The sequence below is a fragment of the Burkholderia sp. BCC1972 genome (assembly GCF_905339605.1).
GTDB lineage: Bacteria > Pseudomonadota > Gammaproteobacteria > Burkholderiales > Burkholderiaceae > Burkholderia.
Window position 1 is genome coordinate 1 of sequence record NZ_CAJPGH010000005.1, and the last position, 114,209, is coordinate 114,209.

The following is a 114,209-nucleotide window of genomic DNA, read 5'->3' on the forward strand; positions in this document are numbered from 1 at the left end:
AAGGACTTCCTCGCGAAGATCCTGCACTGAGCGTTCGCGCGTTTTACGCGCGTCCATGCAAAAACCGCCCGACATGCAGCCGGGCGGTTTTTTTTCGTCCGCGGGTGGCGTGCGTGCCCCCGCTCGTTACCAGCTGTACCGGTAGCCCACTTGCCCGACGATCCCGCGCCGGTAGTCGCCGCCGATGTTGCGCGCGATCTTCGCGTTCGCGTACAGCTCGCCCGACTTGCCGAAGCCCGCGCTCACGCCGACACCGAGTTCGTACCAGGTGCGGCCGAGATGCGTCGCGAACGGCGTGCCGCCGACGACGGTCTGGCCCGGCGACAGGAAGTCGTGCAGCACGTCGGCGGTGAAGTACGGCGTCGCGGCGCCGCCGCCCGCATCCGACTGGAGGTTCGGCCGGAAGATGCGCACGCCGACGCGGCCGCGCAGCGCGTTCGTCGTCGTGCCCGAGACGGCCGACACGTTGTCGTTGAACCCGTTCAGCTTCAGGTATTGATACATCAGCTGCGCTTGCGGCTCGATTGCGATCGGCGTGCTGCCGATCGCGAACGGCTTGCCGACTTCCTGCGACAGCGCAATGCCGAAGCCGTTCTGCGACGCCTCGTTGCCGTAGCTGTCGCGATAGCGGTTGCCGTAGTGCGTGACCTGCCCGACGCTGTCGAAGTAGGTGCCGTCCGGCAGGTAGCGTGTCCAGTAGCCGCCGACGCTCTGCGCGTGCATCTCGACCGAGCCGGTCGACGTCGACAGGTTCTGCGAGTCGGCGCGCGCCATGTCGCTGAAGCTCGCGTTCGACACGCCGATGCTGGCCGTCACGCCCGCATGCGTGCTGCCCGCGCCGTTCGGCGCCTGGTCGAGCGTCCAGTCCTTGCCGAACTGCGCGAAGAACGTGCGCTCGTCGGCCGCGAAGCGGCCCGCGTTCGCGTCAAGGCTCTGGCCGCCGATGCGCCCCCACACGCCGTCGCGGTTGCCGGGCTGCTGCTGCTCGACGTTGTAGATGTCGCCGACGCGCTCGTGCAGCTTGCCGAGCGTCGAGAAGCCGTAGTCGGCGTTCAGGAGCGGCGTGAGCGCGTAGCCGGCGACACCCGGGCGATACGCGAGCGTGCCGCCGTTGCCGTTCCCGTTGTTGCCGCCGTCGCCGCCGCCGGACGGGTGGATCGGGTCGCCGGGGTCGGTCTGGTCGAGCTGCGAGCGCAGGTACCAGCCGTTCGCGTCGCTTTGACCGCCGCGATAGAGCCGGTATTCGTACGCGCCGGCCTGCACGGGCCCGGCGAGATGGAAGGCCGACGCGGTGGTCGTGCCGCCGTTGGCCATGACGATCACCGGAATCCCGTCGCCGGTCGTCTGCGCGCCGGCGCCGGCCGTGTTCGCGATCTTCAGGCCGGTCGTGCCGCTCGCGGCGCCGCCGTTCACGATCAGCCGGTCGGTCGGCGACGCATCGGCGCCGAGATACGTGTTGAGCGCGATCGTGCCGCCGTTGCCGACGTAGCTGCCGGTCGTCAGCGTCTTGTAGCTGCCGGTGAGCGTCGGCGAACCGACCGGTGCGGCGAACGTGACGAGGCCCGCGTTGTTCAGGCTGCTCAGGACCGAGCTGCCCGTCATGCGCCACGTGCTCGAGCCGTCGACCGTCAGCGCGACCGGATCGATCTTGCCGGTCAGCGTCGTGCCGTTCGCGAGGAACACGTTGCCGGTGCTCGATGCGTCGGAAACGATGTCGCCCGCGAGGTTCACGGCCGATGCGTTGAACGTCATGGTGCTGCCGTTCGCGAGGTTCAGCAGCGTGCCGTTGCCGGCCGTCACGACCGTGCCGTTGCGCACCGCGATGTCGGCCGTGCCGCCGCGCGCGGCGAAGGCCGGCCCGGCGACGGACGTCACGCTGCCGCCGTCGACCAGGACCGAATTCGTCGCGCCGTTCGCGAGCGTGTCCGACGTCAGCACGCCGGCCGTCGCGCCCTTGAGTGCCGTGCCGGTCAATGCGAGCAAGCCGCCGCTGTTCGCGGTGGCGCCGTTGCCGGCCGCGCTGCCGATCGACGAACCCGTATCGGCGATGCGCCCGCCGTTCTGCGCGACGATGCCGTCGGCTGCGCTGCCCGACGCGGTGATTGTCGTGCCGGACAACAGCGCCGTCGCACCGCTGTCGATGACGACCGCATGGGCACCGGCACCGGTCGTCGCGACCGTCGTGCCGTTGGCCGCGAGCGTCGAGTCGGCGCCTGACACATACAGGCCGCGCGCGTTGGCGCCGGCGGTGCGGACGACCGTCGCCGCGTCGGCCGCGATGTGCGCGCCTGCACCGGTCGACGTGACGCCGTCGGCGCCGGTGCCGGTCGTGGCGATCTGCGTGCCGGCCAGCGCGATGGTCGCGTTCGTGCCGAGGTTGCGGATCCCGCTGCCCGTTCCGCCGGCTGCGATCGACGTCGCGCCGGCCGCGAGGCCGCCGCCCGTGACGGTCGAGTCGATCAGCACGCCGTCGGCGCTGCCGTTCGCGATCACGGTGCCGGCGCCCGACAGCGCGACCGATGCGCCCGCGCCCGTCAGGCGCACGCCCGCGATACCGTCGTCGGCTTCGACCGTGCCCGCATTGGCGAGCGTCGCCGATGCACCCTGCACGAGCGCGCCCGTGCCGTCGGACACGCGGATCGTCGATGCGTTGTTCACCGTGCCTTGCGTGCCGACGACGACGCCCGTCGAGCCGGCGCCGGTCAGCAGCACCGTGTTGCGGTTCTCGAGCGTGCCGAGGTTCTGCGCGACGAAGCCCGTCACGCCGGCGGTCGACGACGTCACGGCGGCATGGTTGGTCAGCGTCGACGCGACCGGCGCGCCGGCGTTCGCGCCGGCGAGATCGTGCGCCTGCCCGTCGACGACGCCCGCGATCGCGCCGGCCGCGTTCAGGTTGATCGTCGCACCCGCGTCGATCGTGCCGTTCGCGCCGCCCTCGACCGCGATCGCGATGCCGTTCGCGCCGTTGACGTTGTAGGTCGCGTTGCCGGTCGACAGCGTCGTGCCGGCGTCGGTCGCGAGCACGCCATGCGCATGCTGGCCGTTGACGTCGGTCGTCAGCGTGCCGGCCGCCGACGTGCCCGTGTAGGCCGCGCCGCCCGCGACGCGGAACAGCGTCGAATCGTCGGTGTCGACGCTGAGGTGCTGCGCGGCGACGTTGATCTTCGAGCCTGCGCCGTACGCGTAGAAGCCGATCTGGTTCGTGCCCGACATGAAGGCCGGCACCGCGTTCGCGCCGACGTTGATCGTCGCGCCCGAGCGCGCGTGCACGCCGATCGCGCCGGTGCCCGTCAGCTTGAGCGCACCGTCGAGCGTGGCCGCGGCGCGCGGTCCTTCGGCCCACACGCCGTAGTTGCGCGTGCCCGAGGCCGGGTCGAGGCCGCCGGCCACGTTGATCGTGCCGGTCGACGTCGCGGTCGTCCCTAGCGTGCCGGTCCCGACGACCATGATGCCGATGCCGTTCACGCCATTCAGCGTGATGGTGCCGGTGTTGGTCACGGTCGCGGCCGTATCGGCCGCGAGCATGCCGACGTTGGCGAGCGGCGTGCCGGGCGCGGCGCCGTTGACGACGATCGAGCCCGCATTGGTCAGCGTGCCGGACGTCGAGCCGAGGCTCGCCAGCGCGGCGCCGTTCTGCGTCTGCGAGCCGATCACGATCGTGCCGAGGTTGCTCGCGGTACCCGATGCGCCGAGCAGGATGCCGTACGCGTGCGCGGCGAGCGCGACGTCGTTCGTCGTTGCGCCGGGTGCGTACTGCGCCGAGCGGCCGAGGTAGATCGTGCCGCCGGCTTCGTTCGTGAAGCTGCCGCCGGCGACGAGGCCGCCGATCACCTGGCTGTCGAGCGTCGTCGCGTTGACGCCGACGTTGACCGTGCCGGCGTTCGACGCCGTCGCGCCGCCCGTCACGGCGACCGCGTAGTTCTGCAGGGCCGGCTGGTTGCCGTCGAGCGTCCATGCGGCGACGTTCATCACGCCGTTGTTGACGAACGCGGTGCCCGCGCCGTTCGCAAATACGCCGTTGCCTTCGGTGTACGCGTGGTAGTCGAAGTTGTTCGGCGGCGCGCTGCCGCCGGTGTCGAAACCGTCTCCGGACGCATACCCGGACGAGATCGTGCCGTTGTTGACGCCGCTTGCGCCGCTCAGCAGGCGTACCAGCGTGAAGTCGCCGGACAGGCGCCCGTCGTTGATGAAGTGCGCGCCGTTTTCCGCGAGGACGGCCGAGCTCGAGTCGATCGTGTTGACGCCGCGGAAGTCGATCTGGCCGTCCTTGCCGATCTGCAGCGTCGCGTTCGCGCCCGTGCCGTGCATCGCCGACAGGTGATCGATCGGCAGCGTGTTCTTGTCGCCCGCGGACACGGTGTTCCGATACTGGAAGCTTTCCTGCGAGAACGTGACGGCCTGGCTGAATGCGCTGTCGTAGGCGGCCTGCGAGCCGAGCGCGCCGCTTTGCACCGAGCGCACGAGAAAGTCGTTGTACGCGGCGAGCGATGCGGCGTCGGTGACCTTCCACGTGCTGCCGTCGAACGCGGTGAAGGTGCCCGCGTAGGCCGGCACGTCGAGCTGGCGGTTGCCGACGGCGCCACCGTCCGCAAGATAGTCGCCGGTGGTGAACCGGATCTGGTTGCGCGAGTTCCAGGTGACGGTGCTTTTCGCGGCGCCCGTGCCGTCCGCGAAGGTCAGGTCGGTCTGCTTCGCGGCCATTTCGATCGCGTTGCCGGCCGCATCGGGCGCGTTCGCCGCATTACCGATCGACACGTTGAGCGTGCCGCCGGTCGCGGCGACGGTGCCGATGCGCGTGTTCACGTACTGATCGCCGTTCACGTCGTGGTAGACGGGCACCTGGGTCGCGTCGGCCGTCGACGCGGTGAACGCGGACGAGTCGTAGGTCGCGACCGACGTGCGGGTGCCGGTGATCGAGTCGGGCGTGCTGACGCTGTGGGTCTTGCCGCCGAGCGACAGCAGCGGCTGGCTCGGGTTGCCCGACACGATGGTCGTGCTGCCGATCGGCGCGAGCGTGTAGCCCGGGTCGCCGCCGGCGCCGGTCCATGCGCCCGATACGCCGACGGTGTCGCCGCCCGACACGGTGGCGGCGCCGGCCAGGTTGTCGTTGACGGTCGGGCTGAAATTGCCGGTCGTGCAGGTGCCGCCGCTCGCGACGGCCGCGCCGCTGCCGCACGTCGATGCGTGTGCGGAACCGGCCGACAGGACGGCCAGCAACGCGCCGAGCACCGCGGCGCGACGGCCGGCACCCGATTCGCCGCCCGAGCGCTTGCCGCGCGCCCGTGCCGTTTCCGCCACTGCGATCCAGCAGCCGGCGGCTTCGCTCCATATCGATCGAAATGAGTGATTCACGACAAGCCTCTCTTTCTTGTTTTGAAATGGCATTCGCCGCAGCTCGGCGAATTCGCATTCCGCGGTGGAGAAATAATTCGAAGGGGCGTGCGGCGACTATGGCTGCGTGTCGCGCCAATCGTGTTTCGTTACACCGGGGATGGGCGGAGTCTACTGATTCGGACCGCGGGCGATGATCGAGAAATCGGGAAATGTAAGGATGCCAACCGTAATAGGTCGTATTTTTGATTTGTGTGGTTAATCGAACCGAAGGCCTTGCCGGCAATGGGTCGGCAGGGTTTGATGAAAATCCGGGAAGGCTGGCGGCGTAGGTGGGATAGCGTACGGTTTGGTAGAAGCGGATGCGCTAAAACGCGCGCCCGCGATTTTATTGATTGGGTGGATATTACTGATTTTGATTTATTTGATTTTTTATTTTCGCTCGTAAATTAATAAAATCAAGCGAATTTCTCATCGCGTCGACTCGTTGCGACGGATGGCGCGCTGAATGAAACGTTCCCGGTCGGGACGCGGCGATTTTCGGTGGCGAAGGGCGTCGCCGCCTCCGGTGCGAGGTTTACGCGAGCGGGCGGAAACAGGCAAGCGGGCGCGGCGCGTGCCGCACCGCGTTCAGAAGTCGATCGCGTCGTCGGCGTCGCCGTCGGCGGCGGTGGCGAGTGCCTCGCGGGCGTCGCGCGGTGCGGACGCCGATGCGTCGAGCGCCGGATTGCGCAGCTTCTCGAGCACGCGTTCGGGCACCGGGATCTGCATCCGTGCGGCGACGTCGCCGCACTGGAACATGATCAGCTCGCCCGGCTCGAACGCGGTCCAGACTTCGTTGTCGGTGAGCGGCTGCGTCGCGATCACCGCGACGCGATCTTCCGGCGTCGTGTATTTCGCGAAGTCGATCGACAGGTCTTCGTCGACGAGATGCGCGGTCGAGAACGGCCAGCGCCGCACGAGATAGTGCAGCCGTGTCGAGCAATGCGCGAAGAGCGCCTGGCCGTTCGACATCAGGAAGTTGAACACGCCGTGATCGGTGATCCCGCGCGTGAGCTCGCCAACCCGCTCGAACAGCTCCGGCAGCGGCGGCTGCGCACCGGGAAAGGCCTCGCGCAGCCCCTGCATCAGCACGCAGAACGCCTGTTCGCTGTCGGTCGTGCCGACCGGGTGGTAGACGCTGCCGTCCATGTCCGGCGCGTAGTCCTGCAGGTCGCCGTTATGCGCGAAGATCCAGTGCCGGCCCCACAGCTCGCGCATGAACGGATGGCTGTTCTCGAGCAGGATGTGCCCTTGCGTCGCCTTGCGGATGTGCGCGATCGTGTTCTTGGACTTGATCGGGTAGCGCTTGACCATTTCGGCGATCGGCGAGGTGGCCGATGCCTGGTGATCGATGAACAGGCGGCAGGCTTTATCTTCGAAGAACGCGATGCCCCAGCCGTCGGCATGGTGATCGGTCAGCCCGCCCCGGGCCGCGAAACCGGTGAAGGAGAATGTGACGTCCGTCGGCGCGGCGCAGTTCATTCCTAAGAGTTGGCACATTTTACTTGGGGCGGCAGGCTGAAGCGGGGGGTAACGAACCGGGCGAACCCCGGTACAATGCGGCTTCTAGCATATCACCGAGCCCTGAGCGGTAAAAAGCGGATTCCGCTGGCCAAAGGTCCCGTGTTGCGGTTTGCCGTCAGTCGGCCCGCGCACGCGCGTTCCGGCCCCGCCGACAGCAAGCCCGTTCCTCACGACGCCTCCTATGACTGCCTCGAACGCTTCCTCCCCGGCGACGCTCTCGCTCGCCCGTCCCGACGACTGGCACCTGCACCTGCGAGACGGCGACATGCTGGCCGCCGTGCTGCCGCACACCGCGCGCCAGTTCGGCCGCGCGATCGTCATGCCGAACCTGAAGCCGCCGGTGACGACCACCGCGCAGGCGCAGGCCTATCGCGAGCGCATCCTCGCCGCGTTGCCGGCGGGGATGACGTTCGAACCGCTGATGACGCTGTACCTGACCGACAACACGCCGCCCGACGAGATCCGCCGCGCGCGCGAAAGCGGCTTCGTGCACGGCGTGAAGCTGTATCCGGCCGGCGCGACGACGAATTCCGACCACGGCGTCACCGATCTCGCGAAATGCGCGAAGACCCTCGAGGCGATGCAGGAAACCGGCATGCCGCTGCTCGTGCACGGCGAGGTGACCGATGCGTCGATCGACCTGTTCGACCGCGAGAAGGTGTTCATCGACCGCGTGATGACGCCGCTGCGCCGCGATTTCCCGGGCCTGAAGGTCGTGTTCGAGCACATCACGACGAAGGACGCGGCCGACTACGTGCGCGATGCCGACGCGGCACCCGGCCTGCTCGGCGCGACGATCACCGCGCACCACCTGCTGTACAACCGCAACGCGCTGTTCGTCGGCGGGATTCGCCCGCATTACTACTGCCTGCCCGTGCTGAAGCGCGAGACGCATCGCGTGGCGCTGGTCGAGGCCGCGACGTCCGGCAACCCGCGCTTCTTCCTCGGCACCGACAGCGCGCCGCATGCGCGCGACGCGAAGGAAACGGCGTGCGGCTGCGCCGGCTGCTACACGGCACTGCACGCGCTCGAACTGTACGCGGAAGCGTTCGACACGGCCGGCGCGCTCGACAAGCTGGAAGGGTTCGCGAGCTTCTTCGGCGCCGATTTCTACGGGCTGCCGCGCAGCGCCGAGACGGTCACGCTGCGCCGCGAGGCGTGGGAGCTGCCGCGCGAGATCTTCGCGGGCGACACGCCGGTCGTGCCGCTGCGCGGCGGCGAGACGATCGGCTGGAAACTGGCGTGACCGATGCGCCGCCGCGCGCATGCTGCCGACGGCGGCGCGCAGTGCTAGAATGCGCGTCGCAAAGCAGGCTAGGCAGTCGCGGCCTCGCCGCCTTCGGGCGGGCGGGGGCGAGGAAAGTCCGGACTCCACAGGGCAGGGTGATGGCTAACGGCCATCCGTGGCGACACGCGGAACAGGGCAACAGAAAGCAAACCGCCGATGGCCCGGCGCAAGCCGGGATCAGGTAAGGGTGAAACGGTGCGGTAAGAGCGCACCGCGGCGACGGCGACGTTCGCCGGCACGGTAACCTCCACCCGGAGCAATTCCAAGTAGGCAGGCGCGCATTTTCGGATGCAGGACGGGGCCCCCGTCTCGTCTGCGGGTAGGAAGCTTGAGCGCGTCAGCAATGGCGCGCCTAGAGGAATGGCTGCCACGCGTTGTGCGCTTCGGCGCGCAGCGTGCACAGAATCCGGCTTATCGGCCTGCTTTGCCGTTCGAATGCGAAAGGGCCGGCGTCTCCTTGCGGAGCGCCGGCCCTTTTTTCATGCGCGCGTGCCGTGCGTTCAGGCGGCGACGATGTCGAACGAATGCGTGAGTTCGGCCGTCTTCGCGATCATGATCGACGCGGAGCAGTACTTGTCGTGCGACAGGTTGATCGCGCGCTCGACCGTGCCGGGGTTCAGGTTGCGGCCCGTGACGGTGAAGTGGAAATGCACCTTCGTGAACACCTTCGGATCTTCGCTCGCGCGCTCGGCCTTCAGCGTGACCGAGCAGCCGGTGACTTCCTGGCGGCTCTTCTTCAGGATCAGCACCACGTCATAGGCCGTGCAGCCACCGGTGCCGAGCAGCACCATTTCCATCGGACGCGGCGCGAGGTTGTGGCCGCCGCCCTCGGGCGCGCCGTCCATCGCGACGAGATGCCCGCTGCCGGTCTCGGCGGAAAACGCCATGCCGTCCTGGCCCATCCAGCTTACTTTGCATTCCATGCTTGCACTCCAGCGTTGCCTGATTCGGATTCGATCCGGCATTGTAGCCCGCCGTGCAACGGTCGGCTGATGCGCTGCACGACGTGCAACGCCGGCGCCGTGCGGGCAGGGTGTCCGGCGGCAATTTCCGTGCTTCTTTTAGGGGTTTTGCTCTAGGCGAGGGCGATTCCTGCGCGTACCTGCCAGGACCAGATGATTGATTTTAAAAGGGAAATTCTATTTTCGATCGCGTTGTCATGAAATTTCACATCATGGTGGTGAATTTCGTAATGCAAATTTTCTTGTGCGGCGGGCGACGCATTCGTATAATGAGCCTCATTGGTTGTCGCGCTGCGGCAACCTCCGAATGTCTCCTCCACCCTCCTCCTAGAGGTGGATTAAGCCCGAACCAGCCGTTCGGGCTTTTTTTCGTCCCGTGCAAACATCGGCGCGCGATTTGCACGCGCCGGCAGCGTCACGCGGGCTGCCGCGCGACGGGCTGCGATGTCGCGTCGGGCGCCGTGCCGCGCAAGCGTGCGTCAGGCGCCGGCGCTTGGGCGGCCGATGCATGGCCGTGACCGCGCGCGCAGAAGTGGCGGACGCGTTCGCGCACCGCGCGCAGGCGGGCGACGCGATCCTCGGCATGGGTACTCCGGGCTTCGGCGATGCGCGCGTCGAGTGCGTCGAGCTTGGCTTCGCAGCTGGCGTGGGCGGCGACGGCGGGCGCCGCGGCGGCCAGCAGTGTGGCCGCGAAGAAGGGCGTAAGTCGTTGTTTCATCATGCTTGTTTGTTGTTTTCCGTGTTCGGCCGGTCTGGCGCGGCAAGGTCGGGTGCCGCGCGTCGATGGGTGCCGCCCCGGGCGCTCGGATCGCCTGGCAAGTTGGGGCACGACCGGATTTTGGCCCATTTCGGCCGCCGCGGACACGGGACGTGGATTCCCTTTGACCGCGTCGCCGTATTTCCTTTATAATTCAGGGCTTTTCCGCATTCATGCCCACGGAAAAAGAACAGGGAGAGCCTGCACCGCGCCTTGAAGCGCACACAGACAAGCAGGACGAACACATCGGGCAAAGCATTTTTTTTGGATCGATCATGAAGACGTTTTCCGCAAAAGCCCATGAGGTGACGCGCGAATGGTACGTGATTGACGCGACGGATAAGGTTCTCGGCCGTGTTGCCAGCGAAGTGGCACGCCGTCTGCGCGGCAAGCACAAGCCTGAGTTCACCCCGCACGTCGACACCGGTGATTTCATCATCATCGTCAACGCGAGCAAGTTGAAGGTCACGGGCAACAAGACGCTGGACAAGAAGTACTACCGTCACTCGGGCTACCCGGGCGGTATCTATGAAACGACGTTCGGCAAGATGCAAGAACGCTTCCCGGGCCGCGCGCTCGAGAAGGCGGTCAAGGGCATGCTGCCGAAGGGCCCGCTCGGCTACGCGATGATCAAGAAGCTGAAGGTCTACGCAGAAGCGACGCATCCGCACTCGGCTCAACAGCCGAAGGCGCTCGAGATCTAAGGGGACCCACATGATCGGTAACTGGAACTACGGTACGGGCCGCCGCAAGAGCGCAGTCGCACGTGTCTTCATCAAGGCTGGCAAGGGCGACATCATCGTCAACGGCAAGCCCATCGCTGACTACTTCTCGCGTGAAACGTCGCTGATGATCGTGCGTCAACCGCTGGAACTCACGAACCACGGCCAGACGTTCGACATCAAGGTCAACGTCAACGGCGGCGGCGAAACGGGTCAGGCAGGCGCAGTGCGTCACGGCATCACCCGTGCACTGATCGACTACGATGCGACGCTGAAGCCGTCGCTGTCGAGCGCAGGCTTCGTCACGCGCGATGCGCGTGAAGTCGAGCGTAAGAAGGTCGGTCTGCGCAAGGCACGCCGCGCGAAGCAGTTCTCGAAGCGTTAATTCCGCTTCATGGCCTCGCCGCCTTCGGGTGGCGTCCGCCGAAAAAACCGCCAGCTTTCACGCTGGCGGTTTTTTTATGCCTGCCTGTTTGCCCGCGCCCAGGCCGCTGCCGCGGCAGCCCGCGCGGGCAGGTTTGATGAAATCGACAAGAACCTATTGATTTCATGGACTTCAGCACGATCTTCTGATCGGCCCTACAATAGCGGCTAAAGCTTTTTGGAGAGTTCGAATGAACGCTGTTACCGAATCCGCAGCAACGACGACCACCGATATGCCGCTGCCGTTCGTCTTCACCGACGCCGCGGCCGACAAGGTCAAGCAACTGATCGACGAAGAGGGCAACCCCGACCTGAAGCTGCGCGTGTTCGTGCAGGGTGGCGGCTGCTCCGGCTTCCAGTATGGCTTCACGTTCGACGAGGAAGTCAACGAGGACGACACCGTGATGAACAAGAACGGCGTCCAGCTCCTGATCGACTCGATGAGCTACCAGTACCTGGTCGGCGCCGAGATCGACTACAAGGACGACCTCAACGGCGCCCAGTTCGTGATCAAGAACCCGAACGCGACCACCACCTGCGGGTGCGGTTCGTCGTTCTCGGTCTGAGTGCACGCCAGATCCGCGCCGGTTCGCCGGAATGAAAAACGGGGCTTCATGCCCCGTTTTTTTATGCGCACGTGCCAGGCGGCACCTGCCGCGCGACACGTATCGCGTCAGCGCGGATAGAGTGCGCCGAGCACGCGGTTGCCGGCCGCGCCGGTCACCGTCGCGAGATTGCCGGGCTGGCGCGCGGTGAAACGGTAGGCGAGCCATGCGAACGCAAGCGCCTCGACCTGCTGCGGCGGCACGCCGAGCGCGGCCGTCGTATCGACGGTGGCCGGCACGCCGGCCTCGTGCAGCGCGTGCCGGAGCGCGTCGAGCAGCACCGGATTGCGTGCGCCGCCGCCGCATACGAAGACAGCCTTGCAGCCCGAGGCGTGCCTGGCGATCTCGCGTGCGATCGACACGGCGGTCAGTGCGGTGAGCGTCGCCTGTACGTCCTCCGGCGCGACCTGCGCGAATGCGGCGAGCTTCGCGTCGAGCCAGGCGGGGTTGAACAGGTCGCGTCCGGTGCTTTTCGGCGGCGCTGCGGCGAAATACGGTTCGTCGAGCAGCGCGTCGAGCAGCGGCGCGTGCACGGTGCCGCGCGCGGCGAACTTGCCGCCGTCGTCGTACGGCTTGCCCAGATGGCGGGTCGCCCATTCGTCGAGCAGCGCGTTCGCGGGGCCGCAGTCGAAGCCGCGCACGTCGCCGCCTTCGCCGGGCAGGATCGTGATGTTGCTGATTCCGCCGAGATTGCAGACGATGCGCGTTTCGCCCGGCGCGCCGAACACCGTCGCATGGAACGCCGGCGCGAGCGGCGCGCCGTGGCCGCCCGCGGCGACGTCGCGGCTGCGGAAATCGGCAATGACGTCGACCTGGGTCAGTTCGGCGAGCAGCGCCGGGTTGTTGAGCTGCCGCGTATAGCCGCGTTCGGGACGATGACGCACCGTCTGGCCGTGCACGCCGATCGCGCGGATCTCGTCGCGCGACAACCCGGCCGTACGCTGCAATTCGTGGCAGCACACCGCATAGCGCGTGACGAGCGCGTTCGCCGCGAGCGATTCGCGGTCGATCTCGTCGTCGCCGGGCTGCTGCAGCGCGAACAGCGCGTCGCGCAGCGATTGCGCGAAGCCGACGAACGCTTCCGCGAGCACGACCGGTGCACGGCCGGTCTCGAAACGCACGGCGACGCCGTCGACGCCGTCCATGCTGGTTCCCGACATCAGCCCGAAGTAGATGCCGTCGGCCGGATGGGCGTTTTGCGGCTGTCGTTGCGGCACGTTGGGTTCTCCTGGATCGTGCGGCGCGGGCCGGTGCCGCGCGCCTTGCGCCCGATTATCCGCGCAACCTGACGCGCCGTTAAGCGATGCGCGCGCAAGTTATGGGAAAATCCCTGTTTTTGCGACATTCTTCCTGGCACCGATGAGCACCGAACCCAGTTCCAAGCCTGTTTTCCCGATCACCGACGAAGTCCGGCATGCGCTCGCCGTCACGAAGCGCGGCGTCGACGAGCTGCTGATCGAGGAAGAGTTCGCGCAGAAGCTCGCGCGCAGCGCGGCCACGAACACGCCGCTTCGCATCAAGCTCGGCCTCGACCCGACCGCGCCCGACATCCACATCGGCCACACGGTCGTGCTGAACAAGATGCGTCAGCTGCAGGACCTCGGCCACACGGTGATCTTCCTGATCGGCGATTTCACGTCGCTGATCGGCGATCCGTCGGGCCGCAATGCGACGCGCCCGCCGCTCACGCGCGAGCAGATCGAATCGAACGCGAAGACCTACTTCGAGCAGGCCGCACTCGTGCTCGATCGCGACAAGACCGAGATCCGCTACAACAGCGAATGGTCGATGCCGCTCGGCGCGGACGGGATGATCAAGCTGGCGTCGCGCTATACCGTCGCGCGGATCCTCGAGCGCGAGGACTTCACGAAGCGCTTCCAGGGCGGCGTGCCGATCTCGATCCACGAATTCCTGTACCCGCTGATGCAGGGCTACGACTCGGTCGCGCTGAACGCCGACCTCGAGCTCGGCGGCACCGACCAGAAGTTCAACCTGCTGGTCGGCCGCGAACTGCAGAAGCAGTACGGCCAGGAACAGCAGTGCATCCTGACGATGCCGCTGCTCGAAGGCCTCGACGGCGTCGAGAAGATGTCGAAGTCGAAGGGCAACTACGTCGGCATCAGCGAGAAACCGACCGACATGTTCGGCAAGCTGATGAGCATCTCGGACACGCTGATGTGGCGTTACTTCGAGCTGCTGTCGTTCCGCAGCCTCGACGAGATCGCCGGCTTCAAGCGCGAGGCCGAAGGCGGCCGCAACCCGCGCGACTTCAAGGTGCTGCTCGCGCAGGAAATCGTCGCGCGGTTCCACTCGCAGCCCGACGCCGAACGTGCGCTGGAGGACTTCAACCACCGCGCGAAGGGCGGCGTGCCGGACGACATTCCGTCGGTCACGCTCGCAGGTGCGCCGCTGGCGATCGGCCAGTTGCTGAAGCAGGCCGGCCTCGTGCCGTCGACGAGCGAAGCGCTGCGCAACATCGAGCAGGGCGGCGTGAAGATCGATGGTGCGACGGTCTCGGACAAGGGCCTGAAGGTCGAGGCCGGCGAGTTCGTCGTCCAGGTCGGCAAGCGCCGCTTCGCGCGCGTCACGCTGACCGCATGATCGCGCTGATCCAGCGCGTGAAGCGCGCCGACGTGCGCGTCGGCGAGCGCACGACCGGCGAGATCGGCGCGGGCCTGCTCGCGCTGGTCTGCGCGGAACGCGGCGATACCGAGGCTGCCGCCGACAAGCTGCTCGCGAAGCTGCTCGGCTACCGCGTGTTCAGCGACGCAGCCGGCAAGATGAACCTGCCGGTGTCGAACATCGACGGCGAGGGCCGCGCCGGCGGCCTGCTGCTCGTGTCGCAGTTCACGCTGGCGGCCGATACCAACAGCGGGCTGCGTCCGAGCTTCACGCCGGCCGCGCCGCCCGACGAAGGCGCGCGGCTGTTCGACTATTTCGTCGCAGCTGCGCGGGCGCGCCATCCGGTGGTCGAGACGGGCGAGTTCGGCGCCGACATGCAGGTGTCGCTCGTCAACGACGGCCCCGTGACGTTCTGGCTGCAAGTGCGGCCCTGATTCTTTCCCGGAGACGCGCCGCGATGGCCACCACGCAGATTCTTTTCATCCGCCATGGCGAGACGGCCTGGAACCGCATCAAGCGCATCCAGGGTCATATCGACATCCCGCTGGCCGATACGGGGCTCGCGCAGGCGCAGCGGCTGGCGGCCCGGCTCGAACGGGAGGCGCGCGACGGCGCGCGGATCGATGCCGTGTATTCGAGCGACCTGATGCGTGCGCAACAGACCGCCCGGCCCTTTGCCGATGCGCTCGGCCTGCCGCTGCAGTTGCGCGAAGGGTTGCGCGAACGCTCGTACGGCGCGTTCCAGGGGCACGACAGCACCGAGATCGAGACGCTGTTCCCGGACGCGTACGCGGCCTGGCAGACGCGCGATCCCGGTTTCGCGCCGGAAGGCGGCGAGTCGCAGCGTGAGCTCTATCATCGTGTGCTGCACGCGCTCGAACCGATCGTCGCCGCGCATCCGGGCGGCCGCATCGCGTGCGTCGCGCACGGCGGCGTGCTCGACTGCGTGTACCGTTTTGCGAACGGAATCGAGCTGTCGGCCCCGCGCACTTACCCGCTGCTCAACACGAGCATCAACGTCGTCGATTACGTGGATGGCCGCGCGCAGGTCGTGCAATGGGCCGACGTGTCGCATCTGGAAGCGGCGAGCGACGACGACGGGTACCGCAAGGTGCTCTGAGTCTGCGGGCCCCGCACGGCATCGCCGGTCGGGGCGTCTGTCGCCGCGTGCCGCTTACTGCGGCAACCCGTGGCGGGTCTTGTAGTCGAGCGCGTACGCGATCTTGCCCGGTTTGTCGGCCGTGACCGGCTGGCGCAGCTTGTCGAATTCCCCCTTGCCGTATTTCTTCCCGCCGTTGATCGCATCGGCGCGCCCGAGGTCGGCGCCCGTCTTGCCGTCGATCACCGGGTCCGTTGCCGCGACCATCCGCGTCGACGTGACAGCAAATTGAAATGATCGGAAGAAGCCGGATCGTCAGGCGGACGAGGTGCCGTCGGGCGGCGGCGCGGTCGCCCGACGGCGGGCGCGTTTCGACGCGCCGTTGACGAGCGCCCACCGCAGCACGGGGGCGACGGCCCGCACACCGGGCCGGACCACCGCGCGTCGCAGCGGCGCAAAGGTCGACACGCCGAGCAGGCGCTGCGCCCAGGGCGGCAGCAGGTCGATGCCCGCATGCATCATCAGCGACGCGGCCGGCCGCAGCACGGGCGTGGCGACCGGCGCATTCAGCAGGATGTCCATCACGTCGAAGGTATGCGGCCCGGCCTCGAGTTCCGGCTGCATGCGCGCGAGATAGGCGGCGACCTCGGCGCGCGAACGCGGCACCCCTTGCGCGCCGAGAAGCTCGGCGATCAAGGCCGTTTCGGCGTAGTAGCAGTCCTGCAACTCGCCCGGCAACGACGGATTCACGTAGCGCAGATGCGCGGCGAGGAAGCTCGACACTTCCGCGACATGTACCCAGGTCAGCAACGCCGGATCGTCGGCGCGGTACGGCCGGCCGTCGGGCGCGGTGCCCGAGATGCGCGCATGGATCGATTTCACGCGCTCGATCAGCGCGAGGGCGTCCGCGCGGCTGCCGAACGTCGTACCCGTGATGAACGTGGCGGTGCGCCGCAGGCGACCGAGGATGTCGGTGCGAAACGACGAGTGATCCCAGACACCCGCGAGCGCGAGCGGATGCAGCGCCTGCAGCAGCAGCGCGGCGATGCCGCCCGTCATCATCGACGTGAAGTCGGCATGCACGCGCCAGCAGATGGCATCGGGGCCGAACAGCCCCGGGTCGCCAGGCGGTGAAGAGAGATCGAGCGACGGGCCGCCGCCGCCCGCTGTGAGGTGCGTGATGCCGGCCACGAGCCGCTTGCGGATCGGCTCGGCCCAGCGCGGGCCCGGTGCGGGCGCGGCGGGGTGGCGGCTGCGCGGCGTGGTCATGGCGGGGGCGGCTCGGGCGACGGGGCTATTTCCCGTCGGGCGTGTCCCATTCGTCGCGTTCGGTGCGACGGGCGTCGGGCACCGACAGCCCGAAGTGGCGATACGTGAGCAGCGTCGCGACGCGCCCGCGCGGCGTGCGCTGCAGGAAGCCCTGCTGGATCAGGTACGGTTCGAGCACGTCCTCGATCGTGTCGCGCTCCTCGCCGATCGCGGCCGCGAGGTTGTCGATGCCGACCGGGCCGCCGTCGAACTTGTAGAGGATCGCTTCGAGCAGCTTGCGGTCCATCAGGTCGAAGCCGACCGGATCGACGTCGAGCATCGCGAGCGCGGCGTCGGCCACGGCTGCCGTGATCTGGCCGTCGGCCTTCACTTCCGCGAAATCGCGCACGCGGCGCAGCAGCCGGTTCGCGATCCGCGGCGTGCCGCGCGAGCGCTTCGCGATTTCCAGCGCGCCGTTCGGATCGATCTGCGCATTCAGCAGCGACGCCGAGCGCCGCACGATGCGCGACAGTTGATCGGCATCGTAGAACTCGAGCCGCGCGACGATCCCGAAACGGTCGCGCAGCGGGTTGGTGAGCATCCCCGCGCGGGTGGTTGCGCCGACCAGCGTGAACGGCTGCAGGTCGAGCTTCACGCTGCGCGCGGCCGGACCTTCGCCGATCATGATGTCGATCTGGTAATCCTCGAGTGCCGGATACAGGATTTCCTCGACGACCGGCGACAGCCGGTGGATCTCGTCGATGAACAATACGTCGTTGGCTTCGAGGTTCGTCAGCAGCGCGGCGAGATCGCCCGCGCGTTCGAGCACGGGGCCCGACGTCTGGCGCAGGTTCACGCCCATTTCGCGCGCGATGATGTGCGCGAGCGTCGTCTTGCCGAGACCCGGCGGCCCGAACAGCAGCACGTGGTCGAGCGGCTCGGAGCGGCGCTTCGCGGCTTCGATGAAGATCTCGAGCTGGCCGCGCACCTTTTCCTGGCCGACGTAGTCGTCGAGCTGGCGCGGCCGCAGCGCACGTTCGAACACCTCCTCGTGCGACGAGGCGGGCGTGGCGGCGATGATCCGCTGCTCGGTGGCGAGTTTGTCGGTTTCAATCATGCGGCCATTGTACCGCGCGACGCGTTCCGGCCAACCTGGCCGAACGGCCGACTGGCGGGCGGTGCGGCGCCGCGCGACACTGGCTTCGACGGCCGGACGAGCCGCGCGTTACGCCTTCGACAGCGCCTTCAGCGCGAGCTTGATGCCTTCGGACACGCCGGTGCCGGCCGGCACGTTCTTGATCGCGGCGAGGCCTTCCTTCTCGGAGTAGCCGAGCGCGAGCAGCGCGTTGAGGATGTCGGTCGCGTGGTCGGACGGCGACGCGGCGCCGGCGAGCGCACCGAGGTCGGCGCCGAGCTTGCCCTTCAGCTCGAGCAGCAGGCGCTCGGCCGTCTTCTTGCCGATGCCGGGCAGGCGCGTGAGGCGTGCGGCGTCCTGCATCGTCACGGCCTGCGCGAGCTCCTGCACGCTCATGCCGGACAGCACGGCGAGCGCCATGCGCGCGCCGATGCCGGTGATCTTCAGCAGCTCGCGGAAGGTCGTGCGTTCCTGCGGCGTCAGGAAGCCGTACAGCAGGTGCGCGTCCTCGCGGACGATCTGCTGCGTGAGCAGCACGATGCGCTCGCCCGTCTGCGGCAGGTTGTAGAAGGTGCTCATCGGCACGTCGATTTCGTAGCCGACGCCGTTGCAGTCGACGAGCAGATGAGGCGGATTCTTTTCGAGCAGGATGCCGGCGATGCGACCGATCATGGAAGGCGAGGCGAGAGGAATAAAGCGCGAGTGTAGCGCACGCGCGGCGCAATGCCGATGGGCCTGGCCGTCAGGCCGAAGCGATGCATGCCGAGGTTGCGCCGCGCACGGTGCAAACGGTCGCGGCGGCCGGCCCGGCGGGCCGGGCGACCGCGCACGCGGGCGTCAGCCGACGAGCCGCCCGCGCCGCACGCGCAGCCCTTTCTTCGCGAGCGCCGGCGCGAGGCCGCTGATCGTGCCGAGCGTATTGCCGCTGTGTGCATGGCAGATCGCCATCCCGAGCGCGTCGGCCGCGTCCGAGCCCGGCTGGCCGGAAAGGCAGAGCAGGCGCGTGACCATTTCCTGCATCTGCGTCTTGGTCGCGCGGCCGTAGCCGACCACCGCCTGCTTCAGTTGCAGCGCCGTGTATTCGGCAACCGGCAGGCCGCCCGCGACGAGGCCGCAAATCGCGGCGCCGCGCGCCTGGCCGAGCAGCAGCGTCGACTGCGGGTTCACGTTGACGAACACCTGTTCGATCGCGGCCTGGTCGGGCGCATGTTCGCGCACGATCGTCGAGACGCCCTGGAAGATCGTGCCGAGCCGGGTGGCCAGGTCGGCCGTCGGTGTGCGGATCACGCCGCTCGTGACATAGGCGAGCCGGTGGCCGCTGACGTCGATGACGCCGAAGCCGGTGACGCGCAGGCCGGGGTCGATGCCGAGAATTCGCATGAGTGAGGAGAATTGCCTGATGCAGCGATACTACAACGATTGGCGCGACGCGCCGGCCGCACGGTTGCGTGCAAAGGCGCTGCGCAATGAAAAACCCGGCGGGTGCAGCTCGTGCACCGTCGCCGGGCTTTCATGCTGCAGCCGCGCGGGCTGCATCCGATCAGTGACGGAAGTGGCGCACGCCCGTCAGGACCATCGCGATGCCGTGCTCGTCGGCGGCCGCGATCACTTCGTCGTCGCGCATCGAGCCGCCCGGCTGGATCACGCAGGTCGCGCCGGCCGCCACGACGACGTCGAGGCCGTCGCGGAACGGGAAGAACGCGTCCGACGCGACCGCCGAACCGGCCAGCGTGAGGCCCGCGTTCTGTGCCTTGATGCTGGCGATGCGCGCGGAATCGACGCGGCTCATCTGGCCGGCGCCGACGCCGAGCGTCATGCCGTTGCCGCAGAACACGATCGCGTTCGACTTCACGTACTTCGCGACGCGCCATGCGAACAGCAGGTCGTCCATTTCCTTCGCGGTCGGCTGGCGCTTCGTGACGACGCGCAGTTCGCTCGGCTGCACGTTGCGCGAATCGAGCGACTGCACGAGCAGGCCGCCGCCCACGCGCTTCAGGTCGAATGCGTTATGGCCGTCGCCCAGCGCGATTTCGAGCAGGCGCACGTTCTGCTTCGCGGCGAACACCTGCTTCGCGGCGTCGGAGAACGACGGGGCGATCAGCACTTCGACGAACTGCTTCGCGACAGCCTGCGCGGCCGCTTCGTCGACTTCGCGGTTGAACGCGATGATGCCGCCGAAGGCGGAAGTCGGATCCGTCTGGAACGCCTTCGCGTACGCGTCGGCCGAGTCGTTGCCGACTGCGACGCCGCACGGGTTCGCATGCTTGATGATCACGCAGGCCGGCGCGTCGAACGTCTTCACGCATTCCCACGCCGCGTCCGAATCCGCGATGTTGTTGTACGACAGTTCCTTGCCCTGCAGCTGGCGGTAGTTCGCTAGCGCGCCGGCCGGCGTCGCGAGGTCGCGGTAGAACGCGGCGCCCTGGTGCGGGTTCTCGCCGTAGCGCAGGTCCTGCACCTTGTCGAACGCCAGGTTCAGCGTGGCCGGGTACGCGCTGCGCGACGCGTGCTTCAGCTCGTCGGTCAGGCTCGTCAGGTAGTTCGTGATCGCGCCGTCGTATTGCGCGGTGTGCGCGAACACCTTCGTCGCGAGGCGGAAGTTGGTCGGATAGCCGACCGTATTGCCGTTCGCCTTCATTTCATCGAGCACGACCGCGTAGTCGGCCGGATCGACGACGACCGTCACGTCGCGGTGGTTCTTCGCGGCCGAGCGCAGCATCGTCGGGCCGCCGATGTCGATGTTCTCGATCGCGTCGGCGAGCGTGCAGTCGTCCTTCGCGATCGTCGCGACGAACGGGTACAGGTTCACGACGAGCAGGTCGATCGTCGGGATGCCGTGCTGCTCCAGCGCCTGCATGTGCTCGGGCAGGTCGCGGCGGGCGAGGATGCCGCCGTGCACCTTCGGGTGGAGCGTCTTCACGCGCCCATCGAGCATTTCCGGGAAGCCCGTGTAATCGGCCACTTCGGTAACGGGCAGGCCGGCGTCGGCGAGGAGTTTCGCGGTGCCGCCCGTCGACAGCAGCTTGACGCCGAGGTCGGACAGCGACTTCGCGAAGTCGACGATGCCGGTCTTGTCGGAAACGGAAATGAGCGCTTGCTTGATCATGATGGAACCACCAATAGCCAGGGAAACGGGGACGGGACGGCTGCCTACAGCAGGCCGTGCTGCTGCAGCTTCTTGCGCAGCGTATTGCGATTGATGCCGAGGTACTCCGCGGCGAGCGACTGGTTGCCGCCTGCCTGTACGAGCACGACCTCGAGCATCGGCTTTTCGACGCAGGACATCACCATTTCATAGACGTCGTGCGGATTGGAGCCGTCTAGATCCCGGAAATACACGTCCAGGCTCTCGCGGACACATTGTTCGATGTTGTGCTTGCTCATGCTGCTAACTGGTTATGGTCGTCCGACTCGCGCTGGCCGTTTTCCTCTTCGTCATCGACGTAGACGAGGTGGTCCGACACCGCCTTTTGCGCCTCGAAGAAGGCATTGACGGCGGCGAGCTGCTCGCGGGAGGAATCGAGCGTGTTCATCCTGTGCCGGAACCCGTTGGCACCGGAAAGGCCGCGAGTGTACCAGCCGATGTGCTTGCGCGCAGTACGGACACCCGTGAATTCACCATAGAAAGCGTAGTGGTCTTCCAGGTGTTCGTTCATCACGTGCTGGATCTCGTCGATCAGCGGCGGGGGCAGCAGCTCGCCGGTTTGCAGGAAATGATCGATTTCGCGGAACAGCCACGGCCGGCCTTGCGCGGCACGACCGATCATCAGCGCGTCGGCACCGGTTGCATCGAGCACGGCCTTCGCTTTCGCGGGCGACGTGATGTCGCCGTTCGCAACGACCGGAATCCGTACGGCCGCCTTCACGGCCGCGATGGTGTCGTACTCGGCATCGCCGCGGTACAGGTCGGCGCGCGTGCGGCCGTGCACGGTGAGCATCGAGATGCCGGCGGCTTCGGCCAGGCGCGCGACCGTGATCGCGTTCTTGTGTTCGCGGTCCCAGCCGGTGCGGATCTTCAGCGTGACGGGCACCGCATCGGGCCCCGTGCCGACTGCCGCGACGACGGCCTCGACGATCCGCTGCACGAGCGGCTCGTTCTGCAGCAGCGCGGAGCCGGCCGCGACGTTGCAGACCTTTTTCGCCGGGCAGCCCATGTTGATGTCGATGATCTGCGCGCCGTTGTCAACGTTGTAGCGGGCCGCTTCGGCCATCATCGCCGGATCGGCGCCGGCGATCTGCACCGCGATCGGCTCGACTTCGCCTTCGTGGTTCGCGCGCCGCATCGTCTTCGCGCTTTTCCACAGCTGCGCGTTGGACGCGACCATCTCGGACACGGCGTAACCGGCGCCCAGCCGCTTGCAGAGCTGGCGGAACGGACGATCCGTCACGCCGGCCATCGGGGCGACGAACAGGTTGTTACGCAATACGTGAGGGCCGATAACGGGCATCGCAATGGCGCCGCCCGCGACCGGCGCGGGCAGGGGAAGGGAAGACGGAAACGCGCATTTTACCGTATTCCCATGCCCCGCCGATTTGACCCGGTTTGCCTGGCCTGCGCGCGCGCATCACGCGGCGCGCCCGCGCGTCAGTTGCGCTGGCCGAACATCATCTGGCGCGCGATTGCCTTCTTGAGCGGCGGGACGAATTCGAGCGCGGTGAGCGCCGCGCCGCGCAGCAGCGGAAGCGGGCCCGAATCGATCGTAAACAGCCGCGCCAGCGTGTCGGTCGCGCCGATCGTGAAGCGCCGGTCGAGCGCGCGGCGCGCGTTGAAGGTAGCGAGCGCGGTTGCTTCGAAGCCTTGCGCGGACAGCGTGTCGACGAGCGTATGCGCATCGCGCAGCCCGAGGTTGAGCCCCTGGCCCGCGACGGGGTGCAGGGTTTGCGCGGCATTGCCGACGATCGCGACGCGGCCGTTGACCAGGGTTTGCGCGGCATTCAGGCCGAGCGGGAAAGACGCGCGGCCGGCAATGGCGACGAAGTCGCCCATGCGTGCGCCGAACGCGCTGCCGAGCTCGCGCAGGAACGCGTCGTCGGGCAGTGCGGCACGCCGTGCCGCTTCGTCGGGCGTGCAGCACCAGACGAGCGAGTAGTCGGCCTGGCGCGGACCGCCGAGCGGCAGCAACGCGAGCGGGCCTTCATGCGTGAAGCGTTCCCACGCGACGTTCGGGCGCGGCGCCGATACCGTGACCGTGCCGACGAGCGCGGTCTGCCCGTAGTCGCGGCGATGCTTGGCCGTATCGGCCTGCTGTTCGTGGAACAACCCGCCTTCGGCATTGATGACGATCCGCGCGCGCAGCGTGCGTTCGCCCTGCGGGCCGTCGAGCGTCAGCGTGACGCCGTCCGTGTCGTGCTGCGGCGCGCGCGCGGTGGTCGACGTGAGCCAGTCGACGCGCGTGTTCCGCACGGCGCCCGCGAGCGCCTGCACGATCGAGCCGTAGCGCACGACATAGCCGAGCGCGGCGAGGTCGTGTTCGTCGCGGTCGATCAGCGTGCGGCCGAAATGGCCGCGCTGCGATACATGGATATGTTCGATCGGTGTCGCGTCGGCGGGCCACGCCAGCGTGTCGAGCAGCACGCGGCTGCCGTGCGACACCGCGATCGCGCGCGGGTCGTTCGCGCTCGCGGCCGGTTCGCGCGCATCGATCAGCGCGATCGATGCGTGCTGCGTCGCGCTGCGCCGTGCGAGCCAGCCGGCGAGCGCGAGCCCGACGGGGCCCGCGCCGACGATGGCGAGGTCGTAGTCCGGCGTGGCCGGGGAGGAAGCGGTCGTCATCTTGATTCGTGAAACGGTGGTAACGGTCGGCGGCCGGTCATGCGCCCGCGCGCATCAGCGCTTCGATCTCGTCGGCGTCGACCGGCACGCCGCGCGTGATCAGTTCGCAGCCGTGCTCGCGCACGATCGCGTCGTCCTCGATGCGGATGCCGATGTTCCAGTACTCGGGCGGCACGTCGTCGGCCGCACGCACGTACAGGCCGGGCTCGACCGTGAGCGTCATGCCGGGCTTCAGCGTGCGCCATGGCAGCGCGCCGTTGCCGTCGCGTTCGGCGAGCCGCTCGCGGTAGTCGCCGCAGTCGTGCACGTCCATCCCGAGCCAGTGGCCCGTGCGGTGCATGTAGAAGCGCGTGTACGCGCGCTCGGCGATCACGTCGTCGACCGACGAGAAGCGCGCCTTCGGGATGATGCCGGTGTCGAGCAGCCCCTGCGCGAGCACGCGCACGGCCGCATCGTGCGGCGCCTCGAACGGCACGCCCGCGCGCGTCGCATCGATCGCCGCCTGCTGCGCGGCGAGCACGATGTCGTACAGCGTGCGCTGCGCGGGCGAGAAGCGCCCGTTGGCCGGGAACGTGCGCGTGATGTCCGACGCATAGCCGTCGAGTTCGCACGCGGCGTCGATCAGGATCAGGTCGCCGTCCCGCGCGGCCGCGTTGCCGGCCGGGTAGTGCAGCACGCACGCATTCGCGCCGGCCGCGACGATCGAGCCGTACGCCGGCGATTGCGCGCCGTGCTTGCGGAACAGGTACAGCAGCTCGGCCTCGAGTTCGTATTCGCGGATGCCGGGGCGGCACACCTGCATCGCGCGGCGGTGCGCGAGCGCGGAGATGTGCGCGGCGCGCATCATGATCGCGAGTTCGTGTTCGTCCTTCACGAGCCGCATGTCGTCGAGCAGCGGCGTGAGATCGAGCAGTGCGTCCGGCGCGGCGACGCCCGTGCGTGCCAGCGCGCGCACCGCGTCGATCCAGCCCGCGAGCTGGCGGTCGAAATCGGCCGATGCCCCGAACCGGTAGTGCACGGTGCCCGCGTCGGCGAGCAGGCGCGGCATCTCGGTGTCGATCACGTCGACTGCGAATGCCGCGTCGAAACCGAACGCGTCGCGCGCGGCGTCGGGTCCGTAGTGAAAGCCCTCCCAGATCTCGCGGTCGACATTCTTGCCGCGGCAGAACAGGATCGACTCCGGCGCGCCGTGCGGCGCGGCCGCGTTCAGCACGAGCACGGCGTCCGGCTCGGTGAAGCCCGTCAAGTAGTGGAAGTAGCTGTCGAACCGGTACGGGTAGGCCGTATCGCGGTTGCGCAGCAGTTCCGGCGCGGTGGGAACGATGGCGACGCCGCCGCCCGCGGCACGCAGTGCGGCAAGCACGCGTTCACGGCGCTGGCGGTAGACGTCGACGGCGATGGCGGTATCGATAGGCGCATTCATCGTGCGATTGTAGCGCCGCGCGACGCCGTGCGTGAAAGAGGGGCGGCAAGCCGCGCCGGAAGGCCCGCGCGGCGGTTGTTGCAAACCATCCACAGGCCGGACGGGCGATTTTCTGTCACGCGATGCTGGCCGGTTATGATCGGCGACAACGTATACTCTCGGCGGTTCCCCAAAAAAGGCAGATGATGAAATTAATCGGTTCGCTCGGCAGCCCGTACGTCCGCAAGGCGCGGATCGTGCTTGCTGAAAAGAAGATCGACTACAAGCTGGAGCTCGAGGACGTGTGGGCGCCGGAGACGGATATTCATGCTTCGAATCCGCTCGGCAAGGTCCCGTGCCTCGTGATGGAGGATGGTGCCGCGGTGTTCGATTCCCGCGTGATCTGCGAATACGTCGATACGCTGTCGCCGGTCGGCAAACTGATTCCGCCATCGGGCCGCGAGCGCGTCGAGGTCCGTTGCTGGGAAGCGCTGGGCGACGGCGTCCTCGACGCAGCCGTCGCGATCCGTCTCGAACACACGCTGCGGGAAGAAGCGCAGCGCAGCGCGAGCTGGATCGCGCGCCAGCAGCGCAAGATCGACGACGCGCTCGTCGCGATGTCGCAGGGCCTTGGCGGCAAGACGTGGTGCGTCGGTAATCATTACACGCTCGCCGACATCGCACTCGGCTGCGCGCTCGGCTATCTCGATTTCCGGATGCCCGAGCTCAACTGGCGCGATCGCCACCCGAACCTCGACAAGCATTTCGTGAAGCTGCAGCAGCGGCAATCGTTCGCCGATACGCTGCCGCAGACCTGAGCCGCGGCGTTCGAATTCACGCATTCGGCAGACAAAAGAAAAGCGCCCCGCGGGGCGCTTTTCTTTTTGCCGAACAGGCCGCCGCCGGAGCGGGCGGCCGCGCGTCACTCGATCGACGCGTACACGGCTTCGCCGAGCGTGAACGAATCGCTGCGCGCGATGGGCCACCACTTGTCGTACAGCGAGAAGCCGCACGTCCGGCCGTCGAGCAGCGCGCCGGGCTTCAGGTACTTCAGCAGCTGCGACATCAGCCGCACCTCGTGCGGCGCAACCCGCTGCACGATGTGATGCGCGCGCAGCTCGGACGGATGCCCGAGGCCGGCTGCCTGCACGAGTTCCTGCAGCGCATGCAGCGTATTGCGGTGGAAGTTGTACACGCGCTCGGCCTTGTCGGGCACGACGAGCGCGCGCTGGCGCACCGGGTCCTGCGTCGCGACGCCGGTCGGGCAGCGGTCGGTGTGGCAATGCTGCGCCTGGATGCAGCCGACCGCGAACATGAAGCCGCGCGCCGAGTTCACCCAGTCCGCGCCGATCGCGAGCGTGCGGGCGATGTCGAACGCCGTGATGATCTTGCCGCTCGCACCGATCTTCACGCGGTCGCGCACGCCGATCCCGACGAGCGTGTTGTGCACGAGCAGCAGCCCTTCCTGCAGCGGCACGCCGACGTGGTCGGTGAATTCGAGCGGCGCCGCGCCGGTGCCGCCTTCCGCGCCGTCGACGACGATGAAGTCGGGCACGATGCCGGTCTCGATCATCGCCTTCGCAATGCCGAAGAATTCCCACGGATGGCCGATGCACAGCTTGAAGCCGGTCGGCTTGCCGCCCGACAGCGTGCGCAGCCGGTCGACGAATTCGAGCAGCCCGCGCGGCGTCGAGAACTCCGAATGCGTCGCGGGCGAGATGCAGTCCTTGCCCATCGGCACGCCGCGCGTCTCGGCGATTTCCGGCGTGATCTTCGCGGCCGGCAGCACGCCGCCGTGGCCGGGCTTCGCGCCCTGCGACAGCTTCACCTCGATCATCTTGACCTGCGGATCGGCGGCCTGCTTCGCGAACTTGTCGGGGTTGAAGGTGCCGTCGTCGTTGCGGCAGCCGAAGTAGCCGGACGCGATTTCCCAGATGATGTCGCCGCCGTTCTCGCGGTGGTACTTCGACAACGAGCCTTCGCCGGTGTCGTGTGCGAACCCGCCTTTCTTCGCACCGAGGTTCAGCGAGCGGATCGCGTTCGCGGACAGCGAGCCGAAGCTCATCGCCGAGATGTTGAAGATCGAGATGTCGTACGGTTGCGCGCGATTCGCGCCGACGCGGATACGGAAATCGTGGTTCGGCAGCTTCGTCGGCGCAAGCGAGTGGCTGATCCATTCGTGCGCGACGGCCTTCACGTTCAGCTCGGTGCCGTACGGCCGGTTGTCGGCGACGTTCTTCGCGCGCTGGTACACGAGGCTGCGCTGCGCACGTGAGAACGGCTTCTCGTCGGTGTCGTCCTCGACGAAATACTGGCGGATTTCAGGTCGGATGAATTCGAACAGGAAGCGGAAGTGGCCCCAGAGCGGGTAATTGCGCAGGATCGCGTGACGGTCCTGGTTCAGGTCGTACACGCCGAGCGCGACGAGGGCGACGGGGATGAGGATCCACAGCCAGGAAAGGACGTGGGCCGACGCGAGCGCGGCCGCAGCGACGAGCAGCAGGACAGCGCACCACATCGCGAGGTAGCGTCTTGAAAGCATGGGGACTCCGTAAGAATCTTGAAATGCCGCCATGCGTACGCTGCGCGGCGGCGCGCCGGCCGCAGCGGAATCATGTTCCGCCGGGCGCAGCGTGCCGCAAGTCTAAACCGAATATGTGTCAGCGTGCGTCGGCGAGCGCCGGCGCGTGGCCGGCCGCCGCGGCCCGACCGGGCTGGCCGGTGGCTGCGGATTCGATGATGCCGCCGCCGAGACAGATCTCGCCGTCGTACAGCACGGCCGACTGGCCGGGCGTGACAGCCCACTGCGCGTCGTCGAATGCGAGCGAGAAGCGCGCTTCGCCTGCCGCGCCCGGTGCCGCGGTGCCGATCGCGGCCCGGCCGAATGCGCATGCCGCATCGGCCTGCCGGTAGCGCGTCTTCGCGCCGCACGCGAAACCGTCGGCCGGCGGCTCGCCGGCGACCCAGCTCACGTTGCCGGCGACGAGCTCGCGCGACAGCAGCCACGGATGATCGTGGCCCTGCACGACGTACAGCGTGTTCGACGCGATGTCCTTCGCGGCGACGAACCACGGTTCGCCGCTGCCGCTCTTGCTGCCGCCGAGGCCGATGCCCTTGCGCTGGCCGAACGTGTAGAACGCGAGGCCGATGTGCTCGCCGACCACCTTGCCGTCGGGCGTCTTCATCGGGCCGGGCTTCGTCGGCAGGTAGCGGTTCAGGAAGTCGCGGAACGGCCGTTCGCCGATGAAGCAGATGCCGGTCGAATCCTTCTTCTTCGCGTTCGGCAGCCCGATCTGCGCGGCGATCTCGCGCACCTTCGTCTTCGGGATCTCGCCGAGCGGGAACATCGTCTTCGACAATTGCGCCTGGTTCAGCCGGTGCAGGAAGTACGACTGGTCTTTCGTATGATCGAAGGCCTTCAGCAGTTCGAAGCGTCCGTCGCGCTCGCGCACGCGCGCATAGTGGCCGGTCGCGATCATTTCCGCGTCGAGCGACATCGCGTGGTCGAGGAACGCCTTGAACTTGATCTCCGCGTTGCACAGCACGTCCGGGTTCGGCGTGCGGCCGGCCGAGTATTCGCGCAGGAACTCGGCGAACACGCGGTCCTTGTATTCGGCGGCGAAGTTCACGGCTTCCACGTCGATGCCGATCAGGTCGGCCACCGACACGACGTCGATCCAGTCCTGGCGCGTCGAGCAGTATTCGCCGTCGTCGTCGTCTTCCCAGTTCTTCATGAACAGGCCGACCACGTCGTAGCCCTGTTCCTTCAACAGCCACGCGGTCACCGACGAATCGACGCCGCCCGACATGCCCACTACCACACGGCGCTTGCTCATTTGTTGACCGCCTGACGTTCGAATGCTTCGGGGCGCGGCGCGACCGAATGCGTATGCACGAAATCGAGCGGAATGCGCCGCCCGGCGAGATAGTCGTCGACGCAGCGCATCACCGCGGGCGAGCGATGCCGCTCGCTGCACGCGCGCAGTTCGTCGGCCGTCATCCACAGCGTGCGGACGATGCCTTCGTCGAGCACGTGGCCCGCGACCGGTTCGCCGGCCTTGCCGCAGAACGTGAAGCGCAGGTAGGTCGCGCCGGCGGTGCCGGGACGGTCGTAATGCGCCAGGTAGACGCCGACGAGTGCGTCGGGCGTGAACGGGTGCGCGGTTTCCTCGAGCGTTTCGCGGATCACGGCGTCGGCCAGCGTTTCGCCGGCCTCGAGATGGCCGGCCGGCTGGTTGATGCGCAGGCCCGTCGAGGTTTCTTCCTCGATCACGAGAAAGCGGCCGGCGTGCTCGACGAGCGCGGCGACCGTGACATGCGGGGTCCAGATTTCGGGTTTCATGGTTCGGCATTTTACCGGTTGCGCCTGAACGCTGCCGGCCGTCACGCTGGATGTATCCGACCCCGTAAGCGTTGCGTCTCGCCGGCGCGCTGCGACGCAGGCTGGGCTGGTGCGGCATCCACGCACGATCGATCGCGCGGAGCGGGGCGCCGCAGCCGTCGCCTCGGGGTGAAAAACGGCGCCAGCGCGGGGTGGTGCGTACACGGCACGCGCCGCCGGCGTAGCCGGCAACGCCGCCGCGTCTGCGTTCATGGCTCGACGAGGCGCGCGACGCAGGCGGCGATCGTGTCGCGGACGCGCACGATCGCCGGGTCGCGCTGCGTGCTCGTGCGCCAGCCGATTTCCACCGGGTAGCGCGGCAGGTCGACCGGGCACGCGAGCGCGCGCAGCGGCGTCGATCGGGCGATCGCGTGCGCTGCATGCGCGGGAATCGTCGCGATCGCGTCGGAGCCGGCGAGCAGGTACGGCAGCGCGGCGAAATGCGTGGTCGACGCCGCGACGCGCCGCTTGTGGCCGAGCGCGGCCAGCGCCTCGTCGACGATCCCGATCACGCCGCCCGACGACACGAGCAGGTGGTCGCGCCGCAGGAAATCGGCGAGCGTCAGCGTGTGCGGCGGCCGCTCGCGGGCGGCCGGATCGATCAGGCACGCGTAGCCGCCCGTCGCGACCGCACGCCGGCTCAACCCGCTCGCCGAGAACCCGCCCGACGCGATCGCGAGATCGACGCCGTGCCGCAGCAGCGCGTCGCCGGCGATGCCGCTGTGGGTCTGCCGGAAGATCAGCCGGATGCCTGCGGCTTCCCGCGCGACCGCATCGATCAGCGCGCGGCCGAGCGCGATCTCGAAGTCGTCGGACAGCCCGACCGAGATCGTGCGGCCGACACGGTCGCCGCTATCAACCGCGATCGCGAGGCTTTCGCGGCAGCGGTCGAGCGCGTCGGACAGGATCGGCTTCAGTTCGTCCGCGCGCGGCGTCGGCGCGAGCCCGCGGCCGGTGCGCACGAACAGCGGATCGGCGTAGATCGCGCGCAGCCGCCCGAGCGCCGCGCTGACGGCCGACTGCGTGAGGTCGAGGCGCAGCGCCGCGCGGCTCGCACCGCCTTCCTCGTACAGCGCCTCGAACACCTTCAGCAGGTTCAGGTCGAGACCGGCGATATCATCCACATTCATGACACATATCTTTCTATCGATTTGATCGATGACATCTTATCGATAAAGATGGCGGCATCCCATTCACCGGAGTTGCCACCATGTCCACGTCAGTCATTGCCGCATTGCAGATCGGCGCATCGCCCGCCGGCACGCGGGCCACGCTCGACACGATCCTCGGTTACGAAACCGCGATCCGCGACAGCGGCGCGTCGCTCGTCGTGCTGCCCGAGGCCGTGCTCGGCGGCTATCCGAAAGGCGAGATCTTCGGCACGCGGCTCGGCTACCGGCTGCCCGAGGGCCGCGACGCGTATGCGCGCTACGCCGCGCAGGCGATCGACGTGCCGGGGCCCGAGACCGACGAGCTGGCCGCGCTGTCGCAGCGCACGGGCGCGAGCCTCGTGGTCGGCGTGATCGAGCGCGGCGGCAGCACGCTGTACTGCACGGCGCTGTTCTTCGATCCGCGCGACGGGCTCGTCGCGAAGCACCGCAAGCTGATGCCGACCGGCACCGAGCGGCTGATCTGGGGGCAGGGCGACGGCTCGACGCTCCCCGTCGTCGAAACGGCCGCCGGCCGCGCGGGCGCCGCGATCTGCTGGGAGAACCACATGCCGCTGCTGCGCTGCGCGATGTACGCGAAAGGCGTGCAGATCTGGTGCGCGCCGACCGTCGACGAGCGTGACCTGTGGCAGAGCTCGATGCGGCACATCGCGCATGAAGGGCGTTGTTTCGTCGTGAGCGCGTGCCAGGTGCAGCCGTCGCCGCGTGCGCTCGGCATCGACGTGCCGGGCTGGGACCCCGAGCGGCCGCTGATCCGCGGCGGCAGCGTGATCGTCGGGCCGCTCGGCGACCTGCTGACCGAGCCGCTGGTCGGCGAGGCCGGGCTCGTGACCGCGCGCATCGATACCGACGAACTGGTGCGGGCGCGCTACGACTTCGACGTCGTCGGCCACTACGCGCGGGGCGACGTGTTTTCGCTGCACGTCGACGAGCGGCCGAAGCGGTCGGTGGTGTTCGGCGGGTAATGGAGGAAGGGCGGGCGCCGCACGGCGGCGCCGGGAAACGGACGGCGGCGGCGCGCAACCTCGCGCCGGCCGCCGTACCGCGTCAGCGCATCGGCGCTTCCGCGATCCGCATGTAGTCGGCGATCCGCCGTCCTTCCATGTCCGGAAACTGCTCGTGAACGGTGATGTCGCCCATCCGCGCGATGTCGAAGGTGCGGAAATCGTCGCGCAGCTCGCACCACGCGCCGATCGTCCAGCGCCCGCCCCAGTAGACGAGCCCGAGCGGCCATACGCGCCGTTGCGAATGCGCGCCGAGCCGGTCGCGATAGCCGAAGCTGACGATGTGGCGCGTGTCGATGGCCTGGTGGATCGCGTCGACCTTCGCGCAGAACGTCTCGTCGATGTGGAACGACGGCGCGAACACGGGCAGGCGGTCGAGCGCCGTGCGCTTGTCGGCCGGCATCGCCGACGCGATCTTCGCGAGCGCCGAGCGCGCGCCGCTCGCGAAGCGCGCACCGCCCCAGGTCTCGAGCATCCGCGCGCCGGTGGCGAGCGCCGCAAGCTCCTCGGCCGTGAACGTGAGCGGCGGCAGGCTCGCGTTGCGGTTCAGCCGGTAGCCGATGCCGGCTTCGCCTTCGATCGGCACCCCTGACAGTTGCAGGTCGCGCACGTCGCGATAGACCGTGCGCGGCGACACCGACAGCCAGTCGGCCAGCTGCTGCGCGGTCGTGAGACGACGCCCGCGCAGCAGCTCGGCGATCTGGAACAGGCGGTCGGCACGACGGGTCATGACAGCACCTCGATTCCTCTGGCGACGGGGACTTCGCGATGATAGCGCCGCGCCGGCCCGCTGACCGGTGCGCTCAGTGGCATTTCGGCGCGTGCAGGCCGACGCGGTTGCCTTCGGTGTCGATCAGGTAGCCGACGTAGCCGTAGTTGTTCGGCAGCTCGACGACCGAGCCCTGCACGACGCCGCCCGCGCGCTTCACGCGTTCGAGCGCCGCGACGACCGATTCGCCGGCGTTCAGGTAGACGAGCACGCCGTTCGCGCTCGGCTTGATCTGCTGCGGATCGAACACGATGCTGCCGCCGGTGCTCGACGCATCGCGATCGAATATCGCCATCGGCACGCCGCCGATGATTTCGCGCTGAAACGTGGTTTGCAGCACGGTTTCGTAGAAGCGGATCGCGCGTTCGAAATCGAGGGACGGGATGTCGAACCACGCGATCGCGCGTTCGAGGGTTGCGGTGGCCGTTGCGGACGTCATGACGAGCTCCTTGTTGCGTTGTTATACGGGGTCGGTTTGGAAACCAGCCTGCATTGCGCCGGGATTGCAGTGTGAGCGCCGGCTGCTGACACCGTATTGTCAGTAGAGTTGTCATCAATCCGGCCGAGCCGCACGAGGGCGTCGTGAAGCCGACCTGCCCGGTTCGGAGATGGATCGCGGGATTCGCGGCGGCTGGCCGGTCGTGCTGCCGAGCCTGAAGCCGCTGTTCGAGACGGGGCACGCGCTGCCGTTCACGATGGGGCGCCGGGACGGCTCGAAGCACTGACGGCTGCGCAAAAGCACAGGGGCCGCAATAGCGGCCCCCGGGACGTCGTGGCGTGTGGACGCGTGCGGACGGCTTACGCGTCCCCTTCCGGCGCGGCCGGGCGCGCCTTCACGCTGCCGGCGATCAGGTCGAAGCGGAACAGCCGGCATTCGAGCGCACCGTTGAACAGCGGCGTCTTCGCCGATTCGCGCAGCCGCAGCTGGCCCGGCAGCGAACGGTCGGACGTCAGCAGGAACGCCTGCCAACCCGTGAAGCGCTGCTTCAGCGCATCGCCGAGCACGTTGAAGAACTCGCTGTCCGGCGCGTCGGTGTGCGTGCGGCGGAACGCGTCGTCGTTGCCGCGGTTGCGGCCGGTTTCGCGCACCTCGCCGCGTGCGCTGCGGCCGCGGACTTCGATCCGCTCGCCGTACGGCGGGTTCGCGAGGATGATGCCCGGCGTGTCGCACGGCGGCGTCATCCCGCGCGCGTCGACCTGCTTGAGCCATACCGACGGCACGCCCGCGCGCTCGAGGTTCGCGCGCGCCTTCTCGAGCATGTCGCCGGAGATGTCGCTGCCGTACACGCCGAGCGCGTCGTTGCGCTTGCCGCGCGCCGCGCGCTTCGCGTCCAGTGCCGGAACCTTCAGGCCCTGCCACGCGGTGATGTCGTACTGTTTGAGCTTCTCGAAGCCGAACCGGCGTTCGACGCCGGGCGCCACGCCGAGCGCGATTTGCGCGGCTTCCGCGAGGAACGTGCCGCTGCCGCACATCGGGTCGTACAGCGCGGTGCCGGGCGTCCAGCCGGTCAGGCGCAGGATGCCGGCCGCGAGGTTCTCGCGCAGCGGTGCCGCACCCTTGTCGAGGCGCCAGCCGCGCTTGAACAGCGGCTCGCCCGACGTATCGAGGTACAGCGTGCACTCGTTGACGGTCAGGAACGCAAAAACGCGCACGTCCGGCGCACCGGTGTCGATGCTCGGGCGCGAGCCGGTTTTCTCGCGCATCCGGTCGCAGATCGCATCTTTCACGCGCAGCGTCGTGAATTCCAGGCTTTTCAGCGGCGACTTGATCGCGGTGATGTCGATGCGCAGCGTCTGCGTCGACGCGAACCAGCGTTCCCACGGCTGCTCGAGCGCGAGCGCGTAGACGTCCTGTTCGTTGCGGTACGCGCCGTGCGCGATCTTGAGCAGGATCCGGCTCGCGATCCGCGAATGGAGGTTCGCGGCCATGCCGGCGGCCCAGCCGCCGCTGAAATGGACGCCGCCCGGCACCTGCGCGCCCGCGGTGAACGGCGCGCCGTTCAGGTGGCGGCCGGCGATTTCGGCCAGCTCGGCGGCAAGCGCCGCTTCGAGGCCGCGCGGGCAGGGGGCGAAGAATTCGAACAGGGTGGGCGAGGACATAAGGCGGTGAGGACGTGCAAAAGTCCACTATTGTACGCGGCGCGGGCGGCCGGGGCCGGCGTTTCGGCGCAGCGACGCCGGCGCCGCGGCCGATTTCGCGCGCCGGGCGACGATGCGGCGGCGTCCGGCCAGGCACCGCCGCGCCGCCGCGGGCTCAGTGCGAGCCGGACTGGCCGGCGCGCGCGGGCTGGCCGCCGGCCGGCCAGAACAGCGCGAGCGGGTTCGACAGCACCGTGCGGACGATCGCGGCGACGAGCGCGCGCACCTTGGTCGGGCGCAGGCTGCGCGAGCGCACGGCCATCGTGAAGGCGAGCGCGAAGCTCACGAGTACGTTGAGGATCGCCATGCTGAGCACGCCGGCGGCGGCCCACCACAGTTCGGGCGTACTCAGCGCCCCCTTGCCGAGCACGCCGAGCGCGACCCCGATCGAGCCGGCCGACAGCGTCACGTGACGCACCTCGAACGGGAACATGAACACGCTGACGATCGCGGGGATCAGGCCGAGCATCAGGCCGAGGCCGACGTTCGCGACCACGCCGGCGACGTTCGACCGGCAGAAGTGCGCGAGCTTCGCGGCGCCGGCCGCGCCGAGCGTGATGCGCAGGCGGCGGTTGTACGTGAGCGCGTCGCCCACGCGGTGCAGCACGAACCAGTTGTCGGCCCAGCCCGCGAGCAGGCTCGACGCCCACAGCAGCACGCCCGTCAGCGCCGCGTAGAACGGCGTCGGGCCGAGCAGCGAGAACGAGTGCAGCGTCGCATGCGCCTTCTCGGGCGAGATCAGGTTCGCGTGCAGCACGTTGCCCGCGAACAGTTGCACGAGCAGGCACACGGGCAGCACGACGAGCACGTTGCCGGAAATCGCGGCCGCCTGCGTACGGATCAGCGCGATCACCGACGACACGAACGCCTTCACGCCTTCGTCGTGGCCGGTGTCGTCGAGTTCGCGCGCGAGCGTCGGCGCGGTCATCGCGGGCTGCTTGGTCGCGAGCGTGAAGTGCAGGAAGTGCATCAGCATGAAGCTGGCCGCGTAGTTGACGCCTGCGAGCAGCCCTTCGAGCATCGATTGCAGGTGCGCGCCCGTGATCGCGAACTTCACGCAGACGGTCACGACGGTGACGAGGCCGCCGCCCGCGGCCATCCGCAGCATCTTCAGGTACTCGGCGCGGCCGCGCGAGATGTAGTGCTCGCCGGTGTCCGCATTGGTCTCGACGAGCTTGCGCGCGAACAGCGAAAAGTTGCTGCGCACGAGGTGCGTGACGCTCTGGCTGTTCTGGTTCGCATCGACGAGCTCGGCCGTCAGGTGTGCCATCCCGCGCAGGTCGTCGCGCGCCATCCACGCGTTCAGCAGCGTTTCCGCACGCAGGATGCGCATGCGCATCCGCTCGACCTGGAACACGATGTCGACCGACACGCCGTTGCGGTACAGGTGCGAGAACACGTCGTCGACGGCGATCCGGCATTCGTCGAGCAGCACGCGCAGGTAGTTCACCTCGTGCAGCAGCTTGCTCGGGTCGCCGCCGTCCTCGACGGCCGCGTGCGCGGTCTCGACCGCGAGCATCGCGCGCGTGAGGCGGTAGAACGGCTGCGATTCGAGCGGCTTGCGCGCGTCGTCGTCGGACAGCCGGCTGCGCACCGTCTGCGACAGGCCGGTCGAGCTGACCTGGCAGGTCAGGTTGTGCAGTGCGGCCAGCAGGTCGCGCGAGAACGAGCCGGGCTCGTGACGCTCTTCCTCGGTGACGTCGAACGAGATCAGTTCGGCGAGGCGTGCGAGCAGGTCGTCGGGCAGCGCGTCGATCCACTTCGCGTCTTCCGGCGTCGGGAACATCAGCGTGAACAGCGCCGATAGCTCGCGGCGGTTCGGCGCGGGCGGGATCAGCGACGAATCGATCCGCTCGAACAGCGCGCCGAAGAAGCCCGAGTGCACGGGCATGCCGGCGTCGCACAGCAGCGAGATGCCGTCGCACTCGCGCAGGATGCCGCGCAGGATGCGCGCGGCGTGCGCTTTCCAGGCGGGGTTGCGGTCGAGCACGTGGAACAGGTAGCGCAGCCGCGCATGGGCCGGATACGCGCGCGTGTCGGCGTCGCGCTCGGCCGGGGTGTCCTGCGCGGCCTGCATCGTGCCGTTGCGGCGCAGCCAGTGCGCGAGCTCGATCAGCCATTCGCTGCGCTCGGCGTACGACGCGTCGGCGTCGGCGTGCGCGAGCAGCGCATCGAGCTGGTGACCGGCATTGCGCGACGCGCGCCACTTCTTGATCAGGGTCGTCAGGGAACGAAACATAAACGGAATAGCGAAAGCCCTGGGCGGGCGGGTTCGGGATGCCGGCCGGGGAAGCGGCACGGCGCCGGGAGAACGGGTGAGACGGGGCCGGTAGCCGGACGATACGCGGCGACCCGCGATGCGGCTGCCCGCTGCGCTGCACGCCGATCGCGTGCGGGCGCCGGGAGGCACGGCGGTCGGGCCGAACGCGGCCCGGCGCCGCTGGCTGCGCGCATGACGAACGGCGCGGGCCGGAAAGTGCGTAGGATCGTCAATCGGGCCGGAAAACGCAAGCCGACCGCGTCGATTGGCGCCGGTTCCGGTCGACTTTGACAAACAATGCAAACTCGCCGTTCGGCCGATGACGGCGATGCACGGGGCCGGTCGCGGCGGCGCGATGCCGCCGGTAACGGCCGGCGATCGCGACCGGATGCGCCACGCAGGAGCGCGCTGCTTCGAACGCTCGCCTGCGCGCTGCCTGCTGCCCGCTTACGCGCCGGACTTGCCCGTCGCGCCGGCGTCGCCGCCCGACGTCGGGTTGGCCGGGCACGGCACGACCGGCGCAGCGGCCGCCTTGCTGCCGGATGCGGGCGTCGTCGCGGCTGCCGCGCCACGGCGCGCCGCCATCGCGCGCACGCCGGCCGCGGCCTGCGTCGCGATCACGTCGAGCGCGCGCCGGTGGCCGGCGACGAGCGCGTCGTAGCCGTCGGCGACCGGTTCCGCGACGCTCGTGCGGCAGGTCATCACGGCCTGCGTGGCGAGCGAGCGCACGCTCCACACGGCATCGACCGCCGCGCGCTTGCCGGGCCACGATTCGAAGCGCTGCACGTTCACGCTGATGCGATACACGGGCACGCCGGCCGGATACGCGGAATTCGCGACGTCGATCGTGCCGAGCTGCGCGGCGAGATCGTCCGACAGCGCGCGGCGGATCTCGTCGGCGGGCGGCGACGCCCAGCGTTCCTGCTCGAGCACGTCGACCTGCGCGGCGTTTTTCTGCACGACCAGCTGGTTCTTCGCGACCTGCTCGGGTACGCCGACCGGCGGCACCTCGATCAGGAACGCCGGGTTGGCCGGCGCGGTGCGCACGGGCGCCGCGGCGTCGGCCGGGCTGAGCGTGTAGAACCGCGCGGGCGGCGAGCTGCACGCGGCGAGCGCGAGTGCGGCGAAGGCCGCCGCCGCGCCGCTCGCGAAACCGTTCACGCGTGTCGTCATTGTTTATCTCCTGGCTTGCCCTTGAGCAGCGATTCGGGGTGGCGCTCCAGATAGTCGGCGAGCGCGTTCAGCGACTGCAGCGTGCGCGTCAGTTCCTTCAGCGCGCCGCGCACGTCGGACTGCAGCGGCGAATCCTGCTGCAGCGTCGCCTCGGCGGTCGAGAAGGTCTGCTTCGCGGCCGACAGCGTGTCGCGCGCTTCCGGCGCGACCTGCGTGTCGAGCTGCTTGAACAGCTTGTCGGCGTTCGACAGCGCGCTGTTCAGGTTCGCGCCGATCTGGTCGAACGGCACCTTGTCGAGCTTCTTCGCGATGTCGGCGACCTGCAGCTGCAGCTCGTCGAGCGTGTTCGGCACGGTCGGCAGCTCGAGCGGCTGGCGCGCCGTGTCGATCTTCACGACCGGTGCCTTCGGGAAGAAGTCGAGCGCGACGTACAACTGGCTCGTCAGCAGGTTGCCGGTGCGCAGCTGGCCGCGCAGCCCGTGCTGGACGAGCCGCTCGACGATTTCGCGGCGCGCCGGTTCGCCCTTGCTTTCGATCGTTTCGCGGAAGCGGCGGCCGAGGCGTTCCGGATATACGTTCATCGTCACCGGCATCAGGAAGTTCTTCGTCTTCGGATCGAAGTCGATGCCGATGTTCGTCACTTCGCCGAGCACGATGCCGCGGAAGTCGACCGGCGCGCCGACGGCGAGCCCGCGCAGCGACTGGTTGAAGTTCATCACGACCTGCAGCGGCTGGCCGTCCGGGTCGCGCATCGCGTCGCCCTCGTCGGAGCCGAGGCGGAACGTCGTGTTGTTCGGCGCGGTCGTGCCGCTGCCCTGGTTCGGCGGCGTCTGGAACGCGATGCCGCCGAGGATCACCGTCGCGAGCGACTGCGTGTTCAGCTTCAGGCCGCTCGAATCGAGCCGCAGGTCGACGCCGCTCGCCTGCCACCAGCGCGTGTTCATGCCGACGTACTGGTCGTACGGCGCATTGACGAACACGTTGAACGTGACGCCCGTGCCGTCCTTGTCGAGCGAGAAGCCGACCACCTGGCCGACCTGGACGCGGCGGTAGTAGACCGGCGAGCCGATGTCGACCGAGCCGAGCGAATCGCCGCGCAGCACGTACTGCGTGCCTTTCTGGTCGCCCGTGACGGCCGGCGGCGTCTCGAGGCCCGTGAAGTCGGTCAGCGAGTCCTGACCGTGGCCGGCGTCGACGCCGATGTACGCGCCCGACAGCAGCGTGCCGAGCCCCGACACGCCGGTCGCGCCGATGCGCGGCCGCACGATCCAGAAGCGCGAGCCCTTGACCGCGAAATCCTCGGCTTCCTTCTTCAACTGCACCTGGACGAGCACGCGCGACAGGTCTTTCGACAGCTTGATCGTCTTGACCGTGCCGATCTCGACGTCCTTGTACTTGACCTGGGTCTTGCCGGGCTCGAGCCCTTCGGCGCTGTGGAAGCTGATCGTGATTTCCGGGCCGCGCTCGCGCACGGACTTGATCACGAGGCCGATGCCGATCAGCGCGGCGATCAGCGGCACGAGCCAGACGAGCGACGGCAGCCAGCCGCTTTTCGTCGAGATCGCCGGATCGGGCGGTCGGGGCGCGTCTTGCTGCGGGCCTTGTGGACTATTCATGGTGATTCCCTGAGGTTTCGACTGGATCCCAGATCAGGCGGGGATCGAACTGCATCGACGCGAGCATCGTCAGGATCACGACCGAACCGAACGCGAGTGCGCCGGGGCCGGCCGTGATGACGGCGAGCGAACGGAAATGGACGAGCGCGACGGTCAGCGTCACGACGAAGATGTCGAGCATCGACCAGCGGCCGATGCGTTCGACGATCCGGAACAGGCGCGTGCGCTGCAGCGGCCGCCATGTGGCGCGGCGCTGCGCGCTGATCACGAGGATCAGCAGCACGCCGAGCTTGAGCATCGGCACGAGGATGCTCGCGACGAACACGACGACGGCGAGCGGCCAGTCGCCGGAGATCCAGAAATAGATGACGCCGCTCATGATCGTGTCTTCCTGCGCGCCGACGATCGACGCCGTGCGCATGATCGGCAGCAGGTTCGCGGGAATGTACAGGATCGCGGCCGCGAGCAGCAGCGCCCACGTGCGCATCAGGCTGTTCGGCGTCCTGGCATGGAGTGCGGCGCCGCAACGTGCGCAGTGCGCGTGCGGGTGGTCGAGCGTCTGCACGAGCCCGCACGTGTGGCAGCTGACATAGCCCTCGCGGGCGGCGGTCGGGATCGTCATCGGCGGGGGGCTTCCGGCAGCGGCGCGGCCGGGTCGGGCTGCCCGGGCGAGCGCCCGGCGCGCAGGTCGTCGGCGAGGTCCCACAGCGTACGGGGATCGAACATCAGCACGACGGCGATCATCAACGTGAGCGCGCCGAACGCGAACAGCGCAGCGTCGGGAACGACCCTTGCGAGACTCACCATCTTCACGATCGTGACGACGATCCCGAGCATGAACACCTCGATCATGCTCCACGGCCGCGCGAGCTCGATCGCGCGCAGCACGAGGTTGAACCCGGGCGGCACGACGCCGCGCCGCATCGGCAGCAGCAGGTACAGCAGCGCGGCCATCTCGACGAGCGGAAACAGCACGGTCGAGCAGAACACCATCACGCCGACGACGGCCATGTCCTGGCGCCACAGCGCGTCGATCGCGCCGATCAGCGTCGTCTGCACGCGGTTGCCGTTCAAGTCCATTTCGAGGATCGGAAACGCCTGCGCGATCGAAAACGTGATCAGCGCGGCGAGCGCGAGCGCGCAGATCCGCTCGATCTGAGCAGCGCTGTTGCGATACAGCAGCGCGTCGCAGCGCGGACAGCGCGCGATTTCGCGGCCGCTGAGGCGCGGTTTGTGCAACAGTGCGTCGCACTCGTGACAGGCAATCAGGTCGTTTCGTTGCATGGAAAAGGCGGTTGTGCGACGGCCGGGGGAACGCGTCGACGGGGCCGGAACCCGCGCCAATCTTACCAAAAGGCCTTTTTCGGTGCGTCAAGGATCGTGAGATTTGTGACCGGTCGGTAACATGACGGGAAGCCGTCAGCCCGCTGACGCGCCTGTTCTCGGAGTCCGCGCGCGTCAAAAGGTTGCGGTAGCATGGCGCCCTTGACAAGCGTCGGACGAATGCCCGGCGCAGCTGTTCGCTGAACTGAGGAATCCAAGATGGCATCGAAATCGCCGCCGGCCGCGCCGGCACGCTACGCGCATACCGCGATCGCGCTGCACTGGCTGATCGCGCTGCTGATCATCTGCGGCTTCGCGCTCGGCTGGGTGATGACCGACATCCCCGGCTTCACGCCGACGAAGCTGAAGTACTTCTCGTGGCACAAGTGGATCGGCGTGACGGTGTTCGCGCTGGCCGTCGTCCGTGTGCTGTGGCGCGCGACGCACGTGCCGCCGCCGCTGCCGGCCGATACGCCGGCCTGGCAGCGCGCGGTATCGCACGGCGTGCACATGCTGCTGTACGTGCTGATGATCGCGATCCCCGTGACGGGCTACCTGTACAGCTCGGCGTCGAACATCCCGGTCGTCTACCTGGGCATCGTGCCGCTGCCGCGGCTGATCGACCCCGATCCGGCGCTCAAGGAAACCTTCAAGACGCTCCACGTGTCCTTGAATTACATTCTGCTTGCACTCGTCGCGATGCACGTGCTCGCGGCGCTCAAGCACCAGTTGTTGGACCGCGACGGCCTGCTGTCGCGGATGCTTCCCTCTGCCAAATGAAGGATCCCATGAAAGTGTCTTTCTCCCGCTCCATGCTGACCGCGTTCGCCGCGGCGGCACTTGTCGCGTCGGGCGCGGCGCACGCCGATGTCGATCTCGCGAAGAGCAAGGTGTCTGCCGTGTCGAAGCAGATGAACGTGCCGACCGAAGGCGCGTTCAAGAAGTTTTCCGCGCAGGTGAAGTTCGACCCGGCGAAGGCCGCGCAGGGCAGCGCGCAAATGACGATCGACGTCGCGAGCTTCGACCTCGGCGACAAGATGTACAACGACCAGGTCGCCGGCAAGGACTGGTTCGACGCCAAGGCGTATCCGCAGGCGACGTTCGTGTCGTCGGCGATCGCGCCGGCCGGCGGCAACAAGTACAACGTGACCGGCAAGCTGACGATCAAGGGCAAGTCCGAGACCGTCACGGTGCCCGTCACGGTCGCGCAAAGCGGCGCGACGCAGACGTTCGACGGCGTGCTGCCGATCAAGCGTTCGGCCTTCAACGTCGGCACCGGCGAATGGAAGGACACGTCGATCGTCGCCGACGAAGTGCAGATCAAGTTCCATCTCGTTGCCACGAAGTAAGCGGCGGGTTGCCGCCTGAACTTCAACTGAATGCCGCGCGAGGGCGCGGCGTCGTTCCCAGGAGAAAAAGTTTGAAAAAGCATCTGATCATCGCCGCCGGCGCGCTGGCCGCTTCGCTGTCGTTCTCGGCCTTCGCCGAAAGCGCGACCTACCAGTTCGACCCGAGCCACACGTACCCGAGCTTCGAGGCCGACCACTTCGGCGGCCTGTCGGTCTGGCGCGGCAAGTTCGACAAGTCGAGCGGCACCGTGACGCTCGACCGCGCGGCGAAGACCGGCACGGTCGACGTGACGACCGACATCGCGTCGATCCACACGGGCAGCGCGAAGCTCGACGAGCACCTGCAGACGGCCGAGTTCTTCGATGCGGCGAAGTTCCCGCAGGCGAACTACAAGGGCACGATCAAGTTCGACGGCGACAAGCCGGTGTCGGTGGTCGGCAACCTGACGCTGCACGGCGTCACGAAGCCGCTCACGCTGAAGATCGATTCGTTCAAGTGCATGCCGCACCCGATGCTCAAGCGTGAAGTGTGCGGCGTCGACGCAGTCGGCGAATTCAGCCGCGACGACTTCGGTCTCGACTACGGCAAGCAGTACGGCTTCAAGATGAAGACGAAGCTGCTGATCACGGCCGAAGCGGTCAAGCAGCAGTAAGGCTCCCCGACGCGGCCGGCCATCGTGCCGGCCGCGCGGACACACCGCCGCGCTCCCGTTACCGGGGGGCGCGGCGGTTTTTTTTGCGCGCCTATAATCGCCCGAGCGCAGCATGCGGCCATGCGGCGCCGGGCAGGCCGACGGCGCGAGCACGGCCGCCTCGAACAGAACGTACAACGACAAGGAGATCGCCGATGCATGCCGCCACGCAGTCCCGTTCCATTGCCTCGTCGCCGCGCGTCTGGCGCGCGGTGGTCGCCGCGTCGATCGGCAATGCGCTCGAGTGGTTCGATCTCGTCGTCTACGGCTTCTTCGCGGTCACGATCGCGAAGCTGTTCTTCCCGGCCGGCAACGACACCGTGTCGCTGCTGCTCACGCTCGGCACGTTCGGCGTGTCGTTCTTCATGCGGCCGCTCGGCGCGATCGTGCTCGGCGCGTATGCCGACCGCGCGGGCCGCAAGGCAGCGCTCACGCTGTCGATCCTGCTGATGATGGCCGGCACGCTGATCATCGCGGTGCTGCCGACCTACGAGACGATCGGCGTCGCCGCGCCGGTGATCCTCGTCGCCGCGCGGCTGATGCAGGGCTTCTCGGCCGGCGGCGAGTTCGGCAGCGCGACCGCGTTCCTCGCCGAACACGTGCCGGGCCGGCGCGGCTTCTTCGCGAGCTGGCAGGTCGCGAGCCAGGGGCTCACGACGCTGCTCGCCGCCGGCTTCGGCACCGTGCTGAACGCGCAGCTCTCGGCCGCGCAGATGGCATCGTGGGGCTGGCGCGTGCCGTTCTTCTTCGGGCTGCTGCTCGGGCCCGTCGCCTATTACATCCGCACGAAGGTCGACGAGACGCCCGAATTCCTCGCGTCCGAAGGCACCGCGAACCCGCTGCGCGACACGTTCGCGTCGCACAAGGCGCGCCTGGTTGCCGCGATGGGCGTGGTCGTGCTCGGCACCGTCGCCACCTATCTCGTGCTGTTCATGCCGACCTACGGCGTGAAGCAGCTCGGCCTCGCGCCGTCGGCCGCGTTCGCTGCGATCCTCGTCGTCGGCGTGATCCAGATGGCGTTCGCGCCGCTCGTCGGCCACTGGTCGGATCAATACGGCCGCGTGCGCGTGATGATCGCGCCGGCCATCGGCATCCTCGTGCTGATCTACCCGGCGTTCGCGTACCTCGTCGCGCATCCGGGCTTCGGCGCGCTGATCGCGCTGCAGGTGCTGCTCGCCTTCCTGATGACCGGTTACTTCGCGGCGCTGCCGGGCCTGTTGTCGGAGGTGTTCCCGGTACAGACGCGCACGACCGGGATGTCGCTCGCGTATAACGTCGCGGTGACGATCTTCGGCGGCTTCGGGCCGTTCATCATCGCGTGGCTGATCCGCGCGACCGGGATGAAGACCGCGCCGAGCTTCTACCTGATGTTCGCGGCCGTGCTGAGCCTCGCGGCGCTGGTCGTGCTGCGCAAGCGATTCGGTTTTCGATAGACAGGCGGCGCGTCAGCGGTCGGCGCGCTCGCATACCGGCTGCGCCGGCATCAGTTGCGCCGGCGCGTCGATGGTCCGCACCGGGCGCCCCGCGAGTGCGGCGAGCGCCTGCTGAAGCTGCCAGTCGGCGGCGGTGCCGAACGCGCGCTGCGGCAGTGCCGTGCTCCTCGCCGTATCGACCTTCGCGCGCACGCGCGCGTCGCGCAGCTTCTGCCGCGCCTTGCGCACCTTCGCGAACGGGTCGGGCGCCAGCCGGTCCGCATACGGCGCCCGCGCGAGATCGACTTCGCGGTACCACAGCAGCACGCCGTCGACGTCCGAGTCGCGGCGCGGCGGCACGAGCCAGTCCGGCACGACACCGTAGCCGTCCATCGGGCAGCCGTTCGGCCGCAGGTTGCGCGCGTACGTGAAGTTCAGGCGCGTGCCGTCGATCAGGTCGACGCCCGTCTGTGCGAGCCCCTTCCCGTAGGTCGGCATGCCGAGCAGTTTCGCGCGGCCGAGATCCTTCAGCGCGGCCGCGGTCGCCTCGGCGGCCGACGCGCTCTGTCCGTCGACGAGCACGACGAGCGGCACGGTGCGCCACCAGTCGTCGGCCTGCAGCGGCGCGAGCGGATCCTGCCCGTGCATGACGGGCAGTTCGTAGTCGGGCCAGTTGGTCGTGTAGCGGCGGCGGTGCGTGTCGCCGCGCTCGACCGTCACCATCGTGGTGCGGTCGCGTCCCGCGAACAGCGCGGTGATGCCGATCGCCGCATTGAGCGCGCCGCCGCCGTTGATGCGCAGGTCGAGGATCAGCCCTTTCACCGGCGGGCCCGCGCGGCGCGCGGCCTGCACGGCGTCGACATAGTCGCCGACCGCCGGCTCCGGAAAGCTCGACAGCCGCGTGTACAGGAGGTCGCCGTCGAGCCGCTTCGCGATCGCCGGATGCGGCTTGACGATCGCGCGCACCGGCGCGAAGGTCAGCACTTCGTGCTTCGCGCCGCGCTGCACCGTGAGCTTCAGCGGCACGCCCGCGTCACCCTTTGCCAGTTTCAGGAGTTCGCCGCTGTCGATGCCGACGACGCTCCTGTCGTTCATCGCGACGACGAGATCGTCCGGCCGCACGCCGGCCTTCTCGGCCGGTGCGTCGGGAATCACGTCGATGATGTGCAGTCCGTCGGGCCGCGTCTCGAACACGATCCCGATGCCCGGCGTACCGTCGCGCACCCGCCGCTCGTCGTCGCGCCGTTCCTGCTCCTCCTTCGCGTTGAAGAAACGCGCGTACGGCAGCGTCTTGATGCCGTCGTGGGTCGCGGCGTCGAGCAGCGCGCCGATGTCGACGTCGGTCAGGTGCTGTTTCTTCAGTACTTCGACGGCCGCCTTCAGTTCGCAGAGCTGCGGTTCCCAGTCGGGCGGGCAGGGCGAGGGCGGTTGGGCGGCGGGTACCGAAGCGGCGGATGGCGAAGTGACGGGCAGCGAAGCGGCGGCTGGTGCAGACGCCGGTTGCGCACCGGCGAGCGGCGCATACGGGAACGCGGCCGCGGCGGCTGCGCAGACGGCAAGGCGACGAACGACATGCATGGGAGGCATCATCGGGACTGCACGTTCGGACGGGTGGCGACGGTGCCTGCCCGGCCGGCGCGCGGCCGGCATGGAGCGGGGCAGGGCGGTGACGATTGTAGCCGACGCCCGCGACGGTGCAGGTCGGGCCGGCCGCGGGCCGCATCGCGGCGACGCGCGCACAAAAAAAGCCGGCCCAAACGGGCCGGCCTTGCTTTGATGCCGAAGCAGCGGGGCGCTTAAACCTGCGCGCCTGCGTTCGGATCGTCCGGGTCGTGCGCGGCCTTCTTGTCCTTGATCAGGTCTTCGCGCTTGATGCCGAGCCACATCGCGAGCGAGCCCGCGACGAACACCGACGAGTAGATGCCGAACATGATGCCGACCGTCAGCGCGAGCGCGAAGTAGTGCAGCGTCGGGCCGCCGAAGAAGAACATCGACAGCACCATCATTTCCGTCGACGTGTGCGTGATGATCGTCCGCGACATCGTGGTCGTGATCGCGTGGTTGATCACTTCCTGCACGCTCATCTTGCGTTCGCGACGGAACGTCTCGCGGATCCGGTCGAAGATGACGACCGACTCGTTGACCGAGTAGCCGAGCACCGCGAGGATGGCCGCGAGCACCGCCAGCGAGAACTCCCACTGGAAGAACGCGAAGAAGCCGAGAATGATCACGACGTCGTGCAGGTTGGCGATGATGCCGGCCACCGCGTACTTCCACTCGAAGCGGAACGACAGGTAGATCACGATGCCGATCACGACGCACGCGAGTGCGAGCAGGCCATCGGTCGCGAGCTCCCGGCCCACCTGCGGGCCGACGAACTCGACGCGCTGCAGCGTGACGTCCGGGCTCTGCGCCTTCAGCGCGCCCATCACCTGGTCGCTCTGCTGCGCGGACGTGAGGCCTTCCTTCAGCTGCAGGCGGATCAGCACGTTGCGCGACGTGCCGAAATTCTGCACCTGCGCGTCGGCATAGCCGAGCTTGCCGAGCGTTGCCCGCACGGGTTCGAGCTCCGCGGCCTGCTGGTACTGCACCTCGATCACCGTACCGCCGGTGAATTCGACGGACAGGTGCAGCCCGCGGTGGAACAGGAAGAACACGGCGGCGAGGAACGTGACCAGCGAGATCACGTTGAACACCAGCGCGTGCCGCATGAACGGAATGTCTTTACGGATGCGGAAAAATTCCATGGTCTCGTCTCCGGGGCCTTATTGGGTCGAGCCCGGTTTCTTCGGCGATACGCGTTGCTGCGCGCGGTTGCGCAGCTGCGGCTTGCCGGTGCGCGGCGCGTTGCCCTGCGCCGGGGCGGCGAGCTTCGCGGCGCGCGCGGTGTCGGTCGATTCGTCCACGTCGGTGAACGACGCGGCGGCTGCGGCGCCTTCCGGCTTCCACACCTGGCCGATCGCGAGCGACTTCAGCTTCTTGCGGCCGCCGTACCAGAGGTTGACGATCCCGCGCGAGAAGAACACCGCGGAGAACATCGACGTCAGGATACCGAGGCAGTGCACGATCGCGAACGCGCGGACCGGGCCCGAGCCGAACGCGAGCAGCGCGAGGCCGGCGATCAGCGTCGTGACGTTCGAGTCGAGAATCGTCGCCCACGCATGCGCGTAGCCGGCCTGGATCGCGAGCTGCGGCGGCTGGCCGGCGCGCAGTTCTTCACGCACGCGCTCGTTGATCAGCACGTTCGAGTCGATCGCCATGCCGAGCGCGAGCGCGATAGCCGCGATACCGGGCAGCGTCAGCGTCGCCTGCATCAGCGACAGCACGGCGACGAGCAGCAGCAGGTTCACCGACAGGCCGATCACCGACACCACGCCGAACAGCATGTAGTACGCGATCATGAACACGGCGATCGCGCAGAAGCCCCAGATCACCGAGTGGACGCCCATCTTGATGTTGTCGGCGCCGAGGCTCGGGCCGATCGTGCGTTCCTCGATGATGTCCATGGGAGCGGCGAGCGAACCGGCGCGCAGCAGCAGCGCGAGGTCGGCCGCGGCCTGCGGCGTCGGCTGGCCCGTGATCTGGAAGCGGTCGCCGAGTTCGGACTGGATTGTCGCGACCGTCAGCACTTCGCCCTTGCCCTTCTCGAACAGCACCATCGCCATCGGCTTGCCGATGTTCTCGCGCGACACCGCGCGCACCGAGCGGCCGCCCGCCGAATCGAGGCGGATGTTGACCGACGGACGCTGGTGCTCGTCGAAGCCGGCCGACGCATCGATGATGCGGTCGCCGGTGAAGATCACGTCCTTCTTCAGCAGCACGGGCGCCTGGTTGCCCTGCGTGAACAGCTCCTCGCCCGGCGGCACGGGGTCGTTCGGGTTCGGGTGCGTGTTGATCGGGTCGGCAAGGCGCGCCTCGAGCGTCGCGGTGCGGCCGATGATGTCCTTCGCCTTCGCGGTGTCCTGCACGCCCGGCAGTTCGACGACGATGCGGTCGCTGCCTTGCTGCTGCAGGATCGGCTCGGACACGCCGAGCTCGTTCACGCGGTTGTGGAGCGTCGTCAGGTTCTGCTTGAGCGCGGCGTCCTCGACGGACTTCTGCACGGCCGGCGTGAACGTGCCGACGACTTGCGTGCCGCCGCCGCCGGGCTGCGTCGCCCATTGCAGTTCGGTGATCGAAGCGGCGAGCACCTTGCGGGCGTCGTCCGCCGTCTGCGCATCGCTGAAGTTGACGACCACGGACTGGTCGACGCGGCTCACGCCGCCGTCGCGGATGTTCTTGTCGCGCAGCAGCGAGCGTGCGTCGGATGCGTCGGAGTCGAGCTTCTTCGTGAGCGCGCCCGTCATGTCGACCTGGAGCAGGAAGTGCACACCGCCGCGCAGGTCGAGGCCGAGATACATCGGCAGCGCGTGCAGGGCCGTCAGCCAGCGCGGCGACGCGCTCTGCAGGTTCAGTGCGACGACGTACTGCGGATCGTTCGGGTCGGCGTTCAGCGACTTCTGCAGCAGGTCCTTGACGCGCAGCTGCGTATCGGTGTCCTTCAGGCGCACGCGGATGTTCGCGTTGGTCGCCGTGTTCTCGAAGGTGACGTCGTCCGGCGTGATCTGCGCGGACGCGAGCGCCGATTCGACCTGGGTCAGCGTGGTCGAGTCGAGCTTGACCGTGGCCTTGCCGCTCGACACTTGCACCGCCGGCGCTTCGCCGAAGAAGTTGGGCAATGTGTACAGAAGGCCGATGGCGAGCGCCACGACCATCACGACATATTTCCAGAGTGGATAACGATTCATGAGGGGGCCGAACGGGTGGTTGGCGTGACAGCGTCGCGTCCGGCGACGCGGCGGCCCGCTCTCTCAGGCGGGCACGGCGCGGGGAGCCGGACGCTCGGTGAAGGGCTTACAGCGACTTGATCGTGCCCTTCGGCAGAATGGTCGTGACGGCAGCCTTCTGCACGGTGATTTCGGTGCCTTCGGCGATTTCGACGCCGATGTAGCCTTCGGTGACCTTCGTCACCTTGCCGACGAGGCCACCGCTCGTGACGACTTCGTCGCCCTTGGCCATGGCCGCGAGCATGTTGCGGTGTTCCTTCTGGCGCTTCATCTGCGGACGGATCATGATGAAGTAGAGCACCGCGAACATCAGGATGAGCGGCAGGAAGCTCATCAGGCTCGATTCGGCGCCACCGGCACCTTGCGCGAAGGCATTGGAAATGAACGGCACGTTGGTCTCTCCGTAGGGGAAGATCGAAAAATAAGCCGGTTATTCTACCACCGGCCCCATCCGCAAACGGATCGGCAAATGCGCTTTCGGATCAAGCTGTTAAAGCGCGAACCGACACCGTTACGGCTTATATGGAAAGGCAATTGTAATATTTGGCGGTCGTGTCGGGTCGTCGGGGCGTGTCATTTAGTACTCGTCTTATGCGACGAACCGCCGCGCAAGCCATCGCGCGGCCGGCCGGTCAGTCGACCCCTCTCGCCCGATCCTCCGCGAAGCGCTGGCGGAATGCGTCGAACGTGTGGGTCTCGATCGCCTCGCGGATCTCGCTCATCAGCTGCAGGTAGTAGTGCAGGTTGTGGATCGTGTTGAGCTGCGCGCCGAGGATTTCGCCGACGCGGTGCAGGTGATGCAGGTAGCCGCGCGAGAAGTTCTGGCAGGTGTAGCACGTGCAGCTCGCGTCGAGCGGCTTCAGCGAGTTCTTGTGCGTCGCGTTGCGGATCTTCACGTCGCCGAAGCGCGTGAACAGCCAGCCGTTGCGCGCGTTGCGGGTCGGCATCACGCAGTCGAACATGTCGATGCCGTTCGCGACGCCCTCGACCAGGTCCTCCGGCGTGCCGACGCCCATCAGGTAGTGCGGCTTGTCGGCCGGCAGCTTCGGGCCCACGTGCTGCAGCACGCGCATCATGTCTTCCTTCGGCTCGCCGACCGACAGCCCGCCGATCGCGAGGCCGTGGAAGCCGAGTTCCGCGAGGCCCGCGAGCGATTCGTCGCGCAGGTCCTCGAACATTCCGCCCTGCACGATCCCGAAGAGGGCATTCGGGTTGCCGAGCCGGTCGAATTCGTCGAGCGAGCGCTTCGCCCAGCGCAGCGACATGCGCATCGAGTCGGCCGCTTCCTTGTGCGTCGTCGGCACGCCGTCGGTCGCGTACGGCGTGCACTCGTCGAACTGCATCACGATGTCGGAGTTCAGCACCTTTTGGATCTGCATCGATACTTCCGGCGACAGGAACAGCTTGTCGCCGTTGATCGGCGACGCGAACGTGACGCCGTCCTCGGTGATCTTGCGCAGGTCGCCGAGCGAGAACACCTGGAAGCCGCCCGAGTCGGTCAGGATCGGCTTGTTCCAGCCCATGAAGCCGTGCAGGCCGCCGTGCGCGTCGATCGTGTCGAGGCCCGGGCGCAGCCACAGGTGGAACGTGTTGCCGAGGATGATCTGGGCCTTGATCTCGTGCAGCTCGCGCGGCTGGATCGCCTTCACGGTGCCGTACGTGCCGACCGGCATGAAGATCGGCGTCTCGACCGTGCCGTGGTTGAGCTTCACGCGGCCGCGTCGCGCGTGGCCGTCGGTCGTCAGCAGTTCGAATTCGAGCCCGTTTGCCGGGCGGTCCTGCACGGGGGCGTGCTGATGAGCGTGCGTATCGTGGGATGAACCTTCGGTCATCGCGTCATTCTCCTTGCCACCGGGCTGCTCTGCATGGGACCAGAGTAACCGCTAAAGCGCTAACTCTGGATCGCAAGTCCGGCGCATGTTGGAAACGCCGCCGGGAATCCGGCGGCGGGGAAAGCGGGTGCGTGCGAGCATCGCACGCACAACGTGAAAGCGGAACCTGGCCGTTCGGTACGGTAGCCGTCGTCCGTGTCGCGCCAGTGGCGCCTGCCGCATTTACGCGCGCGGCGCCTCCGGCGTGTCGCGCCGCGTGAGCAGCATCGCGTCGCCGTAGCTGAAGAAGCGGTAGCGTTCGGCGATCGCGTGGCGGTACGCGGCACGAATCGTCTCGACGCCCGCGAACGCGGACACCAGCATCAGCAGCGTCGACTTCGGCAGGTGGAAGTTCGTGACGAGCCGGTCGACCACGCGGAACCGGTAGCCGGGCGTGATGAAGATGTCGGTCTCGGCCTGCGTCGCCGCGAGCGGGCGGCCCGCTTCGTCGGCCGAGCGCGCGGCGGCTTCGAGCGCGCGCATCGACGTCGTGCCGACCGCGATCACGTTGCCGCCGCGGGCGCGGGTCGCGGCGATCCGGTCGACCAGCGACTGCGGCAGGTCGTACCACTCGCTGTGCATCTTGTGCTCGGCGATGTTGTCGACGCGCACCGGCTGGAACGTGCCGGCGCCGACGTGCAGCGTCAGCGTCGCGCGCTCGACGCCCATCGCGTCCAGCTTGTCGAGCAGCGGCCGGTCGAAGTGCAGGCCGGCCGTAGGAGCTGCGACCGCGCCCGGATTGCTCGCGTAGACGGTCTGGTAGCGCGTCTCGTCGGTCGCGTCGGGATCGTGCTCGATATACGGCGGCAGCGGCAGGCGGCCGAACTGCTCGATCAGGTCGAGGCACGGCGCGGGGAAGTGCAGCGTGAAGAACGGCTCGACGCGCTCGCCGACCGTCACGTCGAAGGCGTCGGCGAGGCGCAGCGTCGTGCCGGCGCCCGGCGACTTGCTCGCGCGGATCTGCGCGAGCGCCGTGTGCGTGCCCGTCACGCGCTCGATCAGCACCTCGATCTTGCCGCCGCTGGCCTTCTGGCCGAAGAACCGCGCCTTCAGCACCTTGGTATCGTTGAAGACGAGCAGGTCGCCGGGCGCGATGCACGACGGCAGCTCGGCGAAATGGCGGTCGACGAAGCGTGCGGGCTCGACGCTGCGGTCGACCTCGAGCAGGCGGCTCGCGGTGCGATCGGGCAGCGCGGTTTGTGCGATCAGCTCGGGCGGCAGATTGAAATCGAAATCGGAAAGCGTGAACATGCGGGCTGGTTCGAAGCGGCCGGCGGGCGTCGCCGGCAGGGCGGAAACGCGTAATTGGGGCGCGCGAGCCGCTATGATGACGGGATGCGCGGCCTGGCCGGCGTCGTTCGTTCGGACGACGTGAAAGCCGCTATTGTACTTGCCTTACGAAGCACCCAGACGATCCGATGCCAGTGTCACCACGCCGTTCCCCCGCTGCCGTTGCCGATTCCGCCGATCCGTTCGACGCGGAGGACGTCGCGCCGCCCGCACAAAGTGCGGGAGAGCGTGCGGCGCCGCGCCGCGCCGGCCCGAAGCGCGGCGCCGACGGGCGGCTCGCGCAGCCGGCCGCCGCCGCGCCCGATGCCGAAGGCGCCGCCAGCGACGAAGCGGGCGCGGCCGGCGCGAAGCGCAAGAAGAAGGCGGCCGACAAACCGGTGAAGACCGTCGACAAGCTCGCGAAGCTCGGCCTCACGCGCTCGATCGATCTCGTGCTGCACCTGCCGATGCGCTACGAGGACGAAACCACGCTCACGCCGATTGGCGAGCTGCTGCCGGGCGGCATCGCGCAGACCGAAGGCGTCGTGTTCGACAACGAGGTCACATTCCGTCCGCGCCGCCAGCTCGTCGTGAAGATCCAGGACGACGACGGCGAGCACCTGGTGCTGCGCTTCCTGAATTTCTACGGGTCGCAGGTCAAGCAGATGGCCGTCGGACAGCGGCTGCGCGTGCGCGGCGACGTGCGCGGCGGCTTCTTCGGGATGGAGATGGTGCACCCGGCCGTGCGCGTCGTCGAAGCCGATGCGCCGCTGCCGCAGGTGCTCACGCCCGTCTACCCGAGCACGGCCGGCGTGTCGCAGGCCTACCTGCGCAAGGCGATCGAGAATGCGGTCGAGCGCACGCCGCTGCCGGAGCTGCTGCCGCCCGAGATCCAGCGCGACTACCTGAAGCCGCTCGACGTGCCGACGCTCGAGCAGGCCGTGCGCATCCTGCACCACCCGCGTGTCGACTCCGACGAAGCCGCGCTGATGGACGGCTCGCATCCGGCGTGGACGCGCATCAAGTTCGAGGAGCTGCTCGCGCAGCAGCTGTCGCTCAAGCGTGCGCACGAGGAGCGCCGCACGCGCGCGGCGCCCGCGATGCCGCGCCGCACCGCGACCGATGCCGATGCGCTGACGACGCGGCTCTACGCGGCGCTGCCGTTCACGCTGACGGGCGCGCAGGCGCGCGTCGTCGACGAGATCGCGCACGACCTCACGCTCGCGCACCCGATGCAGCGCCTGCTGCAGGGCGACGTCGGCAGCGGCAAGACGGTCGTCGCGGCGCTGGCCGCCACGCAGGCGATCGACGCCGGCTACCAGGCCGCGCTGATGGCGCCGACCGAAATTCTCGCGGAGCAGCACGCGCGCAAGCTGCGCGCGTGGCTCGAGCCGCTCGGCGTCACGGTCGCTTGGCTCGCGGGCAGCCTGAAGGCGAAGGAGAAGCGTGCGGCGATCGAGGCGGCCGCGCTCGGCACCGCGCAGCTCGTGATCGGCACGCACGCGATCATCCAGGACACGGTCGAATTCGCGCGGCTCGGCCTGGTGATCGTCGACGAACAGCACCGTTTCGGCGTCGAGCAGCGCCTCGCGCTGCGCGCGAAGGCCGCGAACGCGGCCAACGGCGCGCGCGACTTCCAGCCGCACCAGCTGATGATGTCGGCCACGCCGATCCCGCGCACGCTCGCGATGACGTACTACGCGGATCTCGAGGTCTCGACGATCGACGAGTTGCCGCCGGGCCGCACGCCCGTGCTGACGCGCCTCGTCGGCGACGCGCGGCGCGAGGAGGTGATCGCCCGCGTGCGCGAGGCCGCGTTGACCGGGCGCCAGGTGTACTGGGTGTGCCCGCTGATCGAGGAAAGCGAGACGCTGCAGCTGCAGACGGCCGTCGAGACCTACGAGACGCTGGCGGCGGCGCTGCCCGAGCTGAAGGTCGGGCTCGTGCACGGCCGGTTGTCGCCGGCCGACAAGGCCGCCGTGATGGAAGCGTTCACGCGCAACGAAGTCCAGCTGCTCGTCGCGACGACCGTGATCGAGGTCGGCGTCGACGTGCCGAACGCGTCGCTGATGGTGATCGAGCACGCGGAGCGTTTCGGCCTCGCGCAACTGCACCAGCTGCGCGGCCGCGTCGGGCGCGGCACCGCGGCGTCGGTGTGCGTGCTGCTGTACACGGGGCCGCTGTCGCTGACGGGCCGCGAGCGGCTGAAGACGATGCGCGAGACGACCGACGGCTTCGAGATCGCGCGGCGCGACCTCGAAATCCGCGGCCCCGGCGAATTCCTCGGCGCGCGCCAGTCGGGCGCGGCGATGCTGCGTTTCGCGAACCTCGAGACCGACGGCTGGCTGATCGACCCGGCCCGTGAAGCCGCGACGCGGCTGATTGCCGCGTATCCCGAGGTCGTCACGCAGCATCTCGCACGCTGGCTCGGCGCGCGGGAGCAGTACCTGAAAGCCTGATTCGCCGGCCCGGGGCCGGATCGAAAGACCGTCGATCGACGCATCGCGATGCCGAGAAACTTGGCGAACCGGTGCCAGAGGGTGTATAAATTAAACCTATCGCCTGTATATCTCTGATTGACCCACAATGACGCTGACTGAATTGAAATACATCGTCGCGGTCGCGCGCGAACGGCATTTCGGCCGCGCGGCCGAAGCCTGCTTCGTGAGCCAGCCGACGCTGTCGGTGGCGATCAAGAAGCTTGAAGACGAGCTCAACGTGCAGATTTTCGAGCGCGGCGCGAGTGAAGTGAGCGTGACGCCGATCGGTGACCAGATCGTCACGCAGGCGCAGCGCGTGCTCGAGCAGACCTTCGCGATCAAGGAGATCGCGAAGCAGGGCAAGGACCCGCTGGTCGGTCCGTTCCGTCTCGGCGTGATCTACACGATCGGGCCGTACCTGCTGCCGACGCTCGTCAAGCAAATGATCCAGCGTGTCCCGCAGATGCCGCTGATGCTGCAGGAGAATTACACGCTGAAGCTGCTCGAACTGCTGAAGCAGGGCGAGATCGACGCCGCGATCATGGCGCTTCCGTTCCCGGAAACCGGCCTGATGGTGCGCCCGCTGTACGACGAGCCGTTCGTCGTCGCATTGCCGGCCGGCCATCCGTGGGAGAAACGCGAGGAAATCGACGCCGAGGACCTGAAGCAGGAAACCATGCTGCTGCTCGGCAACGGCCATTGCTTCCGCGATCACGTGCTCGGCGTGTGCCCGGAGCTGATGCGCTTCTCGCAAACGGCCGACGGCATCCAGAAGACCTTCGAGGGCTCGTCGCTCGAGACCATTCGCCACATGGTCGCGAGCGGCGTCGGCATCACCGTGCTGCCGCGGATGTCGGTGGCCGAGGTCGGCCCGCGCGCGAACGGGCCCGACGCCGAGCTGCTGTCGTACGTGCCGTTCAACGAACCGGTGCCCGACCGCCGCGTGGTGCTCGTGTGGCGCAAGAGCTTCACCCGGATGCCGGCGATCGACGCGATCAGCGACGCGATTGCCGCATGCGAGCTGCCGGGCGTGGCGAAGCTCGACATGCCGGCCACGATGAACTGAGCGCGCATCGCGCACATACCTGTGGCGGCATGATGAACGGGGTCTTGCGACCCCGTTTATTTTTCCCTATCGCATAGATGAAATTTATTAAATTCAATTACTCGATAGATGTAGATAGAATCCTCTACATGGATCGGCGTCATGCCGACGTACGGTCCGCACGCTCGATGCAAGCGTCAAAGGAGGATGTCATGATGCGGTCGGTATTGCAGCACGCGCAGCGGAACATGCCGTCGCGCGACGCGGTCGTACATCGCGCCAGGGCGGCGGTCCGCAGCCTGCGTCCGATTGCGTTCGCGTACCTGGCGGACCGTGTGTATGGCGGATGAGTGCCGCCGCACGCCGGTCCTGTGTTCCCCCGATTTACCCGCCGTCGAGCCATGAGGGAGCATTGCATGCCCGAAAGCTGGAACACCACGCGCATCGCCGGCACGACGACTGCCGGCAGCCGCTTCCCCGGGCGCCTCGCCTGCGGCGCGTCGCGGCGGGAACGCGTGCCGAATGCCGCGCACGACATCCCGTAGTACGACAGGAGGACCTGCCTGTTCAGTTTCTTATCCCCCGCAATGCTCCACGAACCGCGCCCGGCACGTGGGGGCCTACGAGCAAGTAAAGGAGAAAACGCATGTCGAACGAAACGAAGTGCCCGTTCAACCACACCGCAGGCAGCGGCACGACGAACAAGGACTGGTGGCCGAATCAGCTGAACCTCAACGTCCTGCATCGGCATTCTGCGCTGTCCGATCCGATGGACAAGGATTTCGACTACGCCGAGGCGTTCAAGAAGCTGGATCTCGCGGCGGTCAAGAAAGACCTGCACGCGCTGATGACGGCGTCGCAGGACTGGTGGCCGGCCGACTTCGGCCACTACGGCGGCCTGTTCATCCGGATGGCATGGCATAGCGCCGGCACGTATCGCACGGCCGACGGCCGCGGCGGCGCAGGCGGCGGGCAGCAGCGCTTCGCGCCGCTCAACAGCTGGCCGGACAACGTGAGCCTCGACAAGGCGCGCCGGCTGCTGTGGCCGATCAAGCAGAAGTACGGCCGCAACATCTCGTGGGCCGACCTGCTGATCCTGACCGGCAACGTCGCGCTCGAATCGATGGGCTTCAAGACGTTCGGCTACGCGGGCGGCCGCGTCGACACGTGGGAACCGGACGACGTCTACTGGGGCTCGGAAAAGATCTGGCTGGAACTGAGCGGCGGCCCGAACAGCCGCTACACGGGCAAGCGCGAACTCGAGAGCCCGCTCGCCGCGGTGCAGATGGGCCTCATCTACGTGAACCCGGAAGGCCCGGACGGCAATCCCGACCCGGTCGCCGCCGCGCACGACATCCGCGAGACGTTCGCGCGGATGGCGATGAACGACGAGGAAACGGTCGCGCTGATCGCGGGCGGCCACACGTTCGGCAAGACCCACGGCGCCGGTCCGGCGTCGAACGTCGGCCCCGAGCCGGAGGCCGCGGGCCTCGAAGAGCAGGGGCTCGGCTGGAAGAGCACGTTCGGCACGGGCAAGGGCAAGGACGCGATCACGAGCGGCCTCGAGGTCACGTGGACGTCGACGCCGACCCAGTGGAGCAACGATTTCTTCAAGCACCTGTTCAGCTACGAGTGGGAGCTGACGAAGAGCCCGGCCGGCGCGCACCAGTGGGTCGCGAAGGATGCCGGTGAAGTGATTCCGGATGCGTTCGACCCGTCGAAGAAGCATCGCCCGACGATGCTGACGACCGACCTGTCGCTGCGTTTCGACCCGGCCTACGAAAAGATCTCGCGCCGCTTCTACGAGAACCCGGCCGAGTTCGCCGACGCGTTTGCGCGTGCCTGGTTCAAGCTCACGCACCGCGACATGGGGCCGCGCGCGCGCTATCTCGGCCCGGAAGTGCCGGCCGAACACCTGCTGTGGCAGGACCCGATCCCGGCCGTCGACCACCCGCTGATCGACGACGCCGACGTCGCCGCGCTGAAGGCGAAGGTGCTGGCGACGGGCCTGACGGTGTCGCAGCTCGTGTCGACCGCCTGGGCGTCGGCAGCGACGTTCCGCGGGTCGGACAAGCGCGGCGGCGCGAACGGTGCACGCATCCGCCTGGCGCCGCAGAAGGACTGGGAAGTGAACCGTCCGGCCGAGCTCGCGAAGGTGCTCGAGACGCTCGAAGGCGTGCAGAAGGCGTTCAACGACGCGCAGACGGGCGGCAAGAAGGTGTCGCTCGCCGACCTGATCGTGCTGGCCGGTGCGGCCGGCGTCGAGCAGGCGGCGAAGAACGCGGGCGTCACGGTGACGGTGCCGTTCGCACCGGGCCGCGCGGATGCGACGCAGGAAGAGACCGACGTCGAGGCAATGGCCGTGCTCGAGCCGCTCGCCGACGGTTTCCGCAACTTCCTGAAGCACGCATACAAGACGCCGGCCGAGGCGCTGCTGGTCGACAAGGCGCAACTGCTGACACTGAGCGCGCCGGAGATGACGGTGCTGGTCGGTGGCCTGCGTGTGCTCGGCGCGAATGCGGGCGACGCGAAGCACGGCGTGTTCACCGAGCGTCCGGAAGCGCTGACGAACGACTTCTTCGTGAACCTGCTCGACATGGGTACCGAATGGAAGCCGGTGTCGGCCGCGAACGACGTGTTCGAAGGGCGCGATCGCGCGACGGGCAAGGTCAAGTGGACGGGCACGCGTGTCGACCTGATCTTCGGCTCGCATGCGCAGCTGCGTGCGGTGGCCGAGGTGTACGGCAGCGCGGACGCGAAGGAGAAGTTCGCACGCGACTTCGTCGCGGCCTGGAACAAGGTGATGAACCTCGACCGCTTCGACCTCGCATGAACGTCGCCGTGCGGTAGCGCGGCGAGGCAGTAACGGGAAACGGCCGGTCGTCCGACCGGCCGTTTCTACTGGACCACGGATTTCGTTGAAGGAGTGACGATCATGACGCAAATGATATTGAACATGCGCGCCGCATTGGCGGCGCCGAAGGTGCGGGCGCCGGCCGAGATCGCGCGGTACGTGGTCGGATTCGCGATCGTCATCGGCGGTGTGGCCGAACTGGTGTCACAGGCGTTGCGCGCGATCGCGGCCGCCTGAACGCGGCGCGCGGTCGACAGGCAGGTAGTCGGATTCGTTTTCATGGCCTTGGTTCGTTGAATAAGGAGTCCGTACCATGGCTGGAAAGATTCGTCCCGCGCCGATCGACGTCGGCATCGGCGACACGCACTGCAAGACGATCGCGGAAGGCCTGCGGCGAGCGACGAACCGACCGCCGACCTGCTGACGCAGCGCGCTGCAGGCGCATGAAAAGACCGCCTGGATGCTACGGTCGCTACTCGCGCCAAGCGCGGCACGGCCGGGGCAGGGTGCCCGTCGGCCCGATCCGCCGACGTGGCCAATCTGTCCCTTGATTGAGGCGCGTTGCGGCACAGCCGCGTATGGCGGGCCCAGGCCGCGTATGCGCACCCGTCGGCAGCCGGCTGCGGGTCGTTCCGACATGACGCGAAGCGCCGCTCGGCTCTAAAATGCCGGGGTTATCTTCCCGGTGCTTCGCCATGCTTGCCCGCTTTCCCCTGTATCTGCGGCTCGTCCGGATGGACAAGCCGATCGGCAGCCTGCTGCTGCTGTGGCCGACGCTCAACGCGCTGTGGATCGCGTCGGACGGCCATCCGCGCTGGCCGCTGCTCGTGATCTTCACGCTCGGCACGCTGCTGATGCGTTCGGCCGGCTGCGCGATGAACGACTACGCCGACCGAGATTTCGACCGTCACGTGAAGCGCACGGCCGACCGGCCGCTGACGTCGGGCAAGATCCACGCATGGGAGGCCGTCGCGATCGCGGTCGGGCTGTCGTTCATCGCGTTCCTGCTGATCCTGCCGCTGAACGCGCTGACGAAGGAGCTGTCCGTCGTCGCGCTGTTCGTCGCGGGCTCGTATCCGTTCATGAAGCGCTTCTTCGCGATTCCGCAGGCCTATCTCGGCATCGCGTTCGGCTTCGGCATCCCGATGGCGTTCGCGGCCGTGCAGGACACGGTGCCGACGATCGCGTGGGTGATGCTGGTCGCGAACATCTTCTGGTCGGTCGCGTACGACACCGAATATGCGATGGTCGATCGCGACGACGACATCAAGATCGGCATCCGCACGTCCGCGCTGACGTTCGGCCGCTTCGACGTCGCGGCCGTGATGGCGTGCTACGCGGTGACGCTCGGCATCTACGTGTGGATCGGCGCGACGCTCGGCTTCGGTCTCGTGTACTGGGCCGGCTGGGCCGCCGCGGCCGGCTGTGCGCTGTATCACTACACGCTGATCAAGGATCGCGAACGGATGCCGTGCTTCGCGGCATTCCGGCACAACAACTGGCTCGGCGGCGTGCTGTTCGCGGGGATCGCCGCGCATTACCTGCTGGCCGGCAACTGAACGACACACCGCGCGTCCTTGTGCGCGGCGCCAACAAAAAAGCGACCTGCCGGTCGCTTTTTTACGTCCGGCGCCGGCAAAACCGGCGCCGCGGTCGCGCTTACGCGCGGCCGAGCTCGTCGCCCATTTCCTTCGCGCGCGCTTCGGCCGCGAGCGCGCCGCGCACGATCGCTTCCTTCACGCCCTGCGCATCGAATGCCGCGAGCGCGGCGGCCGTCGTGCCGCCCTTCGACGTCACGCGTTCGCGCAGCACGCTCGCCGGCTCGCCCGATTGCGCGGCCAGTTGCGCGGCGCCCGTGAACGTCGCGACCGCAAGCGCGCGGCCCTGTTCGTCGTTCATGCCGAGGCGGCGCGCGGCTTCCTGCAGCGCCTCGATGAAATAGAACACGTACGCGGGGCCGCTGCCCGAAATGGCCGTGACGGCGTCGAGCTGCGATTCGTCGTCGAACCACACGATCTCGCCGACCGCGCCGAGCACGTTCGACGCGAGTTCGCGGCCCGCCGCGTCGACGCCCGGCAGTGCGGCGAGGCCCGTCACGCCCATGCCGACCAGCGCGGGCGTGTTCGGCATCGTGCGCACGACGCGCACGTAGTCGCCGAGCCAGCGCGCGATATCCGTGCCGCGGATGCCGGCCGCGATGCTGATCACGAGCTGCGACGTCAGGTGCGGCGCGAGCGCCTGCGCGACGTCCTTCAGCACCTGCGGCTTCACCGCGAGCACGATCGCGTCGTAACCGGCGAGCGTCGCGTCGATGGCCGCGCCGGTGCGCACGCCGAATTGCTGCGCGGCGCGCGCGCGAACGTCTTCGTTGACGTCGATGGCATACAGGCCGTCGGCGGCGACGCCGCGCTTGATCAGGCCGCCGATCAGGGCCGCGGCCATGTTGCCGCCGCCGATGAATGCGATTTTCATGATGTCCGAATGAGCAAGTGAGTGAACGGAAAGGCGGAAGCGGGCGCGGCGCTCAGTGCGAGTAATCGCGCGCGCCGAAGATCGCGGTGCCGACGCGCACGATCGTCGCACCTTCGAGCACGGCCGCGTCGAGATCGGCGGACATGCCCATCGACAGCGTGTCGAGCGGCAGGCCGTCGGCGCGCAACGTGTCGAACAGCGCGCGCAGCGCGCGATGCGGCACGCGTTGCGCATCGGTGTCGCCGGCCGGTTCGGGAATCGCCATCAGGCCGCGCAGCCGCAGCGACGGCAGCGCGGCGACCGCGCGTGCGACCTCGGCGACGTCGGCCGGCGCGACGCCGCTCTTCGACGCCTCGCCGCTGATGTTCACCTGTACGCACACATTGAGCGGCGGCAGGTGCGCGGGGCGCTGTTCCGACAGGCGCTGCGCGATCTTCAGCCGGTCGACCGAATGGACCCAGTCGAAACGCTCGGCGACAGGGCGCGTCTTGTTCGATTGCAACGGCCCGATGAAATGCCATTCGAGGCTCGTGCGCAGGTCGGCGAGCGCGTCGATCTTGTCGATCGATTCCTGCACGTAGTTTTCGCCGAATGCGCGTTGCCCGGCCGCATGTGCGGCGCGCACGTCGTCGGCGGGAAACGTCTTCGACACGGCGAGCAGCGCAATGGCGGCGGGATCGCGGCCGGCCGCGCGGGCGGCGTCGGCAATGCGGCGATGAACGGATGCGAGACGGGCGGCAAGATCGGACATGACGGGCACGAAAGCAGGCACGGAAGCAGCCACGGAAGCGGGCATGAAGCCGATGCGCCGCGACACGCGCCGCATCGATCCGCTCATTATACGGACGCTGCGCGCCAGCCCGTCATTGGGGGAGCAGCGCTCAGCCGTACAGCAGATGCTCGACGAGCTGGACCCAGTGGGCGACCGGAATCTGCGTGCCGCTCTGCAGGTGGGCGATGCAGCCGATGTTGCCGGACACGATCATCTGCGGCTCGAGCGCCTGCAGCTTCAGCAGCTTCTGCTTGCGCAACCGGTACGACAGCGACGGCTGCGTCAGCGAATAGGTGCCGGCCGAGCCGCAGCACAGATGGCTGTCGGCCGGCAGCCGCACGTCGATGCCGAGCGTCTCGAGCAGCCGCTCGACCTTGCCGCGCGACTGCTGGCCGTGCTGCAGCGTGCACGGCGGGTGGTACGCGACCGTATGGATCGCGCGGCGCCGCGCGAGCGTCGCGAGTTCGGCCTCGAACGCGAGCAGCACGTCGGAGATGTCGCGCGTCAGCGACACGATGCGCTGCGCCTTCTCCGCGTAAGCCGGATCGTCGCGCAACAGGTGCGCATATTCGAGCACCGTCGCGCCGCAGCCCGACGCATTCATCACGATCGCCTCGGCACCCTGTTCGACGTGCGGCCACCACGCGTCGATGTTGCGGCGCGCGTCGTCGAGCGCTTCGTCGTGATAGTTCAGGTGCAGGCGGATCGCGCCGCAACAGCCGGCGTCGGGCGCGACGACCGTCTCGATGCCGAGCGCGTCGAGCACGCGTGCGGTCGCGATGTTGATGTTGGGCAGCATCGACGGCTGCACGCAGCCGCCCAGCATCAGCATCTTGCGTGTGTGGGTGCGGTGCGGCCATTCGAGCAGCCGCGTGCGCGGCGGCACCTTGTCGCGCAGCCGCTTCGGCAGCAGCGGCCGGACATGCTGGCCGAGCCGCATCACGGGCGAGAACAGCGCCGCATTCGGCACGAGGCTCGCGAGCAGGCGGCGCACGAGGCGTTGCTGCACGGGGCGCTGCACCTGTGCTTCGACGTGCTTGCGGCCGATCTCGACGAGCCGGCCGTACTGGACGCCGGACGGGCAGGTCGTCTCGCAGCTGCGGCACGTGAGGCAGCGGTCGAGGTGCTGCTGCGTGCTGCGCGTGACGGGCGCGCCTTCGACCATCTGCTTGATCAGGTAGATGCGGCCGCGCGGGCCGTCGAGTTCGTCGCCGAGGAGCTGGTAGGTCGGGCAGGTCGCGGTACAGAACCCGCAGTGCACGCACTTGCGCAGGATCGCGTCGGCCTCGTCGCCGTCTGGCGTGTTGCGGATGAAATCGGCGAGATTCGTTTGCATCGATCCCTCAGAGATCGGGGTAGAGCCTGCCGCGGTTGAAGATGCGCGCGGGATCGAACGCGCTCTTCAGTCCGCGGTGGATTTTCATCATCGGGGTGGGAAGCGGCGTGAACACGCCCGCGCTGCGGTCGTACGCGTCACCTGCACGGAAAAGCGTCGCGTGGCCGCCGGCCTGCTTCGCGCTCATGCGCACGGTCTGCGCGTCGGCGTCGGTGATCCACCAGCGTTGCGCACCGCCCCATTCCATCAGCTGGGTGCCGGGCAGGTGCATCGGTTCGGTGATCGACGGCAGCGACAGGCGCCACAGCGCATAGCCGGGCGGGATGCCGTTGAAGAACGGGTCGGTATGCTCGCGCAGGCCGGCCCAGAAGCGCTCGGCTTCGACCGCATCGACGACTTCGCCGCCGAGCAGCGTCTTCGCGGATTTCACGGCCGCTTCGGCGCCCGACAGGCGCAGCACGAGCGTGCCGTTGCGCCAGGCGCTTGCGCTGACGGGCAGCGGATGGCCGCCCCATTCGTTAAGCTTGCGCACCGCGTCGGTCGCGGTCATCTCGAACTTCAGCGTGACCTCGGCGACGGGCATGGGCAGCACCTTGATCGACAGGTCGAGCATCAGCCCGAGCGTGCCGAGCGCGCCGGCCATCAGCCGCGATACGTCGTAACCGGCGACGTTCTTCACGACCTGCCCGCCGAAGCGCAGCATGTCGCCGCGGCCGTTCATCAGCGTCACGCCGAGCACGAAATCGCGCGGGGCGCCGCAGGCGGCGCGGCGCGGGCCCGCGAGGCCGGCCGCGATGCAGCCGCCGACGGTGGCCGCGCGGCCGAAGTGCGGCGGCTCGAACGGCAGCATCTGGCCGCACTCGGCGAGGACGGTTTCAAGCTGCGCGAGCGGCGTGCCCGCGCGGACCGTGACGACGAGTTCCGCCGGGTCGTACGACACGACGCCCTGGAACGCCCGCGTGTCCAGTATTTCGCCCTCGAGCGCCTGGCCGTACCAGTCCTTGGTGCCGCCGCCGCGAATTCGCAGCGGCCGGCCGTCGGCACTGGCCGCGCGTATGCGCTCGGCCCATCCGGCGACGATGTCGTCCTCTTCCATGTTCGGTTGCTGCCTCGGCTTGTTGTTCGGTCGATTGTACCGGGGTGGCGCGATTCCACATCGCGACTATCCCTAAGCCCCGTATTGCAGATCGCATGCCCGCGTCGCCGCGCGAACGGGTCGCGCGCGCACGGCCGACCGCCACGGCCCGGCCGCGGGCACGGAGCGCCGCCCGCGCGCGCCGCTCAGAAGCGCGGCAGGTCGGGGTGCGGCAGCAGCCCGCCGCGCACGTGCTGGCGACCGTACTCGGCGCAGCGCGCGCGAGTCGGGATGCCCTTGTCCGGGTTCAGCAGGCCGGCCGGATCGAAGGCACGCTTGACCGCGAAGAACGCGTCGCGCTCCTGCGGCGAGAACTGGACGCACATCGAATTGAGCTTCTCGATGCCGACGCCGTGCTCGCCCGTCACGCTGCCGCCGAATTCCACGCAGCATTCGAGGATTTCCGCGCCGAACTGCTCGGCGCGGTGCAGCTCGTCCGGATCGTTCGCGTTGTACAGGATCAGCGGATGCATGTTGCCGTCGCCCGCATGGAACACGTTGATGCAGCGCAGCCCGTAGCGCGTCTCGAGCTGTTCGATGCGCGCGAGCAGCGGGCCGATCGCGCGGCGCGGCACGGTGCCGTCCATGCAGTAATAATCCGCGGAAATGCGGCCGGCGGCCGGGAACGCATTCTTGCGGCCCGACCAGTAGCGCAGCCGCTCCTGTTCGTTGCGCGACACCTGGATGCGCGTCGCGCCGTGTTCGCGCAGCACGGCCGTCATCCGCACGATCTCCTCGGCGACTTCTTCCGGCGTGCCGTCCGATTCGCACAGCAGGATCGCCTTCGCGTCGAGGTCGTAGCCCGCGTGCGTGAACGCCTCGACCGCCTGGGTGGCCGGCTTGTCCATCATCTCGAGCCCGGCCGGGATGATGCCCGACGCGATGATCGCCGCGACGGCCTCGCCGCCCTTGACGACGTCGTCGAAGCTCGCCATCACGAGCTGCGCGGTCTGCGGCTTCGGGATCAGGCGTACCGTCACCTCGGTGACGATCGCGAACATCCCTTCGCTGCCGATCATCACCGCGAGCAGGTCGAGGCCCGGCACGTCGAGCGCGAGCGAGCCGAATTCGACGATCTCGCCGTCGATCGTCACCGCGCGCACGCGCATCACGTTGTGCACGGTCAGCCCGTATTTCAGGCAATGGACGCCGCCGGAGTTTTCCGCGACGTTGCCGCCGATCGTGCACGCGATCTGAGACGACGGATCGGGCGCGTAATACAGGCCGTACGGCGCGGCGGCTTCCGAGATCGCGAGATTGCGCACGCCGGGCTGCACGGTTGCCGTGCGCGCGTACGGGTCGACTTCGACGATGCGCGTGAAGCGCGCGAGCGACAGCACGACGCCGAGCGCGATCGGCAGCGCGCCGCCCGACAGGCTCGTGCCGGCGCCGCGCGGCACGATCGGCACTTCCATGCGGCGGCAGATCTGCACGATCCGCTGCACCTGCGATTCGGTTTCCGGCAGCGCGACCGCGAGCGGCAGGCGGCGGTACGCGGACAGGCCGTCGCATTCGTACGGCGCGGTGTCTTCGTCGCGGTACAGCAGGCAGTGCGTCGGCAGCACGGCCATCAGCGCCTGCACGACTTCGCGCTGGCGCTGCGCGCGCGCCGCGCTCGACAGTTCGACGGGAGCGTTCATGGGATCTCCTGCGTGGGGCGCGAGCTCGCGCCGCCGGATCAGCACGTAAAAATCTTGCCCGGATTCATCAGGTTGCGCGGATCGAGCGCGAGCTTGATCGCGCGCATCGTGTCGATCGCGTTGTCGCCGTGCTCCTTCGGCAGGAAGCGCATCTTGTGCAGCCCGACACCGTGCTCGCCCGTGCAGGTGCCACCCAGCCGCAGCGCGCGCGCGACGATCCGGTCGTTGATGTGCTCGGCTTCGGCGAGCTCCTCGGGCTTGTCGGGGTCGATCAGGATCGCGACGTGGAAATTGCCGTCGCCGACATGACCGACGATCGGGCAGGGCAGCGACGATGCGCGCAGGTCGACCTCGGTTTCCTCGACGCACGCGGCGAGCTGCGAGATCGGCACGCACACGTCGGTCGTCACCGCACGGCAGCCCGGCTTCAGCTGCAGCATCGCGAAGTACGCGTTGTGGCGCGCGGCCCAGAGCCGCGTACGGTCCTCGGGGCGCGTCGCCCATTCGAAGCCCTGGCCGTTGTTCTGGCCGGCCAGTGCCTGCACGAGTTCGGCCTGTTCCTTCACGCCGGCGTCGGTGCCGTGGAATTCGAAGAACAGCGTCGGCGCTTCGGTGAGCGTCAGGTTCGAATGGCGGTTGATCGAGCGCACCGCGAGCGCATCGACGAATTCGACGCGCGCGATCGGCACGCCGATCTGGATCGTCTCGATCACCGTGCGGACCGCGTCGCCCATCGTCGGGAACGTGCAGGTCGCGGCCGACACGGCTTCGGGCAGCGGGTGCAGGCGCAGCGTGATCTCGGTGATCACGCCGAGCGTGCCTTCGGAGCCGACGAACAGGCGCGTGAGGTCGTAGCCGGCCGACGACTTGCGCGCGCGCGAGCCGGTTTTCACGATGCGGCCGTCGGCGAGCACCGCGGTCAGGCCGAGCACGTTCTCGCGCATCGTGCCGTAGCGCACGGCGTTGGTGCCCGATGCGCGCGTCGCGCTCATCCCGCCGATGCTGGCGTCGGCGCCCGGATCGATCGGGAAGAACAGGCCGGTGTCGCGCAGCGCTTCGTTGAGCGCCTTGCGCGTGATGCCCGGCTCGACCGTCACGGTCAGGTCTTCGGCGTTGATCGACAGCACGCGGTTCATTTCCGACAGGTCGAGCGACACGCCGCCGCGCACCGCGAGCAGGTGGCCTTCGAGCGACGAGCCCGCGCCGTACGGGATCAGCGGTACGCTGTAGAGCGAGCACAGCGACACGACTTCGCGCACGTCGTCGGTGCTGTGCGCGAACACGACGGCGTCGGGCAGTTGCGGATCGAAAGGCGATTCGTCACGGCCGTGGTGCGCGCGGACCGCGTCGGCGGTCGACACGCGCTCGCCGAAGGCGGCGCGCAGCGCATCGAGCATGGCGGGAGGCAGCGGACGGCGCGTGGTGGCCGGCGGGGCAGGGTGATTCACGAATGTCTCCTGGCGGCTTGTCGAACTTTCGGTCCATTCTACGCTGTAACGTCCGCTGCGCCCGCCGCCGCGGGCTGCGATAATCGCGTTCCAGCCAACCGGGCCGCATCACGGCCGCGCACGAGAGGACATCCGCATGGGCAACCGCTTGAGCAAGATCGCCACGCGCACCGGCGACGACGGCACCACCGGCCTCGGCGACGGACGGCGCATCGGCAAGGACGACGAGCGGATCGCGGCGATCGGCGACGTCGACGAACTGAATTCGAACCTCGGCGTGCTGCTCGCCGAGACGCTGCCGGACGACGTGCGCACGGCGCTCGTCACGATCCAGCACGACCTGTTCGATCTCGGCGGCGAGCTGTGCATTCCCGGCCACACGGTACTCGACGACACGCATCTCGCACGCCTCGACCGGTGGCTCGCCGACTACAACGCGACGCTGCCGCCGCTGAAGGAATTCATCCTGCCGGCCGGCTCGCGCGCGGCGTCGCTCGCGCACGTGTGCCGGACGGTGTGCCGTCGTGCCGAGCGCTCGATCGTCGCGCTCGGGCGCCACGACACGCTCAACGATGCGCCGCGGCGCTACGTGAACCGGCTGTCCGACCTGCTGTTCGTGCTGGCGCGCGTGCTGAACCGCGCCGACGGCGGAGCGGACGTGCTGTGGGAGCGCGGCCGCGTTCGGTAGCCCGTCGCAGCACGTTTGCGCACTGCGACAATTTGCCCGGGTGATGCTGATTTTTTAAACATGTATTGTGTGTGCATGTTTAACGGAGAACGAACATGACCCCCATCACCGCTGACCAGATGGCTCGCGTGAAGGCCACTGCCCCTGTCCTCGCCGTTCATGGCGCGACGATCACGAAGCACTTCTACCAGCGCATGTTCGCGCGCCATCCGGAACTGAAGAACCTGTTCAACCAGACGCACCAGAAGACCGGCAGCCAGCCGGAGACGCTCGCGAAGGCCGTCTATGCGTACGCGGCGAACATCGACAATCTCGGTGCACTGGGCGGGGCCGTGTCGCACATCGCGCACAAGCACGCGAGCCTGAACATCCGTCCCGAGCATTACCCGATCGTCGGCGAGAACCTGCTCGCATCGATCGTCGAAGTGCTCGGCGACGCGGTCGACGCCGACACGCTCGAGGCATGGCGCGTCGCATACGGCCAGCTCGCGCACATCCTGATCGGCGCCGAGGCCGACCTGTACGCAGGCGCCGCGTGGAGCGGCTTCCGCCCGTTCAAGGTCGCACGCAAGGTGCGCGAGAGCGGCGAGATCACGTCGTTCTACCTGACCCCCGCCGACGGCGGCGCGGCGCCGACCTTCGAGCCGGGCCAGTACATCACGGTAAAGCGCTTCGTCGGCGATCTCGGCGTCGACCAGCCGCGCCAGTACAGCCTGTCCGATGCACCGCACGGCAAGTGGCTGCGCATCTCGGTGAAGCGCGAGGCCGGCCAGCCGGAGGCGATCCCGGCCGGCAAGGTGTCGACGCTGATGCACGACGGCGTGGAAGAGGGCGCGATCGTCGAGGTGACCGCGCCGATGGGCGAATTCTCGCTGAAGCGCGGCGTCGAGACGCCGGTCGTGCTGATCTCCGGCGGGGTCGGCCTGACGCCGATGGTGTCGATGGCGTCGACGTTGGCCGGCGAAGGCAGCCCGCGTGCAGTGCGGTTCGTCCATGCATGCCGTTCGGGCGCGGTGCACGCGTTCCGCGACTGGCTGAACGATATCGTCGGCGGGCATGCGAACGTCAAGCGCACGGTGCTGTACGAACTCGTCGGCCCGAACGATCGCGCCGGCATCGACCACGACCTCGAAGGGCGCCTCACGCCGGAACGCGTGCAGCAGTACGCGCTGGTGCCGGACGCCGATTACTACATCTGCGGCCCGATCGCGTTCATGAAGGCGCAGCGCGACGCGCTGGTCGCGCTCGGCGTCGCGCCGGAGCGCATCCATACCGAGATCTTCGGTTCAGGCGCGCTCGAATGAGGTGCCGACCGGCAATCGGCAGTCGATGAAAAAGCCCGGCGCGAGCCGGGCTGTTTCGTTGCGCCGCAGGCAGACGATCAGTTGCCGCTGCCGCGCGCGACGCGGCGTGCCTTGACCGATTCCGCGAGGCCTTCGAGCACCTTCACGCTGTCGTCCCACGCGATGCACGCGTCGGTGATGCTCTGGCCGTAGGTCAGCGCGCAGCCTTCCTTCAGGTCCTGGCGGCCCTCGACGAGGTGCGACTCGATCATCACGCCGACGATGCGCTCGTCGCCGGCCGCGATCTGGCGGCCGATGTCCGCGCAGACGGGGATCTGGTTCTCGTGCTTCTTCGAGCTGTTCGCGTGGCTCGCGTCGATCATCAGGCGCGCGGCGAGGCCGGCCTTGCCGATGTCCGCGCAGGCGGCATTCACGCTGTCCGCGTCGTAGTTCGGCGTCTTGCCGCCGCGCAGGATCACGTGGCAGTCCTCGTTGCCGGCCGTCGACACGATCGCCGAGTGGCCGCCCTTCGTCACCGACAGGAAATGGTGCGGCTGCGATGCGGCCTTGATCGCGTCGACCGCGATCTTCACGTTGCCGTCGGTGCCGTTCTTGAAGCCGACCGGGCACGACAGCCCCGACGCGAGCTCGCGGTGCACCTGCGACTCGGTCGTCCGCGCGCCGATCGCGCCCCACGAGATCAGGTCGGCGATGTATTGCGGGCTGATCATGTCGAGGTATTCGGTCGCGGCCGGCAGCCCCATTTCGTTGATCTGCAGCAGCAGCTCGCGCGCGGTGCGCAGCCCTTCGTTGATCTTGAAGCTGTTGTCGAGGTGCGGATCGTTGATGAGGCCCTTCCAGCCGACCGTCGTGCGCGGCTTCTCGAAGTACACGCGCATCACGATTTCCAGTTCGCCCTTGAAGCGCTCGCGCTCCTTCACGAGCCGGCCCGCATACTCGATCGCCGCCTTCGTGTCATGGATCGAGCACGGCCCGATGACGACGATCAGCCGGTCGTCCATCCCGTGCAGGATGCGGTGCATCGACTGGCGCGAGTTGTAGATCAGCTCGGACGCGGCTTCGGAGCACGCGAATTCGCGGATCAGGTGGGCGGGCGGCGTCAGTTCCTTGAGTTCGCGAATGCGGACGTCGTCGGTATTGTGCGGGGGCATGCTGTTTCTCCTTGGTTCCGGGCGCCGTTCGATCAGTGGGTGGCGTGCGGCAGATTCATCAATTCAAGCGATTCAGTGGTTTCGGTCGGGGCCGCGGGACCGCTGCGGCGGCAACCGGGTGGCGAAGGGCGAAAAAAAACCGCCGGGTTCGCCGGCGGTTTTTTCGGGAATTTCGGTTGCGCTTTACGCGCCATCAACCCTCTCGATCCGCCAGCGGTCTGAGATACCAAAAAAAGTAAAAGTAAAACTTGGCGGACATGACGGAGATTCGGTTCGTCAAAAAAGTTGATTCGGAATTTATACCCGGTCCCCGCGCGGCTGGCAACCGGGGGCGTTCAAAAATGCGGACAATCCGCGCGTTTTCTTCAAAATGCGCGGATTGTCTGCGCCGCGATGCGGTTATGCCGTACCGCCGACCGTCATCTTGTCGATCCGCAGGGTCGGCTGGCCGACGCCGACCGGCACGCTCTGGCCTTCCTTGCCGCACACGCCGACGCCCGTGTCGAGCGACATGTCGTTGCCGATCATGCTCACGTATTTCAGCGATTCGGGGCCGCTGCCGATCAGCGTTGCGCCCTTCACCGGGTAGGTGATCTTGCCGTTCTCGATCATGTACGCCTCGGACGCCGAGAACACGAACTTGCCGTTCGTGATGTCGACCTGGCCGCCGCCGAAGTTCACCGCGTACAGGCCGTTCTTCACCGATGCGATGATTTCCTGCGGATCCTTGTCGCCGTTCAGCATGTACGTGTTCGTCATGCGCGGCATCGGCAGCGCCGCGTACGACTCGCGCCGCGCGTTGCCCGTGACCGGCATCTTCATCAGGCGCGCGTTCAGCGTGTCCTGGATGTAGCCCTTCAGGATGCCGTCCTCGATCAGCGTCGTGCACTGCGTCGGGTTGCCTTCGTCGTCGATGTTCAGCGAGCCGCGGCGGTTCGGCAGCGTACCGTCGTCGACCACCGTCACGCCCTTGGCCGCAACCTGCTCGCCGATCCGGCCCGCGAACGCGGACGAGCCCTTGCGGTTGAAGTCGCCTTCGAGGCCGTGGCCGATCGCCTCGTGCAGCAGCACGCCCGGCCAGCCCGGCCCGAGCACGACCGTCATCGCGCCGGCCGGCGCGGGGCGCGCGTCGAGGTTGACGAGCGCCGCGTGCACGGCGTCGTCGACGTAGCGCGACAGCACGTCGTCGGTGAAGTAGCCGTAGTCGAAGCGGCCGCCGCCGCCGCCGGAGCCGATCTCGCGGCGGCCGTTCTGCTCGGCGATCACCGTGACCGACACGCGCACGAGCGGGCGGATGTCGGCCGCGAGCGCGCCGTCGCTGCGGGCGACCAGCACGACGTCGTATTCGCCGGCGAGGCCGGCCATCACCTGCGTGATGCGCGGGTCGCGCCCGCGCGCCATCTGCTCGATGCGCTCGAGCAGCTTGACCTTGGCCGTCGCGTCGAGCGACGCGAGCGGGTCGGACGGCAGGTACAGGTCGCGGCCCGAGATGCCCTTCAGCGACGTCGCGGCCTTGATCTTCTGGCGGCCGCCGCCGGCTGCCGCGATCGCCTTGGTGGCCGCGGCGGCTTGCGCGATCGCTTCCGGCGACAGGTCGTCCGAGTACGCGAACGCGGTGCGGTCGCCCGCGACCGCGCGCACGCCGACGCCCTGGTCGATGCTGAAGCTGCCCGATTTCACGATGCCTTCCTCGAGGCTCCACGCTTCGCTGCGGGTCGCCTGGAAGTACAGGTCCGCGTAGTCGACGCGGTGCGTGAAGATGTCGGCGATCGTGCGCGTGAGCAGGCTTTCGTCGAGGCCGTACGGCGTGAGCAGGATGTCCTTCGCCAGCGCGAGGTTGCGGATGCCGGGTTCGATGATGTTCATGCGGATATCGGGGTTTCTCAAAAAGTTGTCGGGTGCTGCTGGGCAGATGGGTTGGCCGCGCGGCGTTTCAAGCGGCGCGGCGGATTCAGGTCAGGACGCGGTGCCGCCACGCGGGCAGGCTCTGGCGCACGTCGGCCATGCGTTGCGGATCGATCGCGCCGAGCACGACGCTGGCGCCCACGTCGCGGACCGCGACGATCTCGCCCCACGGATCGATCAGCATGCTGTGGCCCCAGGTGCGCCGGCCGTTCTCGTGCTTGCCGCCCTGCGCGGCCGCGAGCACGTAGCACTGGTTCTCGACGGCCCGCGCGCGCAGCAGCGTTTCCCAGTGTGCGCGGCCCGTCGTATACGTAAACGCCGACGGGACGACGATCAGCGCGCAGTCGCCCATCCGGCGATACAGCTCCGGAAAGCGAAGATCGTAACAGACCGACAGGCCGACCCGCCCGAACGGCGCGTCGAACGCGACGACCGTATCGCCCGCGCGGATCGTGCGCGCCTCGTCGAACGATTCGTCGCCTTTCTCGAAGTTGAACAGGTGGATCTTGTCGTAGCGCGCGGCCTCGTTGCCGGACGGGTCGAACACGAGCGTCGTGTTCAGCACGCGGTCGGGCTCGGGCGCCTTCAGCGGCAGCGTGCCGCCGATCACCCAGATGCCGTGGCGGCGCGCGGCGTCCGCGAGGAAGCGCTGGATCGGGCCGTCCTGGTACGGCTCGGCGAGCGCGAGCTTGTCGGTGTCGCGATGGCCCATAAAGCAGAAATACTCGGGCAGCAGCACGAGCTGTGCGCCTTCGCCGGCGGCTTCCGCGATCAGGCGGCGCGCTTCGGCGAGATTGCGTGTGACGTCCGGCGTGCTCACCATCTGCAGCGCGGCGACCCGGAAGGGTGTGGCGGAACGGGTGTGGTCGGTCATCGCGGGATCGGTTGCTTCATAAATGGGGTGCGGCCCGGCGCCGTGCACGGCTCAATGACTCTGGTTCGCTGCATCGGCCGGACCGTGATTCATCTTACCCTGATCGCCCCGCACCCGCTCGATGTGCGGGTGCGCCCACGAGCCGGTGATCGCGTAGTCGAGCGCGAACGCGTGCGACAGCGTCTCCGACAGCGCGTAGTTCGCGGCCAGCACGCCGATGCCGAGCAGCGGATTGATGACGGCCGCCCCGATCGCGGCTGCGCCCGCGCTGATTTTCGGCGCGACGTGCGCATGCAGATCCTGCGTCTCGGTGCCGAGATCGACCGCGCCGCGCACGGTGACGTTCGCGGGCCCCGTCATCATCGAGAAATCGTCGGTGCGCGCGATCCCGTTCGAGATCCGGCCGGTACCGGTGATCTTGTCGAATGGCAGCCCCTTGCCGACCACGTCGCGGAAATTCAGCGTCAGGAAGCGCGCGAGGCTCTGCAGGCTCAGCACGCCGAGGAGTTTCGCCGCACCCGGATCGACCTTCAGGATCTTCCCGTGTTCGAGATCGACCGCGACCTGGCCGCCGAGCGACGGGAAGTCGAGCGCCGTCGGGCCGCCGCGCCAGCCGACCTTGCCCGTCACCGTCCCGTGGCCGTCCGCGAGCGTGCGCGGCAGGCCGACGCGATCGAGCAGCGCGCCCGCGTTGTCGATGTCGAGCTTGAAGTCGAACACGGTGCGGCGCGGCGCGTCGTTCTCGTCGGCGCCGCGGGCGAGCGCGCGGCGCGACGTGCGCCAGTTGCCGGTTGCCGTCAGCTTCGCGGCCGGGTTCGACAGTTCCAGCTTGTCGAGCTGCCATACGGGCGTGCCGTCTTCGTCGATGTTGCGCGCGTTGACGACGAGGCGGCCGATGTCGTGGTTGCGCTCGACGACCTGGTCGACGATCAGGTCGATCGACGGCATCGGGCGGTCGGTCGGCGTCGGCAGGTTCATCGCACGGCCGACGAGATCGTGCTGCGCGCTGTCCGGGATCACGAGCTTCGCGAGCCGCGCGTTCAGCACGCCCGCGCCGTTGTGGCCGCCGCCGGGCGCCCACGACAGGTAGCCCGACACCTGGTTCGACGCGATGTTCGCCTGCCACAGCTCGTCGACGTGCGACGCGCCGACGATCACGTTTTCCCAGTTGCGCTTGAGCAGCTTCAGCGTGCCGAAGTGGAACGCGAAACGCTTCGGCGCGAAGCTCGCGAAATCGACGCGCGGCGCAGCCTGCTCCGGTGCGCGCGGCGTGTCGGGCTTCAGCGTGTGGGCGAGTGCGAGCCACGCGTCGGCGTCCAGTTCGTTGACGTCCACGGCCGCGCTCACGCCGTCCTGCGGCATGTCGGGCATCCGGTGGATGCCCATCGCGCCGCGCACCGCGCGCAGCGGCTGGCCGCGCGTCGCGTCGAGCAGGTAGGTGGCCGATACGGGGCCGAGGGTCAGGTCGGCATGCTCGAGGCGCTTGCCGTCCGCCTGCGGCGCCGGCTGCAGCGTGAAGCTGAACGGCATCGGCGTGCCGGCCGGTTTCGCGAACGGCGCGGGGAAGTTCAGTGCCACGCCGGTCAGGTCGGAATGCGCGCTGATGTCGGGCAGGCGGCCCGGCGCGCCGCGCACAGCGATCTTGTACGGCGCGTCGCCGACCACGTGTTCGAGCAGCGCGGCCGCCGGGCCGTGCAGGTTCAGGCCGCGCGCGGCGTCGAGCGCGAGCCGGCCGTCGACGTCCACCGTGTACGGGCCGTGCGACTGGAAGTTGCCGTTCGCGCGCACGGGGCCGCCGAGGAAGCGCGCCGACAGGTCGTGCAGCGACGCGCCGGCCTCGGTGAAGCGGACGCTGCCGCGCAGCGCCGACAGCGGCGGCACGCCGCTGGTCGTCAGCGTGTTGCCGCCGAATGCGAGCGCGCCTTCGACGTGCGTGTGCGGATGCGCGACGTGCTGTGGAATCGTGATCTTGAGCGCGAGCGACGCGGGCCCCTGCGCGTCGATCCGCTGGCCGATGTGGCCGCTCATCGTGCCGAGCGAACTGTTGTCCGCGTAGTCGACCAGGTCGGCGAGCGGGCCCTGCGCATGGCCGTCGATGACGAGCGGCGAATGCGACGGATTGCCGAGATCGTCGATGCGCCCCGTGACCTTCGTCAGCGCGACGCGCTTGTAGTGCGCGCGGTGGATGTCGAAGTGCAGTTTGTTCTGCGCGAGCTCGAACACGCCGTCGATCCCGTCGAGCGCCGGCCAGACGCTCGGCGTGCCGTTCGCGAGCTTGCGCGGCGGGTAGGGCGTCGGCTCGAAGCGGCCGCCGGTGAACGGCGCGACGATGTGGAACACGCCGGCGTCCGGCTCGTGTTCGAACGGGAATTTCTCGAGTGGGCCGCGCGCGACGATCGACGCGCCCTTGCTCACCGTGCCGTCCTGCAGTGCGTGGCCGAGATAGTCGCGCAGGTGTTCGGACATCCCGGTCGGCAGGTAGCGCGGAATGCGCGCGACCGATGCGCGTGCGAAATCGGCGCGCAGGTCGAGCGAGCCGCGGCCGTGGCCGGGGTTCGTGTACGAGCCCGACACCGCGATTTCGGCATCGGGGTTCGACACGAGCAGGTCGGGCAGCGATACGTCGACGCGCGCGTGCTTGTCGCCGGGCTGGGGCGTGATCGTCCATTTCGCATTGCCGCGCAGCCGGTCGAACGTCAGGCGCGGCTCGTCGAACTCGCCGGGCACGGTGACCGCCGCGTTGACCGTGTCGAAATGCGCGGTGCCGCCCGTTTCGTTCGCGTCGACGCGGCCCCACAGGTTCTCGATGCCCGGCCAGCCGGCGCGCGGGTGGCCGCGCGGCGAGAGCCCGGGCGGCGGCTCCTGGGCCGCGAAGCTGATGCCCTGCAGGTCGCCGAGGAAGCGGTAGCGGACGATCGGCGCGGCGCCCATGCGCCGCTCCTCGTCGGCGAGGTCGGCCCGCGCGGGTTTCGCGCGCTCGACCTCGATGTGATAGTTCTGCACCATCCCGCGCGGGTCGATCTTGATCAGCTCGTTGCGCAGGCGCGCCGGCAGCGGCAGGCCGCGGATGAACTCGCTGAGGATGCCGAGATCGACGCGGTCGCCGACGACGCTGATCAACTGCCCCTGCGTCGCGGTCGGCACGCGGTAGCGCGCCGTCAGCGTCGACAGCGCGAGCGAACGCGCGAGCGGCGTGCCGTCCGGCAGCGGCGGCTGGCCGAGCTCCGCGTTGAAGTGCGTCAGGTGCAGCGTGTAGTCGTGACCGGCGTCGAGCACCATGTCCCAGCCGAAGCCGGCCGTCGGCACGTCGAGCCGCGGTTGCGTCGGGCGCACGCGCAGCGCGACGTCGGCGCCTTGCAGGTCGCCGCCCGCCGAGCGCAGGTGGCCGTCGCCGAAGGTCGCCCAGATCGCGTTGTCGATCCGGCCCGCGTGGATCGTCAGCGGCACGTCGAGGTAGCGCGTCAGCGTCTGCAGGTCGACCGGGCCCGTCGACAGGTATGCGTCGCCCGTCCAGTTCGACGGCTTGCCGATCGGGGCGAGCGGCTTGTGCCTGAAGCGTGCGCGGAAATCGAGCGGGCCGAGCAGCAGCGTGCCGTTCGCGGGCGCCTGCAGCGCGGCCTTGTGCACGCGGCCGTCGTTGAGCACCGCAAGCCGGATGCCCGACAGCACGAGCTCCGGCGCGTCGTGCTGCGCGTCGCGCCAGCGCAGCGTGCCGCCGCGCAGCACGATCGCTTCCTGCTTCAGCAGCCACGTGCCGAACGTGTCGTTGCCGCCGTGCGTGGTCGCGACGCCGACGCCTGCGACGCTCAGCGAGCCGTCGGCCGCGCGTGCGACGACGAGGTCGGGCTGGTCGACGATCAGGCTCGACAGCGCCGGCGACAGCCGCAGAAGCGACATCCACGACAGCGCGGCCGTCGCGTGCGGGACCGACAGCGCGACCTTGCCGTCGCGGCCGCGGATCGTCAGGTTCGTGAGTTCGACGCCCGGCTGCATGCCGGACCAGTTCGGGGAAAGCTTGCCGATCGAAAGCTGCGCGTGGAGCTTGTCGGACACCGCGCGCTCGATGCGCGGGCGGAATTCGTCGATGCGGGGCAGCAGGACGTAGCGCAGCCCGAGGAACGTGCCGGCCGCGATGAAGTAGGTGCCGATCCCGACTGCCAGCGTCACCCTGAACACGCGACGCAGGACCGGATGATCGTGCTTCGGAGGTCCCGCTTCGGGCGCAGCTACGGCGGATTCCTGACGGTCGGACATGCGGCGGACGGGCGGCGATATGGTAGTTTTGCAGATTGACGTTGAAATGTATCACACGGGTTCGTGCCGGCGGCCGTTGCGGCAGCGCGGCACGGGCTTTCCGGCGCGCGGTTTCGCGGCGGCGCACGAGCGTCCCGCGATGCCGCGCCGAGTTCATGAGGTCGGTCGGCAGCGGGGCGCGCACGGCGCCGGCCCGCGCCGGCCGGCCTTTCCGCCAGGCCCGCTTCTCGATGACCGACGCTTCCGCCCTGATCAGCACGTCCTATTCCCGATACCTCGCCCGCGCGGCTGCCGCGCGGCCCGCGCTCGCCGAGCAGGTCGCCGCATGGGCGGCCGCGCCGCTCGGTCGCGCGCAGCTCGACGCGCGTCTCACCGAATTGCTCGCGACGCCGGCCGGCGCGGCCGCGCCGACCGAGGAGCAGTTGAAGCGCGCGCTGCGGCAACTGCGCGTCGAGGCGTTCGGCGCGGTCGCGGAGCGCGATTTGCGCGGGCTGGCCGACGTCACCGAGGTGACCGGCGCGATGACCGACCTCGCCGAAGTGGCCGTGCAGCGCTCGCTCGCGCTGCTGTCGGCCGAGCTCGAGGCGATGTACGGCGAGCCGCGCGGTGCCGACGGCCAGCCCGTCGTGCTCGGCGTGGTCGGGATGGGCAAGCTCGGCGGCCGCGAGCTCAACGTGTCGTCGGACATCGACCTGATCTTCGTCTACGAAGACGACGGCGAGACGACCGGCGGCACGCGTTCGCCGCTGTCCACGCAGGAATACTTCACGCGGCTCGGCCGGCGCCTGATCGGCGTGCTGTCCGAGGTCACGGCCGACGGCTACGTGTTTCGCGTCGACATGCGGCTGCGCCCGAACGGCGATTCGGGGCCGCTCGCGTGCAGCCTCGGGATGCTCGAGGAATATTTCTACGTGCAGGGGCGCGAGTGGGAGCGCTATGCGTGGATCAAGGGGCGGCTCGTGTCGGAAAGCGACAGCGACGCCGCGCGGCGGCTTCAGTCGCAGCTCGAGTCGCTCGTCAAGCCGTTCGTCTACCGTCGCTATCTCGATTTCGGCGTGATCGGCGCGATCCGTTCGCTGCACCAGCAGATCCGGCAGGAAGCCGCACGCCGCGCGTCGATGCGGCCCGACAAGGCCGACGACATCAAGCTCGGGCGCGGCGGGATCCGCGAGATCGAGTTCAGCGCGCAGGTGTTCCAGCTGATCCGCGGCGGCCAGGATGCCGAATTCCGCGTGCGGCCGACGCTCGCGGTGCTGCGCCATGCGCAGGCGCGCGGGCTGATCGGCGAGGACGTGCGTGCGCGCCTGTCCGATGCTTACAACTTCCTGCGCACGCTCGAGCACCGGCTGCAGTACCGCAACGACGCGCAGACGCACGCGATGCCGGTCGAGCCCGACGAACGCGCGGCGCTGGCCGCGTCGCTCGGCTTTGCCGACTATGCGGCGCTGATGACGGTGCTGGACGAGCACCGGAACTTCGTCGAGGCGCAGTTCGACCAGATCTTCGCGGACAAGGTGAAGGGCGGCGGCCCTTGTACTGCCGGCGACGACACGGCCGCTGCGTGGATCTGGAGCGGCGCGCTGGCCGACGACGGCGAGGACGACGCGCTGGTCGCGCGCCTCGACGGCCTCGGTTTCGCCGATCCGGCCACCGTGCTCGCGCGGCTGCGCGCGGTCTGGCAATCGTCGCGCTATACGGGCCTGCCGGAAAAGAGCCGGCAGCGCTTCGACAGCGTCGCGCAGCGGGCGCTCGACGCCGCGCCGACGATCGATGCCGCGCGCCGCGACGACACGATCGTGCGCCTGTTCGACCTGCTCGAGACGGTCAGCCGCCGTGGCGTCTATCTCGCGCTGCTGACCGAATATCCGGCCGCGCTCGACCGCGTGCTGTCGGTGCTCGGCGCGACGCGCTGGGGCGGCGGCTACCTGATTCGCCACCCGCAGCTGCTCGACGAACTGCTCGACGACGAGGTGATCGCGAGCCCGTTCGACTGGCCCGCGTTCAAGGACGCACTGCGCGCGCGCCTCGCGGCGGCCGACGGCCCCGAGCAGCAGATGGACCTGCTGCGGCACGCGCAGCACGCGGAGGTGTTCCGGATCCTGCTGATCGACCTGGCCGGACAACTGTCGGTCGAGCATGTGAGCGACCGGCTGTCCGAGCTGGCCGACGCGGTGCTCGACGTGACCATCGAAGTCGTCTGGTCGCAGCTGGCGAAGCGCCATCGCGACGTGCCGAAGTTCGCGGTGATCGCATACGGCAAGCTGGGCGGCAAGGAACTCGGCTACGCGTCGGATCTCGACCTGATCTTCCTGTACGACGATCCCGACGAGCGATCGGCGGACGTCTACACGACCTTCACGCGGCGGCTCATCACGTGGCTCACGACCGCGACCGGTGCCGGCGCGCTGTTCGACATCGACTTGCGGCTGCGGCCGAACGGCGAGGCCGGGCTGCTCGTCACCGATCTCGATGCGTTCCGCCGCTACCAGCTGCGCGAGGGCGATGCCGCGAATACCGCGTGGGTGTGGGAGCACCAGGCGCTGACGCGCGCCCGCTACAGCGCGGGCGATGCGCAGATCGGCGACGACTTCGAGGCGATCCGCCAGCAGGTGCTGACGACGCCGCGCGACGGCGCGGTGCTCGCGAAGGAGATCGTCGACATGCGCGGCAAGGTGTTTGCCGGCCATCCGAACCAGACCGAGCTGTTCGACCTGAAGCACGATCGCGGCGGGATGGTCGACATCGAGTTCATCGTCCAGTATTGGGTGCTGCTGCATGCATCGAGCGACGCCGAGCTGATCCGCAACACCGGCAATATCGCGCTGCTGCGCGAGGTCGCGCGCTTCGGGCTGATGGGGGAGGACGAAGCCGAGCGCGTCGGCGCCGCGTACCGCAAGTACCGGAAGCTGCAGCACAAGCTGCGGCTCGACGGGATGGAGAAGGCGCGCGTCGATCCGGCCGTGGTGGCCGACGAGCGGGCGGCCGTGACGGCGCTGTGGGAGCGCGTGTTCGGCGCGGTTGAAACGGGTGTTTGAATGAAGGCCGGGCGGGCGCGGTATCGATCCGCGCACCGCCCCGAGCGGTTTGTGAGCGTGCCTGGTTCGGCCGGCGCAGGCCGGCGGCGGCGTCAGGCCGCCAGCATTTCCTTCGCGTGCTTGCGCGTCGTGGCCGTGATCTCGAGCCCGCCGAGCATCCGCGCGACTTCCTCGATGCGGTTGGCGCGGTCGAGCGCGACGACCGTCGAAACCGTGCCGCCGCGATCGTCGGCGCCTTTCGCGACCTGGAAGTGATGGTCGCCGCGGGCGGCGACCTGCGGCAGGTGCGTCACGCACAGCACCTGGCGCTCTCGCCCGAGCTGGTGCAGCAGGCGGCCGACCACTTCGGCGACGCCACCGCCGATCCCCGTATCGACTTCGTCGAAGATCAGTGTGGGCGTCGGGCTTGCCGCGCTGGCAATGACCGCGAGCGCGAGGCTGATCCGCGCGAGTTCGCCGCCCGACGCGACCTTCGCGAGCGGCCGCAGCGGCACGCCCGGGTGCCCCGCGACGCGGAATTCGACCTGCTCGAGCCCGTGCGGGCCGCCGTCGGCGAGCGGGACGAGCGCGACTTCGAAGCTGCCGCCCGCCATCGACAACTCCTGCATGCCGGCGGTGACGGCCGTGCCGAGCGCCTTCGCGGCCTGCGCGCGCGCCTTGGACAGGTGCCGGGCATCGGCGAGATAGGCTTCGCGCGCCTTGGCCTGCGCCGCCTCGAGCGCGCCGAGATCGGCGGCCGCGTCGAGCGCGGCGAGCTGCGCTCGGCGCGCCGCATGTTCCTCGTGCAGCGTGTCGGGCGGCAGCCGGAACTTGCGGGCGGTCGAGTGCAGCGCATCGAGGCGCGTCTCGACCTGCGCGAGCCGCTCGGGATCGAGGTCGACGCGCTGCGCGTAGTGCGACAGCGAATAGACGGCTTCCTGCAGCTGGATCTCGGCCGGTTCGAGCGACGCGAGCGCGTCGCCGAGCGCCGTGTCGTAGTCGGCCAGGCTGCGCAGCTTCGACACGATCGCGCCGAGCTGCGCGAGCATCGCGTCGTCGGACTCGGACAGTGCGTTGAGCGCGCCGCGCACGCCTTCGATCAGGTTCGCCGAATGCGACAGCCGCTTGTGCTCGTTGCTGACTTCGTCCCATTCGCCGGGCTGCGGCGCGAGCTTGTCGAGCTCGGCGAGCTGCCACGCGAGTTTTTCGCGTTCGAGCTGCAGCTCGCGCTCGTGCGCCTTCGCGGCGTCGATCGCTTGCGTCGCGTCGCGCCACACGCGCCAGGCGCGCGCGACGTTCGCGGCATCGGCGACGAGCCCCGCGTGCGTGTCGAACAGCTCGCGCTGGGCATCGGGCCGCATCAGCAGCTGGTGCGCGTGCTGGCCGTGGATGTCGACGAGCATTTCGCCGAGTTCGCGCAGCTGCGCGAGCGTCGCGCTGGTGCCGTTGATGAACGCGCGCGAACGGCCGTTTGCGTCGATCACGCGGCGCAGCATCACGGTGTCCTCGGTGTCGAACGCGTGTTCGTCGAGCCAGCGCGCGACGCGGTCGTGCGGCGTGAATTCGGCCGTGATGTCGGCGCGGCCGCAGCCGGTGCGCACGACGCTCGCGTCGGCGCGTTCGCCGAGCGCGAGGGCGAGGGCGTCGATCAGGATCGATTTCCCGGCGCCGGTTTCGCCGGAGAAGACGGAAAAGCCGCTGTCGAATTCGAGATCGAGCGCGGCGACGATGACGAAGTCGCGGATCGAGAGGTGGCGGAGCATGGTGTCGGGCGGAGCGGCGTCAGGACGCCTTGTCGTCTTCGTTCGAGGCGTGTTCGTTCCAGTGCAGCTTCTTGCGCAGCGTCGCGTAGTAGCTGTAGCCGATCGGGTGCAGGAACGGCACCGTGTGCTTCGAGCGGCGCACCTCGATCGTGTCGTTCAGTTCGAGCGACGTGAACGACTGCATGTCGAAGTTCACGTTGACGTCGCGCCCGCCGACGATCTGGATCGCGATTTTCGAATCGTCGGGCAGCACGATCGGCCGGTTCGACAGCGCGTGCGGCGCGATCGGCACGAGCACGATGCCCGCCAGCTGCGGATGGAGGATCGGGCCGGCCGACGACAGCGCGTAGGCGGTCGAGCCGGTCGGCGTCGCGACGATCAGGCCGTCCGAACGCTGGTTGTACATGTACCGGCCGTCGACCGACGCGCGCAGCTCGACCATCCCGGAGAAGCCGCTGCGGTTCACGACGACGTCGTTGAACGCAATCGCGTGGTAGATCGGTTCGCCGTCGCGCATGATCCGCGCCTCGAGCAGCGCGCGTTCCTCGCGCTCGAACTTGCCCGACAGGATCACCGGGACGAGCGCCTGCATGTCGGCCGCCGCGATGTCGGTGATGAAGCCGAGCCGCCCGTGGTTGATCCCGATCAGCGGCGTCTTGTACGGCGCGAGCTGACGGCCGATGCCGAGCATCGTCCCGTCGCCGCCCAGCACGACCGCCACGTCGGCGCGCGCCCCGATTTCGGCCGGCGTCAGCGCCGGGTAGCCGGTGATGCCGATCTCGCGCGCGGTCTCGGCTTCGAAGACGACCTCGAAGCCCTGCCCGGCGACGCAGGCGGCCAGCGTGGCGAGCGGCTCGGCGATGTTGGGCGTGTTGCTTCGGCCGACGAGCGCGACGGTGTTGAACTGATTACCGGTTTTCATGCCGGCATTACACCATAGCTCGTTGACGAAAAGAACCGGTTGTGCCCCGGCGGGGCCGGATCGGGCCGGCCCGCGCAACGGTGGGCGACGCCACTCGCCGCGGTCGCGCGGTTGCGCTAAAATTTTCCACCATGCTAGATCCTCGCGCACGAACCCTCCTGAAAACCCTGATCGAACGGTATATCGCCGACGGTCAGCCAGTCGGATCGCGCACGTTGTCCCGTTACTCCGGGCTCGAGCTGAGCCCGGCGACGATCCGCAACGTGATGTCCGACCTGGAGGAGCTCGGCCTCGTGTCGAGCCCGCACACGTCGGCCGGGCGCGTGCCGACGCCGCGCGGCTACCGGCTGTTCGTCGACACGATGCTGACGGTCGAGGCGCCGATCGACGCCGAGGCCGTCGCGCGGCAGGTGCAGAACACGCTGCAGGCCGGCGAGCCGCAGCAGCGGGTGGTCGCGGCCGCCGCGAGCGTGCTGTCGAACCTGTCGCAGTTCGCGGGCGTCGTGCTGACGCCGCGCCGCAGCCACGTGTTCAAGCAGATCGAGTTCATGCGCCTGTCCGACAAGCGCATCCTGCTGATCATCGTCACGCCCGAGGGCGACGTGCAGAACCGGATGCTCGCGACGCCGCGCGACTATTCGCCGTCGCAGCTGACCGAGGCGTCCAACTACATCAATGCGCATTTCGCCGGCCTGTCGTTCGACGAGGTGCGCCGCCGCCTGCGCGACGAGATCGACCAGCTGCGCGGCGACATGACCACGCTGATGCACGCGGCCGTGACGGCCAGTACCGAGGTGCCCGACACCGAGGACACCGTGCTGATTTCCGGCGAGCGCAACCTGCTCGAAGTGGCGGATCTGTCGTCCGACATGGCGCGGCTGCGCAAGCTGTTCGACGTGTTCGACCAAAAGACGGGCCTCCTGCAACTGCTCGACGTGTCGAGCCACGCCCAGGGCGTGCAGATCTTCATCGGCGGCGAATCGACGCTCGTGCCGATCGAGGAAATGAGCGTCGTCACCGCGCCGTACGAGGTGAACGGGCAGATCGTCGGCACGCTCGGCGTGATCGGCCCGACCCGCATGGCCTACAACCGCGTGATACCGATCGTCGACATCACCGCGCGCCTGCTGTCGCTCACGCTGAGCCAGCAATAGCCTGCGATCGGCCGCCTGATCCCGCCCCGTCATCGTGTCGCATTGCCGCACGCGCCGACAGTCGGCCGAACGGCATGGGGCGGCCCGCTATAATTGAGAGCCGTCCGGTCCCGTGCCTCGAGCACGTTCTTGCCCATGCGTTTCGATCTTGAGCCGCCTTCGAGCATCGCGGCCGCCCACCGCATCGGTGTGCTGCTGATCAATCTCGGCACGCCCGACGCACCCACGCCGCGCGCGGTGCGGCGCTACCTGGCCGAATTCCTGTCGGATCCGCGCGTCGTCGAGATTCCGCAGGCCGTCTGGCAGGTGCTGCTGCGCACGCTGATCCTGCCGCTGCGCGGCCGCGCGTCCGCGAAGAAATACGCGGCCGTCTGGATGCCCGAGGGTTCGCCGCTGCGCGTGTACACCGAGCGCCAGACGGACAGCGTGCGGCACCTGCTCACGTCGAACGGGTATCACGTGACGGTCGACTACGCGATGCGCTACGGCAGCCCGAACATTTCGCACGCGCTCGCGCAGTTCAAGCGCGCGGGCGTCGAGCGCGTGCTGCTGATGCCGATGTATCCGCAATACTCGGCGTCGACCACGGCCACCGCCTTCGATGCCGCGTTCGACGCACTCGCGCGCATGCGCAACCAGCCGGAAGTGCGCACGGTGCGGCATTACGCCGACCATCCGGCCTATATCCACGCGCTGGCCGAACAGGTGCGCCAATACTGGGCGCAGCACGGCCGGCCCGATTTCGCGGCCGGCGACAAGCTCGTGCTGAGTTTCCACGGCGTGCCGAAGCGCACGCTCGACCTCGGCGACCCGTATCACGACCAGTGCCAGCAGACGGGCGCGTTGCTGATGGCCGCGCTCGGGCTGTCGACGACCGAATGCCGCGTCACGTTCCAGTCGCGCTTCGGCAAGGCCGAATGGCTGCAGCCGTACACCGCGCCGACGCTGCGCGAGTTCGGCGAGGCCGGCGTGCGGCGGGCCGACGTGTTCTGTCCCGGTTTCACGGCCGATTGCCTGGAAACGATCGAGGAAATCGGCATGGAAGTGCGCGACGAGTTCCTGGCCGGCGGCGGCAAGACTTTCCACCGCATTCCGTGCCTGAACGGCGCGCCCGCATGGATCGGCGCGCTCGGCGAGATCGTCGCCGAGAATCTGCAGGGCTGGCCCGTCAGGGCCGCGCAGCCCGAAACGGTGAACTGATCATGAACTACAAGATTTCCACGGACCCCGGTGCGAAGCTGCGCATCGACAAATGGCTATGGGCGGCCCGCTTCTTCAAGACGCGCTCGCTCGCGACCGATGCGGTCGACAAGGGGCACGTGAAGATCGGCGGTGCGGCGGTCAAGCCGGCCAAGGACGTGCGGGTCGGCGACGAGGTCGAGATTGCGATCGACGGCGTCGTCTGGCACATTGCCGTGCTGGGCGTGTGCGACGTGCGCGGGCCTGCGAGCGTCGCGCAGACGCTTTACGAGGAAACGGAAGCGGGGCGGGCCGCGCGGCTCGCCGAACTGGAGCGGCGCCGCACGTATCGCGAGCCGGCGGCCGAACTGCACGGCCGGCCGACGAAGCGCGACCGGCGCATCATCGACAGATTTTCTGGTGGGAGCTGAACATCTGGTCGAAGGTCGCCCGCGCGCTTCCGTATTCGGTCGTGCGGTCGGTGACGGCTCCGGACAGGCAGATGGTGGTGGTGCCGGCAACGAGTACCAGCGCGACCACCGATATCGCAAAGGTCAGTTTCACGGTACTCCCCTCGGGATCAAGGGTGAAAACGGCGCCAGGTGGATGTCAGGCGGCGGTCAGCTAGGGGTAAACACGCTTTTCCGACGCTTGAGTGGAGTGTAGTGCAGCGGACCTGTGCCAAGCTAGTACTTGCCAGGTAAGCGTTGTTACAGCCGGTTTCGCCCGGACTGGTGGACTATGCGGGCCACGCACCGCCGGGCAGCGCGGTTGTTTCGCGGCGTTGGAGAATGCCGGCGAATAACCCTCTTGAAATTGCAGTTTCCACCCTTATCTGCACCACGAATGTGCGGTGCCGCCGGGTATACGGCCGGCGGTTGCCGATTTGGCTTCAACCTCTAATCGACTTTCAGCGACATGGAAAACACGCAAGAGAACCCGGCTACCCCATCGGCCGAAGACATCGGCAGCGAGAAGCAGGCGGCGCAAGGCGCTGCTCCCGCCGCCGAAGCAGCCGACGCGGCGCTCGCGGAGGCTCAAGCCAAGGTCGCCGAGCTGCAGGAGAGCTACCTGCGGGCGAAGGCCGAGACCGAGAACGTCCGCCGCCGCGCGCAGGACGACGTGTCGAAGGCACACAAGTTTGCGATCGAGAGCTTCGCGGAACACCTGCTGCCGGTGCTGGACAGCCTGGAAGCGGCCGTCAACGATACGTCCGGCGACATCGCGAAGGTGCGCGAGGGCGTCGAGCTGACGCTGCGCCAGCTGACTAGCGCGCTCGAGAAGGGCCGCGTCGTCGCGCTCAACCCGGTTGGCGAGAAGTTCGATCCGCATCAGCACCAGGCGATTTCGATGGTGCCGGCCGACCAGGAGCCGAACACCGTCGTCACCGTGCTGCAAAAGGGTTACACGATCGCCGACCGCGTGCTGCGTCCGGCGCTCGTCACCGTCGCCCAGCCGAAGTAAGGCTGCCGGGATGGTGCCCGCCGGCGTCGATCCGGCCGCATTTGATGCGTTCTACATGCAGGCGCTCGACGCCGGCACGTTCGACGCGGCCATCGACGGCGCGGGCGATGCGCTCGCGGTGGTGTTCTTCTGGGGTGTCGACTGCTTCAACTGCGAGATCGCGAAGAAGGCGATGCTCGCCCAGCCCGACGCAATCCGCGCGCTGGGTTTGAAGTGGTTCCATTGCAACGTGTACGAACACCCTCAGCTGGGGCGCCGCTTCGGGCTGCACGGCGTGCCGACGTGGTTCTTTTTCCACCGCGGCAAGCGGCTGGGCCGCGCGACGGGCTGGCATGGCCTCGCGCAGTTCCAGGCGGCCGTGTCGGCGGCGCGCGCGAAGGTCGCGGCGGCCGGTGGCGATCCGCCGGGCGGCGATCCGCTAGCCGGCGGCGATTGAAAAAATTTAATATCCGCATCGCTCGTCGGGTCTTGAAAACGGATCGGACGGACGCATTTCGGGAACAGAGTTGAATTCTGGCGCGCGAAACCGCCCCAAAACGCAGCGTTTCGCGCAGCAAACAGGCATTTCTGGAGATTAGGAAAAATGGGAAAGATCATCGGTATTGACCTTGGCACCACGAACTCGTGCGTCGCCATCATGGAAGGCAACCAGGTCAAGGTCATCGAGAACTCGGAAGGCACGCGCACCACGCCGTCGATCATCGCCTACATGGACGACAACGAAGTGCTCGTCGGCGCGCCGGCGAAGCGCCAGTCGGTGACCAACCCGAAGAACACGCTGTTCGCGGTGAAGCGCCTGATCGGCCGTCGCTTCGAAGAGAAGGAAGTCCAGAAGGACATCGGCCTGATGCCGTACACCATCATCAAGGCCGACAACGGCGATGCATGGGTCGAGGCACACGGCGAAAAGCTCGCACCGCCGCAGGTTTCGGCGGAAGTGCTGCGCAAGATGAAGAAGACGGCCGAAGACTACCTCGGCGAGCCGGTCACGGAAGCCGTGATCACGGTGCCGGCCTACTTCAACGACAGCCAGCGCCAGGCGACCAAGGACGCCGGCCGCATCGCGGGCCTCGAAGTCAAGCGGATCATCAACGAGCCGACCGCAGCCGCGCTCGCGTTCGGCCTGGACAAGGCAGAGAAGGGCGACCGCAAGATCGCCGTGTATGACCTCGGCGGCGGTACGTTCGACGTGTCGATCATCGAGATCGCGGACGTCGACGGCGAAATGCAGTTCGAAGTGCTGTCGACCAACGGCGACACGTTCCTCGGCGGCGAAGACTTCGACCAGCGCATCATCGATTACATCATCGGCGAGTTCAAGAAGGAGCAGGGCGTCGACCTGTCGAAGGACGTGCTCGCGCTGCAGCGCCTGAAGGAAGCTGCCGAAAAGGCGAAGATCGAGCTGTCGTCGAGCCAGCAGACCGAAATCAACCTGCCGTACATCACGGCAGACGCGTCGGGCCCGAAGCACTTGAACCTGAAGATCACCCGCGCGAAGCTGGAAGCGCTGGTGGAAGACCTGGTCGAGCGCACGATCGAACCGTGCCGCATCGCGATCAAGGACGCAGGCGTCAAGGTGTCGGACATCGACGACGTGATCCTGGTCGGCGGCCAGACGCGCATGCCGAAGGTGCTGGAAAAGGTGAAGGAGTTCTTCGGCAAGGATCCGCGCCGTGACGTGAACCCGGACGAAGCCGTCGCAGTCGGCGCGGCGATCCAGGGCCAGGTCCTGTCGGGCGACCGCAAGGACGTGCTGCTGCTCGACGTGACCCCGCTGTCGCTCGGTATCGAGACGCTCGGCGGCGTGATGACGAAGATGATCAGCAAGAACACGACGATCCCGACGAAGCACGCCCAGGTGTACTCGACGGCCGACGACAACCAGGGCGCCGTGACGATCAAGGTGTTCCAGGGCGAACGCGAAATGGCAGCGGGCAACAAGCTGCTCGGCGAGTTCAACCTCGAAGGCATCCCGCCCGCACCGCGCGGCGTGCCGCAGATCGAAGTGACCTTCGACATCGACGCGAACGGCATCCTGCACGTCGGCGCGAAGGACAAGGCGACCGGCAAGGAAAACAAGATCACGATCAAGGCGAACTCGGGCCTGTCCGAAGCTGAAATCGACCAGATGATCAAGGACGCGGAAGCGAACGCAGCGGAAGACCACAAGCTGCGCGAGCTGGCCGATTCGCGCAACCAGGGCGACGCGCTGGTCCACAGCACGAAGAAGGCGCTGACCGAGTACGGCGACAAGCTGGACGCGGGCGAGAAGGAAGCGATCGAAGCGTCGCTGAAGTCCCTCGAAGAAGTGCTGAAGGACACGTCGGCCGACAAGGCCGCGATCGACGCGAAGGTCGAGGAGCTCGGCAAGGTGTCGCAGAAGCTCGGCGAGAAGATGTACGCCGACATGCAGGCGCAGCAGGCGGGTGCGGCCGGCGCGGCCGGTGCAGCTGAGGGCGCGGCCCATGCAGGTGGTGCGCAACAGGCTGCCGACGACGTCGTCGACGCCGAGTTCAAGGAAGTGAAGAAGGACTAAGCCGGGTTCCAATGGCACCGCACGCCGCGCGCGCAAAACGCGCGCGGCGCGACTGACCAGCGGCTGAAAAGCGGTCTGTCTTTCCTTCCGGATGGCCGGATCGACTCCACGCCTGGCGGGCTTCGCGGCCCTCCGGGCACATTTGTTTTTTGGCGGGTGCTGCGCGAGCCGTCCGCGGACGGTGCAGCGCCAGACGAGTCGAGAGACTTTACTGCGGGCGAAAGGAGCCGCCGCGTGCGCGATGCGTGGCGGCACAGTGAATCGATATGGCGAAACGGGATTACTACGAGGTTCTGGGCGTCGCGAAGAATGCGAGCGACGACGAAATCAAGAAGGCATATCGCAAGCTTGCGATGAAGTATCACCCTGACCGCAATCCGGACAGCAAGGATGCGGAAGAGCATTTCAAGGAGGTGAAGGAAGCCTATGAAATGCTGTCGGATGGCCAGAAGCGGGCCGCGTACGACCAGTACGGCCACGCGGGCGTCGATCCGAACATGGGCGGTGCGGGCGCACAGGGCTTCGGCGGCTTCGCGGATGCGTTCGGCGACATCTTCGGCGACATCTTCGGCCAGGCTGCGGGCGGCGCCGCACGCGGCGGCCGCGGCGGCCCGCAGGTGTACCGCGGCGCGGACCTGCGCTACAGCATGGAAATCACGCTCGAGCAGGCCGCGCACGGCTACGACACGCAGATCCGCGTGCCGAGCTGGGTATCGTGCGAGGTCTGCCACGGGGCGGGCGCGAAGCCCGGCACGAAGCCGGAAACCTGCCCGACCTGTCATGGCCAGGGCACGGTGCGCATGTCGCAGGGCTTCTTCAGCATCCAGCAGACCTGCCCGAAGTGTCACGGCACCGGCACCTACATCCCCGAGCCGTGCGTGCATTGCCACGGGTCGGGCAAGGTGAAGGAAACCAAGACGCTCGAAGTGAAGATCCCTGCCGGGATCGATGACGGGATGCGGATCCGCTCGGCCGGCAACGGCGAGCCGGGCATCAACGGCGGGCCGCCGGGCGACCTGTACGTCGAGATCCACATCAAGCCGCACGCGGTGTTCGAGCGCGACGGCGACGATCTGCACTGCCAGATGCCGATCCCGTTCACGACCGCCGCACTCGGCGGCGAGATCGAGGTGCCGACGCTGGCCGGCCGTGCATCGTTCCCGGTGCCGGAAGGCACGCAGTCGGGCAAGACGTTCCGTCTGCGCGGCAAGGGCATCAAGGGGCTGCGTTCGAGCATTGCGGGCGATCTGTACGTGCACGTGCAGGTCGAGACGCCCGTGAAGCTGACCGACAACCAGCGCGACCTGCTCAAGCAGTTCGAGAAATCGCTGGCCGAGGGCGGCGCGCGTCACAGCCCGCAGAGCAAGAGCTGGTTTGACCGTGTGAAGAGCTTCTTCGAGTAAAGCATGACTGAAGGCAACGAGAGCGCGTCGTTCGCGCTCTTGGACGATTGCGACTCGACCGCGTCCGCGCGGTCGAGTCGTTTGTATTCGGGATTCGTGCGCGAACGCGTGTGCACAGATCCGGCACGGCTCGACGAAATCGATGCGGCGCTCGCGCAGGATCTGCGCGACGGGCTGCATGCGGTCGTCGTCGGCGATTATGAATTCGGACGCAACCTGCAACGAGCGCAGCCGGGCCATGCCCCGCTGCGCTTTTTGCTGTATGCGCGCTGCGAGCGCTTGTCCTGCGACGAGGTCGACGCATGGCTCGCGCAGCAGGACGGCGGCGGTGCGCCGTCGATCGCGGGTGTCGCGCATGTCGCGAAGAGCGTGTCGCGCGACGCGTTCGACGCGGCGATCGCCACGGTGCACGATGCCCTGCGCGCGGGCGATTCGTACCAGGTCAACTACACGTACCGGCTGAATTTCGATGTGTTCGGCACGCCGCTCGCGCTGTACCGGCGGCTGCGCGCACGCCAGCCCGTGCGGTACGGCGCGCTGATCGCGCTGCCCGGCGGCGCGTGGATCGTGTCGTGCTCGCCCGAGCTGTTCGTCGAGAAGCACGGCGACGTACTGCGTGCGCGGCCGATGAAGGGCACCGCGCCGCGCTCGGCCGATCCGCGCGACGATGCGGCGGCTGCCGCGTTTCTCGCGAACGATCCGAAGAACCGCGCGGAAAACGTGATGATCGTCGACCTGCTGCGCAACGATGTGTCGCGAATCGCGCGCACGGGCACCGTCAAGGTGCCGGCGCTGTTCTCCGTCGAACCGTATGCGTCGGTGTGGCAGATGACGTCGACGGTCGAGGCCGGCTGGCGCGACGGCACGACGTTCGCGCAGATGCTGCGAGCGCTGTTTCCATGCGGGTCGATCACGGGCGCGCCGAAGTACCAGACGATGCGGCTGATCGACGCGATCGAATCGACGCCGCGCGGGCTTTATACGGGCGCGATCGGCTGGCTCGACGCGCCCGGCGATCCTGCGGGCGGCTGCGGCGACTTCTGCCTGTCGGTTGCGATCCGCACGCTGACGCTCGACGTGGCCGATACCGATACCGATATCGACATGGCCGGTTCGGCTACGCGGCACCTTGGGACGATGGGCGTCGGCGCGGGCATCGTGCTCGACAGCGTCGCGGCCGACGAATATGCGGAGTGCGAATTGAAAGCGCGATTCCTGACGGACGCCGACCCCGGCTTCCAGTTGTTCGAAACGACCGCGGCCACGCGTGCGGACGGCATCCGGCATCTCGACCGCCATCTCGCGCGGCTGCAGCGCAGCGCGGACGCGTTCGGCTTCCGCTTCGACGCCGATGCGTTGCGGCGCGAGATCGACGCGCGCTGCGCAGCGCTCGACGGCGACGATGCGTACCGGATGAAACTCGCGCTCGCGAAGGACGGCACGATCGAGATCACCGCGGCGCCGCTCAAGCCGCTGCCGGCCGGACCGGTCGGCGTGATGCTGGCGTCCGAGCACGGCTTCGCGCCGACCCGTGCGGACGACGCGCTGCTGCTGCACAAGACCACGCGCCGCGCCGAATACGACCGCGCGTGGCAGGCGGCCGAGGCGCTCGGCGGTTTCGACATGCTGTTCGTCAACGAGCGCGGCGAGGTGACGGAAGGCGGGCGCTCGAACCTGTTCGTGAAGCTCGACGGCCAGTGGGTGACGCCGCCGCTGGCGTCCGGCGTGCTGCCGGGCGTGATGCGCGGCGTGCTGCTCGACGATCGTGCGTTCGGTGCGATGGAGCGCGTCGTGACGCAGGACGATCTTGCGCGCGCGGAAGGGCTGCTGTTGACCAACGCATTGCGCGGTGCGCTCGACGCGGTGCTGAAGTGACGCTGTAACGGAGCGGGCACCGCGCTCGCGCCGGCCGCTGGACTTTCAACGCACCAACAAAAAAGCGCGGCGCCCCGCAAAGGGCGCCGCGCTTTTTCACATCCGACGCGTTACTTCAGAACGAGTGTTCCGGGCCCGGAAACGAGCGATCCTTCACCGCGCTCACGTAGGCTTCGACGGCCGCCTGGATGTTCGGCTGGCCCTGCATGAAATCCTTCACGAAACGCGGCCGCTTGCCGGGGAACACGCCGAGCATGTCGTGCAGCACGAGCACCTGCCCCGAGCAGTCGACGCCCGCGCCGATGCCGATCGTCGGAATCTTCAGCATGTGCGTGACTTCCGACGCGACGAGCGTCGGCACGGCTTCGAGCACGACGAGCTGCGCGCCCGCGTCCTCGACCGCGCGCGCATCGCGCAGCAGCTGCGCCGCGCCGGCTTCGGTCTTGCCCTGCACCTTGAAGCCGCCGAACGCGTGCACCGATTGCGGCGTGAGGCCGATGTGCGCGCACACCGGCACCGCGCGCTCGACGAGGAAGCGGATCGTTTCGGCGAGCCATTCGCCGCCTTCGAGCTTGACCATCTGCGCGCCCGCGCGCATCAGCTTGACCGAGTTCGCGAACGCCTCGGCCGGCGTGCCGTACGTGCCGAACGGCAAATCGGCGACGACGAGCGCACGCGGCTGCGCGCGTGCGACACAGGCCGTGTGATACGCGATGTCGTCGATCGACACGGGCAGCGTGGTCGTGTGGCCCTGCAGCACGTTGCCGAGCGAATCGCCGATCAGCAGCACGTCGGTGCCTGCGCGGTCGAGCAGCGCGGAGAAGCTCGCGTCGTAGCAGGTGAGCATCGCGATCTTCTCGCCGGCGTCGCGCATTGCCTGCAGCTTGGGGACCGTCACGGCAGGCCGGCTCGATTCCTGGAGATAGGTCATGGGGAAATCCGGGTCGATGGGGGAAGAACGACAGGCGGGACGCGTCAGCGCGTCGTCTCGCCCTTGACGAAGAATTCCTTGCGGCCGCGCATCGTCTCGATGCGCTCGACCAGCAGGGCGAGATCTTCGGGGGAATCCAGCGGGTTCAGGTGTTCGGCTGCGACCGTCAGCACCGGCGTGCGGTCGTAGTGGTAGAAGAATTCGTTGTATGCGTCGACGAGCGAGCGCAGGTACGCATCGCTGATCTGCAGTTCCATCGGCAGCCCGCGCTTCTGGATGCGCGAGAACAGCACTTCGGGGCTGGCCTGCAGATAGACGACGAGGTCGGGCGACGGCGCCTGCGGCACGTCGACGTGCGTCGCGACCGAGCGATACAGCTGCCACTCGTCCTCCGGCAGGTTCAGCCGCGCGAAGATGTCGTTCTTCTGCGGCATGAAATCGGCGATGACGGGGCGGCCCGTTTCGAGCGCGCCGATCAGCTCGCGCGCCTGCTGAGCGCGCTGCAGCGCGAACGACAGCTGCACGGGCAGCGCGTAGCGCGCGGTGTCGCGATAGAAGCGTTCGAGGAACGGGTTGTCCTGCGGGCGTTCGAGCAGCGTCTGCATCGACCAGCGCTCGGCGAGCAGGCGCGCGAGCGACGTCTTGCCGACGCCGATCGGGCCTTCGATCACGAGATAGCGGTGCGGGGCGCGCAGGTCGGGGGCGGTGACGGTCAGCGGAGTCGAGTTCATCGGCAGCGGGTCTTGTCGGCGTCTTCGCCGGCAGCGAGTGCCTTCTGCATCAGGCACTGGCAGGTTTGCACCTTCTCGACGCGCTGATCTGCCACGGCGGCGAGGAAGGTGTCGGCGCGGCCGCGCGCGGGAATGTCGAGCAGCGGCTCGATCTCGACGAGCGGCACGAGCGCGAATGCACGGTCGGTGAGGCGCGGGTGAGGGACGATCAGGTCGGGTTCTTCGATCGAATCGGCGCCGAACAGCAGGATGTCGAGGTCGAGCGTGCGCGGCGCATTGCGATAGGGGCGCTCGCGCCCGAAGTGATGTTCGATCTTCTGGCAAAGCGCGAGCAACTCGCGCGCCGACAGCGTCGTGTCGAGCTTGACGACGCAGTTGTAGTAGTCGTCGCCGCCCGCTTCGAAGGGCGCCGTGCGATACAGGCTCGACTTGCCGAGGATCGAGATGGTGCGCTGCTGCGCGAGGCACACCACCGCGTCCTTCAGGGTCTGGCGCGCATCGCCGAGATTCGCCCCCAGTCCGATATATGCAACCGTCATGGCATCACTTCCTACGTCGTTCGCCGGCGCGCGCGTCAGTCGTCGGAACCGCCCGAGGTATCGGGTGCCTGTTCGGCGGCACCTTCACCCGGCTGGCGGTTTCGCGCACCACCGCGGCGGCGCCGCTTGCGGGGCGATTTTTCCTTCGAACCGCCCTGCGTGAGCAATGCCTCGCGAGCAGCCGCGTCGCCTTCGATGAAATCCGTCCACCACTGTCCGACTTCCGCATCGAGCTCGCCGGATTCGCAGCGTAACAGGAGGAAATCATACCCCGCTCTAAACCTTTGGTGTTCCAGCAGCCGCATCGCGCTGCGGCCCGAGCGCTTCTCGAGGCGCAGCTGCAGGCCCCAGATCTCGCGCATGTCGGCCGAATAACGCTTGTGGATCGCGAGTTTCTCGGTCTGCATGTCGAGCACGTCGTCCATCGCGCGATGGAGCGCCGGCACCGGAATCTCGCCTTCGGCCGTGTATTGCTCGAAGCGCTGGCGCATGTCGTGCCACAGCAGCGTCGCGAACAGGAAGCCCGGCGACACCGTCTTGCCGGCGCGCACGCGCGCGTCGGTGTTGTTCAGCGCGAGCGTGATGAACTTCTCGCCCTGCGGCTGTTCGAGCACGACGTCGAGGAGCGGCAGCAGCCCGTGGTGCAGGCCCTCCCTGCGCAGCCGCTGCAGGCACGCGAGCGCATGGCCCGACAGCAGCAGCTTCAGCATTTCGTCGAACAGGCGCGCGGCCGGCACGTTGTTGATCAGGTCGGCGAGCGTGTTGATCGGCTCGCGCGTATGCGGCTCGATCTCGAAACCGAGCTTCGCCGCGAAGCGCACGACGCGCAGCATCCGCACCGGATCCTCGCGGAAGCGCGTGGCCGGATCGCCGATCATCCGCAGCAGGCGGGCGCGCACGTCGGCCATCCCGTCGTGGTAGTCGAGCACCGTCTGCGTCGACGGGTCGTAGTACATCGCGTTGATCGTGAAGTCGCGGCGCGCGGCATCTTCATGCTGCTCGCCCCACACGTTGTCGCGCAGCACGCGGCCGCTCGCGTCGACCGCATGCGTGCGGCGATCGAGTTCGTCGCGCTTCAGGCGCTTCGGCGGCTCGGCTGCGGCCGCCTCGGGCGGCGCATCGACCAGCGCGCGGAACGTCGACACCTCGATCAGCTCCTGGCCGAACTGCACGTGGACGATCTGGAAGCGGCGGCCGATCAGGCGCGCGCGGCGGAACAGGCGCTGGACTTCGGTCGGCGTCGCGTCGGTCGCGACGTCGAAGTCCTTCGGCGCGATGCCGAGCAGCAGGTCGCGTACCGCGCCGCCGACGATGAACGCACGAAAGCCCGCCTGCTGCAGCGTGTCGGTCACGCGCACGGCGTTCCTCGAGATCAGCGCCGGATTGATGCCGTGCACGCTGGCCGGCACGACGGTCGGCTCATGGTTGCTGCGCGGCTTTTTCGCGGCGCCGCCGCGGGCGCCCTTCGGCGCGCGCGGGGCAGCAGGGGCCGCTTCGTCGGCTGGGGCCGTTGCGGGAGACGTTTGCTCGGTTTCGTCCTGGCCGAGCAGCTTGCGGATGAATTTTTTGATCACGACGTTCAGAAGAGATCGAGGATACGCCAGCCGCGGGTGCTTGCATGCGCACGCAGCGTGTCGTCAGGGTTGGTCGCGATCGGGTCGGTGACTTTCTCGAGCAACGGGATGTCGTTGTGCGAGTCGCTGTAGAAATAGCTGTGCGCGAAGTCGTCCCAGTGCTTGCCGAGCGACGCGAGCCATGCTTCGGTCCGCACGATCTTGCCTTCGCGGTAGCTCGGCGTGCCGGTCGGCCGGCCCGTGTACGGCGAGTCGGGATGCCCGTCGGTCGTCTCGACCTCGCACGCGATCAGCGTATCGACGCCGAACGCGGTCGCGATCGGGCGCGTGATGAATTCGTTGGTCGCCGTCACGACGCAGCACAGGTCGCCCGCATCGAGGTGCTTGCGCACCAGTTCGAGCGCGGCGGGCGTCATTGCGGGCCGGATCACCTCGTGCATGTACTGCTCGTGCCATTCGGCGAGCTGCGCGCGCGAATACTTCGCGAGCGGCGTGAGCATCGCCGTCAGGTATGCGTGGATGTCGAGCCGGCCGGCCTTGTAGTCGGCGAAGAACTGGTCGTTCTGACGCGAAAAGCTTTCCGCGTCGACGATGCCGAGCTTCACCATGAAGCGGCCCCATTCGTGGTCGCTATCGGTCGGGATCAGCGTGTGATCGAGGTCAAAGAGTGCCAGATTAGTCATGGAAGCGCATTTTACTCGAAGCGGTTCGGGCCCGTGCCCGGTGGTGTGATGTCGTCGCCGGGACGCGCAAGCATCCGGCGCAGCAGCGGCAGCGTGACCGCGCGTTTCTGCTCGAGCGAGAAGCGGTCGAGCGCGTCGAGCAGTGCCATCAGGCTCGGCATGTCACGGCGGAAATGGGTCAGCAGGTAGGCGGCGATATCGTCGGTGAGCGCGATCCCGCGCTCCTTCGCGGCGAGCTTGAGCACCGCGATCTTGCCGGCGTCGGACGGCGGCGACAGGTGGAACACGAGCCCCCAGCCGAGGCGCGTGCGGAGATCCTCGCGCACGTCGAGCGCGAGCGGCGCCGCGGGGCCCGCCGCGACGAACGCGCTCGACGGGTGCGCGCGCACTTCGTTGAACAGGTTGAACAGCGCGACCTGCTGCGTATCGCTCATCCGGTCGCAGTCGTCGATCGCGTAGATGCCGATGCGCGGGTCGAACGTGAACGCACCAAGCGGGCTCTGCGGCGTCAGGTAGCGCGCATAGCCGTACGACGCGTCGCTCACGAGCGCCTGCAGCAGGTGGGTGCGGCCGCTGCCGGGCTCGCCCCAGATGTAGAACGACCGGTCCGGCACGGGGCCCGCCGCGAGCGCGAGGTCGAGCTTCTGCAGGCGCGAGATGAGCTCGTCGTTCTCCTCGTTCATGATGAAGTTGTCGAACGTGGCGGGCGGCGGCGTGCCGAGATCGAGCGTCAGTTGACGGGACACAACAGTCACAATGCAGGTCGGTTGAAAATACGCGCGCCGTACGCCGGGCGCGCGCCGGGGGCTGCGGATCCGTGGGCTACACGCGCGGCCGCACGCACGGCGCCGCGCGGGTTTCGGCGCGGTTCGCTCGGCGAGGAAAACGGGGACGTGTCGACCAAGATGCAATCCCTGACGATTCGATACTGGGAATTCCGGCCAACCGGCCGGCTTCGGGTAAAATCGCATTTTACCGACCTTCTCGCATTCCCCCATGAATCCTCCGAAATCCGCTCCCGACGCTCAGGGTCTGTCCTATCGTGACGCAGGTGTCGACATCGACGCAGGCGACGCGCTCATCGACAAGATCAAGCCTTTTGCGAAGAAAACCCTGCGCGACGGCGTGCTCGGCGGCATCGGCGGGTTCGGCGCACTGTTCGAAGTGCCGAAGAAGTACAAGGAGCCCGTCCTCGTATCGGGCACCGACGGCGTCGGCACCAAGCTCAAGCTGGCCTTTCATCTGAACAAACACGACACCGTCGGCCAGGATCTGGTCGCGATGAGCGTGAACGACATCCTCGTGCAGGGCGCCGAGCCGCTGTTCTTCCTCGACTACTTCGCGTGCGGCAAGCTCGACGTCGATACGGCCGCCACGGTCGTCAAGGGCATCGCGCAAGGGTGCGAACTGTCGGGCTGCGCGCTGATCGGCGGTGAAACGGCCGAAATGCCGGGCATGTACCCCGATGGCGAATACGACCTGGCCGGCTTCGCGGTCGGTGCGGTCGAGAAGAGCAAGATCATCGACGGCAGCACGATCGCCGAAGGCGACGTGGTGCTGGGCCTCGCGTCGAGCGGCATCCACTCGAACGGCTTCTCGCTCGTGCGCAAGATCATCGAGCGCGCGAACCCCGATCTGTCGGCCGATTTCCACGGCCGCTCGCTCGCCGACGCGCTGATGGCGCCCACCCGCATCTACGTGAAGCCGCTGCTCGCGCTGATGCAGAAGCTGTCGGTGAAGGGCATGGCGCACATCACGGGCGGCGGTCTCGTCGAGAACATCCCGCGCGTGCTGCGCGAAGGCCTCACGGCCGAGCTCGACCAGAACGCCTGGCCGCTCCCGCCGCTGTTCAAGTGGCTGCAGGAGCACGGCGGCGTCGCCGATGCGGAAATGCACCGCGTGTTCAACTGCGGCATCGGCATGGCCGTGATCGTCTCGGCGGCCGATGCGGACGCAGCGATCGCCGACCTGACCGCCGCCGGCGAACAGGTGTGGAAGATCGGCACCGTGCGTGCGACCCGCGAAGGCGAGGCGCAGACGGTCGTGGTCTGACCGCCGCCCAGCAGATGCAGCAAGGAAAGCCGCCCGGAGTCGATCCGGGCGGTTTTTTTTCGGGTGCCGCGTGGCATGGGCGCGCGCCGATGAAGGAGGGACGACGATGACCGAAGACGAACATGCGATCCGCGCGCTCGTGGAAAACTGGTTCGTGTCGAGCCGGCGCGGCGATCTGGCCACCGTACTCGACCTGATCGCCGACGACGCGATCTTCATGGTGGCCGGCAAACCGCCGTTCGACAAGGCGGCGTTCGCGGCTGCGTCGCGCGACGCGAACGCGGGCGGCGAGCACGCGCCGAAGGTCGACGGCCGCTACCGGATCGACGAGCTGCGCGTGCTCGGCGACTGGGCCTACATGCGCAATTTCATCGAGATCGAGGCGACGCCGCCGGGTGGCGACACGATTCGCCGGTCGGGCCACACGCTGACGATTTTCCGCAAGACCGACGGCCGCTGGCAGCTCGTGCGCGACGCGAATCTCGTGACGCTCGTGCATTGAGCACGGCGGCACGGAGGGCGGTGGCGTTCGCGGATGCTCATGCCGACGGCCGCGGTGCGCCAGCCGGACGCGTGCCGGCCAGCAATGGCGGCACCAGCAGGTAGAGCAGCGCGGCGGCGGCCCATACGAGCCCCGGCCATGTCGTGCGCGTCGCCGCGTAGGTTGCGGTGACGACCAGCGGCCCCGCGACGCCGATCAGGCTGGCGACGCTCGCGAGCATGCCTTGCAGCTCGCCCTGGCGCGCATCGTCGACCTGCCGCGCGAGCATCGCCTGCAACGCCGGCAGCGTCATGCCGCCGGCTGCGAACAGCGGCAGCAGCGCGAACGGCACCCAGGCGGCGGTCGCGAACGCGATCACCGCGAGCCCGAGCGCGTCGCCCGCGAGGCCCAGCGCGAGCGCGCGGCGCTCGCCGAGCCGCGCGATCAGCGGCCCGATCGCGAACGCCTGCGCAAGCGCGTGGCACGCGCCGTAGCCGGCGAGCGACAGCCCCGCGACGGGCGTCGACCAGCCGAAATGTTCCTGGCCGTACAGGATCCACAGCGTCGCGGGCGCCTGCGACACGAGCGCCACGATCACGTAGATGCCGATCAGCGGCACGAGCGCGGGCGCGCCGCTCAGCCGGCGCAGGCTCGCGAACGGGTTGAGTGCGCCGACCGCGCGACCTTCGCGGGCCGAACGCGGCCGCGATTCCGGCAGCGCGCGCCACACGAGCACGAGATTCAGCGCATTGAGCAGCGCGGCCGCGACGAACGGCGCGCGCAGGTGCAGCGCGCCGAGCAGCCCGCCGATCAGCGGGCCGGCGATGAAGCCGATGCCCATCATCGCGCCGAGCTGGCCGAAGCGCCGCGCGCGGTCGGGCTCGGCCGTCACGTCGGTCACATAGGCGGTCGCGACCGCGAGGTTCGCACCGGTGATGCCGGCGAGCAGCCGCCCGACGTAAAGCCATGCGAGTGTCGGCGCGAGCGCCATCAACAGGTAGTCGAGCGCGGCGCCCGCGAGCGACGCGAGCAGCACGGGGCGGCGGCCGAAGCGGTCGCTCAGCGCGCCGAGCAGCGGCGCGCACAGGAACTGCGCGAACGCGTACAGCGCGAGCAGGATCCCGTAGTGGGTATCGGTGCTGCCCGCGCCGGCGAGCGAGCGCAGCAGCCCGGGCAGGATCGGCATCACGATCCCGACGCCGATCGCGTCGAGCAGGACCGTGGCCAGGATGGCAATCTGGGATGGATTCAAGAGTTTCTCTCTATCGATGATAGAGTGCAGAGTATTCCACAGTTTCCCTATCGGTGATAGAGATGAAGGACACAAGCGCGCGGCTGACGCGCGACACGGTATTGCGCGCGGCGCTCGAATTGCTGGACGAGGTGGGGATCGACGGACTGTCGACGCGGCGGCTCGCCGAGCGGCTCGGCGTGCAGTCGCCGACGCTGTACTGGCATTTCAGGAACAAGGGCGAGCTGCTCGACGCGATGGCCGAGGCGATCATGCTCGAACGCCACGACGGGTCGCTGCCGAAGCCGGGTGACGTATGGGATGCGTGGCTCGCGGAGAACGCGCGCAGTTTTCGTCGCGCGTTGCTGGCCTATCGCGACGGCGCACGCCTGCATGCCGGGACGCGGCCGCGCGCGCTGCATTTCAGTTCGATCGAGCGCAAGGTCGCGCTGCTGGGTGAGGCCGGCTTTACGCCGGACGAAGCGGTCGACGTGATGGTGGCGATCGGCCGCTTTGTGGTCGGCTGGGTGCTGGAGGAGCAGGCGGCACCGGACGGCGACGCCGACGCGTTGCTGCCGGATGCGGCCGAGTATCCGCTGTTCGCGAAGGGCTGGGCCGTGCTGCGCGAATGCAGCGGCGACGAAGCTTTCGAGCGCGGCATCGCGTGGATCGTCGACGGCGCGCGAGCGCGCCTCGCGGCGCGTCACGCGGGCTGACGCGTTCAGCTACCCGGCGTGCTGCCGTCGAGGACGCGTTCGAGCGCGTCGAGCGCGCGGGCCGTCGAGTCCGGCGCGATGCAGTCGACGACGATCCGCTCGGGCATCGCGCGCAGCCACGTGATCTGGCGCTTGCAGAGCTGGCGCGTCGCGAAGATGCCCTTGTCGCGCATCGTCCGGTAGTCGGTGTCGCCGTCGAGGAATTCCCACGCCTGCCGGTAGCCGACGCAGCGCATCGACGGCAGGTCGGGATGGAGATCCTCGCGGCGGCGCAGCCGTTCGACTTCGTCGATGAAGCCCGCGTCGAGCATCGCGTCGAAGCGCTGCGCGATCCGGGCATGCAGCACCGCGCGATCCGACGGTTCGAGCGCGACCGGCACGAAGCGGTACGCGGCGGCCGCATCGTCCGTGCGACGCGGCGCGGCGAGCAGCACCGACATCGGCTGCCCGCTCAGCATGAAGATCTCGAGCGCACGCTGGATCCGCTGCGAATCGTTCGGCGCGAGCCGCGCGGCCGTGTCGGGATCGACCTGCGCGAGCCGTGCATGCAGCGCGGGCCAGCCGTCGCGCGCGGCTTCGGCATCGAGCGTCGCGCGCACGTCCGGATCGGCGCCGGGCAGGTCGTTGAGCCCCTGCGTCAGCGCCTTGTAGTACAGCATCGTGCCGCCGGCGAGCAGCGGCGTGCGGCCGCGCGCGATGATCTCGCCGACCAGGCGCAGCGTGTCCGAGCGGAATTCCGCGGCCGAATACGCGTCGGCCGGGTCGATGATGTCGATCAGGTGGTGCGGCACGCTCGCGCGCTCTTCGCGCGACGGTTTCGCGGTACCGATATCCATGTCGCGGTAGACGAGCGCCGAATCGACGCTGACGATCTCGATCGGGCGGCGCGCGGCGAGCGCCAGCGCCGCGGCCGTCTTGCCCGAAGCGGTGGGGCCGAGCAGGCAGGCGATCGTCGTCGGGCTGGACTGCGAAGAAGCGCTCATTGCCCGCGCATGAAGAGACGGTCGAGATCGTTCAGCGTGAGCTGATACCAGGTCGGCCGGCCGTGATTGCACTGGTCCGCGCGTTCGGTCGCCTCCATCTGGCGCAGCAGCGCGTTCATCTCGTCGAGCGTCAGGCGCCGGTTCGCGCGCACCGCATGATGGCAAGCAAGCGTGCCGAGCAGTTCGTGCTGGCGCTCGGTGAGCACGCGCGAGCCGCCGAACGCATGCAGGTCGGCGAGCACCGCGCGCGCGAGCGACTGCAGATCGGCGTCCTTCAGCAGCGCCGGCACCGCGCGGATCGCGAGCGTCGTCGGCGACAGCACCGCGAGGTCGAAGCCGAGCGATTCGAGCGTGTCGCGTTCTTCCTCGACCGTGCCGATCTCGACCGGCGTAGCCGTCATCGACACCGGCAGCAACAGCGACTGCACGGCGACCGTGCGATCCGCAAGCGCGTTCTTGAACTGCTCGTACAGGATCCGCTCGTGCGCCGCGTGCATGTCGACGATCACGAGGCCGTGTGCGTTCTGCGCGAGCACGTAGATGCCGTGGATCTGGCCGAGCGCGAAGCCGAGCGGCTGCTCGTCGTGCGCGGTGGCCGCGATCGCCGATGCGGTGAAGCCCGGCAGCGGTGCGATCGGCGCGTCGGACCCGTCGCGTGCGACGGTCGTCGTGCCGTCCGGCGTGCCGGCTCCCGTGTCCTTGCGGCCGAACAGCGCGTCGTAGAGCGCGAGCGGCTGCGCGACGGGCAGCGTGCCCTGCGTCATCCGCGCCTGGCGCATCCAGGTGTTGCCCGACGACGAGGACGACGACGGCGACGAGAAGCCGCCGCCCATGCCGCCGGTCCCGGTCCCGGACGCGTGCCCCTGGCTCTGCCCGAGCGGCGTGTACAGGAACGACGACGGCCCGCGCGGCGCGGGTTCGATATGCGCGGCATGGCCGCCCGCCGTGGTTTCCGGCGACGCGCCCGCGTGGCGCGCGAGCGCGCGCTGGACCGCATGGAACACGTACTGGTGGATCGAGCGCGAATCGCGGAAGCGCACCTCGATCTTCGACGGATGCACGTTCACGTCGACGGCTTCGGGCGGCAGGTCGAGGAACAGCACGTACGACGGGTAGCGGTCGCCGTGCAGCACGTCCTCGTAGGCTGCGCGCACCGCGTGCGTCAGCAGCTTGTCGCGCACGAAGCGGCCGTTGACGAAGAAATACTGCTGGTCGGCGCGCCCGCGGCTCGCGGTCGGCAGCCCGGCGCAGCCGTAGACGGCCAGCGGGCCGGCCTGTTCGTCGAGCGGCAGGTGCGCGGTCGCGAAGCTGTCGCCGAGGATCTTCGCGACGCGCTGCGCGGGCTCGGTCGCGTTCCAATGCTCGACGGCCTTGCCGTTGTGCAGCACCGAGATCGCGACGTCCGGCCGCGCGAGCGCCGCCCGGCGGATCATTTCCAGGCAGTGGCCGAACTCCGTCTGCTCGCTCTTCAGGAACTTGCGCCGCGCGGGCGTGTTGAAGTACAGCTCGCGCACCTCGATCGTCGTGCCGGTCGAGCCGGCGGCGGGCGACAGCACGCCCGTCTGCGCATCGATCTTCATCGCGTGCGCGGCATCGGCCGTCCGGCTCGTGATCGACATCTCGGCGACCGACGCGATCGACGCGAGCGCTTCGCCGCGAAAACCCAGCGTCGCGACCGCTTCGAGCTCCTCGAGCGAGCGGATCTTGCTGGTCGCGTGGCGCATCAGCGCGAGCGCGAGCTCGTCGGGCGGGATCCCGCAGCCGTCGTCGGTGATCGAGATGCGCTTCACGCCGCCTTCTTCCAGCACGATGCGCAGCGACGTCGCGCCGGCGTCCATCGCGTTCTCGAGCAGCTCCTTCACGACCGACGCCGGGCGTTCGACGACCTCGCCGGCGGCGATCTGGCTGATCAGCTGGTCGGGCAGGGGCTGGATCGCGCGCAGCGGGCGCGCAGCGGGGGCGGGCGCGGCGCCCGCGGCCGTTTCGGTGATATCGGACATGGCCGAATTATAGCGAGGCCGCGCCCGCGTGCCGGGGCGGCGAACCGTTACGTTTTTTCACGGAGCCTTAAGGTAGTTTCGGTATCATCACGCCAGTGCGCGCGCCGCCTTGGCTGGCGGGCGCCTCCGCCATCTCTGGCCTGTTCCGGCCGTTCCGGCCCTATCGCCTTCGAGGGAATCGCATTTGGATACGCTGCTTCATTTCGTCAACCTTGTCCTGCATATCGACGCCTTCCTCGGCGATTTCATCCGGCAGTACGGCGCGTGGGTCTATCTCGTGCTGTTCCTGATCGTGTTCTGCGAGACGGGGCTCGTCGTGTTCCCGTTCCTGCCGGGCGATTCGCTGCTGTTCATCGGCGGCGCGTTCGCGGCGAGCGGCGAAATGAACGTCGGCGCGCTGATCGTCCTGCTGCTCGTCGCGGCGATTTCCGGCAACACCGTGAACTACCTGATCGGCCGCTGGGTCGGCCCGAAGGTGTTCAATACGCATATCCCGGTGCTCGAGCGCTTCCTCGACCGCGCCGCGCTGCAGAAGACCCACTCGTTCTACGACAAGCACGGCGGCAAGACGATCGTGCTCGCACGCTTCATCCCGGTCGTGCGCACGTTCGCGCCGTTCGTCGCGGGCGCGTCGTCGATGAGCGCCGTGCGCTTCCAGCTCTTCAACGTGATCGGTGCGCTGGTCTGGGTGCTGCTGCTCGTGCTGCTCGGCTATTTCTTCGGCAACATCCCGTTCATCCGCCAGTACCTGAACGTGATCGTGCTGGTCGGGATCGGCGCGGCGATCGTGCCGGTCGCGCTCGGCGCGGCGTGGAAGCTGGTGCGCCGGAAGCAGTCGGACAATGTGCCGAAGGCGGGTGGGCGCTGAGCACGGGCGGTTCCGTCTTTTCGATGCAATAAAAAAGCGTGGCGGGTGCCACGCTTTTTTTTCGTCCGTGCGGTTCGGCTGCTGCTTGCGTTACGCGGTGCGATGCGCGACCGGCGTTTCGGGCGTCGGGTATTGCGCGTCGCGGAACGTCTCGAGGATCACGCGGTTGGTGTCGCAGTACACCTGCCAGTAGTGCTCGGGCGCCGTGGACGGGCGCACGAACAGCAGCGGGCCTTCCGGCGTGAACTGCAGCACGCCGACGTCCGGCGCCGGGGTGGTCAGTACGTTCGGGATCTGCTGGATCGACGACTTCAGGCGGTTGATCGCGTCCACTGCGTCGACGCCGTTCGCGATCTTCGCGGTCAGGTCGACACGGCGGTACGACGTCGCGCTGTAGTTGGCGATGTTGTCCGAGAAGATCTTGTTGTTGCCGACGATCGTGACGATGTTGTCGGCGGTGACGATCGTCGTGCCGAACAGGCCGAGTTCCTTCACCGTGCCGGTGACGCCGCCCGCGTTGATCACGTCGCCGATCTTGAAGGGGCGCAGCACCTGCATGAACACGCCGGCGGCGAAATGCGCGAGCAGGCCGCCCCATGCCGTGCCGATCGCGAGGCCGAGGCCGGCGAGCAGTGCCGCGAACGAGGTGGTCTGAACGCCGAAGATCTGCAGGATCGCGAGGATCAGCAGGATCGTCAGCAGCACGCCGACGACGGAGGTCAGGTAGTCGGTGAGCGTCGGGTCGACCTTGCCGCTGCGGCGGACGACCTTGCCGAGCAGGCGGGTAGCGATGCGGATCGCCCAGCGGCCGACGAACCACAATGCGATCGCGGCGAGGAGGTTGAGGCCGAAGTCGAGGCCGCGGGTCATCAGGAATTGCTGGGCGGTGGCGAGATCGATCATGCGTTCTCCGAAGTCAAGGGTGAAAAGGGCGGCGCATGCACCGGGATGGGTGGCGCTTTTATAACCTGACCTGTGACGGGCGAGCAACCCGCCTTACATTGATTGACGTAATGAAAAACGGGCAGGACGCGTGTGCGTGCTGCCCGTGACGGGTGTCGGTGTCGTGCCGATGGCGTCTGAAGTGGCTCGCACAGGTTGTCCCTGACGATTCGGCGACCGAGTATCGATCGCCGTCAACGCATCATTCGATCGCGAATATATTGGCGCCCCTGCCAACCGGCATAACGTATCGCATTGCGCGTCCAGCGCATCGCCTTGACGAGCGGGCGAGCGCGGTTGCCGCGAATTTTTTCGAGCGGTCGAGCCGCATTCGGCGCGAGTTGCCGGACGACTGCCTCGGGCGTCGTGAACAGCGAGCGCTGCCAGTCCCAATAGATCGCGTAACGCAGCAACACGCCCGCTGTCAGCATGTCGAGCGACAGCCGGCGTTCGCGCCACGGTTGCTCCAGTGCATCGTGCGTCAATCCCCAGCCGGCATAAAAGGGCAGGCCGTAGGTATGGACTTCCTTCCCGCGCATCAACGCATCGAAGCCGGCAAGTGACGACAGCGTATGCAACTCGTCCGTCACGTCGATCAGGGAAATGAGATCGGCGTCCGCGTCGACGACGTCTGCGAGGTGCGCTGCGTCGACAAGCCCGGCACGATTGCCGGACAGCACGTCCGGATGCGGTTTGTAAATGATGAATGCGTCCGGCAGGCGAGCACGTACTTCCTGCAGCAACGCTTCCGACGTGGCTATCGTGCCCGTTCCGAGTCGGATCGATGCATCGTCTGCAACCTGGCCCGCGACGAGCACGATACGTTTGCCTTGCGGAACACGCCATGTGGGTGCCCGACGGCCGAGATTGTATTTCGTGAGGCCGAGCCGCACGATCTCCTGTCTCAGCGCCGCCGCGCGCCGCAATTCCGGTTCGTCGAAGGTGGCCTGATTGAGAATGATGGTCAGGTCGCTGGGGCGACTCGCGTCGAAATACAGGCCGCGGCGGTCGATCACCTGGCTGCACGGCGGCGACATATCGGACCCGAGCCCTGTCGAATGAATGAAACCGTCCTCGATGCGGACGTGTGCTGCCCCGTCCGGCAGGCCTTCTGCCGAACGTCCACCCCATATCGCTGCGTGCTCGTCGGTGTGGGTGTCGCGCGGATTCGCTATCCAGCGTAACGTCCCGCCTCCTGCCGACAGGTACGGCGTCGCATACGGACGTTTCCACCACTGGAAGCGTACGCCGGCTACCCGGTCGAGGTCGCTGTAGCGGGCGGCGACGGCATGCTGCAGCTCGATGCAGTCGAGTGCGCTTTCTAGCGTGCCCTGGGTGCCGCGTGTCGGGTCGAGGTAATGCGCGAATTGCAGGAACGCTGCCTCGAACAACGCAAACACGGACGGGCGCGCACGGCGATCCGGCATCACCGTGCGATCCTGCGTCAATCCCCAGCCGGCGTAATACGGCGTGCCGAACACGTGAACCGGCACGCCGGCCAGAAGTGCGGCCATCCCTTCGGACGCGCCGACGACATAGACGGCGTCGGCTTGTCGAAGAATGTCCCGCAGGGAATGCGCAACGTCGAGGACTCGAACATTTTCAGGCAGTTGCATCTTGTTCGACAGCCAATCGCCGGCGCCTGCATCGGCGGAGCGCAAGATCCACAAGCGGGCGTCGGGGTGTGCGATATGCGCTACATCCGCCATCGCAGCAAAATTCCCGCGGCGTTGCCCGGCCGGCGTGCAGGTGTCGGAATGCGACGTTTCTCTTTCGTCTATCAGCACAATGCGCTTGTCGCGGCCGGACGCGTGCCATGCCTCAGGCAATTCAGCCACCCGGTGCCGGACATGCAACGCGTCGCTTTCGAGCACTCGGTGAATCAGGTCCCGACATCGCGCTTCCGCGTCGGTGCCGAGCGAGTCCCGGAGCACGCGATCGAGTGCGGCGACAAGCCCGCCACGAGCAATCAGATCCGGCGGAATGCGGAACCACGAAAGAGGCGGCGCGTGCCGGACGAAGACGGGGCCGGGGCAGACCGGGTAGACGGTACGTCCGAGCGATACGGAAGCTCGGGCAAATGCGGCGCCGAGCCGCGAATCGACCCACACGAACGGTGATTTTCCGGTCGGCCAGTTGCCCCTACGCTTGCCGGGCACAATGGAGGTTGCGTCGAATGGCTGGATTTCGGGCGTCATCGAGGACTCAGTCGGTGCCGGATTCATTTACCGGAGCGACTCGAGAAAGCCGTCGATTCGTTCAAAGTGCTCGGCCCACGTCGGCGCTCGAAAGCGTTCGATCCGCGCGATCTGGTTCGCCCGATCAGCGCTATCCGGCAGGGCGTACGCGCGAATCCGCGCGAGCCATCCCGGCCCGTCGAGCGGGTCGAGATAGTCGGGAATGTCCGACGCGATCTCGTGAAAGACCGGCAAGTCGCTGGCGAGCACCGGCACGCCCAGCATCAACGCTTCGACGAGCGGCATGCCGTAGCCTTCGGCGAACGACGGAAACACGAGTGCGCGCGCATGCTGCAACCACGCATGCAGCCGATCGTCGCTGCAATCCGATTCCTCGATGACCGCACCGCGAATCGCGGCGCACCGCTCCAGCATGTCGACGACGTTCTCGCATTCCCAGCCGCGTCGGCCGATGACGACGAGCTTGGGGGCGGCGTCACCCATCTGTTCGACCAGATGCCGCCATACGTGCAGGATGAACCAGTGGTTCTTGCGCGGTTCAATCGTGCTGAGCATCACGAAATAGGGTGCCGCGATCGGCGGTGGACTCGGCGGATGAGGCTCCACCGCGGGTGCGAGTGGTGCGACGACGACCGGTGGCAGCGGCAGCGACGCCTGCCGTGCCTCGTTTGCCAGTTCGTCGTAGGTCGCCTGTGAGTTGCTGATCAAGCCGCTCGCGTGCCGTAGCGCGGTATGGATGCGGGCGCGATGCGATGCGTCCACGCCCGGGCGGCAGTACTCCGGATGCGTCAACGGAATGAGGTCGTGGACCATGAAGACCGGGCGCGCGTTGCGCTGCGCCATCGACCGATAGTAACGGGTGAACTCCATCCCGTTGTGACTTGTATGCAACAAAATTGCGCGATCGAATCGCGGCGGATAAAGCTGCTTCAGCAACGCGGAAGCGACAATCTTGCGCAGCGCCCATCGGTCCCGACTGGATGACACCAGCAACGCGAATATTTTTCGCGAGTCTTTTTCCGTTAAAACGGTCGAAAAGCCGCGCTCGCTCAGGACTGCACGTGCGTGATCGCCATATCGGCGGATGTAAGCCAGTCCTACTCGGTCTACCCCGGTGGGGATCAGGCCATCATAAAAGCGGGTGGCAAGACGAGTGACGTCCAGAAGTATTTTTGTCACGCAGGTGCAATGTGGTTGTGCGCACGGAAATGAAAGATGTTTCTGTTTGCCGAAGCCCGATGGCTCATGCAACAATTCCGCCGGGTAATTCTATGGCATCTCGCATGGCGGGACAATTCGCGTGTGCGCATCTATCGATCAGCACAAATGCCGAGCGTGCCAAACCGAAATGAAGCTAGATGTCAGATTTACCGATCCGCTTGCGTCCTCGCGCGCGGCGGCAATGGATTTTTGAGACCGCACCTGTTTGCACCAAACCGGCTCGCGCCTTAGCGGGCAAGGGGTTGGCTGCTTGTAAGCCAGGGCCGCTGGACGGCGAAAAAACCGAAGGAACCTCAAGGGTATCTGTCGGCGATTCGGATGCTCCACGCCGGTGAATTCTCCGGTACATCTTACATTGTGCGGTAAAATCCGGCGGCCTTTGAATGACTGGATTGTTAAATGCAGAGTTTAAATCGCAGTGTTTGGTTGGCTGCTGCCATCGGCGGTGCCATTGGGTTGGCTGCTTGCGGGGCCATTCCCACGTCGGGGCCGAGTCGTTCCGAAATTAACGCCAGTGGCGCAGGCACAAATCAGGTCAGTTCGCAAGGAATCCAGGTCGTTGATGTGACGGACCAGATTGCGCGGCAACTCTATGCGGGCCGCAAGAGCACTGACTTCGCTGCAACATTGGGCGATAACTCGGCGTTTCAGCAACAACTGGGCGTAGGTGATGTAGTGGAGGTGTCGATTTGGGAAGCGCCGCCTGCCACCTTGTTCGGCGGCGGTTCGAGCGACTCCCCGGCGCCAAGCGGTGTACCGACCGGCGCGCGGCTGACCAAGCTGCCGACGCAAGTGATCGATGGCAACGGCAACATCCATGTGCCGTTCGTGGGCGCGATCAAGGCAACCGGGCGTACGCCAAGCCAATTGCAAGCCTATATCGCGGCGCGCTTGAAAAATATCGCACATGATCCGCAGGTTCTGGTGCAACTGGCGCGCAACGAGACCTCTTATGTCACCGTAGTGGGAGACGTAACGAGCAGTACGCGCATGCAACTGAGCGCGCGCGGCGAACGAGTGCTTGACGCAGTCGCTGCGGCGGGTGGCGTGAAGCAGCCGATCAACAAGACCATGATTCAGGTGACGCGTGGCGAAACCGTCGCGCTGGAGCCCCTGGAGACGGTGATTCGCGATCCGCGCCAGAACGTGCCGCTCAAGGCGGGTGACGTCGTCACCGCATTGTTTCAGCCCTACAGCTTTACTGCGTTCGGTGCGACGGGCAAGAACGAGGAAATCAATTTCGAGGCGCAGGGCATCACGCTGGCTCAGGCGTTGGCGCGGGCAGGCGGCCTGCAGGACTCACGCTCGGACGCACAGGGCGTATTCATTTTCCGGCTGGAAGATCAGCAGGCGCTCAAGTGGCCCAACCAGCCAGTGAGAACGACGGCCAACGGCAAAGTCCCCGTCATTTACCACATCAATCTGAAAGACCCGGATTCGTTCTTCGTGGCGCAGAGCTTCATGATGGGCAACAAGGACGTCCTCTACGTCTCCAATGCGCCGGTGGCGGAACTGCAGAAAGTGCTGAACCTAGTGTTCTCCGTAGCTTACCCGATCGTGTCTGGTGTGCAGACGTTCAAATAATTATGAAATTTCTGAAGCGCATTAATCGTTTGTTTTTGATAACGGTCGTCATACCTACCAGTATTGCGATTATTTATTTTGGTTTGATTGCTAGTGATGAATACACTTCCGTCAGCAGTTTTCTGATTCGCAGCCCGCAGCAATCCAGCGCTGCAGGGCTGGGTGGGCTGCTGAAAGGTGTCGGAGGATTTTCTCAGCCTGAAGGGAGTGCGTATACAGTTCAGAAATACATTCTCTCGCGTGATGCGATGATGGTTCTGGATCGAGAGCAGCACATAAAATCAGAATTTCAAAAAGGATCAATCGATTTTGTGAATCGATTTTCCATCCTTGGCTTTAATGAAAGTCTGGAAGAGTTTTATCTTTACTATGGCAAGAAAATCGTAGATGCGAAAGTCGATGCCGATTCTCCGATTGTGACGTTGAGCACCAATGCGTATGACGCACGTCTCGCCTGGAGCATGAACAAGCGCCTCCTGGAGCTGGGCGAGCGAATCGTCAACCAGATGAACGCGCGAGCCAGAGCTGACTTGATCAATACTGCCCAACACGACGTCGACGTCGCCAAGGAAAATAATCGCGTCGCCACATTGGCGTTGGCACGTTATCGGAACAATGCGGGTGTAATCGATCCTGAGCGCCAGTCCACCATTCCGTTGCAGCAGGTCGGGAAATTGCAGGACGATCTGATTGCCACCCGTGTGCAGATTGCCCAGATGGAGCGACTGTCGCCTGCCAACCCGGGGCTGCCGACTTTGCGGGATCGTGCCAAGTTGCTGCAACAGGCAATCGATCAGGTGAGCCAGCACGTTGCCGGTAGCCAAGGCGCCTCGTTAGCCAGCAAGGCTGCGGAGTTCCAGCGTCTGACGTTGGAAAAGGATGTGGCTGACAAGATTCTTGCGGGCGCCATAACGTTGTTGGATCAGGCGCGCGTCGAAGCCGAGCGAAAGCAGCTCTACCTCGAGCGTATCTCCGAACCCAGTTTGCCGGATCACGCGATGAATCCGCGCCGTGCGCGAGCGATTCTCGCGACGTTCCTTCTTGGCCTGGTCCTGTGGGGCGTGCTGACCATCGTTATCGGTGGAGTGAAAGAACACTATGAACGTTGATCACCGTCCCCCGACATTCACGGATCAACTGCGCATCCAGGTCAGAGTAATCTGGGCGTTGGTGATGCGCGAAATGATCACGCGCTTCGGCCGAGAGGGGCTGGGCGTGCTGTGGATAATGGCCGAGCCGGCTATGTTCGTTATCGGGGTGATGGTTATTTTCAGTCATACCGAAACGACGACGCGGTATTCGGTAGCTGAGTATCTGGCTGTTAGTTATCCAACCTTGCTCCTTTGGCGGAATACTACCGGCCGAGTGATGAAGGCCATCGAATTCAATCGCGCATTGCTGCACCACAAGCCGATTCGTCCGATCGATATATTATATTCGCGGATCATCCTCGAGTTTGCGGGGGCGGCTGCTTCATTCCTGGTGTTGTACGTTGTGCTCGTCGTAATTGGTATTTGCCAATTCCCGGCTGATTTGCTGAGCATGATTCTCGGGTATCTTCTTGTCGTCTGGTTTTCGTTCAATTTCGTCATGACCATGGCGGCATTGTCGGAATTGAGCGAGGCGATAGAGCGGGTTTCGCACATCATCCTGTATCTGATGATTCCGTTTTCGGGGGTCTTTATACCCACGTATGTTCTTCCGCCGAAAATAGGTGAGTTGATGACGTATTTTCCCTTGATCGATGCCGTGGAGTATTTCCACTACGGATATTACGGGGATCGTATGCCGACGATGTTTTATCTCGACTATACCGTAGCCGTGCTGACGTTTTTTACACTCTTTGCGCTTTCGATTGCTCACGTCGCCATTCGGCGCGTGCAGTTGAACTGAGGTGAAGCATGATTGAATTGCGCAATGTCACCAAACGTTACTCAATCCATCACGGGCGTTCGCATCGCGAAGTGCTCAGAGGCGTCAACCTGCGTGTGCAGGCGGGCGAGCGGTGGGGGATTCTCGGGCGCAACGGTGCCGGGAAATCGACGTTGATTCGTATCATCAGCGGCTCTGACAAACCGCATTCCGGTGAGGTCGTCAAGTCTATGTCCGTATCGTGGCCGCTGGCATTTGGCGGCACATTCCAGGGCAGCCTGACGGGCAAGGATAATGTACGCCTGATCTCTCGTGTATATAACGTCGACTATCGAAAAGCGCTCGACCTGGTCGAGGATTTCGCCGAGCTCGGTGCGTACCTTGACGAACCGGTCAAGTCGTATTCTTCCGGCATGGCTTCGAGGCTGGCTTTTGCTATCTCGATGTCGATCGAATTTGATTGTTTCTTGATCGACGAAGGGATGTCCGTTGGCGATCACCGTTTTCATCAGAAATGCAATGTCGAATTGTTCGAGAAGCGCGGTGATCGAGCGATGATTATCGTTGCGCACCAGACAGATCTTATCCGGAATCACTGCAGCCATGCTGCGGTGCTTGACAATGGTGTGCTGAAGGCTTGTGAAACAGTTGACGAGGCGATTCGGATCTACGAATCGCTTTAACGTCGTGGAAGAGTTGTTTTCTGTAGGTGACTGCCTGAAATGTGTCCGCTGATTCTTGCGAGGGAG

Annotated in this window: 96 protein-coding genes, 1 other RNA gene and 1 pseudogene; 39 read left to right on the forward strand and 59 right to left on the reverse strand. The window is 67.6% G+C overall.

Annotated features, from left to right (window positions below; genetic code table 11):
- Window positions 1–126 precede the first annotated feature (126 nt).
- Together U5798_RS09525 and U5798_RS09530 are read right to left on the reverse strand one after the other, a co-directional pair.
- The gene (locus U5798_RS09525) at window positions 127–5,352 is read right to left on the reverse strand and encodes an autotransporter outer membrane beta-barrel domain-containing protein (protein ID WP_322081896.1); all 5,226 of its coding nucleotides are present in this window, start codon (window positions 5,350–5,352) and stop codon (window positions 127–129) included.
- A 609-nt stretch (window positions 5,353–5,961) separates the two neighbouring features.
- On the reverse strand, window positions 5,962–6,873 hold the full coding sequence (locus U5798_RS09530; RefSeq protein ID WP_322081897.1) for a class II glutamine amidotransferase: 912 nt from the start codon (window positions 6,871–6,873) through the stop codon (window positions 5,962–5,964).
- A 205-nt stretch (window positions 6,874–7,078) separates the two neighbouring features.
- On the opposite strand from U5798_RS09530, the gene pyrC reads away from it, so the two are divergent.
- Together pyrC and rnpB are read left to right on the forward strand one after the other, a co-directional pair.
- On the forward strand, window positions 7,079–8,143 hold the full coding sequence (pyrC, locus tag U5798_RS09535) for a dihydroorotase (protein WP_011350953.1): 1,065 nt from the start codon (window positions 7,079–7,081) through the stop codon (window positions 8,141–8,143).
- A 60-nt stretch (window positions 8,144–8,203) separates the two neighbouring features.
- Window positions 8,204–8,615: RNase P RNA component class A (gene rnpB / locus U5798_RS09540), an RNA gene on the forward strand.
- A gap of 70 nt (window positions 8,616–8,685) precedes the next feature.
- On the opposite strand, the gene U5798_RS09545 is transcribed toward rnpB, so the two are convergent.
- Together U5798_RS09545 and U5798_RS09550 are read right to left on the reverse strand one after the other, a co-directional pair.
- The gene (locus tag U5798_RS09545) at window positions 8,686–9,150 is read right to left on the reverse strand and encodes an OsmC family protein (protein ID WP_175028623.1); all 465 of its coding nucleotides are present in this window, start codon (window positions 9,148–9,150) and stop codon (window positions 8,686–8,688) included.
- A 412-nt stretch (window positions 9,151–9,562) separates the two neighbouring features.
- The gene (locus U5798_RS09550) at window positions 9,563–9,868 is read right to left on the reverse strand and encodes a DUF1090 family protein (RefSeq protein ID WP_322081898.1); all 306 of its coding nucleotides are present in this window, start codon (window positions 9,866–9,868) and stop codon (window positions 9,563–9,565) included.
- Between the two features lie 311 nt (window positions 9,869–10,179).
- On the opposite strand from U5798_RS09550, the gene rplM reads away from it, so the two are divergent.
- The 3 genes from rplM (at window position 10,180) to erpA (ending at window position 11,615) form a co-directional block, all read left to right on the forward strand.
- Complete coding sequence (gene rplM / locus U5798_RS09555) at window positions 10,180–10,608, forward strand: 50S ribosomal protein L13 (RefSeq protein WP_041490553.1); 429 nt, start codon at window positions 10,180–10,182, stop codon at window positions 10,606–10,608.
- Between the two features lie 10 nt (window positions 10,609–10,618).
- Window positions 10,619–11,011 (forward strand): 30S ribosomal protein S9, encoded by a 393-nt coding sequence (rpsI, locus tag U5798_RS09560; protein ID WP_006476904.1) that lies wholly within the window; start codon window positions 10,619–10,621, stop codon window positions 11,009–11,011.
- A gap of 229 nt (window positions 11,012–11,240) precedes the next feature.
- Window positions 11,241–11,615 (forward strand): iron-sulfur cluster insertion protein ErpA, encoded by a 375-nt coding sequence (gene erpA / locus U5798_RS09565; RefSeq protein ID WP_124449485.1) that lies wholly within the window; start codon window positions 11,241–11,243, stop codon window positions 11,613–11,615.
- Window positions 11,616–11,722: 107 nt separating this feature from the next.
- Here the strand turns inward: erpA and U5798_RS09570 are convergent, their stop codons facing one another.
- The gene (locus U5798_RS09570) at window positions 11,723–12,871 is read right to left on the reverse strand and encodes an anhydro-N-acetylmuramic acid kinase (RefSeq protein WP_322081899.1); all 1,149 of its coding nucleotides are present in this window, start codon (window positions 12,869–12,871) and stop codon (window positions 11,723–11,725) included.
- Window positions 12,872–13,013: 142 nt separating this feature from the next.
- Here U5798_RS09570 and tyrS point away from each other — a divergent pair, with 142 nt between their 5' ends.
- The 3 genes from tyrS to U5798_RS09585 are packed head-to-tail and all read left to right on the forward strand — an operon-like array spanning window position 13,014 to window position 15,396.
- Window positions 13,014–14,255: a tyrosine--tRNA ligase gene (tyrS, locus tag U5798_RS09575; protein WP_124449481.1), complete on the forward strand. Its 1,242-nt coding sequence runs from the start codon at window positions 13,014–13,016 to the stop codon at window positions 14,253–14,255.
- Window positions 14,252–14,710 (forward strand): D-aminoacyl-tRNA deacylase, encoded by a 459-nt coding sequence (gene dtd / locus U5798_RS09580; RefSeq protein WP_059834559.1) that lies wholly within the window; start codon window positions 14,252–14,254, stop codon window positions 14,708–14,710. The genes tyrS and dtd overlap by 4 nt, the downstream gene beginning before the upstream one ends.
- A gap of 23 nt (window positions 14,711–14,733) precedes the next feature.
- Entirely contained in the window at window positions 14,734–15,396 is a 663-nt protein-coding gene (locus tag U5798_RS09585) for a histidine phosphatase family protein (RefSeq protein WP_124449479.1), read from the forward strand.
- A gap of 54 nt (window positions 15,397–15,450) precedes the next feature.
- Here the strand turns inward: U5798_RS09585 and U5798_RS09590 are convergent.
- The 10 genes and pseudogenes from U5798_RS09590 to U5798_RS09635 form a co-directional block, all read right to left on the reverse strand.
- Window positions 15,451–15,651, reverse strand: a pseudogene (locus U5798_RS09590) (chromosome partitioning protein ParB); the annotation flags it as partial.
- 39 nt (window positions 15,652–15,690) lie between these two features.
- Window positions 15,691–16,644 (reverse strand): oxygenase MpaB family protein, encoded by a 954-nt coding sequence (locus U5798_RS09595; protein ID WP_322081900.1) that lies wholly within the window; start codon window positions 16,642–16,644, stop codon window positions 15,691–15,693.
- Between the two features lie 25 nt (window positions 16,645–16,669).
- Window positions 16,670–17,740 (reverse strand): Holliday junction branch migration DNA helicase RuvB, encoded by a 1,071-nt coding sequence (ruvB, locus tag U5798_RS09600; protein WP_124449475.1) that lies wholly within the window; start codon window positions 17,738–17,740, stop codon window positions 16,670–16,672.
- Between the two features lie 108 nt (window positions 17,741–17,848).
- Window positions 17,849–18,430 carry a Holliday junction branch migration protein RuvA gene (gene ruvA, locus U5798_RS09605; RefSeq protein WP_031402135.1) on the reverse strand — a complete coding sequence of 194 codons (582 nt, stop codon included), beginning with the start codon at window positions 18,428–18,430 and terminating at the stop codon, window positions 17,849–17,851.
- Window positions 18,431–18,595: 165 nt separating this feature from the next.
- On the reverse strand, window positions 18,596–19,138 hold the full coding sequence (ruvC, locus tag U5798_RS09610; protein WP_322081901.1) for a crossover junction endodeoxyribonuclease RuvC: 543 nt from the start codon (window positions 19,136–19,138) through the stop codon (window positions 18,596–18,598).
- Between the two features lie 160 nt (window positions 19,139–19,298).
- The gene (gene purH / locus U5798_RS09615) at window positions 19,299–20,864 is read right to left on the reverse strand and encodes a bifunctional phosphoribosylaminoimidazolecarboxamide formyltransferase/IMP cyclohydrolase (RefSeq protein ID WP_322081902.1); all 1,566 of its coding nucleotides are present in this window, start codon (window positions 20,862–20,864) and stop codon (window positions 19,299–19,301) included.
- A 44-nt stretch (window positions 20,865–20,908) separates the two neighbouring features.
- Complete coding sequence (locus U5798_RS09620) at window positions 20,909–21,142, reverse strand: Fis family transcriptional regulator (protein WP_006476892.1); 234 nt, start codon at window positions 21,140–21,142, stop codon at window positions 20,909–20,911.
- Complete coding sequence (gene dusB, locus U5798_RS09625) at window positions 21,139–22,206, reverse strand: tRNA dihydrouridine synthase DusB (RefSeq protein ID WP_322081903.1); 1,068 nt, start codon at window positions 22,204–22,206, stop codon at window positions 21,139–21,141. Before dusB ends, U5798_RS09620 begins: the two co-directional genes overlap by 4 nt.
- 137 nt (window positions 22,207–22,343) lie before the next feature.
- Entirely contained in the window at window positions 22,344–23,531 is a 1,188-nt protein-coding gene (locus tag U5798_RS09630) for a UbiH/UbiF/VisC/COQ6 family ubiquinone biosynthesis hydroxylase (RefSeq protein ID WP_322081904.1), read from the reverse strand.
- A 37-nt stretch (window positions 23,532–23,568) separates the two neighbouring features.
- Window positions 23,569–24,954 carry an aminopeptidase P N-terminal domain-containing protein gene (locus U5798_RS09635; protein WP_124449463.1) on the reverse strand — a complete coding sequence of 462 codons (1,386 nt, stop codon included), beginning with the start codon at window positions 24,952–24,954 and terminating at the stop codon, window positions 23,569–23,571.
- A 182-nt stretch (window positions 24,955–25,136) separates the two neighbouring features.
- On the opposite strand from U5798_RS09635, the gene U5798_RS09640 reads away from it, so the two are divergent.
- Window positions 25,137–25,751, forward strand: coding sequence for a glutathione S-transferase family protein (locus U5798_RS09640; protein ID WP_124449462.1), 615 nt, complete (start codon window positions 25,137–25,139; stop codon window positions 25,749–25,751).
- 104 nt (window positions 25,752–25,855) lie between these two features.
- Here the strand turns inward: U5798_RS09640 and U5798_RS09645 are convergent, their stop codons facing one another.
- The 4 genes from U5798_RS09645 to U5798_RS09660 all read right to left on the reverse strand — a co-directional run bounded on the left by U5798_RS09645 (window position 25,856) and on the right by U5798_RS09660 (window position 30,444).
- Window positions 25,856–27,475 (reverse strand): FMN-binding glutamate synthase family protein, encoded by a 1,620-nt coding sequence (locus U5798_RS09645; protein ID WP_124449460.1) that lies wholly within the window; start codon window positions 27,473–27,475, stop codon window positions 25,856–25,858.
- 118 nt (window positions 27,476–27,593) lie between these two features.
- Entirely contained in the window at window positions 27,594–28,769 is a 1,176-nt protein-coding gene (mnmA, locus tag U5798_RS09650; RefSeq protein ID WP_124449458.1) for a tRNA 2-thiouridine(34) synthase MnmA, read from the reverse strand.
- Window positions 28,766–29,275 (reverse strand): NUDIX hydrolase, encoded by a 510-nt coding sequence (locus tag U5798_RS09655; RefSeq protein WP_322081905.1) that lies wholly within the window; start codon window positions 29,273–29,275, stop codon window positions 28,766–28,768. The genes mnmA and U5798_RS09655 overlap by 4 nt, the downstream gene beginning before the upstream one ends.
- Before the next feature lie 248 nt (window positions 29,276–29,523).
- The gene (locus U5798_RS09660; RefSeq protein ID WP_322081906.1) at window positions 29,524–30,444 is read right to left on the reverse strand and encodes a LysR family transcriptional regulator; all 921 of its coding nucleotides are present in this window, start codon (window positions 30,442–30,444) and stop codon (window positions 29,524–29,526) included.
- An 80-nt stretch (window positions 30,445–30,524) separates the two neighbouring features.
- Here U5798_RS09660 and U5798_RS09665 point away from each other — a divergent pair, with 80 nt between their 5' ends.
- Window positions 30,525–31,448, forward strand: coding sequence for a carbon-nitrogen hydrolase family protein (locus tag U5798_RS09665; protein ID WP_322081907.1), 924 nt, complete (start codon window positions 30,525–30,527; stop codon window positions 31,446–31,448).
- An 82-nt stretch (window positions 31,449–31,530) separates the two neighbouring features.
- Here the strand turns inward: U5798_RS09665 and U5798_RS09670 are convergent, their stop codons facing one another.
- The 8 genes from U5798_RS09670 to U5798_RS09705 all read right to left on the reverse strand — a co-directional run bounded on the left by U5798_RS09670 (window position 31,531) and on the right by U5798_RS09705 (window position 40,728).
- Entirely contained in the window at window positions 31,531–32,217 is a 687-nt protein-coding gene (locus U5798_RS09670) for a helix-turn-helix transcriptional regulator (protein ID WP_034182756.1), read from the reverse strand.
- Between the two features lie 73 nt (window positions 32,218–32,290).
- Window positions 32,291–32,695, reverse strand: a complete 405-nt coding sequence (locus tag U5798_RS09675; RefSeq protein ID WP_322081908.1) for a VOC family protein — start codon at window positions 32,693–32,695, stop codon at window positions 32,291–32,293.
- A gap of 359 nt (window positions 32,696–33,054) precedes the next feature.
- Window positions 33,055–34,356 (reverse strand): THUMP domain-containing class I SAM-dependent RNA methyltransferase, encoded by a 1,302-nt coding sequence (locus tag U5798_RS09680; protein WP_124449448.1) that lies wholly within the window; start codon window positions 34,354–34,356, stop codon window positions 33,055–33,057.
- 154 nt (window positions 34,357–34,510) lie between these two features.
- Window positions 34,511–36,634 (reverse strand): site-specific recombinase, encoded by a 2,124-nt coding sequence (locus tag U5798_RS09685; protein ID WP_124449446.1) that lies wholly within the window; start codon window positions 36,632–36,634, stop codon window positions 34,511–34,513.
- Between the two features lie 468 nt (window positions 36,635–37,102).
- Entirely contained in the window at window positions 37,103–37,828 is a 726-nt protein-coding gene (locus U5798_RS09690) for a PqiC family protein (protein WP_322081909.1), read from the reverse strand.
- The gene (locus U5798_RS09695) at window positions 37,825–39,444 is read right to left on the reverse strand and encodes an intermembrane transport protein PqiB (RefSeq protein WP_322081910.1); all 1,620 of its coding nucleotides are present in this window, start codon (window positions 39,442–39,444) and stop codon (window positions 37,825–37,827) included. The genes U5798_RS09690 and U5798_RS09695 overlap by 4 nt, the downstream gene beginning before the upstream one ends.
- Window positions 39,437–40,066 (reverse strand): paraquat-inducible protein A, encoded by a 630-nt coding sequence (locus U5798_RS09700; RefSeq protein WP_322081911.1) that lies wholly within the window; start codon window positions 40,064–40,066, stop codon window positions 39,437–39,439. Before U5798_RS09700 ends, U5798_RS09695 begins: the two co-directional genes overlap by 8 nt.
- Window positions 40,063–40,728: a paraquat-inducible protein A gene (locus U5798_RS09705; protein ID WP_124449438.1), complete on the reverse strand. Its 666-nt coding sequence runs from the start codon at window positions 40,726–40,728 to the stop codon at window positions 40,063–40,065. Before U5798_RS09705 ends, U5798_RS09700 begins: the two co-directional genes overlap by 4 nt.
- 258 nt (window positions 40,729–40,986) lie before the next feature.
- Between U5798_RS09705 and U5798_RS09710 the strand changes: the two genes are divergently transcribed.
- From U5798_RS09710 to U5798_RS09725, 4 genes are all read left to right on the forward strand, one after another.
- Window positions 40,987–41,547, forward strand: coding sequence for a cytochrome b (locus tag U5798_RS09710; RefSeq protein ID WP_124449436.1), 561 nt, complete (start codon window positions 40,987–40,989; stop codon window positions 41,545–41,547).
- Between the two features lie 8 nt (window positions 41,548–41,555).
- Complete coding sequence (locus U5798_RS09715; protein WP_124449434.1) at window positions 41,556–42,116, forward strand: YceI family protein; 561 nt, start codon at window positions 41,556–41,558, stop codon at window positions 42,114–42,116.
- Window positions 42,117–42,187: 71 nt separating this feature from the next.
- Window positions 42,188–42,769, forward strand: a complete 582-nt coding sequence (locus U5798_RS09720) for a YceI family protein (RefSeq protein ID WP_006476873.1) — start codon at window positions 42,188–42,190, stop codon at window positions 42,767–42,769.
- A gap of 194 nt (window positions 42,770–42,963) precedes the next feature.
- On the forward strand, window positions 42,964–44,241 hold the full coding sequence (locus tag U5798_RS09725) for an MFS transporter (RefSeq protein ID WP_124449432.1): 1,278 nt from the start codon (window positions 42,964–42,966) through the stop codon (window positions 44,239–44,241).
- Window positions 44,242–44,253: 12 nt separating this feature from the next.
- Here the strand turns inward: U5798_RS09725 and U5798_RS09730 are convergent, their stop codons facing one another.
- The 6 genes from U5798_RS09730 to queA all read right to left on the reverse strand — a co-directional run bounded on the left by U5798_RS09730 (window position 44,254) and on the right by queA (window position 52,168).
- Window positions 44,254–45,798: a S41 family peptidase gene (locus U5798_RS09730; RefSeq protein WP_322081912.1), complete on the reverse strand. Its 1,545-nt coding sequence runs from the start codon at window positions 45,796–45,798 to the stop codon at window positions 44,254–44,256.
- A 218-nt stretch (window positions 45,799–46,016) separates the two neighbouring features.
- Complete coding sequence (gene secF / locus U5798_RS09735) at window positions 46,017–46,967, reverse strand: protein translocase subunit SecF (protein WP_124449430.1); 951 nt, start codon at window positions 46,965–46,967, stop codon at window positions 46,017–46,019.
- 18 nt (window positions 46,968–46,985) lie between these two features.
- Window positions 46,986–49,007: a protein translocase subunit SecD gene (gene secD / locus U5798_RS09740; RefSeq protein ID WP_124449428.1), complete on the reverse strand. Its 2,022-nt coding sequence runs from the start codon at window positions 49,005–49,007 to the stop codon at window positions 46,986–46,988.
- A 106-nt stretch (window positions 49,008–49,113) separates the two neighbouring features.
- Window positions 49,114–49,437, reverse strand: coding sequence for a preprotein translocase subunit YajC (gene yajC / locus U5798_RS09745; RefSeq protein WP_006476868.1), 324 nt, complete (start codon window positions 49,435–49,437; stop codon window positions 49,114–49,116).
- Between the two features lie 241 nt (window positions 49,438–49,678).
- Entirely contained in the window at window positions 49,679–50,878 is a 1,200-nt protein-coding gene (gene tgt, locus U5798_RS09750) for a tRNA guanosine(34) transglycosylase Tgt (RefSeq protein ID WP_322081913.1), read from the reverse strand.
- Between the two features lie 222 nt (window positions 50,879–51,100).
- The gene (queA, locus tag U5798_RS09755; protein WP_322081914.1) at window positions 51,101–52,168 is read right to left on the reverse strand and encodes a tRNA preQ1(34) S-adenosylmethionine ribosyltransferase-isomerase QueA; all 1,068 of its coding nucleotides are present in this window, start codon (window positions 52,166–52,168) and stop codon (window positions 51,101–51,103) included.
- A gap of 167 nt (window positions 52,169–52,335) precedes the next feature.
- On the opposite strand from queA, the gene recG reads away from it, so the two are divergent.
- The 4 genes from recG (at window position 52,336) to katG (ending at window position 58,544) form a co-directional block, all read left to right on the forward strand.
- Complete coding sequence (gene recG, locus U5798_RS09760) at window positions 52,336–54,645, forward strand: ATP-dependent DNA helicase RecG (RefSeq protein WP_322081915.1); 2,310 nt, start codon at window positions 52,336–52,338, stop codon at window positions 54,643–54,645.
- 127 nt (window positions 54,646–54,772) lie between these two features.
- Window positions 54,773–55,732, forward strand: a complete 960-nt coding sequence (locus U5798_RS09765; RefSeq protein ID WP_011351000.1) for a hydrogen peroxide-inducible genes activator — start codon at window positions 54,773–54,775, stop codon at window positions 55,730–55,732.
- A gap of 395 nt (window positions 55,733–56,127) precedes the next feature.
- Window positions 56,128–56,256 carry a hypothetical protein gene (locus tag U5798_RS09770; protein WP_260434832.1) on the forward strand — a complete coding sequence of 43 codons (129 nt, stop codon included), beginning with the start codon at window positions 56,128–56,130 and terminating at the stop codon, window positions 56,254–56,256.
- Window positions 56,257–56,357: 101 nt separating this feature from the next.
- Window positions 56,358–58,544, forward strand: coding sequence for a catalase/peroxidase HPI (gene katG, locus U5798_RS09775; protein ID WP_322081916.1), 2,187 nt, complete (start codon window positions 56,358–56,360; stop codon window positions 58,542–58,544).
- A gap of 65 nt (window positions 58,545–58,609) precedes the next feature.
- Here katG and U5798_RS09780 read toward each other — a convergent pair whose 3' ends face one another.
- Window positions 58,610–58,846, reverse strand: a complete 237-nt coding sequence (locus U5798_RS09780; RefSeq protein ID WP_322082068.1) for a hypothetical protein — start codon at window positions 58,844–58,846, stop codon at window positions 58,610–58,612.
- Window positions 58,847–59,260: 414 nt separating this feature from the next.
- Here U5798_RS09780 and ubiA point away from each other — a divergent pair, with 414 nt between their 5' ends.
- The gene (gene ubiA, locus U5798_RS09785) at window positions 59,261–60,124 is read left to right on the forward strand and encodes a 4-hydroxybenzoate octaprenyltransferase (protein ID WP_124449416.1); all 864 of its coding nucleotides are present in this window, start codon (window positions 59,261–59,263) and stop codon (window positions 60,122–60,124) included.
- A gap of 100 nt (window positions 60,125–60,224) precedes the next feature.
- Here ubiA and proC read toward each other — a convergent pair whose 3' ends face one another.
- The 6 genes from proC to U5798_RS09815 all read right to left on the reverse strand — a co-directional run bounded on the left by proC (window position 60,225) and on the right by U5798_RS09815 (window position 67,368).
- Window positions 60,225–61,037, reverse strand: a complete 813-nt coding sequence (gene proC, locus U5798_RS09790; RefSeq protein ID WP_124449414.1) for a pyrroline-5-carboxylate reductase — start codon at window positions 61,035–61,037, stop codon at window positions 60,225–60,227.
- Window positions 61,038–61,089: 52 nt separating this feature from the next.
- Window positions 61,090–61,788, reverse strand: coding sequence for a YggS family pyridoxal phosphate-dependent enzyme (locus tag U5798_RS09795; protein ID WP_322081917.1), 699 nt, complete (start codon window positions 61,786–61,788; stop codon window positions 61,090–61,092).
- A gap of 130 nt (window positions 61,789–61,918) precedes the next feature.
- Window positions 61,919–63,145, reverse strand: coding sequence for a glycolate oxidase subunit GlcF (gene glcF / locus U5798_RS09800; protein ID WP_124449410.1), 1,227 nt, complete (start codon window positions 63,143–63,145; stop codon window positions 61,919–61,921).
- Between the two features lie 7 nt (window positions 63,146–63,152).
- Window positions 63,153–64,241, reverse strand: coding sequence for a glycolate oxidase subunit GlcE (gene glcE, locus U5798_RS09805; protein ID WP_322081918.1), 1,089 nt, complete (start codon window positions 64,239–64,241; stop codon window positions 63,153–63,155).
- Between the two features lie 185 nt (window positions 64,242–64,426).
- A complete protein-coding gene (locus U5798_RS09810) occupies window positions 64,427–65,920 on the reverse strand; it encodes an FAD-linked oxidase C-terminal domain-containing protein (protein ID WP_124449406.1) in 1,494 nt (497 codons plus the stop codon).
- A gap of 38 nt (window positions 65,921–65,958) precedes the next feature.
- Window positions 65,959–67,368, reverse strand: coding sequence for an FAD-binding oxidoreductase (locus U5798_RS09815; RefSeq protein ID WP_124449403.1), 1,410 nt, complete (start codon window positions 67,366–67,368; stop codon window positions 65,959–65,961).
- 136 nt (window positions 67,369–67,504) lie between these two features.
- Here U5798_RS09815 and U5798_RS09820 point away from each other — a divergent pair, with 136 nt between their 5' ends.
- Together U5798_RS09820 and hmpA are read left to right on the forward strand one after the other, a co-directional pair.
- Window positions 67,505–68,056 (forward strand): cob(I)yrinic acid a,c-diamide adenosyltransferase, encoded by a 552-nt coding sequence (locus U5798_RS09820; protein ID WP_124449401.1) that lies wholly within the window; start codon window positions 67,505–67,507, stop codon window positions 68,054–68,056.
- 95 nt (window positions 68,057–68,151) lie between these two features.
- Window positions 68,152–69,360, forward strand: coding sequence for an NO-inducible flavohemoprotein (gene hmpA, locus U5798_RS09825; RefSeq protein WP_124449399.1), 1,209 nt, complete (start codon window positions 68,152–68,154; stop codon window positions 69,358–69,360).
- 77 nt (window positions 69,361–69,437) lie between these two features.
- On the opposite strand, the gene aroG is transcribed toward hmpA, so the two are convergent.
- Window positions 69,438–70,511: a 3-deoxy-7-phosphoheptulonate synthase AroG gene (gene aroG / locus U5798_RS09830; protein WP_124449397.1), complete on the reverse strand. Its 1,074-nt coding sequence runs from the start codon at window positions 70,509–70,511 to the stop codon at window positions 69,438–69,440.
- Here aroG and U5798_RS09835 point away from each other — a divergent pair.
- Entirely contained in the window at window positions 70,510–70,800 is a 291-nt protein-coding gene (locus U5798_RS09835) for a hypothetical protein (protein WP_185658128.1), read from the forward strand. The two genes, aroG and U5798_RS09835, sit on opposite strands and share 2 nt — an antisense overlap.
- A 110-nt stretch (window positions 70,801–70,910) precedes the next feature.
- On the opposite strand, the gene tldD is transcribed toward U5798_RS09835, so the two are convergent.
- The 3 genes from tldD to U5798_RS09850 form a co-directional block, all read right to left on the reverse strand.
- Entirely contained in the window at window positions 70,911–72,377 is a 1,467-nt protein-coding gene (tldD, locus tag U5798_RS09840; protein ID WP_059528967.1) for a metalloprotease TldD, read from the reverse strand.
- 85 nt (window positions 72,378–72,462) lie between these two features.
- The gene (locus tag U5798_RS09845) at window positions 72,463–73,290 is read right to left on the reverse strand and encodes a carbon-nitrogen hydrolase family protein (protein ID WP_124449395.1); all 828 of its coding nucleotides are present in this window, start codon (window positions 73,288–73,290) and stop codon (window positions 72,463–72,465) included.
- A gap of 51 nt (window positions 73,291–73,341) precedes the next feature.
- Entirely contained in the window at window positions 73,342–77,544 is a 4,203-nt protein-coding gene (locus U5798_RS09850; protein WP_322081919.1) for a YhdP family protein, read from the reverse strand.
- A 230-nt stretch (window positions 77,545–77,774) separates the two neighbouring features.
- On the opposite strand from U5798_RS09850, the gene glnE reads away from it, so the two are divergent.
- On the forward strand, window positions 77,775–80,579 hold the full coding sequence (gene glnE, locus U5798_RS09855) for a bifunctional [glutamate--ammonia ligase]-adenylyl-L-tyrosine phosphorylase/[glutamate--ammonia-ligase] adenylyltransferase (protein WP_322081920.1): 2,805 nt from the start codon (window positions 77,775–77,777) through the stop codon (window positions 80,577–80,579).
- A gap of 92 nt (window positions 80,580–80,671) precedes the next feature.
- Here the strand turns inward: glnE and recN are convergent, their stop codons facing one another.
- On the reverse strand, window positions 80,672–82,321 hold the full coding sequence (recN, locus tag U5798_RS09860; protein ID WP_322081921.1) for a DNA repair protein RecN: 1,650 nt from the start codon (window positions 82,319–82,321) through the stop codon (window positions 80,672–80,674).
- A 19-nt stretch (window positions 82,322–82,340) separates the two neighbouring features.
- Window positions 82,341–83,243 carry an NAD kinase gene (locus tag U5798_RS09865; protein ID WP_124449387.1) on the reverse strand — a complete coding sequence of 301 codons (903 nt, stop codon included), beginning with the start codon at window positions 83,241–83,243 and terminating at the stop codon, window positions 82,341–82,343.
- 131 nt (window positions 83,244–83,374) lie between these two features.
- Here U5798_RS09865 and hrcA point away from each other — a divergent pair, with 131 nt between their 5' ends.
- The 3 genes from hrcA (at window position 83,375) to U5798_RS09880 (ending at window position 86,007) form a co-directional block, all read left to right on the forward strand.
- Complete coding sequence (gene hrcA, locus U5798_RS09870; RefSeq protein WP_011544637.1) at window positions 83,375–84,397, forward strand: heat-inducible transcriptional repressor HrcA; 1,023 nt, start codon at window positions 83,375–83,377, stop codon at window positions 84,395–84,397.
- Window positions 84,398–84,532: 135 nt separating this feature from the next.
- Entirely contained in the window at window positions 84,533–85,597 is a 1,065-nt protein-coding gene (gene hemH, locus U5798_RS09875; RefSeq protein WP_322081922.1) for a ferrochelatase, read from the forward strand.
- Between the two features lie 2 nt (window positions 85,598–85,599).
- The gene (locus tag U5798_RS09880) at window positions 85,600–86,007 is read left to right on the forward strand and encodes an RNA-binding S4 domain-containing protein (protein WP_124449383.1); all 408 of its coding nucleotides are present in this window, start codon (window positions 85,600–85,602) and stop codon (window positions 86,005–86,007) included.
- Here the strand turns inward: U5798_RS09880 and U5798_RS09885 are convergent.
- The gene (locus tag U5798_RS09885; RefSeq protein WP_185658127.1) at window positions 85,979–86,140 is read right to left on the reverse strand and encodes a hypothetical protein; all 162 of its coding nucleotides are present in this window, start codon (window positions 86,138–86,140) and stop codon (window positions 85,979–85,981) included. The two genes, U5798_RS09880 and U5798_RS09885, sit on opposite strands and share 29 nt — an antisense overlap.
- A gap of 354 nt (window positions 86,141–86,494) precedes the next feature.
- Here U5798_RS09885 and grpE point away from each other — a divergent pair, with 354 nt between their 5' ends.
- From grpE to U5798_RS09910, 5 genes are all read left to right on the forward strand, one after another.
- Entirely contained in the window at window positions 86,495–87,040 is a 546-nt protein-coding gene (gene grpE, locus U5798_RS09890; RefSeq protein WP_124449381.1) for a nucleotide exchange factor GrpE, read from the forward strand.
- Between the two features lie 10 nt (window positions 87,041–87,050).
- Window positions 87,051–87,476 carry a thioredoxin family protein gene (locus tag U5798_RS09895; RefSeq protein WP_124449379.1) on the forward strand — a complete coding sequence of 142 codons (426 nt, stop codon included), beginning with the start codon at window positions 87,051–87,053 and terminating at the stop codon, window positions 87,474–87,476.
- A gap of 147 nt (window positions 87,477–87,623) precedes the next feature.
- On the forward strand, window positions 87,624–89,576 hold the full coding sequence (dnaK, locus tag U5798_RS09900) for a molecular chaperone DnaK (RefSeq protein ID WP_039361356.1): 1,953 nt from the start codon (window positions 87,624–87,626) through the stop codon (window positions 89,574–89,576).
- 266 nt (window positions 89,577–89,842) lie between these two features.
- Window positions 89,843–90,979, forward strand: coding sequence for a molecular chaperone DnaJ (gene dnaJ / locus U5798_RS09905; protein WP_322081923.1), 1,137 nt, complete (start codon window positions 89,843–89,845; stop codon window positions 90,977–90,979).
- 3 nt (window positions 90,980–90,982) lie between these two features.
- Complete coding sequence (locus tag U5798_RS09910) at window positions 90,983–92,854, forward strand: bifunctional anthranilate synthase component I family protein/class IV aminotransferase (protein WP_322081924.1); 1,872 nt, start codon at window positions 90,983–90,985, stop codon at window positions 92,852–92,854.
- A 115-nt stretch (window positions 92,855–92,969) separates the two neighbouring features.
- Here U5798_RS09910 and panB read toward each other — a convergent pair whose 3' ends face one another.
- Genes panB through hda form a run of 6 tightly spaced genes read right to left on the reverse strand, consistent with a single transcriptional unit; the run spans window position 92,970 to window position 98,058 of the window.
- Window positions 92,970–93,785, reverse strand: coding sequence for a 3-methyl-2-oxobutanoate hydroxymethyltransferase (panB, locus tag U5798_RS09915; RefSeq protein WP_124449373.1), 816 nt, complete (start codon window positions 93,783–93,785; stop codon window positions 92,970–92,972).
- 44 nt (window positions 93,786–93,829) lie between these two features.
- Window positions 93,830–94,516 carry a deoxynucleoside kinase gene (locus U5798_RS09920; RefSeq protein ID WP_124449371.1) on the reverse strand — a complete coding sequence of 229 codons (687 nt, stop codon included), beginning with the start codon at window positions 94,514–94,516 and terminating at the stop codon, window positions 93,830–93,832.
- Window positions 94,513–95,055 carry a 2-amino-4-hydroxy-6-hydroxymethyldihydropteridine diphosphokinase gene (gene folK, locus U5798_RS09925; RefSeq protein WP_124449369.1) on the reverse strand — a complete coding sequence of 181 codons (543 nt, stop codon included), beginning with the start codon at window positions 95,053–95,055 and terminating at the stop codon, window positions 94,513–94,515. Before folK ends, U5798_RS09920 begins: the two co-directional genes overlap by 4 nt.
- Window positions 95,056–95,090: 35 nt before the next feature.
- Window positions 95,091–96,629, reverse strand: a complete 1,539-nt coding sequence (gene pcnB / locus U5798_RS09930) for a polynucleotide adenylyltransferase PcnB (RefSeq protein WP_322081925.1) — start codon at window positions 96,627–96,629, stop codon at window positions 95,091–95,093.
- A gap of 5 nt (window positions 96,630–96,634) precedes the next feature.
- On the reverse strand, window positions 96,635–97,312 hold the full coding sequence (locus U5798_RS09935) for an HAD family hydrolase (RefSeq protein ID WP_124449365.1): 678 nt from the start codon (window positions 97,310–97,312) through the stop codon (window positions 96,635–96,637).
- Window positions 97,313–97,323: 11 nt separating this feature from the next.
- Entirely contained in the window at window positions 97,324–98,058 is a 735-nt protein-coding gene (hda, locus tag U5798_RS09940; protein ID WP_059235994.1) for a DnaA regulatory inactivator Hda, read from the reverse strand.
- 250 nt (window positions 98,059–98,308) lie between these two features.
- On the opposite strand from hda, the gene purM reads away from it, so the two are divergent.
- Together purM and U5798_RS09950 are read left to right on the forward strand one after the other, a co-directional pair.
- Complete coding sequence (gene purM / locus U5798_RS09945; RefSeq protein ID WP_006484927.1) at window positions 98,309–99,364, forward strand: phosphoribosylformylglycinamidine cyclo-ligase; 1,056 nt, start codon at window positions 98,309–98,311, stop codon at window positions 99,362–99,364.
- Between the two features lie 106 nt (window positions 99,365–99,470).
- Complete coding sequence (locus U5798_RS09950; protein WP_124449362.1) at window positions 99,471–99,866, forward strand: YybH family protein; 396 nt, start codon at window positions 99,471–99,473, stop codon at window positions 99,864–99,866.
- 37 nt (window positions 99,867–99,903) lie between these two features.
- Here the strand turns inward: U5798_RS09950 and tet are convergent, their stop codons facing one another.
- Entirely contained in the window at window positions 99,904–101,097 is a 1,194-nt protein-coding gene (gene tet / locus U5798_RS09955; protein ID WP_322081926.1) for a Tet(A)/Tet(B)/Tet(C) family tetracycline efflux MFS transporter, read from the reverse strand.
- A gap of 62 nt (window positions 101,098–101,159) precedes the next feature.
- Between tet and tetR the strand changes: the two genes are divergently transcribed.
- Complete coding sequence (tetR, locus tag U5798_RS09960; protein ID WP_322081927.1) at window positions 101,160–101,792, forward strand: tetracycline resistance transcriptional repressor TetR; 633 nt, start codon at window positions 101,160–101,162, stop codon at window positions 101,790–101,792.
- A 5-nt stretch (window positions 101,793–101,797) separates the two neighbouring features.
- On the opposite strand, the gene miaA is transcribed toward tetR, so the two are convergent.
- A complete protein-coding gene (gene miaA / locus U5798_RS09965) occupies window positions 101,798–102,775 on the reverse strand; it encodes a tRNA (adenosine(37)-N6)-dimethylallyltransferase MiaA (protein WP_322081928.1) in 978 nt (325 codons plus the stop codon).
- Window positions 102,772–104,775: a DNA mismatch repair endonuclease MutL gene (gene mutL / locus U5798_RS09970; RefSeq protein ID WP_322081929.1), complete on the reverse strand. Its 2,004-nt coding sequence runs from the start codon at window positions 104,773–104,775 to the stop codon at window positions 102,772–102,774. The genes miaA and mutL overlap by 4 nt, the downstream gene beginning before the upstream one ends.
- A 184-nt stretch (window positions 104,776–104,959) precedes the next feature.
- Between mutL and U5798_RS09975 the strand changes: the two genes are divergently transcribed.
- Complete coding sequence (locus U5798_RS09975) at window positions 104,960–105,643, forward strand: DedA family protein (RefSeq protein ID WP_124449352.1); 684 nt, start codon at window positions 104,960–104,962, stop codon at window positions 105,641–105,643.
- 90 nt (window positions 105,644–105,733) lie between these two features.
- Here the strand turns inward: U5798_RS09975 and U5798_RS09980 are convergent, their stop codons facing one another.
- The 3 genes from U5798_RS09980 to U5798_RS09990 all read right to left on the reverse strand — a co-directional run bounded on the left by U5798_RS09980 (window position 105,734) and on the right by U5798_RS09990 (window position 109,962).
- The gene (locus U5798_RS09980; RefSeq protein ID WP_124449350.1) at window positions 105,734–106,546 is read right to left on the reverse strand and encodes a mechanosensitive ion channel family protein; all 813 of its coding nucleotides are present in this window, start codon (window positions 106,544–106,546) and stop codon (window positions 105,734–105,736) included.
- Between the two features lie 233 nt (window positions 106,547–106,779).
- Window positions 106,780–108,783 (reverse strand): capsular biosynthesis protein, encoded by a 2,004-nt coding sequence (locus U5798_RS09985; protein WP_322081930.1) that lies wholly within the window; start codon window positions 108,781–108,783, stop codon window positions 106,780–106,782.
- 27 nt (window positions 108,784–108,810) lie between these two features.
- A complete protein-coding gene (locus tag U5798_RS09990) occupies window positions 108,811–109,962 on the reverse strand; it encodes a glycosyltransferase family 1 protein (RefSeq protein ID WP_322081931.1) in 1,152 nt (383 codons plus the stop codon).
- Window positions 109,963–110,403: 441 nt separating this feature from the next.
- On the opposite strand from U5798_RS09990, the gene U5798_RS09995 reads away from it, so the two are divergent.
- The 4 genes from U5798_RS09995 to U5798_RS10010 are packed head-to-tail and all read left to right on the forward strand — an operon-like array spanning window position 110,404 to window position 114,143.
- Window positions 110,404–111,588 carry a polysaccharide biosynthesis/export family protein gene (locus U5798_RS09995; protein WP_322081932.1) on the forward strand — a complete coding sequence of 395 codons (1,185 nt, stop codon included), beginning with the start codon at window positions 110,404–110,406 and terminating at the stop codon, window positions 111,586–111,588.
- A 2-nt stretch (window positions 111,589–111,590) separates the two neighbouring features.
- Window positions 111,591–112,697, forward strand: a complete 1,107-nt coding sequence (locus U5798_RS10000) for a hypothetical protein (RefSeq protein WP_322081933.1) — start codon at window positions 111,591–111,593, stop codon at window positions 112,695–112,697.
- The gene (locus U5798_RS10005) at window positions 112,687–113,481 is read left to right on the forward strand and encodes an ABC transporter permease (RefSeq protein WP_322081934.1); all 795 of its coding nucleotides are present in this window, start codon (window positions 112,687–112,689) and stop codon (window positions 113,479–113,481) included. Before U5798_RS10000 ends, U5798_RS10005 begins: the two co-directional genes overlap by 11 nt.
- An 8-nt stretch (window positions 113,482–113,489) precedes the next feature.
- Window positions 113,490–114,143 carry an ABC transporter ATP-binding protein gene (locus U5798_RS10010; protein WP_069706525.1) on the forward strand — a complete coding sequence of 218 codons (654 nt, stop codon included), beginning with the start codon at window positions 113,490–113,492 and terminating at the stop codon, window positions 114,141–114,143.
- Window positions 114,144–114,209: the final 66 nt, after the last annotated feature.

What these genes read in the sequence shown, in the direction of transcription:
- queA (WP_322081914.1), bottom strand. Translation starts at nt 52,168, where the DNA reads ATGTTCACGCTTTCCGATTTCGATTTCAATCTGCCGCCCGAGCTGATC.
- U5798_RS09895 (WP_124449379.1), top strand. Translation starts at nt 87,051, where the DNA reads ATGGTGCCCGCCGGCGTCGATCCGGCCGCATTTGATGCGTTCTACATG.
- U5798_RS09880 (WP_124449383.1), top strand. Translation starts at nt 85,600, where the DNA reads ATGAACTACAAGATTTCCACGGACCCCGGTGCGAAGCTGCGCATCGAC.
- U5798_RS09620 (WP_006476892.1), bottom strand. Translation starts at nt 21,142, where the DNA reads ATGAGCAAGCACAACATCGAACAATGTGTCCGCGAGAGCCTGGACGTG.
- U5798_RS09670 (WP_034182756.1), bottom strand. Translation starts at nt 32,217, where the DNA reads ATGACCCGTCGTGCCGACCGCCTGTTCCAGATCGCCGAGCTGCTGCGC.
- U5798_RS09680 (WP_124449448.1), bottom strand. Translation starts at nt 34,356, where the DNA reads ATGTCCTCGCCCACCCTGTTCGAATTCTTCGCCCCCTGCCCGCGCGGC.
- secF (WP_124449430.1), bottom strand. Translation starts at nt 46,967, where the DNA reads ATGGAATTTTTCCGCATCCGTAAAGACATTCCGTTCATGCGGCACGCG.
- U5798_RS09995 (WP_322081932.1), top strand. Translation starts at nt 110,404, where the DNA reads ATGCAGAGTTTAAATCGCAGTGTTTGGTTGGCTGCTGCCATCGGCGGT.
- rpsI (WP_006476904.1), top strand. Translation starts at nt 10,619, where the DNA reads ATGATCGGTAACTGGAACTACGGTACGGGCCGCCGCAAGAGCGCAGTC.
- U5798_RS09795 (WP_322081917.1), bottom strand. Translation starts at nt 61,788, where the DNA reads ATGTCCGATCTTGCCGCCCGTCTCGCATCCGTTCATCGCCGCATTGCC.
- aroG (WP_124449397.1), bottom strand. Translation starts at nt 70,511, where the DNA reads ATGCCCCCGCACAATACCGACGACGTCCGCATTCGCGAACTCAAGGAA.
- U5798_RS10010 (WP_069706525.1), top strand. Translation starts at nt 113,490, where the DNA reads ATGATTGAATTGCGCAATGTCACCAAACGTTACTCAATCCATCACGGG.
- U5798_RS09850 (WP_322081919.1), bottom strand. Translation starts at nt 77,544, where the DNA reads ATGTCCGACCGTCAGGAATCCGCCGTAGCTGCGCCCGAAGCGGGACCT.
- dtd (WP_059834559.1), top strand. Translation starts at nt 14,252, where the DNA reads ATGATCGCGCTGATCCAGCGCGTGAAGCGCGCCGACGTGCGCGTCGGC.
- glcF (WP_124449410.1), bottom strand. Translation starts at nt 63,145, where the DNA reads ATGCAAACGAATCTCGCCGATTTCATCCGCAACACGCCAGACGGCGAC.
- U5798_RS09685 (WP_124449446.1), bottom strand. Translation starts at nt 36,634, where the DNA reads ATGTTTCGTTCCCTGACGACCCTGATCAAGAAGTGGCGCGCGTCGCGC.
- U5798_RS09655 (WP_322081905.1), bottom strand. Translation starts at nt 29,275, where the DNA reads ATGAAACCCGAAATCTGGACCCCGCATGTCACGGTCGCCGCGCTCGTC.
- tyrS (WP_124449481.1), top strand. Translation starts at nt 13,014, where the DNA reads ATGAGCACCGAACCCAGTTCCAAGCCTGTTTTCCCGATCACCGACGAA.
- U5798_RS09665 (WP_322081907.1), top strand. Translation starts at nt 30,525, where the DNA reads ATGTCCACGTCAGTCATTGCCGCATTGCAGATCGGCGCATCGCCCGCC.
- dnaK (WP_039361356.1), top strand. Translation starts at nt 87,624, where the DNA reads ATGGGAAAGATCATCGGTATTGACCTTGGCACCACGAACTCGTGCGTC.
- U5798_RS09845 (WP_124449395.1), bottom strand. Translation starts at nt 73,290, where the DNA reads ATGACCGACCACACCCGTTCCGCCACACCCTTCCGGGTCGCCGCGCTG.
- U5798_RS09545 (WP_175028623.1), bottom strand. Translation starts at nt 9,150, where the DNA reads ATGCCGGATCGAATCCGAATCAGGCAACGCTGGAGTGCAAGCATGGAA.
- ruvB (WP_124449475.1), bottom strand. Translation starts at nt 17,740, where the DNA reads ATGATTGAAACCGACAAACTCGCCACCGAGCAGCGGATCATCGCCGCC.
- U5798_RS09810 (WP_124449406.1), bottom strand. Translation starts at nt 65,920, where the DNA reads ATGAACGCTCCCGTCGAACTGTCGAGCGCGGCGCGCGCGCAGCGCCAG.
- ruvC (WP_322081901.1), bottom strand. Translation starts at nt 19,138, where the DNA reads ATGCGAATTCTCGGCATCGACCCCGGCCTGCGCGTCACCGGCTTCGGC.
- U5798_RS09585 (WP_124449479.1), top strand. Translation starts at nt 14,734, where the DNA reads ATGGCCACCACGCAGATTCTTTTCATCCGCCATGGCGAGACGGCCTGG.
- U5798_RS10000 (WP_322081933.1), top strand. Translation starts at nt 111,591, where the DNA reads ATGAAATTTCTGAAGCGCATTAATCGTTTGTTTTTGATAACGGTCGTC.
- U5798_RS09530 (WP_322081897.1), bottom strand. Translation starts at nt 6,873, where the DNA reads ATGTGCCAACTCTTAGGAATGAACTGCGCCGCGCCGACGGACGTCACA.
- folK (WP_124449369.1), bottom strand. Translation starts at nt 95,055, where the DNA reads ATGACGGTTGCATATATCGGACTGGGGGCGAATCTCGGCGATGCGCGC.
- U5798_RS09710 (WP_124449436.1), top strand. Translation starts at nt 40,987, where the DNA reads ATGGCATCGAAATCGCCGCCGGCCGCGCCGGCACGCTACGCGCATACC.
- U5798_RS09770 (WP_260434832.1), top strand. Translation starts at nt 56,128, where the DNA reads ATGCCCGAAAGCTGGAACACCACGCGCATCGCCGGCACGACGACTGCC.
- U5798_RS09835 (WP_185658128.1), top strand. Translation starts at nt 70,510, where the DNA reads ATGCTGTTTCTCCTTGGTTCCGGGCGCCGTTCGATCAGTGGGTGGCGT.
- erpA (WP_124449485.1), top strand. Translation starts at nt 11,241, where the DNA reads ATGAACGCTGTTACCGAATCCGCAGCAACGACGACCACCGATATGCCG.
- pyrC (WP_011350953.1), top strand. Translation starts at nt 7,079, where the DNA reads ATGACTGCCTCGAACGCTTCCTCCCCGGCGACGCTCTCGCTCGCCCGT.
- U5798_RS09705 (WP_124449438.1), bottom strand. Translation starts at nt 40,728, where the DNA reads ATGCAACGAAACGACCTGATTGCCTGTCACGAGTGCGACGCACTGTTG.
- U5798_RS09640 (WP_124449462.1), top strand. Translation starts at nt 25,137, where the DNA reads ATGATGAAATTAATCGGTTCGCTCGGCAGCCCGTACGTCCGCAAGGCG.
- U5798_RS09820 (WP_124449401.1), top strand. Translation starts at nt 67,505, where the DNA reads ATGGGCAACCGCTTGAGCAAGATCGCCACGCGCACCGGCGACGACGGC.
- dnaJ (WP_322081923.1), top strand. Translation starts at nt 89,843, where the DNA reads ATGGCGAAACGGGATTACTACGAGGTTCTGGGCGTCGCGAAGAATGCG.
- hemH (WP_322081922.1), top strand. Translation starts at nt 84,533, where the DNA reads ATGCGTTTCGATCTTGAGCCGCCTTCGAGCATCGCGGCCGCCCACCGC.
- tgt (WP_322081913.1), bottom strand. Translation starts at nt 50,878, where the DNA reads ATGACCGAAGGTTCATCCCACGATACGCACGCTCATCAGCACGCCCCC.
- U5798_RS09715 (WP_124449434.1), top strand. Translation starts at nt 41,556, where the DNA reads ATGAAAGTGTCTTTCTCCCGCTCCATGCTGACCGCGTTCGCCGCGGCG.
- U5798_RS09765 (WP_011351000.1), top strand. Translation starts at nt 54,773, where the DNA reads ATGACGCTGACTGAATTGAAATACATCGTCGCGGTCGCGCGCGAACGG.
- U5798_RS09780 (WP_322082068.1), bottom strand. Translation starts at nt 58,846, where the DNA reads ATGAAAACGAATCCGACTACCTGCCTGTCGACCGCGCGCCGCGTTCAG.
- U5798_RS09550 (WP_322081898.1), bottom strand. Translation starts at nt 9,868, where the DNA reads ATGATGAAACAACGACTTACGCCCTTCTTCGCGGCCACACTGCTGGCC.
- U5798_RS09595 (WP_322081900.1), bottom strand. Translation starts at nt 16,644, where the DNA reads ATGACCACGCCGCGCAGCCGCCACCCCGCCGCGCCCGCACCGGGCCCG.
- glcE (WP_322081918.1), bottom strand. Translation starts at nt 64,241, where the DNA reads ATGGAAGAGGACGACATCGTCGCCGGATGGGCCGAGCGCATACGCGCG.
- U5798_RS09660 (WP_322081906.1), bottom strand. Translation starts at nt 30,444, where the DNA reads ATGAATGTGGATGATATCGCCGGTCTCGACCTGAACCTGCTGAAGGTG.
- U5798_RS09865 (WP_124449387.1), bottom strand. Translation starts at nt 83,243, where the DNA reads ATGAAAACCGGTAATCAGTTCAACACCGTCGCGCTCGTCGGCCGAAGC.
- mutL (WP_322081929.1), bottom strand. Translation starts at nt 104,775, where the DNA reads ATGTCCGATATCACCGAAACGGCCGCGGGCGCCGCGCCCGCCCCCGCT.
- U5798_RS09910 (WP_322081924.1), top strand. Translation starts at nt 90,983, where the DNA reads ATGACTGAAGGCAACGAGAGCGCGTCGTTCGCGCTCTTGGACGATTGC.
- U5798_RS09700 (WP_322081911.1), bottom strand. Translation starts at nt 40,066, where the DNA reads ATGACGATCCCGACCGCCGCCCGCGAGGGCTATGTCAGCTGCCACACG.
- recG (WP_322081915.1), top strand. Translation starts at nt 52,336, where the DNA reads ATGCCAGTGTCACCACGCCGTTCCCCCGCTGCCGTTGCCGATTCCGCC.
- U5798_RS09980 (WP_124449350.1), bottom strand. Translation starts at nt 106,546, where the DNA reads ATGATCGATCTCGCCACCGCCCAGCAATTCCTGATGACCCGCGGCCTC.
- U5798_RS09935 (WP_124449365.1), bottom strand. Translation starts at nt 97,312, where the DNA reads ATGACTAATCTGGCACTCTTTGACCTCGATCACACGCTGATCCCGACC.
- U5798_RS09730 (WP_322081912.1), bottom strand. Translation starts at nt 45,798, where the DNA reads ATGCATGTCGTTCGTCGCCTTGCCGTCTGCGCAGCCGCCGCGGCCGCG.
- tetR (WP_322081927.1), top strand. Translation starts at nt 101,160, where the DNA reads ATGAAGGACACAAGCGCGCGGCTGACGCGCGACACGGTATTGCGCGCG.
- recN (WP_322081921.1), bottom strand. Translation starts at nt 82,321, where the DNA reads ATGCTCCGCCACCTCTCGATCCGCGACTTCGTCATCGTCGCCGCGCTC.
- U5798_RS09675 (WP_322081908.1), bottom strand. Translation starts at nt 32,695, where the DNA reads ATGACGTCCGCAACGGCCACCGCAACCCTCGAACGCGCGATCGCGTGG.
- U5798_RS09725 (WP_124449432.1), top strand. Translation starts at nt 42,964, where the DNA reads ATGCATGCCGCCACGCAGTCCCGTTCCATTGCCTCGTCGCCGCGCGTC.
- ruvA (WP_031402135.1), bottom strand. Translation starts at nt 18,430, where the DNA reads ATGATCGGTCGCATCGCCGGCATCCTGCTCGAAAAGAATCCGCCTCAT.
- dusB (WP_322081903.1), bottom strand. Translation starts at nt 22,206, where the DNA reads ATGCCCGTTATCGGCCCTCACGTATTGCGTAACAACCTGTTCGTCGCC.
- mnmA (WP_124449458.1), bottom strand. Translation starts at nt 28,769, where the DNA reads ATGAGCAAGCGCCGTGTGGTAGTGGGCATGTCGGGCGGCGTCGATTCG.
- hrcA (WP_011544637.1), top strand. Translation starts at nt 83,375, where the DNA reads ATGCTAGATCCTCGCGCACGAACCCTCCTGAAAACCCTGATCGAACGG.
- purH (WP_322081902.1), bottom strand. Translation starts at nt 20,864, where the DNA reads ATGATCAAGCAAGCGCTCATTTCCGTTTCCGACAAGACCGGCATCGTC.
- U5798_RS09985 (WP_322081930.1), bottom strand. Translation starts at nt 108,783, where the DNA reads ATGACGCCCGAAATCCAGCCATTCGACGCAACCTCCATTGTGCCCGGC.
- glnE (WP_322081920.1), top strand. Translation starts at nt 77,775, where the DNA reads ATGACCGACGCTTCCGCCCTGATCAGCACGTCCTATTCCCGATACCTC.
- secD (WP_124449428.1), bottom strand. Translation starts at nt 49,007, where the DNA reads ATGAATCGTTATCCACTCTGGAAATATGTCGTGATGGTCGTGGCGCTC.
- U5798_RS09645 (WP_124449460.1), bottom strand. Translation starts at nt 27,475, where the DNA reads ATGCTTTCAAGACGCTACCTCGCGATGTGGTGCGCTGTCCTGCTGCTC.
- rplM (WP_041490553.1), top strand. Translation starts at nt 10,180, where the DNA reads ATGAAGACGTTTTCCGCAAAAGCCCATGAGGTGACGCGCGAATGGTAC.
- ubiA (WP_124449416.1), top strand. Translation starts at nt 59,261, where the DNA reads ATGCTTGCCCGCTTTCCCCTGTATCTGCGGCTCGTCCGGATGGACAAG.
- tldD (WP_059528967.1), bottom strand. Translation starts at nt 72,377, where the DNA reads ATGAACATCATCGAACCCGGCATCCGCAACCTCGCGCTGGCGAAGGAC.
- proC (WP_124449414.1), bottom strand. Translation starts at nt 61,037, where the DNA reads ATGAAAATCGCATTCATCGGCGGCGGCAACATGGCCGCGGCCCTGATC.
- miaA (WP_322081928.1), bottom strand. Translation starts at nt 102,775, where the DNA reads ATGAGCGCTTCTTCGCAGTCCAGCCCGACGACGATCGCCTGCCTGCTC.
- U5798_RS10005 (WP_322081934.1), top strand. Translation starts at nt 112,687, where the DNA reads ATGAACGTTGATCACCGTCCCCCGACATTCACGGATCAACTGCGCATC.
- katG (WP_322081916.1), top strand. Translation starts at nt 56,358, where the DNA reads ATGTCGAACGAAACGAAGTGCCCGTTCAACCACACCGCAGGCAGCGGC.
- purM (WP_006484927.1), top strand. Translation starts at nt 98,309, where the DNA reads ATGAATCCTCCGAAATCCGCTCCCGACGCTCAGGGTCTGTCCTATCGT.
- U5798_RS09630 (WP_322081904.1), bottom strand. Translation starts at nt 23,531, where the DNA reads ATGACGACCGCTTCCTCCCCGGCCACGCCGGACTACGACCTCGCCATC.
- hmpA (WP_124449399.1), top strand. Translation starts at nt 68,152, where the DNA reads ATGACCCCCATCACCGCTGACCAGATGGCTCGCGTGAAGGCCACTGCC.
- U5798_RS09920 (WP_124449371.1), bottom strand. Translation starts at nt 94,516, where the DNA reads ATGAACTCGACTCCGCTGACCGTCACCGCCCCCGACCTGCGCGCCCCG.
- grpE (WP_124449381.1), top strand. Translation starts at nt 86,495, where the DNA reads ATGGAAAACACGCAAGAGAACCCGGCTACCCCATCGGCCGAAGACATC.
- U5798_RS09635 (WP_124449463.1), bottom strand. Translation starts at nt 24,954, where the DNA reads ATGAATGCGCCTATCGATACCGCCATCGCCGTCGACGTCTACCGCCAG.
- U5798_RS09950 (WP_124449362.1), top strand. Translation starts at nt 99,471, where the DNA reads ATGACCGAAGACGAACATGCGATCCGCGCGCTCGTGGAAAACTGGTTC.
- U5798_RS09695 (WP_322081910.1), bottom strand. Translation starts at nt 39,444, where the DNA reads ATGAATAGTCCACAAGGCCCGCAGCAAGACGCGCCCCGACCGCCCGAT.
- panB (WP_124449373.1), bottom strand. Translation starts at nt 93,785, where the DNA reads ATGACCTATCTCCAGGAATCGAGCCGGCCTGCCGTGACGGTCCCCAAG.
- U5798_RS09690 (WP_322081909.1), bottom strand. Translation starts at nt 37,828, where the DNA reads ATGACGACACGCGTGAACGGTTTCGCGAGCGGCGCGGCGGCGGCCTTC.